This is a genomic window from Nitrosarchaeum koreense MY1 (assembly GCF_000220175.1).
GTDB lineage: Archaea > Thermoproteota > Nitrososphaeria > Nitrososphaerales > Nitrosopumilaceae > Nitrosarchaeum > Nitrosarchaeum koreense.
Genome location: NZ_AFPU01000001.1, coordinates 1436477 through 1549188, shown reverse-complemented (window position 1 = coordinate 1549188; position 112712 = coordinate 1436477). Strand labels below are relative to the sequence as shown.

Below are 112712 nucleotides of genomic sequence, written 5' to 3'. Positions count from 1 at the left end.
ATAATTGATTATTTTACAATTAACACTGGAATTTTTGATTTGTGTAAAACATAATTGGATGTACTTCCTAGAAAAGTCTCTTTAATAGAACTCATTCCTCTAGATCCGATAACAATAATATCATATGCTTTGTTCTCTGCATAGTTTATGATTTTTGGCCCTTCGTCACCATAAGCAATATCATCATCAAAAAGAATGCCATTTTGTCCACAACGTATTTTCGCTTTTGACATAAATTTTGAAGCGTTATTCAGTAAATATTTTTCCAGATAAGAAATTTGTGAATCTGTTAAGGGTTTTGCTATTGGAATTACATACAATCCTGTAATTGTTGCATGACATTGTCTTGCAAGATAAATTGCCTCATCCAATCCCCTCATAGAATTTTTAGAACCATCAATAGGAACAAGTATTTTTTTAATATCTTTCATAATTAACTAATAAAAGAACTGAAATTAAGAGTATCACAACATTATCGAGTTTGATTTTCAACTATGAAATTGTACATAGCCACTATATACAGAAAATTCAATAATAATTTGAAAATGACTGATGCAGATAAAATTACGGTTAGAGACATTATGACAAAATCTGTGATTGCAGTAGATTCTACAATTACTGTAAATGAAGCGGCAAAATTAATGGAAGATGTAAAAGTGGGAGCTATCATAGTTATGGAAAATAATACACCTGTAGGAATAATTACAGATAGAGATTTTGCAGTAAAGATTGTAGCTCATGCTTATCAAATTACGACTCCAGTAAAACAGATTATGTCAACTCCTCTAATTGCAATAGGTCCTGATGAATCAGTGTGGATGGTAGCTGATCTAATGTATACTAGAGGTATTCGTAAACTACCAATTATAGAAGATGATAAAGTTATAGGAATTATCACTGCTACAGATCTAGTAAATCGTCTTGCAATATCAACAGATGAAGATATTAGAAAAATGTATCATGAATCAGTGATCAAAGTTTACAAACAATATAGCCCATACAATTGATTAACCATTTACTATAGTAGACATTAATGATCTTCCACCAACTAATGCACCAATAGATAAACCAACATTTGCAACAAGATTAATAGCTAAAGTACCATAATGATGATTATCAAACAGATTACTAGAATCTAACGCAAAAGATGACATTGTAGTAAGTGAACCACAGAAACCTACTGCAGCTAGTAGTGAATATCTCCCATCAAGATTCCACTGTTCTGATATAACGATAAACATGCCTAAGACAAATGCTCCAATAATATTAACAATCAAAACATTAAGAGGTAATGAATTAAACAGCAGTGGTGATTCTGTTATTTTATATCTTAGAAAAGCTCCAAGCACGGATCCGACTGCTAAAAATACAAATTCTAAACCTTTCATGTACCTCTAATTTTTAGATTATTAGATATAATTAGTGTGAAAGTTGATTTTTCATCCAATTAAGACAGTAATTTGTTATTCTGAATGCTAAACTGAGGATTTTTATAGCTTTGATAATTTTTGCACAATGAATGACGCTGAAACTAAGATGTCAAGATTATGGATTTGAGTGTGAATTCGTTTTGGATGGAGAGAAAAACATCACACTCCTTGAAAAACTACGACAACATTTTGAAGAGGAACATGGTATCGAGTATACTACTGAAGCAATCACTCAAATGATTGTTAATCGTGGTCACTCTTTAGAATCTATACGAAAAGAATAGTCTCTAATTTTTAAAAAATTTATTTTTAACATTTATTAAAAAGTATTTTCTATAGCAAATAGAATTTATTCTAAACAAAATTAGAGGAATTTTTTGAAGTTAAAATTGTCTTTTTGTATTAAAATTACCTGTTTCAATTTATTTTTATTTTATGAATGTATATTATACATAACAGTGTTAGAAGATTATTCAAATAATTATGATGTCAAGTGTAAACTAGACACTTGCAAAACCTATCCCATAATTACTGATTCAGAAAGAGGTGAAATGTTTTGTGGGGGATGCGGTATTGTTCTAGTGCAAAACATATCTGATACTTCAAATGAAGGAAATGGGTATGGCCAGGAAGATTTTTTAAAATTATCAAGAACTGGTCCTGCAACATCATTAACTATGTATGACAGAGGATTATCAAGTGTAATTGGAGCAAACAAAGACTCTTCAGGTAATACCTTATCAAATAAAACAAAATATGACTTTAAGAGACTTCGTACATGGGATCAAAGAAGCAAATCTAGATCAACTGTCTCACTAAGCAAAGCTTTTACTATATTAAATGGAATGAAGACAAAATTAGGAATACCAGATAGTGTAGTTGAAAATGCAGCTTATATTTATAGAAAAATTTCAAGTGCCAAACTAACTAGGGGTAGAACTATGGCTTCATTAGTTTCTGCGTCTTTGTATGCAGCATGTAGAGAAAATAACATTCCTAGAACATTAGATGATATTGCAATTGCTGGAAATACAGAGAGAAGAATCTTATCAAGAGATTTGAGAACGATTATCAAAAAACTAGGATTAAATCTAAATCAATATGATACATCATCGTTTATTTCTAAAATTTCAAATAATATGAATTTGAAAGAAAAAACAAAACGCGATGCGTTTGATATCTTAAAACGTTGTGAAATAAAAGAAATTACTGCAGGTAAACATCCTGTAGCACAAGCAGCTGCTTCTCTGTATATTTCATGTATAATTAATAATGAGAAAATTAGTCAGAAGAAATTTGCAGAGGCATCTGGAGTAAGTGATGTTACCATAAGAAATAGAGTTGTCTTAATTAAAAAAACATTAAAAATAATGGAATAAAAATAGACTATTAATTAAAAAATTTATTTATTTAAAGAAATCAAACTCTTGATCTCTTTTTTGTTTAGGTAGATCTTCCATAACTGCTTGTACGACCTCATTATGATTATACGTGAGGTGTCGTAAAAATTTTGCAGACTCGTCAGCTCTTTTCTTTGCATCAGCAAATAGCATTTCAGGACTACTTAATTCGGCCATCATTGTATTACATTCTTGGCATGGATTAAAGTCAAGATATAGCTTCATTGATTTGTATGATCTCCCTTAGTATTTAGACTATTTTATGGATTGTGGAATAGGAACATCTCTTCCAGGCTTTACCTTATTGATTGAATCGAGTAGATCTTCTTGTGATATCTTGATTTCTTTTACATTCTTTGATTTTCCACTCACATATCTCTTTAAAGCAGTAATTGCTGCTCTATTTGCTACAGCTGCAATTTCTGCACCACTAAAACCATCTGTTAATTCTACTAGTTTTGCAATACTTACATCACTAGCAAGGGGTTTCTTTTTAGTGTGAATCTCAAAGATATGTTGTCTTCCTTTTGAGTCAGGGGTTGGAACTTCTATGATTCTATCAAATCTTCCAGGCCTTAGTAATGCTTCGTCTATGATATCTAATCGGTTTGTTGCACCAATGATCAATACATTGTGTAATTCTTCAAGCCCATCAATTTCAGTTAAAATTTGTGAGACTACATTTTCTGTAACATGTGAGCTCGAATCTCCACTTCCTCTTCGTGGTACAAGTGCATCAACTTCATCTAAGAAGATAATACATGGCGCTGCTTGTCGTGCTTTCCTGAAAATTTCTCTAACTCCTTTTTCAGATTCACCAACCCATTTTGAAAGGAGTTCAGGACCTTTAATGCTGATAAAGTTTGATTCTGTCATTTTAGCAAGTGCTTTTGCAATCAAAGTTTTACCTGTTCCAGGTGGACCATGAAGTAGAATTCCCTTTGGACTTTCTACATTAACATAATCAAACGCTTCTTTGTATTTCATAGGCCATTCAACAGCCTCTAAAAGTTCTTCTTTTAGTTTATCTAAACCGCCAACATCATCCCAACTAACATCTGGAATTTGGATTTGTACTTCTCTAAGTGCACTTGGCCTAACTTCTTTTAATGCATCTCTGAAATCTTCACTTGTGATTTTTATTTTTTGAAGAATTTCAGATGAAATTTTTTCTTCATCAAGATCAATATCAGGAAGAATTCTTCGAAGAGATCTCATTGCAGCTTCTTTGGATAATACTTCTAAATCAGCTCCTACAAATCCATGCGTAATTTTTGAAATTTGTTTAAGATCTACTTTTTCATCAATTGGCATTCCACGTGTATGAATTGAGAGAATGTCAAACCTACCTTCAGTATCTGGAATTCCAATTTCTATCTCTCTATCAAATCTGCCCGGTCTTCTAAGTGCTGGATCTATAGAATCTGGTCTGTTAGTAGCTGCAATAACTACTACTTTTCCTCTAGATTTCATTCCATCCATTAATGTCAATAGTTGTGAAACTATTCTTTTCTCTACTTCACCAGACACTTCATCTCTTTTTGGAGCAATAGAATCAATCTCATCTATGAAGATTATACTAGGTGCATTTTCCTCAGCCTGTGAGAAAATTTCTCTAATTTTTTCTTCACTTTCTCCATAATATTTTCCCATAATCTCTGGACCACTAAGTGAAATGAAATGAGCGTTTGTTTCTCCAGCTACGGCTTTTGCAAGTAAAGTCTTTCCTGTTCCAGGTGGACCGTATAACAATACACCTTTTGGTGCTTCTACGCCTATTTTTTCAAATAATTCAGGATGCCTCATTGGTAGTTCTACCATTTCACGAATTTTTCTAACTTCGTTTTTTAAACCACCTAATTCATCATAAGTTATTCTTGGCACATTAGTGTCAACTGCTTTTGTCATAGAACCGAGTTTGAATATTGTACTTTCTGTTACAATTACTGGTTTTGATGGTTTTGTACTAGTTACAATAAATTGAATTTTTCCTCCCATTTGAGTTGGAAGTTGAATTGAATCATGAACTGTAAATACATGATTTTGAAAATTTGTAATCATAACATCATGTAATTGTTCTTCATCAATAGCTAATTTTTCAGTTGGAGATAAAGTAATTTGTTCTGCGTCTGCAGCTTCTACTGATTTTATAGAAATTTTATCACCAATTCCAGCTCCAATATTTTGTCTAGTCATTCCATCAATTTTGATAACACCAGTACCATATTCTTCAGTTGAACCAGGCCAAAGTTTTACATGTGTTTTTTTATTATATGTTAATTCTAAGATTTGTCCTGGTTTCCATTTAGTTTCTTCAATAATTTTAGGATCAACTATAGCTCTTCCTCTACCAATATGTTGTTGTGGAATTTCAACAATTTTTAAAATAATTTCATCCATGTTTTTCTCCAAAATTTAGGGAGGTTTATTCAACCTCCACTTTTTTGCCTTTTGGTTTTGTATCTTCAATCAATTTGAAGACAAGTTCAAGAATTCCATTTTTGTATGAAGCTTTGGCAGAGTTTTCATCAACTTTATGGTTGATTGGAACTTTTGTATGGTATTTCTTTTCACCATGTTCTGCAGAAATATCTACTAATTGGTCTTGGACCAAAATTTTAACATCTGTCTTTTCAACTCCCGGCATTTCTGCTACAAGTTTCACTTGTTTTTCTTTTTCATCGACAATTACATCTACAATTGGTTCTCTATTATCAGATGTAGGAAGTAATCCTGGTTTTACGTTTCCATATTCTTTTAGAACCGGTTTTCCATTAGGACCAACGGTCATTGTATAACCATAATAAATTGGGCCAGCATTGGAATCACTTTTCTTGAATTCTTCAAATATGTCATCTATATCAAAAAATGAGCCTGACATTCTCTTGAAGATTCTATCAAATTCATCATCAAACATTGTCATATTTATCTACTATATGTAATATACATTACATTATATAAATATTATGTATTATTTTGTAATATATTACATAATATTATTATATCTGACATAGTATAATTATGCCTGATGAGAAATTCAAGTATGTCTATACCTGAATTAGTTAGGGAGATTATTACTAGAAATCGTTCAATTTATGATTGCATGAAAATGGATTTGATTAATTATACAGCATTAGCTGTGAAGATTCAACCCGAGATTGAAAGAATTTTGGGCAGTACTGTAAATCTCAATACTATTGTAGTTGCTATAAAACGATATGCAGATTCGTTTGAAATTAAAGAGAATATCAGGGATGAGAGTGTTTTGAAGAATGCAAGGCTTTCGTTAACAGATGGAATCATGGATATCAAATTTTCTATGAAAGATTTTGCTGAAATGGATACAATGTCAATTTTAGATAAATTCTCAAAAATTACTAATAATTATGAATTTTTTAGGATGTCTGATTCATTTAGATTCCTTACAGAGGATATAGAAAGTATAAGGCAAATTTTTGAAAACGTACCAAATAATGAAAGTATGTTTAGTACCGGTCTTGCAAAGATTAGAATTTCAATTCCAAGTAATCAAAATCAATCAGATGTGGTATCTTATGTTGCAGAGATCTTACATGATAATGGAATAGAACTTGTAAATGCATTTTTCAGTCAAGAGAGTATAATTATAATTCTAAATGAAAAAGATGCCTCAAGGGCGTATGAGATACTTCACTCAGACATAGTCAAAATTTCATAAATTCAAAAAATAGTAATAAATTATCAGAATATTTGATCTCATAGGATATATTCAGTAATTTTCTGGTATAGGGTAATTGGCTAAAAATAAGAAGAAAGTAGTAATTTTAGGAGGGGGGTTTGCCGGAGTAGAGTGTGCTAGACAGTTAGAGTCTTTTTTCAAAAACAATTCCGAAGTTGAATTAGTAATGGTGAGTGAGGATAATTTCTTATTATTTACTCCAATGTTGCCTCAGGTAGCATCAGGTATTATTGAAACAAGACATATCGTAATGCCTATTAGAGCAATTTGTAAAAAGACTAAATTTTATGAAGGTAGAATAAAAAATGTAGATCCATTTGGAAAACTGGTAACATTGTGGGGCACGGGTGAAAAACGTGGTGTTTCAATTTATTATGATTATCTAGTAGTTGCATTAGGTAGTGAAACCAATTTTTTTGGAATGGCAGATGTTGAAAAAAATGCCTATACAATGAAGACACTCAACGATGCAGTTGTTTTAAGAAATAGAGTCGTAGATATGCTTGAACAAGCTGATAATGAAACGGATACTATTCTTCGTGATAGTCTTTTAACATTTGTAATTGTGGGGGGAGGATTTGCTGGAATTGAAACTGCTGGAGAATTATTAGATTTATTATTAGATGCACGAAAACATTACCCTACAATTCACAAAGACGATATTCGTGTTATAGTTTTAGAAGCTCTTCCAATGATTCTTCCCGGCTTTAATGAAAAATTAGCAGATTTTGCAAAAGAAAAAATGATTCAAAGAGGAATTGAAATTAAACTTCGTATGGCAGTAACAAGTTTTGATGGAACTGAGGTCTCTGTAAAATCATTAGATGAAAACCCAAAAGACTCAATAGACAAATCAAAAATTAATGGAATTAGAACTAAAACATTGATTTGGACTGCAGGTGTAACACCTGTAAATACAATAAAAAGATCAATGTTCAAAACAGATAAGGGAAAAATTATTGTAAATGATTTTCTTGAAGTTCCAGAATTTCCAGGAGTTTTTGCAATTGGAGATTGTGCATTATTTATGGATCCACAAACAAATAGACCATTTGCTCCTACTGCACAAATTGCCGAAGCACAAGCTAAGATTGCTGCACATAATCTAAATGCCTTAATTAAAAATTCAGAGAAGGAAAAATTTGTTTATCATTCAAAGGGACAAATGGCAATAATTGGAAAAAGAACTGGAATTGCAACATTTCTAGGCATGAATATTTCGGGATTTTTAGCTTGGCTTATTTGGAGAAATGTCTATCTATCAAAAATTCCATCACCTGATAAAAAAGTCAGAATTTTTTTAGATTGGATAATAGACTTGTTTTATGATAGAGATATTTCAAGACTAAAACTTTTGAAACGTGAAACAGAAAAAGAATACAAGGTTCTTGATGAAGTAGACGATGTTTGGTAAAAAGAGAATTATAAATTTTTATACAAATTAAATTATAAAATCAGAATTTATTTTTAATTTTAATAATTGTAATTGTAGGTATTACAATATACATTCCCAAGTTCAAAGCAATAACAGAGATTCCTAATCCTAACACTTGCGCATCAGAACCATCTTCAGCTAGTGTCATAATGGAAAGAGTTGATAACATTGGAGTGATGGCTAACTTAACTGCCTCTTTGAATACAGGATTTTCTCTTTCCAGATCTGCTACAATAGGACTGAAAGAATAGTAAAATTGGTTAAATCCAGTCATAAATGTAGTTCCAGATTGAGTTGAAAGAATAGTATTGTCTCTTATTTCTCTTAGTTGTTGAATTTGAGGAGTTAATTCTGAGCCATATGCTGCTGTAGCAATTAGACATCCACCGCCCTTTTCTTCTGTCTCTACAGAAGCTGATGCAGATTTTATTTCTTTAATTGGTTCTGATATTATTTTAAAAGAATTAACAGAGTCATCGAATTTAGAAAGTTGATCATTAAATTCATCTATTCCATTACTATATGAAAAAATGTAGAATTTTTTAGGAGTTGAAATTATTATTTCTTTGAATTGTACATTATATGATTCTCCTCCACTTTGAAAAATGCCTTTAGCATTAGTGGTGAATACTTCCTTTTCATTTATTATGGATTTTTCTTGAGAAATAATTTCTAAATTACCTGCTTTTAATGCATCATCTAACAATTTAGCTTTTTCTTGAATTAAATCATCTAAAGTTTTTCCATCAACATTTGAAATTGTTAGAGAAATAACTGGATTAATTGGGCCAATTCTAGGTCCAACAACAACTACATCTGGGGAATTTTCATTTGTTTTTTCTGGTTGCTGTAATAACCAACCTTCTGGTGCATCAAATTCAATATCCAATGCTTTATCTTCATATCGTTGAAAACCTGATTCGGAAGTTGTAATTGGGGTAGTAACTCTTTCAGGTTCTGATAATTCAAGTAAATTAGTTACAGTAGAACGATTTACAACTTCAGCTTTGGTGATTTTTACCTGTTCGGTGTTTACTGGAATATCTTTCTCTCCGGTTTTTACTGATGCAATCTTGTCAAGTGTTGCAAAGCTTTCTTCAGTTACAATTCTTCCAAAGACAGTATATTGTTGATCAAGAAAATTTGAATCTTTATGAACAATAAAAAATTGTGAACCTGCACTGTTTGGATCTTGTGCTCTAGCCATAGAAACAATTCCACGATTATGTTCAATTGTATTAAATTCAGCATTTACAGAATATCCTGGGCCTCCAGTTCCCCAAGTACTTTGATCTCCACCTTTTGTGTTTGGATCACCGCCTTGAATCATAAATCCTGGAATTATTCTATGAAAAATAGTACCATCATAAAATCCATCTTCTGCTAATTTAATAAAATTCTGAACATGATTAGGAGCATCGTTTGGGAATAATTCAATTACAATATTACCAAGATTAGTATGCAAAATTACTAATTTATCATCTGATTGTGCAAATGATTGATTTCCAAAATTAATAAAAAGTAATGATAATGAAATTATAATAAGAATTTTTTTCAACAAGCCATTTCAAAATATCTTACATAAAAGCTAATTGTATTAGTTTTTAACAAAGTCTAATAAATTAAGCATATTGCAATCAGATGAAAAGATTCAAGCACATTTAGTTTCGGTATGGAGAGAGTCAAAAAATTTCTTTTCAATTGGTGGAAAAGAAGGAATGTTAGTATTAACTGATAAACATCTGATGTTTGTTCACAAAACAGAGGCAAAGATGAGATGGTGGCAAGCAATTAGACAAAGACAAGTAATTAGTTTTTTAAAATCGAAAAATACAATGATTCGTCATGATGGATATAATGAAAGTAATTTAATGGAAGATATAAAAAATAAAAAAAATATTCAAATGTCTTTTGATGATATTTTGAATATATCACATGAAGAAAAGGAGTGGGGAAGTATCTTACTTTTAGAATATAAAAAAGATGGAAAACAGCAAAAATATCAATATTCAATTGCACAGGATTGGGTAAAATATCCAGTTAAAGAGCCTACAAAGTATATGAAAGTAGATTGGGAACCTTTTGTGCAATATATTAAAGACAGGCAGAAATTTACAAAGTAAATTGGGAAAAATTTATGCTGTAGGTGTAGGTCCAGGCTCGCCAAAATATGTTACGGAAGTTGTAAAAGAAATCATACAGAATTGTGACATAGTTATTGGATACAAATACACATTGAAAACAATTGAAGATTTGATTGCTGATAAAGAGATTTATGAAATAACTATGAACAATCAGGAAGAATCATATCAAAAAATTTATTCAGTGTTAGGTAATCGTTCGTTGGTTATTCCATTTACAGGTGATGTCAATTTTTCAGAGTCTGAGGTTGTAGATAGACTAATTGAGATTTTTGGTGATGTAGAAATTATTCCGGGTATTAGTTCAATTCAAGTTGCAGCATCAAAAGCTAAAGTCCCATTAGACAAATCCAAAGTAATTACAATGCATGTAACAACTTCAATTGAAGAAAAGAAACTTGAATTGCAAAAAGCATTAATTGATGGATATAATGTGGTTTTAGTTCCTAGACCATGGCCTAAACAACCCGACAAACACTTTATGCCATCAGAGATTGCAAAATATCTAAAAAATAACGGGTTTGATACAGAAAATATGAAAGTTCATGTTTTTGAAGCGCTTACTACTGAAAATGAGACTAGTTTTGTTGGAACTGTAAAGGATTTAGAAGGAAAAGAATTTTCAGATTTATCTGTAATGGTTTTCAATCAATTTGTTTTGGATTCCTATATGAATTACAAATGGCAATGGAAAAATTAATTTATTATTTTCCTTGCCCAAGAACAACATTACCTTCTATGGTTGGAAATACATATGCATTAAGTTCCATCCATTGATATTTTGGATCATATAATCTATAAAATCCAGCTTTATCTAGTGTAATGTTAGTTGATTCACCTGGTAATATTTCACCTGTTGAAATTCTGTTGTCAGCAGTAAATTGAACATAACGATCACTATTTTTTGTTCCACTTAGAATACTATGTGATACTATATCGTCATTTACAATAGTAATTGTTGTTCCTGGTTCAACTGAAATTCTATCTTGAGAAAAATATCTTAATCTTAATGAATCGGTTGAGCTTTGAGTTTGTGATGCTTGTTGTTTAGTTCCTCCAAGATCAATGTATGTACCTATACCTTGAGTCGATGAACCTTTAGTTATATAAATTGTAATTTGTTTATCTATTTTTGATTCTGTTGTTTTAGGATCTGTTGCAGGTTTAATTTTTGTGAGTTTTGATAGTTTTGCCGTATAGATTATTTTATAATTATCATCATCAATTGTTATTCTTCCAGTAAAACCATAGATTGAAGCATTTTTACTTTCTTCAATTAATTTTCCAAAAAAACTAATCGATGCTTGATTACCAATATCACTATCAATAACTCCGTTAATTCTAATGTATTTACCTTCACGTAGCATTGTTGCTTTTAATTCAGTAATTAGAAAATCTTCATCATCTAAAGTAATGAATCCATCTTCAACTGACGATGCAATACTACTTCCAGTTTGTTTTTGGGTTGAAATTGCTAAATCAATTTCAGAAGTTTTAATCGTATTTTCTGTTACAGCGTATCCTGATCCTTCCAAAGTAAAAGCACTGTTTGGTGAAATTGCAAATGAATCACTAAAAGTAAATCCAAAAAAAACCAATAACGCTAAAAATCCAAGAACGGTAGTATTCATACTATATTTCTCTTCTAATTCGGTTTATAATTTGCTACTAAATTATTTTAAGCTGATTAGATAAATCAGTGGGTTTTTTCAAATTAAAATCCAGGAAGCGTGATGGATTCATCTTGAACTAATTTAATCATATAATACTCCAAATATCCACCTGCTAATAGAAGTCCTATCACTATTCCTATTTCTATTATAGTTGGTTTCAGAAATGGAATTAGGTTAGATTTTCTATATACTTCTTTAATCAATATGAAACTTCTAGAGGTAGCTAAAGAATAGGCAGTAAGTTCCATTATGCCAAATGGGGATAAAAAGAGAATTGCCAATGGTGGGACTTTTGCTAATTCTGGAGAGATTGAAACTATTGCTGAAAAAGCAAATCCAGTTGACCAAGCTGAAAACAATCCCCATATCACTCCAAATCCAGGAATGAACATTGGTAATGAAATTGTAGAGTTATGAAGGAAGATTCCCATTGCATCGATATCTTTAACTAATTTTTCAAATTCAGTCATAAATGTAGTAGCTTCTTCTTCACTAACTGTAGACATTGAACCGATTTGATATGCAATTGTAAATAATCCCATAAATATGAAAAATGTGATTATTCTAATCTTAGACATGTAATTTTTTATTGTAAACGATATTTGAGGGTTAGGTATGGGCGCAGATTTAATTAAACCAGAAAACATTCTTTGATATTGAAAAAAGAGCTATCAATTGCTTTGAATTATGCTTTGAATAAGGGGTTTCAAATTCATCCAAATGCATTTAAGTTTCTTGAAAATGTAGATGTAAAAAAATTAGAGAAAATAATTAAAGAGATTGTTCGTGAAAAAACAAAACAAAAATCGTATCAGATTAATCAAGATGATTTAGAAGTTTATTTAGGAATTAAAGACGATCAAACTTTACAAAATGATCATAAGATACTCTTTGATCCAACATTAAGAATTACTACCGGAGAGGGAGTAAAAGGGTATAATGCGTTGTTTTCTAGCCGTTTTAACAAGTTAAAACGAATAATCTCAGATAGGCCTGAATCAAGGATGTTAAAATCAATTGCTTCAGTAAAGACTGCAAAAACTGATGATGACATGTATGTTTGTGGTCTTGTCACTAGTAGAAGTGTAGAGAGAAACATAACAAAATTGGTTTTAGAAGATCCTTCAGGTTTGTTTGAAGGAATAGTTTTTGATAATGAATTACAAAAAACAGCAGGCTCGTTACTTAATGACCAATTTATTATGGCTCGAATAGGTTTTGGTAAAAATGCTGGTTTTATCATAAAAGATTTGATTTCGCCTGATGTTCCTGACCAAACCTCAAACAGATCTGAAACTGAAACATATGCTGTTTTTCTTTCAGATCTACATATTGGTAGTAAGTACTTCATGGAAGAAGAATTTACAGAGTTTGTATCTTGGTTATCCAGTCCAGATTCAGTAGCAAGAAAAATTCGTTTTGTGTTAATTGGTGGAGATTTAGTAGATGGTGTTGGGATTTATCCAAATCAAGATAAAGAATTGGTTTGTCAGACTATTGAAGAGCAGTTAAAAAAAGTTGAAGAACTCATAAGTAAAATTCCTAGTTATATCAAAATATTCATTATGCCAGGAAATCATGATCCTGGTCGTAGGGCATTACCACAACCAGCAATTCCTAAAAAATACAATTCAGGGTTATGGGAAAGAGAGAATGTCTTCATGGTTGGAAATCCTGCTGTAGTTTCTCTAAATGGAGTAAAGGTGATGATGTTTCACGGTCAAAGTATAGATGATATTGTAAAAACTACGCCTGGTCTAAGTTATGACAAACCTACTAAAGTAATGAAGCATCTTCTAAGAGCAAGACATCTAAGTCCAATTTATGGTAGTCAAACCCCGATAGCCCCAGAAATGGAAGACTTGATGGTAATTGACGATATTCCAGATATCTTTCATGTAGGACATGTGCATAGAGCCGAGTTAGATATGTACAAAGGAATTCTTTTATTAAATTCTGGTTCTTGGCAAAAACAAACACCATTTCAAGCAAGTGTTGGAATGACCCCAAATCCAGGAATTGCACTTATGGTAAATTTGAAGACTTTCAAAGTCTATCATGAAAATTATAATTCAAATATTCTAAATAATATCTTGCAAAGTTAAATCATCTTTGAAGGTTTTTTTAATCATTTCCGACGAGATTGTAAGTTTGTATTTTTTTGTTCTTCCATGTATTCCTTGATGAATTAGTCTGCCTGAGATAATTCCGGATAATTCAATTTCACTAAGCATTTGAGTAATTCGCCTTTGTGTTAGTTCGTCTCTTCCTACTATCTTACAAAGTCCTTTGTAAGATGAATAAATCTCGCCAGTTGATGAACCTCCGGCCTTCATAATTGCTAGGATTACAAGTTTTTCATGGAGGGGGTATGATTTTAGAGATGTTTCCTCTTTATTTTCTTCAATTTTTAGTGATGCCTCTCTAACATGATCTTGGGAAACTTTTTCTGATTGTTGCCTTTCAGCGATTTCACCTGCAACACGAATAAGATCAATTGCCCTTCTAGCATCTCCATGTTCACCACCTGCCAAGGCTGCACAAAGATTTAGTGCTGGATCTTCTACTGAATTAGGGATAAACGCCTCGTCAATACGTTCTTCTAATATTTTTTTAATTTGTTCTACATTGTAGTTTGTAAAAACTACCTCTTCTTCACCTAAACTGCTGATTACTCTAGGATCAAGTTTTTCCTTAAATGTAAGGTCATTTGAAATTCCTACCAAAGTTAAAGAGCCTTGTTTTAGACGTTCGTTTGCTCTAGTAAGTTGATATAAGATATCTTTGCCTGTTTTTGAGACAAGTTGGGCCAGATAGTCAATTTCATCTATAACAAAAATAGCATTTATTTTAGATTCATCAATATTATTTAGAATTCTTTTGAAAACTTCACTAATTGCTAGGCCAGTTCCAGGTAGTTCTTTATCATTCATGCCTAACTGCCTTCCGAAACTTACTAACAAACCATAAAGTGTGGTTTCTTCTTTGGAGTTAGCATAAATGAGTTTTATTGGAAATTTTGATTTTTCTACTCTCTCCTGAATTTTATTTAATACTTTTTTAACTACAAGTGTCTTTCCAGTACCTGGTTTACCATAAACTAATAGATTAGATGGTCTTGAATGTTTAAGAATTGGTAGTAGTGATTGAGTAACTTGTTCTTGTTCAGAATTTCTATGTTGAATTGTATTTGGGATATATGTAAAATGAAGAATATCTCTATTTTTTATAATTGATTTTCCAGATTCAGCTGCATCAAGTAATCTATCAATTGGATCGGACATACTCACACACCTATGTTTCTACTCTTTAGTAACATAATGATATCTAGTATTAGAGAGTAAAGATAGGAATAGTTATTCTAATTTAGTTTGTAATTAATTATTTTTAGTTAGTTTTTAGATTTTCAATAAAAAAAAAATAAAGAAAAGAATAGAGTGGAAAAACAGGTGTGTGAGTTAATCTTAATTGTTAACAAATTGTTAATTTAGTGTTAGGATAAACGAAAAAAAGGTCTATTTTACCCCTTAATTTCCATTCCAGGCGTTAAGTTCGATGTTAACATTGTGAATATCCTAAAACTTACCCCTTTATTTCCACTCCAGGCATGATAAAGGTGATTTAGAATAAGGAAATTTAATTATTAATGTTAATAACAAAAATTAATCTAGGCGTGGGCTAGGCAGTCAATGTTAACAAACCTCTTAGTTAACAAATATTCTGGGATCAATTGAACTGTTAATGTTAGATCCTCATAGATCTAAAAGATGGCCAAAAAACGGATTCGAATTGATATGGAAGATGCTGATGGAGCACGGTATGATATAAAATTAGAAGGAAATGTTACTAGAGAAAAAGTTCTAAAAATCTTTGAAATGATGGATTTGATGAATATTGAAGAGGATGAACAAAAAACCACGAATATGGACTCTACAGGCTCAAAAATATGGCATATTGTTGATAAATTCTTCCCTATGGGAAAATTTACATCTACAAACATACTTGAGAAATATGAAGATGAGTACAACGAGCCAGTGAAATTAAGTATAATTTCCACATATTTATCTAGATTTTCTACAAAAGGCAAAATTGATAGAACAAGAACCGGCCGTGAATGGACATATCAAACCATTAAACTAACCCAAAAACAACAATAAACTAAGATATAGTAATTTTTCTAACTATAAGTCTGTCTTTTCCCAATATCACTTTAACATATTCCCCTTTTTGAATATCCATATATTTTCTAAATTGTTTAGGAATAGAAATAGTTCCGGCTGATGTAATTTTAACTAAAACCTCATTTTCTTGAACAGACACATTCTCATTATAATTTAATAATATATATAATTTAATGTATTATAATAATTATAAAAAATAATAAAAATACTGAATTTGATTTGATTTTTAACTAAATTAATGAAATTTAATACAAATAATAAACCAAAATTGGTTATGCAATTAATGAATTAGATTCAAAAACATTAATCTTTTCTTTTCCTTTTTCAGTAATTGAATAAGTATATGGTTTTGTACTTGTATTTCTTTGAACAAATCCATCATCATAAAGCTTCTTCATTAACCTTGAAGTGTGCTCCCTACTTCGTTTTAATGTGATTTGTATATCACGTGATGTCATAGCTTTGTTTGTGATTAGATGCAACACATAATCTGTAGCATTATTATGATCCAAATTAGGCATGCGCTGAATCGTTTTAGGCTCTTTACTAATATCCTCTGTTTTTTTAGGTGAAATTCCTGGATTTTCTATTACTTGTTGATTTTTAGTTAATTTTTCTAAATATTGTTTAATCTCTAGAGTCGGATCCTCCTTTTTCTGTTCAACACCTTGTATTTCCATTGAATCTAGGCGTATTTTCATATCGATTAATTGTCTTTCATAATATTCTAATCGCTCTAACTGTGATGAGTCTATCATTTCACTCTTAGTTTTGATGAATGGACGTATTTTGTAATAACTATACAAACCAACCAAACCTACAACAAATGCAATAATCACGGCTAAAATCACATCTGGTTCAGGAATTTCAATTAACATCACAAAAATTAATCATATGTTGTGATTTATCGTGATTGAGCAACATTATTTCACACTTTAGATTAACATTAACACATATCACATCATAAAAAAACCACTTCAATTATCACTACTTAACTATAATATCACACATTACATGCCTGACGTACTAATCTATCAATCACATTGATGACCTCTTCTTCTCTTTCTGGGAATATATCACTCTCATTTATCACACGAATCTGCTCAGAAAGTTTTGATATCACATCAATATCATCTGGTAAAAGTATGCCTAAACCTCGTAAAAGCATGATTGAATAGAATAATGCTACTAATTTATCTCTAGATTGACCAACTTGCCTATAATACGCACCTTTACTTATACTGAATTTAGAGTTTAGAAGATCTTTCTGATTTAAAATAATTTCAATTTGTCGTTCAGTAAACAATGATTTTTTTATAATTTGTTTAATAATATTATTAAAATTAGATTTTTCAAACTCTGCCATAGCTATACAATTCTGTATACCACACTACAATTAAACTTTAAAGAGTCATCTACAAATCCCCTTTATGACTGGAAATAAAGTTGAATCCTTCCTAAAATCTGAACTTGAAAAGAAAAATGCATTGTTGTTTGTATTAATTGATTCTGAAGAATCTAAGTTAGAATCTTCACAAAAACTTGCTCAAGATGTTGAAAAAATAGGCGCGTCTGCAATTCTTGTAGGTGGCTCATCTGCAACAGATCAAATTGAAATGGCTAAAGTTGTAAAAGGCATTAAAAAAGGCATTAAAATTCCAATCATACTCTTCCCTGGAAACATCACAGGAGTTGTACCTGATGCGGATGCTATCCTTTTTAGTTCACTTATGAATTCTGAAAATCCATATTTTATTACTCAAGCACAGGCATTAGGAGCACCAAGTGTTCTTAAATTTGGATTGGAACCACTTCCTACTGCATATTTGGTTATTGGAGATGGAACTTCAGCATGGTTTGTAGGTTCAGCAAGAGGCATACCTTTTGAAAAACCAAAAATTGCAGCAGCATACGCCCTCGCTGCACAATTTCTTGGAATGAGATTTGTCTATTTGGAAGCAGGTTCTGGAGCAAAATCTAGTGTTACTCCAGAGATGGTTAAGACAGTAAGAAAAGCATTTAATGGATTTTTGATAGTAGGCGGTGGAATTAGGGACACTAAAACTGCTTCAGATTTAGTAAAAGCTGGTGCCGATGCCCTTGTTATTGGAACCTTTCTAGAGAAAGGTGGAAGTATTAAGAAACTAGCTGAAATAACAAAAGCAATTCAAAGAAGTAAGTAATTAGACCATAATATGTCTGAAAACGATGCCATTTCTCGTATAAGTGGTATTAAGATGCCAAATTACTATCTTGATTATTATTCCAACCTCTCAAAAGACACCTATGCTATTTTTGAACATGCAGCTATGGCCAAATCAACCTTGGTTGATTCATCAGGAATAATTGAGCCTAAAATTGCATTTGATTTAGCAGATCGAGTTTCAAAAATGCACGATATTGATATTGCAGAACCTTTACGAGTACTTTTACAAATCCATGGAAAAGAACTATCAGCATTAATTTTATCAAAAGAAATTGCATTAGGAAAATATTCATTAAATGATGCTACTCTAGAAGAAAAATTAGATCTAGCGGTTAGAGTGGGGTTAGCTATTGTTACAGAAGGAGTTACAATTGCTCCACTTCAAGGAATTAGTGAAGTAAAGATAAAGAAAAATAAAGATGGAAGCGAATATCTCTCCGTATCTATTGCTGGACCAATGCGTTCAGCAGGTGGAACCGAGTCTGCAGTAACAATCTTAATTGCTGATCATGTGAGAAAAGCAGTTGGCTTATCAAAATATCAAGCAAATTGTTTTGATGATGAGACTGGTAGATTTATTGAAGAACTTCGAATTTATGAAAGAGAAGCTAGTAGTTTTCAATTTCATATACTAGATGAAGACATAGAACATGTAATTTCACATCTACCTGTAGAATTAAACGGTGTAGATACAGATCCTTTCGAAGTTGTAAATCACAAAGGAATGACTCGTATCACAACAAATAGAGTTAGGGGAGGAGCATTACGAGTTTTAAATGATGGGTTAATCGGAAGATCTAAAAAACTACTCAAAAGAATCGAAATGTATCAACTGGATGGTTGGGAGTGGTTAGGAGATCTAAAAGGGGCTGTTCAAACAGGAGATAACCAAGAAGATGCTGCAGCAAAGAGAATGCGGGAAGTTATTACAGGAAGATCTGTACTATCTATGCCTAACAAACTTGGGGGTTTTCGATTAAGATATGGTAGAGCATGTAATACAGGGTTTGCAGCAGTGGGAATTAATCCTGTAATTGCAGAAATTTTAGATCATACAATTGCTGTTGGCACTCAAGTCAAAACTGATATTCCAGGCAAAGGAGCAACAGTAGCTTTTGTTGATTCTATTGACACTCCAATAGTCCGACTCAAAAATGGTAATGTTATAAAAATTAAAGATGTTAAGCATGGAATTGAAATTAAAGGAGAGATCGAAAAAATTCTCCATTTAGGTGATATTTTAATTTCATTTGGTGATTTTCTAGAAAACAATGCACAACTCATACCTTCAGGATATGTTGAAGAATTTTGGATTGAGGAGTTAAAAGAAAAATTAGCAAAATATGCCCCCGATGATGAATTTTTAATTCAGTTTCTAACTAAAATTCCTACTTTGGATGAAGCATTAAAACTATCAATAGATTTTCAAATACCATTACACCCACAATACTTGTATTATTGGGATCAAATATCGTCAGAAGAATTTTTACAAATATTACATCCAGTAAAGATTAATGAAAACTCTATAGAATATTCTATAGAAACAAAAAATATTCTTGAAAAACTCGGAGTTCCTCATAAAATGAATAATACCCAAATAATTCTTGAAAAAGAAGAAGCTAGAATTTTTTATAATCTTCTTTTTAGACATGAGCCAGAGATAAACGATTTATCAATCCCACAAATTATTTCAAAATCATCCGGAATTATAATTAAAAATAAATTTTCAACTTCAATTGGAGTTAGAATAGGAAGGCCTGAAAAAGCAGCACCACGACAAATGAAACCACCAACTCATGTTTTATTTCCCATCAATGATAAAGGAGGTCCAACTAGAGATCTCTTAAAAGCATCAAGACAAGACAATTTTTTCACAAATATTTTCAATAGATCTTGTCAAGGATGTAATGAGCCGTCAATTGGCATTAAATGCTCTAAATGTGGCATCAAAACAACAATAGTTTATCGATGTGGGAATTGTCGAGACATACTTGATAATCCATTTTGTGAAAAATGTAAACGAAAGGCATCATCTCATTCTCATCAGGCATTTCCATTAAAATCAAAATTATTGCTAGCACAAGAAAAAATGGGCTTACGTGCACAAGAGCCATTTAAAGGAGTTAAAGAACTAATCAATCAAGATAGAATAGCTGAACCATTAGAAAAAGGACTAGTTCGTCAAAATTTTGGTCTTACAGTATTCAAAGATGGAACTGTTCGTTTTGATGCAACAAATTCTCCTCTTACTCAATTTCAACCATCATGGATAGGCACATCTATTGAAAAACTAAACGAATTAGGATATACTCATGATATTGATGGAAAACCACTAACTGATCCAAATCAAACAGTTGAACTTCGGATGCAAGATGTAATTATTCCAAACGAAAGCGGAAAATATCTAGTATCTATATGTAAATACATTGATACTATTTTAGAAAAATTTTATGAAAAATCAATCTTCTATAATGTTAAAAATACAGACGATTTAATTGGTCATCTAATAATTGGATTAGCACCACACACATCTGTAGGTATTGTTGGAAGAATAATTGGTTATACTGAAACACATGTTTGTTTTGCAACTCCTAATTGGCATTCTGCAAAAAGAAGAGATGCTGATGGTGATGCTGATTCTATTATGTTATTGATGGATAGTCTTCTAAATTTTTCAAGACAATTTCTTTCTGATAGAATTGGGGGTTTAATGGATGCACCATTATTGATTCAACCACTTGTATTGCCACATGAATCTCAACCACAAGCACACAATCTTGAAGTTGTTAAATTTTTACCACTTGAATTCTTTAAATCTACAATTCAACAAAATAAAGCTCCAGATGTTGCTTGTGTAGAAATAATCAAATCACGTCTTGAAACAGAGAGACAGTTTTTTGGATATTATTTTACACATTCTACAACTTCACTTACAACATCAAAATCACGTAGCGCTTATTCTACACTTGGTTCAATGCTTGATAAATTTGATATGCAAATTAAAAATGCTGAACTTATAGATGCTGTAAATACATCTGAAATTGTTTCAAATGTAATTTCCACTCACCTAGTTCCAGATATTATGGGAAACCTACGTGCTTATGCTAGACAAAATTTTAGATGTACAGGATGTGGAAAATCATATCGCAGAATCCCTTTAATTCAAACTTGCATTTGTGGTCATAATTTAATTCCCACAATTACAAGAGGCTCTGTAGAAAAATATCTCAAACTTGCAAAGAGGTTAGTCGATAAATATGATGTTGGAGCTTATCAAAGAGGACGAATTCATGCATTATCTGATGAAATTGATCTAGTTTTTGGAAAGAACAAAGGAGATCAATCACTCTTAAGTGATTATACTTAGAATTTTATCTTAATTTTACGTATTCATAAGCCCCAAGTTTTTTATCAAAACAATAATGAACTTTTTGATAATTCTTTCTAAAAGATTTTACTTTTGTAAGAATTTTCTTGGGATCTTTTTTATCAATTATTACCTCTTTGATATATGATGCAATCTCTTTCATCTCGTTTTGTTTCATGCCTAGTCTAGTAATTTCAGAAACTCCTAGTCTAATTCCTCCAGGATGAAAATAATTACGACCAGCTTTGATGTCACCTGGAATAAGTTGTCTATTTACAATGATGTTAGCTTTTTCTAAATCTGCTTCAACTTTTCCTCCATCAGAATAATCTAAAACATTAACAGCAATTTGATGTGATTCAGTAAACCCTCTCTTTTCACCTAGAACTTTAAAACCTGCGTCATTAAGTGATTCTGCAAACACTTTGGCATTTTTAATAACTTGGTTAGCGTAATCTTTTCCAAATTCTAATGCTTCTGCAAATGCTACTGCTTTACCTGCCATATGATGAATGTGATGACTACTAGTTAATCCTGGGAATGTTGCTTTCTTGATCGGTTCTTCATGTTTCTCAGAACCTAAAACAAGTCCTCCTTGTGGCCCAAACAAAGTTTTATGAGTACTCATTGTCATAGTGTCTGCACCTTCTCGTAATGGATCCTGAAATCTTCCACCAGCAATTAATCCAGCAACATGTGCAGCATCATAATTGATATGCATATCAAAACTCTTTAGAAAATCTGCTAATTCTTTAACAGGATGTGGAAACAAAAACAACGATCCGCCAAACATTGCCATTTTTGGCAGATTACCCGCTTTCTTTAATTCCTCAACTTTCTGTTTTGTCTTTTCAACATCAATTGTCATCTCTTCTGCATCAAATGGATAAAATTCAATTTCCAAACCATGAACTAATCCGGCAGTTCCTGAATGTTCTTTCTTACCATGAGAAATATGACCTCCCGCAGGAATTGAAGGTGCTAGCATTACATCGCCTGGGTTTGTAAAAGCAGAATATACTGCAAGATTAGCAACCACACCAGAGATAGGTCTTACATCTGCAAATTTTGCCTTATACAACTTCTTTGCAAGCTTCATACATTCAAACTCAACCTCATCAATGTACACACATCCTGCATAGACTCTCTCACCTGGCCAACCTTCGGCATATCTATTTCCAAAATCTGATGTTATTGCCTCTCTAACAGCAGGACTAGGTATGTTCTCACTTGCAATTAATGGAATAGAATTTTCAAACCATTTATGATGTTCTTTTAAATTTGAGAAAATTTTATTGTAAGATTCTTTATTTGACGATTTTGCCATGTTTTGCAAATTAAATTTCCCAATTTAAAAACACCGATTTTTGACTATTTTATTTACGATTTTTTGATCTGCAACGTATAAAAGGGGAATTGGGCGTTTTTCTTTCTATGGGTATGCAAGCAACTTCTAAAGGCACTATGCCGGTTGTCTTACTAAAAGAAGGAGGCTCTGAAACCAAAGGACGAGACGCACAAAAAAACAATATAGCAGCAGCCAAGATTATTGCTGAAATTGTACATTCCAGTCTTGGTCCAAGAGGTATGGATAAGATGCTTGTTGACTCACTTGGAGACGTTACAATTACAAATGATGGTGCAACAATTCTCAAAGAAATTGATGTACAACATCCAGCAGCAAAAATGCTCGTTGAAATTTCAAAAACAACAGATAATGAAGTTGGTGATGGTACAACATCTGCTGTTATTTTAGCAGGTGCACTTTTGGAAAACGCTGAATCACTTTTAGATCAGAATGTTCACCCAACAATTATTGTAGATGGATATAGAAAAGCTGCAAAAAAGGCAAAACAATTCCTTCAAGAAATATCTGAGACAGTATCTGCAAATGACAAAACAATTCTAAATAAAATTGCAAAAACATCCATGCAAACAAAATTGGTAAGAAAAGATTCTGATCAATTAGCCGATATTATTGTAAAAGCAGTTCTAGCAGTTGTTGAAAAAGAAGGTGAAAAGTTTAATGTTGATATTGATGATATTAAAGTAGAAAAGAAAGCCGGTGGCTCGATTAAAGATTCTGTTATTATCCAAGGTATTGTACTTGATAAAGAAATTGTTCATGGGGGAATGCCAAGAAAAATTTCTGATGCAAAAATAGCCTTAATTAACAAAGCATTAGAAATCAGTAAAACCGAAACCGATGCTAAAATTAACATTTCAAATCCACAACAATTGAAATCATTTCTTGATGAGGAAAATAGAATGTTAAAGAATATGGTCGATAAAGTAATTGGCTCTGGAGCAAATGTAGTATTATGTCAAAAAGGAATTGATGACATGGCTCAACACTATCTAGCAAAAGCAGGAATCATTGCAGTTCGAAGAATCAAAGAAAGTGATCTTACAAAACTTGCAAAAGCAACTGGTGCTAGAATAGTAAACAATCTTGATGATATATTTGAAAAAGATCTAGGAGATGCTCAACTTGTAGAGGAAAGAAAAATTGAAGAAGACAAATGGGTATTCATTGAAGGCTGCAAGCATCCAAAATCTGTTACTTTACTTCTTCGTGGCGGCTCTCAAAGAGTTGTTGATGAGGTTGAACGTTCGGTTCATGATTCACTAATGGTAGTAAAAGATGTAATTGAAAAACCAGAAATTGTTGCAGGAGGCGGTGCCCCTGAAACTTATGCTGCAACTAAGATAAGAAGTTGGGCAAAATCATTAGAAGGTAGAGAACAACTCGCTGCTGAAAAATTTGCTGATTCTTTAGAATCAATTCCATTAACACTTTCAGAAAATGCTGGAATGGATCCAATTGATACACTAACAGTTCTTCGTTCTAGACAAATGAAAGGAGAAAAATGGACTGGAATTGATGTTATGAAAGGCAAAATCGGAAATATGAAATCAAGTGATATAATTGAACCTTTAGCAGTTAAACTTCAGATTGTTTCAGCAGCAGCAGAAGCAGCCTGTATGATTCTTAGAATTGATGATGTCATTGCCACACAAAAATCTGCAGGACCACCACCAGGAGCAGAAGGTGGAATGCCTGGAATGGGCGGTATGGGTGGAATGCCTGGAATGGGCGGTATGGGTGGAATGCCTGATATGGGCGGAATGATGTAAATTTTTTAATAAAAATTATTTTTCAAAAGTTTATTTGATTATCATATTTACAAACCATATTGAATAAGACTAGATCAAAAATGCTAACAGGATTCAAGTATGTTTATTTGATAGCATTTTTTGCATTACTGTCAGGATTTTTCCATCCATTAGTTACTCATACAAGTTTTGATAGTGTAGTAATAGGAGTTATTGTGTTATTTGTTGGCTTAGCAGGTAGTATTTTGCTTTACAAAGCAGCCGTTTCAGAGAAAAAGAGAATAATATTTCTTGGTATAGGTTTTACTTTGATATTTATTTCATTATTTTATATTTTTCAAATTACTGGAAGAGTTTAGATATCAAAATACAGATAAAATTCATGAGGATGTGGTCTTATTGCAATTTCCCGTTGATCTCTTTTTCCTAACTCAATTATTTTATCAATGACATCATTTGTATAAATTGGAAGAAGGAACTTTCTGTCACTTTCTAATTCATCTATTGCTTCGCCTAAACTTTTTGGTAAAACTCCTATTCCTCTTTTAGCTCTATCTGATTTTGTCATTTTAAAAATATCATCACGAACTTGATCACCTGGATCCATTTTCTTTTTTACTCCATCCATTCCAGCTGCAGTTACTGCAGCAAATACCAGATATGGGTTTGATGAAGGATCAGGAGCTCTAAATTCAAGTCTCTTAAGGCTAGCATAATTTTTACCTTTAAGATGTTGTGGTACTCTAACTATAGCAGATCTATTACCTGCACTCCATGCGATATAAGCTGGTGCTTCATAACCTGGGACAAGTCTGTGATATGAATTAGTAGTAGGATTACAAATTGCAGATAATGCTTTTGCATGATTAATAATTCCACCACAAAAATATTTTGCAGTTTGACTTAATTCATCAGCATCATCAGGATCATAAAACACATTCTCTTTTCCTTTCCATAAACTAACATTAACATGCATTCCAGAACCTGCATCCATTGCAATAGGTTTTGGCATCATAGTTGCAACTTTACCATATTTCTGTGCTACATTTTTTATTACATATTTGTAAGACTGGGCTGCATCAGCAGCATTTGTCATGTAATCATATTTGATATCAATTTCACATTGCCCAGCAGTAGCTACCTCGTGATGATGATTATCACATAGTATGCCGAAATCATTATTCAAAATATTTACACATTCATTTCTATATGGAGTCAAAGTATCTGAAGGAGTACTTGGATAGTATCCTTCTTGAAGACCCATAGGATATCCACTTCCTTCATTATTCCATGGCGCCTCTTTTGATTCAATTGAATAGGATTGACCCTTGTATGGAGTCAGAACATCCCAATGTACCCTATCAAACACAAAAAATTCTACTTCTGGACCCCAAGCACTATAATCAAAACCCTGAGTTTTTACATATTCTTCTGCTTTTTGTGATATCCCTCGAGGATCCCTAGACAATCTTCCCCTATTACCGCCCCAATAGATATCACATAGCAGCCTTGCCGTTTTATTTTCAGTCATCCATGGAATTATGGCAAAAGTATTAGGATCTGGTTTTAAAATAAGATCTGAATCATCAACATTAGTAAAACCAATAATCGATGATCCATCTAATTTTGGTAATCCATCCCTCATTTGTTCAGGGGTAAATGTTATGGCTGAAATAGTAGTATGATGAAAACGTCCAGTAAGACCAGTAAACTGAAGATCTATAAACTGAATTCCTTCGTGCTGAATTCTGGCAAAAACTTCATCTGGTGAATATGTTACTTGAAGTGCTTTTCCATGACTAACTTTATAGGGCAATTTTATGCTTCAATCAAACACAAATACATCCGAGATTTAAGGATTAGGTAAGAAATGTCAGAAACAAACGAAATAGATCTAAACAAATTACACCATATAGTCTTACGAGAAACTGAAAATGATTCTATACAAGAAATCAACCCTGATTTCTATAGGAAGCTTTCAGATTTTATTGGTGACTTGAAAAAACAAGAATTTGATGGAGTAGAAAATAACATTAAAAAAGTAATAATTGATACTGCTACAGAACTAACATCACTTTTCATCAATATTAGACTAGAAAAAATTTCTAAATCAGGTAATATTTCTTTTCAAAATCTTTTAGATGAAGAAAAATTTATCCTCGATGCAGAAGAAGAACGAAGAGAAAGAGCTGAAATGATTCTTTCAGCAACAATAAATGGAAAATCAAAATTTCTTGAATCTATCTCTCAAAATCATAAAACTAAAACTGTTGTTGTAAGATTTCTTCAGGAGGTAGATGAACTCATAGGTGCTGATCTAGAGAAATATGGACCTTTCAAAATTGAAGATATTGCAACAATACCATATGAAAACGCTCAGGCATTAATTACTAAAAATATTGCCACCAAAGTTCGTTGGGAAGATTAGATAAAAATTATACCTTAATCACTTTCATTTATGACACACACAGGAGTCGATGTAATTGATTTTCTTCTTTATACTATTTATCCAGTAATTGGTATCTTTACTGTTGAAGCCATTTGTAGAGTAACTAAAACTCCAAAATGGATTAAACTATGGACACAAGCCACCGTATCCATTGGATTTGGAATATACTATCTGTTTGTGTTACCAGCACCACAAAATTTTCCTTTAACAGCACTGGTAATGTTTGCTCTTGCTTTAGCATTGATTTATCAAGGAAGACGAGCAAAAATATCTCCTGACAAAAGTCCATATTAGTTCTCTCTAATCTTTGAATTTTCTAAATATTCTTTTGAAAACATTTTGTTTGTTTGGACCTCCATCTCTGATCACTTTTTTCTCACCAAATCTACGAGCTCTGATCTGAGTTAATTTTACACATCTATGTTCTTCTGGAAGTCTATGTTCAGCGCAAAATGGATCTTTACAATAATTACACTGAAATGGCATATCTACCATGTCACCACAATAAGCGCATTTTTCAGGCTTCATAAGCATCTTGTAGTTTTTCTTCTAATAAACTTGTTATGATTTATTAGAAAATTAATTATTTTTAAAAAATTCAGGTAAACGTTTTTACGATGTTGGAATTAAAAATAATTACGTGAATATTGATGATTGAAAATAAAGTAGCGATAATTACCGGTGCAAGTAGTGGAATTGGATTTGCTACTGCATTAGCACTTTCAAAAGCAGGAGCAAAAGTTGCAATAGGTGCACGACGAACAAATATGCTTTTAGAATTAGAAAAAAAGATTAAAGAAAATGGCGGAGAAGTTTATTCTCAAAAACTAGATGTTACTAATAGAAATGAATGCAGTTCTTTTGTCGAAAACGTTTTGAAAAAGTGGGGGACTGTTGACATACTAGTAAATAACGCAGGACTTATGCCTCTGAGTTTTTTCAAAAATTTGAAGATTGATGAATGGGAACAAATGATTGATGTCAATATCAAAGGCGTATTATATTGTACAGGAGCTGTTGTTACACACATGCTTGAAAAGAAATCAGGTCATATTATTAACATCTCTTCAGTTGCTGGAAGAATAGTTTTTCCTGCTGGTAGCGTTTATTGTGCCACAAAACATGCGATCACTGCTTTTAGTGAAGGGCTAAGACAAGAACTAAGCGTAAGAAAGAATATCCGCGTTACATGTATTGAACCAGGAGTTGTTGCAACTGAACTAACAAACACAATTACTGATGAATCTTTACAAGCATTTGTTGAAAGTGCTAAAAAAATGGAAGCATTACAAGCTGAAGATATTGCAAATGCAATTGTTTATGCTGTAGAATCACCAAATCATGTAAATGTCAATGAAATTTTAATCAGACCTACTACACAAGATCGTTAAATTGACTTCTATCCCCCATATCTTAATTCTTGGTGGAGGATTTGGAGGATTAGCTGCAGCAAATGAAATTAGAAACAACCTTACATCATCTCAAGTTAAGATAACAGTTATTGACAAAAAAGATTGGTTCATGGTAGGCTTTGCCAAACTTTGGATTATCAAAGGTATACGAACATTTGAAAATTCAATAGGATCACTAAATCAACTAATTAAAAAAGAAATAAATTTTTTAAAAGAAGAAATTATACAAATTGATCTTCAAAATAAACAAATTAAAACAACTACCAAAACTTTATCGTATGATTTTTTAATTATTGCAATGGGTGCAGTTTTAGCACCTGAAAAAATTCCAGGCCTTTCAGAAAACGGAATGAACCTTTATGATCATAATCAATTAACTGAAATTCATAAAAAAATAAAAAATATGAGATCTGGTAACATTGCAATTTCCATTATGGGAATGCCATACAAATGTCCTCCAGCACCATTTGAGGCTAGTTTACTGATTGATTCAATGCTAAGGGATGCAGGAGTTAGAGAATCAATACAAATTCATTTCTATAGTCCGGCCCCAATAACATTACCTGCAGCTGGTCCAGAAATCAGCAAAAAAATTCTCAGTTTAATAAATTCGGAGAACATTATTTTTCATGATTCATGCAAAATAAAATCTGTTGAAAAAAACAAACTGATTTTTCAAAATGGAGAAGAAGCTAATTTTGATTTACTTCTTGCTGTACCTCCACATGTTGCACCTAAAGTAATTTATGAATCCGGATTAGCCAAAGAAGGTGGGTTTATACCAATTAACAGAGACTGTAAAACTCCATTTGAAAATGTGTATGCAGTAGGTGATGTAACAACTTTAACAGTAATTGATACCATGACTGTTCCTAAAGCAGGTGTATTTGCAGAAGGAGAAGCAATTACAGTTGCACAAAACATCATATCTAATATACAAAGTAAAAACGGGCTATTGTTATTTGATGGAAAGGGAGGATGCTTCCTTGAATCTGGAAGAGATACGGCATCTATAATTGAAGTTGATATGTTTACAGAATCTAAACCAACAACAAAGTTAACAGAATCTACAGCTAAACATCTTGATGAAAAGTTACAATTTGAGAAAGAACGACTTTCAAAATGGTTATGATTAATCAGTTTTTTTATTTTCTTTTGTAAGATGCTCTAAAATAGCTTTTACTTCAACACCTAAACCTAGAGTATCTTTTGCTAAATCTAATTTTTCAGGAATACTCTGTTTAAAATTTTCATCTTCATTTTCTATTCTTATTTTTTGAATACAATCAAGATGATCCTGATCATTTCCAGAAATTCTATTACAAATACTGCAAATTTTCATTAATAATCAGTAATAACCCGACGATTTAATAATTTCATTTTGCGCCTCACTCATGAGGGGTCGTAGTCTAGCTTGGTATGATACTAGTCTGGGGGACTAGTGGTCGCAGGTTCAATTCCTGCCGGCCCCATCATAATTTTAATATCTTTAAAATATCCTCAAAACTTTTTCGTGTTGGTTCTTGCTTATATTTTCTTAAAACATCAATAATTTTTCCCTTTTCGGGAATTTTATAGATTCTTTGAACTTTTTTAGCAATTCCTGATCCAATAAAAATAGCTTGAGTAATCGAAGTTACATTTGATGCTCGTCTATTGACACTCGAGCTTTCAAAATCAATTAAAGTTGTTCGTAATTTTCCAACAATAACATGCTTTGAAATACTACTTAATTCACCATGATCAAAACCAATTTTATCTAATCTATAACAATCCTCTAAGATTATTCTGATTATTGACTTTAATTTCTTAGAACTTCCATTACCTTTTAGAGATTGTATCCAATCACCAATTTTATCGCCATCAAGATACTCCATTACCAAAAAATTCTTACTTACATCGTATAACTTGGGTCCAACATTTACCATATTTACCAATTTCATTAATTTTGCTTCACTTTTCATTTCACTTCTTTGAGAATCTAATCTTCTAATCTTTAATGCAACAACGGTGTTTCCTTTTTTTGCTAATACTACCACTCCAACATATCCCTTGCCCAAAATTTGTAAACTACCGATAGTCGTTTGTCCAGTAAATGATATTGATCTTATTTTTAATTTTTCTAATTCGATAATTCTTGATTGAAGTTGACGCGAGCTAGCTTTTGGATAGCCAAGAATTTTTGAATACGGTTCTTTTACTAATTTTTTAATTGGTATGAAAAATAGAGTCATCCGTTGAAATAAGATCTAAAACTGCCTCTTTAATTGATTTGCTTAAATTTTTATTTCCAATAGTAATTTCAACTCCTTTCCTAAAATCACTCTGTAATCCTTTTGGTATACCTGTTTGGAGATTGTTTTTTAATAATTCTGTCATAAATTTTACAACTTCATTATGTCTTCTTTTCTCAAGTGCAATAATTTTTCCATCATCATTAATCCACATTAATTCAGTTTTTGTAATGTTTTTTGAAATAAAACTAGTACAATCACTTACTCTAAAGAAATCAGGACCGCTTTTAGAATAATTTATTGGAATTTTAGTTGATTCTAAAAGGAAAAAAAGACAAGCTTCACCCGTATTATCTGAATGTGCTTTACTTCGTAAAACATTGAAACCTCCTAATTCTAATTGAGTTGTAAGCGATGAAGTCGCTCTCTTAATTTGCCCCCAAATTATATCTGGGCTTCGATTTTTAAAACTAAATTTTATCACAAGTACGTTTTCCAAACCATTTTTTGATATTTTCAATTTTTTTTGAGTAAAAAATTCTAATTTAGGTTTGTTTTCAAACGCTCTACATAAAAGAATGAATTTTCCTATATTTTCATTTGAAATTGCTGCAGCCAAATTTCTATTACTGTCAATAGGATCTATAATTGAAATCGATGTCTCAAATACTTTTGATGTCTTTCCAATAATCTGACCTTGTTGAATTTTTCCAATTGATCTAATTGTATTTTCAAAATTACCAAAATTTAAAATTAAAACCTCTGATACATATCCACTAAAGCCTTGTTTTGCAATTTCAGAACCATAAATTTTGTTTGCCTTTAGAAATATTTTGAGCATTCTTACTTCGTTTCTCATTTCATGAGTAAGTGACTTTTCCATGTATTTTGTATGAAAAGGCGATCTATCTGCAGAACTTTTCCATTCTCCAGAATTTACATCATAACATGGAACAACATTTATCTTTGTTTTTTTAATTTTAGCCTCAACATACGGATGTTCAGAATATCTTACATACGGATTATATTTTTTCATTGATTGAAATCCAACCTTTTTTGAAATTTCTATAAATTTTTCTTCAGAAATAGTTTTTTTAAATTTAATAAAAATATCAATATCTGCTTCTTCTGAGAGCCAGGTATCCTTTGCATAAGATCCTCCAAATTCCAATCCTATAATTTCAGGATGATTTTTTATTTGATTTTCAACTAATAGATAAGCTTCATCTGCAATTTGTTTTTTTAATTTTTTTACATCTTCTGATATTATTACAGATTTTCTAATTTTAGATAGTACTTGTTTCATTATACTGCTTTTACCTCTATTAAATCAGAATAAACAGGACCATTTGAACTAAGAACACTTTGTTTAAGCTTAAATCCTGTAATTTCTTGAGTTCCAAAATCAATTAATTTGAATTTATTCAACTCTTTTTCAATATCTCCAATCTTATTTTTAATTCTAAATACTGTGATATGAGGTTTAAACGGTTTATCTACAGTAAAACCTAATGGAAGAAGTACATTTTCAACATTTTTTGCTAGTTCTGTCAATAATTTACCTCCCTTTTCATCAGTTCCAATCCATACAATTCTTGGAAATTTTAATTTAGGAAACACACCGATACCTTTGAAATCTACCATAAATTTAGAAAATTTAACTGATTTTAAAGCAACTATTATTTTCTCTACAACATCTTGTGATATCTCCCCTAAAAATTGTAATGTAAAATGAAGATTATGTAATTCTACAGGTTTAGCATTAATGTTAATTTCAGATTGAAATTTAGAGATTGAGTTAATTATTTTATCAGAAGTAATTTCAATTGCTACAAAAACCCGCATGATAATTTTCTTTAATGATGTTTTATAATAATTTCCGGTAACTTCATAGACCAGACTGTTTTTTCATTCTGATATTGGAAAAACTAATTGTTTGTTTAACAGGTATGCCTGGAGCAGGTAAATCAACCATAGCTGATGGTCTCAAATCAAAAGGTTATGATGTTATAAACATGGGTAATGTAGTAAGAACTGAAGCTAAAAACAGAAATCTTGAACCAACAGGACCAAATCTCGGCAAATTAATGATTGAACTTCGAGAAAAAAATGGTCAAGGAGCAATTGCAGAATTAGTTGTACCTCAAATTGAAAATACAAAATCCAAAGTTGTAATAATTGATGGTATAAGATCTAATGCTGAAATAGAAGTTTTACGTAAACATGGAACCGTTAAACTCCTTGCTATACATGCATCAACTAATACAAGATTTGGATTTTTAAAAAATCGAGGAAGATCTGATGATCCACAAACAAAAGAAAATTTTGAAGAAAGAGATAATCGAGAAATTGGGGTTGGTATTAGTAATTCAATTGCATTATCTGATGAAACAATTTCTAATAATAATTTAACAAAAGATGAATTGATTGACTATTCCTTCAAAATTATTGAAAGTTGGATAAAATGAGAGTTCCTAGTATTAGTTGTAAAATTGAAATTACTTCTTCAATAAATCCATCTGAAGATCCAAAAAAAATTGAAACTGCAATTTTAAATGTTTTTCCTAATGCAAAATTAAAAATTGAAAAATTTTCTATTATATCAAACTCAAAGGATCTTAATTTACTTGAAAAGATCTATGATGTTATTCATTCAAATCAATCACAAAAAATCTATCAACGACAACTTGAAAAAAATTTAGAAGGTGATATAACATGGTTTTATCTCAATAAACAGGCTGCATTAGTGGGAACGGTTGCTCTTTGTGAAGAACCAGATGAATCACCATTAGGCCCAATCAAAGTAACATTGACTTCATCTAATATTGATAGTATTTTGGATTGGTTAATTCTTTAAAACTAATTTAATTATTACTAAAAATTTTATTTATTTAAAAATTGATAGTAATTGGGGTAGTGCAATAACACTAGTACTTCTTACTGATAAATCCATATCAGATGACATCATTGTTTCTTCAGGATTTAATTCTATGAGAAATGCATTATTTTGTTTGGCATAAAGTGGTAATGTATTTGCAGGTGATACCACTAATGATGTACCTACAATTATCATAATATCACAATTACTTGAATGAATCATAGCTTCTTGCCATGTATCTTGTGGAAGCGGTTCCCCAAACCATACTACATTTGGTCTTAAAATATTTCCACATTTACATAAAGGTGGAATATTTGTAAACTCGGTTAAAATTTTATTTTTAAATTTACAAACAGTACATTTTATTTCGATAATACTTCCATGTAATTCTAACACTTTAGTACTTCCTGCTCTTTGATGCAACCCATCAATATTTTGAGTTAATATGACAACTTTTACAAAATTCTCTAATTCTGCTATTGCTTTATGTCCTAAATTTGGTTTTGCAGAAAAAATATTCTTCCTTCTTTCATTATACCATTCCCAAACTAATTTTGGATTTTCATAAAATGCATCAATTGTAGCTAATTTCATTGCATCATAATTTCTCCATAATCCATCTTTTCCTCTAAATGTAGGAATTCCACTCTCTTGAGAAATTCCTGCTCCTGTAACAAATACGATTTTTTGAGCCTCTTTTAGCTTCTTTATGGCTAGTTCAAACATTTTTTAATTATTTTATCTCAATTTCTAAGAAATCTTTTGCTGCAATAACTGACTGATGAATTTGTTTTGCTTCTTCTAGATGTCTAGTTTCATCTTTATATCTTGCAGAAAAATGTGTTAAGATCAGATTTTCTACTTTAGCATTTTTTCCTAACATTGCTGCTTGTTTTGCAGTTGAATGACATGTTTCTTGAGCCTTATCTGAAGTTTCATCTAAAAATGTAGAATCAAATACAAGATAATCGCAATTCTCAAAGAATTTTTCTAATTCTTTTGTTGGCATTGTATCCCCTGAAATTCCAATTTTTTTACCTGGTCTTTTTTCTCCTAATACCTGTTCTGGAAGAATAATTCTTCCTTCAATTTTAATTTCCATTCCGTTTTGTAATTGATTCCACAACTTTCCTTCTGGAATTGCTAACGCCTTAGCTTTTTCTATATCAAATCTACCGGGCTTATCTTTTTCTACAAAAAGATAGGAGTAAGTAGTAACTGAATGATTAGCTTTACAAGCATATATTGCATAAATTTTTGAATCAAATACTATTCCATCTTCTACTATTGTAATAATAACAGAAAATGATAATCCGAAATTTAGAACTTTGATATTTGCAGATATAAATTCCTCAATTCCACTAGGTCCGTAAATTTCTAAGGCCTCTGTTCTATGTTGCATAGTCATTGTCTGAAGTAATCCTAACAATCCTATACAATGATCTCCGTGAAGATGTGTAACAAAAATTTTCATTTTTTTATTCCAACCTAAACCTGATTTTAAATAAGAAATTTGTGCAGCTTCTCCTGCATCAAACATTATAATTTCACCTTCTCTTTCTAAACAAATACATGACAACCCTCTATTTTCAGTAGGTTGAGCGGCTGAAGTTCCTAAAAATACTAGTTTCATTTTATTAAAATTATTCTTGTCAAGCTTTTATGCCTATAGATCTCATATTTTTTAATTGGGTTTATCTTCAATTTTTTTTCAAATCCCTTCTTGCACATAATACCAATTTTCTTACGCTTGGGCAAAATTGATACAAATTTCTTCAATAATTCCTCAGGATTTTCTGATGATTTTGAAGCGGTTCCATAAGGCAAATCTGTAACAATTCCATCAAATTCATTTATCATTTTAGTTAATTGACTGAAATCAGACTTGATTATTTTTGAATTGTATTGATTTGCATCTAAATTTTCTTTGGAAATTTTACACATTTTTTCATCAAAATCTAATCCAATTGCATGAATTCCCATCGATTCAGCTTCTAACAATGTAGTTCCAGTACCACAAAATGGATCACAAACAGTCTCTCCCTCTTTTAATCCAGCTAAATTTATCATAGCTCTCGTAAGCTTCCAGTCTAATTCATGTGGGTGTTTTTTAATTTTCTTTGGTCTGCTTTTAATTTCATATCTTTTTGAAAACCCAAAAAAATTTTCCTGATCGGTAAAAATTAGATATATGCTGATATCTGGATTTTCAAGAGAAACTTGAGCTTTTGAAAATTTAGTTATCATATCTCCCATCGCCTTTTCTAATTCTGGAATGTTGAAATTATTTGATGATAAATTAATAATTCTACATACAAAAGTTTTGGCATTTTTTAACACTTCAAAATTTTCTTCATCTAAAAATAAACCAGACATTTTACGAAGTATTTGACCCGAAATTTTTACAAAAGTTGCACGATTTGCAATTTCCTTCCAATTTGTCTTTGATTGAATTATTACTAAATTTGATATAATTTGTGCTTTGGCAAATCTATCATATGTTTTTGCTATTGAAATTATTTCGTCAATTGCAATTTCTAGATAATCTTTAGATAAAATAAAAAAACTCTCAGGCATTATATTATTGCCTTTGCAATTGTATCTGAAACATCAACCAATGATGTTTTTCCAGGAATTGTATTTGTACTAATTATTTTAGTTACTCCTGCATTTTTAATTTTCTTTTCAGCACCATTTCTAAGTAATGCATGCGTACATGCTACAAATACTCGTGCGCATTTTTGTTTTTTAAGAAACTCGGTAGCTTTGATAATGCTTCCTCCAGTACTAATCATATCATCAACTAAAATCAAATCTCTACCTATAATCTCATCAAAATCTGTAGATTTAATTTCTACTTTTCCAGTTTTCCGATCTCTTTGTTTCTCAAGAGTTATGTATTCTGTCTTTAACAATTTTGCAAATTCTTTTGCTCTTTCTTTTCCACCATGATCTGGGGACACTACCAATGGATTTTTTAATTTTAGTTTTGCAAAATATTTTACTAGATCTGGAATTGCGGTTACATTTTTTGATTTTATATTAAAATATTTCAAACCTATCATACTGTGAATATCTACAACAATTATTCTAGATGTGCCTACACTTTTGAATAACTTTGCAATTACTTTCATTGTTATCACTTCTCCAGGTAAAAATTCTCTATCTTGTCGGGCATAACCCATGTAAGGTATAACTGCAATTACTTCTGTTGCATATTCATTTGCTTTTGAAATTATTGAAAGTGTCTGAATTAAATTCTCATCAACAGGTGGATATGTTGATTGTATGACAATAATTTTATTTTTTTGAGGTTTTTTTTGAAAAGTAATTTTACTTTCACCATCTGGAAAAATCCTTAATTGTGATTTTATGAAATTTGCATCTAATTTTTTTGCTAATTTTTTTGCTAATTCTTCGGATGAACTTCCAGATATAACAGTAAATTTTGTCAATAGTTCAACGAGAAAGAAGGGGTTCTTAAATTTTGAGGGTTTTGGAAATATTTCTTTATCAGTAATTTATAGAACCTTTTTAAAACAGAAATGAATTTTTTTGTCATTGAATTTTAAAAATTTACTATTTTTGTTATTACTAATTTCTGGTACTTTTAGTACTGCTTTTGCTCATACAGTTGATTCTGTAGGTGAATATAGATTGGAAATTGGATGGATGAATGAACCTGTAGTCTCAGGAGAAACAAATGGTATTGAATTGCTAGTTAGTCATCTTGAGCCTGGTCTAGAATTAAAGCAACAAAAATTTGATGATGGTGTATCTGGGCTGGAAAAATCTTTAAAACTAGAATTATTATTCAAGGAAGAAAAAATAATACTTTCTCTATCACCTGATCATAACATTCCTGGAAAATATTATGCATTTGTTAATCCGACAGTATCTGGGTTTTATCAAGTAAATGTTTTAGGCAATATTGAGAAAACTCCAATAAGCTTATCGATGCATCCTCCAAAAGTTGATGAACGTTCTTACATTGAATTTCCAAAACCATCTGATCTTACATTAACTCAACTAATTGATGGACATACAGCACTTCTTGGAGAAGTAAATAATTTAAAAAAATCATTCACTGAATTAGAACAATCTAATCAACAAATGAATGTCAGTTATGTAGCAATTAGCATAGGTATCTTAGCATTTATTATTGCATCAATTACTCTTTTTAAAATTCGAAAATAATTATTTCACTAAATTAACTTTAGATTACAACATTTTTATATAAATATGATTTTTGAGATTCAAACAAATATTACAGAAATTATATAGATCATTAATTCTTATTTTTTTGCCTTGTTATTTTTTTATTAAAAATTATGTAATATATTGAACCAGCTGCTATAATTCCAAATCCTACTAGTATAACTTCTATTTCAAACTGAAGTGACATATACACAGAAATCCCTAATCCAAAAATTGGTAAAACTGGAAACTTGCCAATATTGATAGGAATTCTAAACTTTCGTTCGATGTCTGGTTCTGTATATCGAAGTACAATCACAGACAAATTTATTGCACCAAAAGTTATCACAACTGCAAAAACTGTAATATTTGCTATAATTACAATGTCACCAATAAAAGAAAAACTAATAGCAACTACCATAATTGTAATAACTGCTATCCACGGTGTTTTAGTTTTCGAATGTATTTTTGTCAGAAAATTTGGAAATGATTTATCTCTTGCCATACCATAAATCATTCTTGCACCTGCTACCAGTGTAATCAATACTGTATTTGTTATAGCAAAAAGTGCAATACCAGAAAATATTATGTGACCCTGTATGCCTAATCCTCTTTCTGCAACATCTGCTAAAGGTGCAGCTGATAATGAAAGATCTTGCCAATTAATTACTCTAACCACAGCTAATGAAACTAAGACATAGATGAGTCCGCTTATAATAACTGATAAAATTATTGCTTTTGGAATTACTTTTTTGGGATTTCGTACTTCTTCTGCAACATTTGCCATATCCTCAAATCCAATAAATGCAAAAAAAATCAATACAAATGCAATAATAATACCTGTGAAACCTGTTGGACTTTCAAAATAATTAACTGGTTCTGGATCACTAATAGTAAAACCAATCATGATAATCAGAATTAATCCAGTAGCTTCAATTATTGTAAAAACTGTATTTGTCCATGATGATTCTCTAATTCCTACAAAATTCACTATTGAAAGTATTCCTATTAGTATAATTGCAGATATTACTATGGGAATATTCAAAAATTCTGAAAAATATCCACCAAATCCTAAGGCAACTGTTGCTGCCGTAATCATGGAGGTAATCACTGTTAACCATCCTATAATAAATGCAAAAAAATTATTTTTAAATGCATTTTTTACAAATATATATTCTGCAGCTGCTTTTGGAAAAATTGATGATAACTCTGCATAGCTGAGTCCAGCAAATAATGCAACAATAGATCCTAAAACAAATGCAATCCATACTGCATCACCCGCAAAACCTGATGCCTCCCCTATTAGCACATAAATTCCAGCTCCCAGAATTAATCCTACTCCATACATTGTTAGATGAAATAATCCCATTCGACGATTTAATTCAGACATTTTATTACTCCATTATTGTTTAAAGTAAAACTAATCAATTCAATATTTGAATAATTTTTAAGTCAATACAATTCCTTGTACTGTGATCTTAATTTCTCATGCGGTTTTACAATAGAAAGAGCCCTTACAACATCAGTTTTGCTAATAATTCCAACTAGATTATTATTCGAATCTACAACAGGAATTCCACTAATTTTATTTTTTATCATTTTGTTAGCTGCTACTACTAAATCTTCTTCTTCATTAATTGTTAAAAGTTCATCAGTTAATAAATCACTAACAGTTAGTTTTTCTGCATTTATTGGAATTAAATAATCTCGAGAACGTGTACTACCTTTAGTAAAATAATCACTATGTGTTAATAATGTATTAGTGCTAATAAGACCGATAGGACAACCATCATCATTAGTTACAACCAATCTTGAAACTTGATTTTTATTCATTATCCTTATTGCAAATTTAATCGAGTCAGTTTTTCTACATGTAACAACATTTCTACTCATAAAATTTTTCACTAAATATTTTCCACCAAATATAACGGCAAAAGATTTCACTAAATCAGTTCTTGAAATAATTCCAGCTAATTCTCCATTGTCATTAACAATAACTATGGAGCCAATTTTGAAAGTTTCCATTCTTGCTGCACATTGTTCAAAATAATCTTCTATTCCTTCAGATATGGTAATTACATTTTTTTTCATCACATGTTTAATTGGAATTTCATTTATTGCATGCGCAGTTTTATCTTCTTCTAAAAATTTATTGATATCCCTTTCGGTTACAATTCCTACAGGTATATTGTTAATGGTAACTACTATATGTTTAACAAAATTTGTTTGCATCTGTAATAATACATCAAAAATTGATGACTCTGGATTAACAGTAATTACAGGAAACAAATTTTTCTTCACATTAATTATGTTTATAATTTTCATTTAAAACTAAACTTAGATTATCAAATTTGATTTCAATAAAATAAAAAATAACTAGTACCTAACAAGTATTAGGTACAATTTCAACTTCGATGTTATTTCCAATATATGATGTAGATATGGCCTTAACTTTACTTTTGTACAGAAAGTATTTCTTGCCATCATCACTAATCGAACCAGAAATTGCCAGCAATTTGTTATCGTGTAAGGTTTGAAGTCTTCTATAAACAGTGCTAATTGGGATTTTGGTTTCACCACTTATCTCCATTGCTGATTTTGGTTTTTCTCTGGTGTTTTCTAAAATAGATCGACAATATTTGTCTGATATGACCTCAAGAATTGCATCTTTCCTTGAATCATCATCTATTTTTTTGCCTGAAATTAATTGTTGCATGGCTACTTATTTTATTAATTAGATATAACAAGTAGGACCGCATTGCAATGCAATGCAATCAATTTGCTTTGGAATTATGATATGGGATTTAAATTATACATTTTAATCAATTTAAACAATTTGTTATATCTTAATTATAAAACAGAAGAGATGAATTATCTGTGATCTCTATAATAGGTAGCGGTAAGGTTGGCACTGCAATTGCTTTTCTATGTATATCTACTTCATTAGATGATGTATTATTAGTAAATCGTACAAAGGATAAAGCCATAGGCGAGGCACTAGATATATCAAATGCTGTACCTGAAAACTCTAATGTTTCAATTCATGGAACTGATGATTTTTCTAAAATAATTGATTCTGATATTATTGTAATTACAGCTAGTACAGGAACTTATCTAAAATCTAGAACTGAAATGATGGATGCTCAAGTTAAAATGATTAAAAATATTGCAAAGGAAATCAAAAAATATTGTCCTTCAGCAATAATTCTAGTTGTTTCTAATCCATTAGATGTTCTAACATATGTTTTTCAAAAAGAAACTAAAATATCAAGAAATAAAGTAATTGGAATTGCATCAAGTTTAGATTCAAGTAGATTTAGGTATTTACTTTCAGAGAAATTTAATCTAAATCAATCTCAAATTAATAATGTAATAGTTTTGGGCGAACATGGAGATTCTATGGTACCAATATTTTCTAGAGTAAAAATCAATAAAATGAATCTACTTGAGATGATTGATGAAACAGAACAAAATCTGATTACAACTGAAATCAGAAATTATTGGAAATCTTTGAGAAAATTCAAAAGTCGTTCTCAATTTGGTATTGCTAAGAATACTTTTGATGTAATTAGTTCTATTATTAAAAATAATGAATTAATCGTGCCTGCATCAATTGTATTAAATGGTGAATATGGTGAAAAAGATGTTTCAATGGGAATCCCTGTAAAAATAAATAAAGATGGAATTAAAGAAATTATAGAAGTAAAACTAAACCAAGCTGAACATAGTTTATTAAAAATATCAGCACAAACTATACGTGACTGTATAAATTCACTTTAATTAACACGCAATTAATCATTGAATTAAAATCTTTAAGCCATATCCTACATAATATGCAACTAATGATGCAATTCCACCAATTATCAATGTGTAAAAACCTGATCGTATTTTTGGTTTTTTAACAATTTTTCCTTTAATCATACCTACAAGAAAAAATGATGCCATTACTGAGATTGTAGAATAAACAAATGCTTCTGAATTTGCATCAATTTTCATTAATATAAAAATCATAAATGGAATTAATGGAATTAACCCTATCAAGTTAAATCCGATAAAAGTGCTCACTGAGCTCTCAAGTGGGTTTTTTTCATCCTCAATTAATCCTAGCTCTTCTTTCATCATTGTATCCACCCAAACTTTTCGTCTTGATGTAATTATTCTAACAACCTCTTCTAACAATTCATCTTTGAATCCTTTTTTCTTGTAAATCTCTCTGATCTCCTCTTTTTCTTGTTCTTCCAAGTTGTCAATTTCCCATTCTTCTTGTTTTCTTTTCATCTCGATGAATTGATTTCTAGCTTTTGCTGCTTGATAATTTGCTGCAGCCATTGAGAATCCATCTGCAAATAAATTGGCAAATCCAAGAATTAAAATAATTCCAGGAGATAATGAAGCACCAACAACTCCTGCAATTATTGCAAAAGTTGTAACTGCGCCATCAATGGAACCATAAATAAAATCATCAAAATGTAGTTTCATAATTTTTAATAAACACATTCATTATTTAACAAATATTCCTACTTTGGTTATAAAATAGCTATTTTTACTTTAATTTACAATTATGAAATTCTACATCTAGTAAAAATACTATGAACTGTTATGTTATTATAAAAATGAAAGACAAATTCTTTGTTCTTATTATATTGATGATAGGAATTATGGGATTTGCAGCAATTATTGGTGTAATAGGTCAAGGAAATGTAAGACACGTTCAAATTTTTTGACCAGAAAAAATTGAACAAACTGTTGCCTTTATTGATATTGATGATGAAATAAAACTAATTGGCATTTCTGGTACATCTGAAGATAACAATTCAACATTAATTATGAGAATTAGTTTTGCTTATGTTCTTACTGTCGAAAATAGAGGGAATCAGCATCATAGATTATACATTGATGGTTTCAACATACAAACTGATCTATTAGAACCTGGACAAAAAGACACTATTGTAATATATCCTGATAAAGAAGGAACTTTCAACTATTATGATAAAAGACAATATCTTTCGAAGCTTGGTCAACTAAAAGCTGTTCAAGTAACTCCCTCTGATAGTTTTACTGGATTTTTAAAATACATGATATAGATTTCATTTAATGAAAATTCTCAACATTTTATATCGTAATAAACTAAAAGTATAGGAAATATGAAAAGAATAACCAAAAACTGAAAGAAAATGGTGGAGAGTAACTATGACATATTGGGAATTCTTGAAGGCTCAACTGAGCACGAAATTCGTAATGCATTCCGAAGATTAGCATTGCTTTATCATTCTGATAAAGGAGGAGAAAATGATCAATTCATAAAAATCAAACAAGCATATGAAGATCTCAAAATTGGTAAAAAATATCCTGAAACTGATCTTGAAAAAATTAGAAATTCTAGAGTTTATTCTGGTGATTCAGAAGAGGACATACGAAGAAAAAACCAAATTTTAGGCCAAGAGTTATTCAAAGAAATGAAATTAGCAGAAGAGTGGACAGCAGAACTTAATAGAACAAATTCAACCGGCATTAAATTATTTGGTTCAAAATCTCTTGGAGAAATTGAACTTGAAAGAAAAGCTAATGGTATACTTTCAATCAAAGGAAATTTTATGGCAGGCAATCTAACTTATGATGGTCCTATTATTATGCAGGGAAATATAACAAGTCCATCTTGGACTGAAGAATTTAGAACAAATATTCATTTGACAAAAGGAGATTTTAAATTTATTAATCCACTTGAAAATAAATACAAAATTGAAAATGGTGCTAGAGTAATTGCAGATAATGGTGATATTGTAGTTGGAAATATTTTTGGTCGGAAATATAAAATTCAAGATTCAGATGGGAGAGTTGGAATTTTTAAAACTCAAGAACAACGTACTTTTGTATCTGCACCAAATGGAAAAATAATTGCAGAAAATATAATTAATACAGTTTCTCTTGAGGCTGATATTATTATGGTTCTTAATTTGGAAGATGATGTTGAAATTAGTGCACGAGAAATTTTATTTTATGGAAGTAAAATCACTTATGATTCTAAAATTAAATTAAAAAAAGGTGGAATGATAAGATTTTTTGAAAATTTCTCAATTCAAAGTCTTAGTAATGATGCACTTATCAAACTTGAAAATGGTAAGGAAATTAGGTTATTTGATATTAAAACTAAAAAAATCAAGGATTTACCGGATGAATTTGTGCCTAACAAAAGTGAGTTTGATAAGGACACCACAATGGTAGGCAATGGATTTACAATTACATATGAAATGTTAGATAATTTATCAAAAAAGCCAACAAAAAATCAAAAGAGTAAATGGGGTTCTAAATTTAAAATTTCTAAAAATTAAATAAATTTCTAAATTATCTATATTAAAAAACCAACTTAAATCATGAATATTCCTTTATGAAAACTAATTATGTCCTAGTAAAGCTATTCTTATCATAGAAAATACACGAAGAATTGATATTGTATAAAAATAACAAAAATTGATTGCAAATTTCCTTTAGTATAGATAAAAAATTGATATTTTTAGTAATTATAGTATCTATAATTACACTTTTGATTACAGCTTATTTGAGCTTTAACTATGCTGAACAAATTCTAATAGAAAGAGCTAGCGATCTATTATTAGGCGAATCAGCTACACGTGGTAATGCTATTAGACTTCTTTTTGAATCACGAATTGATCAAAATCAAATTTTAGCAAATGATCCAATGATAAAAATTCTTGTTAATGATTTAAACCAAGTTTCAGAAGATGATTTGCATAAAGAAAGAGAAATCAAACGTAGAGACTTCCTTACTCAAATCCAAGCATTTCAAACATTAGTTGGGTTTTCGATAGGTTTTGAGGATGTAAAAATTATTGGTGCAAATGGTAATGTTTACTTTTCACTAGGTAAACTAACTGATAATAATTTTCTTCAAGATCCACTATTTCAAAAAGGATTAAAAAAACCAATAGTGGATTTTGAGCCAACTGCAACTGGTAAAAAGATGATTATAGTTTCTCCAATTTTTGCTCCAGATGATAAAAAAAATGATGAACCAATTGGAGTAGTTATCTCTAGAATGAGAACTGAATCATTAGATAATATTTTGACTGATTCAAGTGGTTTAGGAAAAACAGGCGAAGTTTATATCGTAAGTGACGGGTTCTTGATGTTATCTGAATCTAGATTCATAGAAAACGCTATCTTTAAACAAAAAGTTGATACCGTTCCTGTCCAAAAATGTTTTAGGGAATCAGAAGATTTTTCAGGAATTTATTTGGATTATAGAAAAATCAATATTTATGGATCATCATACTGTGCTAATGATTTAGGATTTGTTTTACTTGCGGAAATTGACGAATCAGAAACAATTCAGCCTGTTATAATACTCCAAAATAGAATTTTTCAAACTGGTTTAGTGATCACTATAATAATGACAATTGTGGCATTTCTAATTTCAAAATCTATGTCACGACCTCTAATTAAATTAAAAAATGCTGCAAACAAAGTTGCAAGTGGTGACTTTAATGTTCGAACAAATATCACAACTAAAGATGAAATCGGTGAGCTATCTCAAGCATTTGATTTAATGACTGAAAAGCTTCAGAAATCATTAATTGAAATTAAAGAAAAAGAAGATGTTATAAAACAACAAGAAGATATTTTATTGCAATTTTCTGATCATAGTGAGCAATATTGTGTATGTATGGTTGATATTATGAATTCAACAAAAATTACTCTTAATTTATCCGAATCACAAACTAGTGAATTTTATAAAATTTTTCTTAATTCTATTGCTTCTACTGTGAGAAATTTTGGTGGAATTGTAATAAAAAATATTGGGGATGCATTATTGTTTTATTTTCCGGTTATACATTCAGAAGAAGAATCTACATTAAAAAAATGCCTAGATTGTTGTCTTGCATTAGGAGAGTTACATGATGATATTGTAAAAAAACTTGAAAATCACAAATTACCTATTTTTGATTACAGAACTAGTTCAACCTATGGAATAGTTAGAATTGCAAAAACATCTACATCCTCTATCAATGATATATTTGGAAATACTGTAAATCGATGTGCAAAAATAAATAGACTTGCTCCTGCAAATGGCTTAGTAATCGGCGAAGAATTCTATAAAAGTGCTAAAAATTTTGACGACTATATATTTAAAAAAATAGAAAACACGTTTTCCTCATCTGAATCTGATTATCCAGTATATCGTGTTTCTAGAAAAAATAGATAATACTTTTTACAATTAAATTAATTTAGTTGATTTTTCTTTCGTACTAATATCGTATGATTCTTCTACATTTGTAACAAAAATTTTTCCATCACCTTTTTGTCCTGTGTGAGCAACATTCATGATAGCTGAAACTACTGATTTTACCTCTGAATCATGAACAACTGTAAGTATTACATCTACTGAGTTAAACTCTATTTGACGTCCTCCTATTTCTGGTCGTTCTCCCATTCCCTGTCCTAACGATTGAATTAGTGTAACACCGCCGACACCAGATTTTCTTATCTCATTGATTACTTGTTTAGAAACATCACTTTGTACAATCGCTTCTATTCGTTTCATTATCAAATAATTTCTATAATACTTTAAAAACATACTTTAGATTATCACTGATCTTTGATAATATCAAAACTGAATATCATTATTGAAAATTAAGGTAATCTTTTATGCAATTTAAATTTTAAATTCTTATTATGTATTTTTTATTACTTGTTACTATTATTTCGATCTTGGGCTCTTCATCTCTAATTTTTGCAGAAGAATATGAAATCAGTATCCCTTTTGGTGCGTATAATCCAGAATTAAACACTCCTGCAGAAGTATGGTATGATCCTCCTCAAATATTTGTAAAAATTGATGACACTATTACATGGTATAATGATGATCGAGAAGGTCATACAGTTACTAGTGGTAAAGGATCAGGAAGATTCGGTTGGATGAGTGATGATTTTGGAACGCCAAATGGATATTTTAATAGTGATAGATTCATGCCAGGCGAATCATGGTCATATGATTTTAAAGAATCTGGTACTTTTTCATATTATTGTACCATTCATCCTTGGATGGAAGGAGTTGTAATTGTTGAAAAATTAATTCCAGATTATCCGCATGATGCAACTGGAAAAGAATTAAAATTTCCACTTTTACAATACACTCCAGATCAAAACATAGAAGTAAATCTTACATGGGATCCACCAATTATCAAAACTCATGAAAAAATCCAATTTGTATATCAGTTCTATGATCCTCAAACAAATTCTAATCTTGCAAAAATGAAATATACGATCATAATATTCCAAAATGGAAAAGAAATTCTTCGTGATGATGGTATAGGCCAAATTGGTGGTGATTATAGAAATTTTGTTTTCAGTGATTCAGGTTCAATAATAATTCGTATTGAAGGAATTCAATCTTCTTCAATCTTAGCTGAAGAAAGTGTAACTGTATCTGGAAATGTTGAAAATAAAGCAATAAGGGCAGTAGACTTTACAACTGTAGTTTATGACAATCCAGAAAAAACCACTCATGAAATTTATCATTTAAAACCAGCTCAAAGACTAAACACTTACTATGAATTAATGATAATTATTATTTTAATTCCGGCTATTCTATTCATAGGTATTTTATTCTGGTTGAAGAAAAAACCAGAATCTACAACAAAAAAAGCTGGTGCTGTTAACCTCTAAAATAATAAAAAGAAATTAAAAATGATGACCTAATCTAATCGATTAATTCGGTCCAACCTTTAACGAAGACTGAGTTCTTGTAGAGTGGAACTGGTTGTCCAACGGTAAAGTCCATTGGTCTCATCCAAAAGATTGCCTTTGTTGGGCAAACACCGATACATGCTCCATCGGAGATGCATCTTTCTGGGTAAAAGACAAATGCTTTTCCTCTCTTCCAGCCTTCGACTGGTTTTACTCTAAGTACATCTGGTCCTAATGTTGTACAGATTTCTACACATAGTGCGCATCCGATACACATTTGTTCGCTGATGTCTGGAATAATTCCTACTGGCATAACAAAATTTCTTTCGATTTTGCTCTTAATATAATTTGCCCAAAAAATCTGTTCTATAACGGCGTTTCAAATTTTATAACACCGTTTAAAATTCTGATCGCTCTCAATGTGTATTAAACATTGGATAATTCAATTTTGAATGTTTTTTCAGTATTTCCAATTTGATTTAACGACCTAATTATCATACTCTTATCAATTCTTTTGAGATCAAACATTCCAGATTTTTTTGAATCAATAATGTGTCTACCTCCTGGGGAAAGAATCCATTCCCCTCCATCATTTTTTCGTGTTATTGCTGTAATTATTACTGAGGAGCCATTTTCCATTGAAATTGATGAAAGTAGCATTAATGACGCATTAATGAATCTCCCAGATTCTTTTTCATCAAATATGTTGTAGAATCCATTAAGTGAATCAATTATGACCAAGAATTTTTCACTTGATATTTTATTTGCTATTTCAGATATGATTTTTTTCAAATCAATCTTACTTGGACGATAAATTTCCACTCTCTCATTTTTTTTAATTAATTCTGAAACTACATAACCACTATAGAGCAAATCAAAATCTAAGAAAATTATAGGATAAGTACTAGAATCTATTAATTCATTTAAAATTTCTGCTTTCAGAAATGGCTCAGAGCATAAAATCATATTTGGATTTTTGATTGAAAATTCTTTTTTTACATATGTTAAATCATTATCTAAAATCTCTTGAGGATTTTTATCCAACACCAATTTAGTATATTACAGATATAATAATGAATTTGGCTTCAAAAGATGTATCAGAAGATTTTCATAATTCTGACAAAATTTATCTAAATAATGCTTCTGTTTCTTTAATGCCTTTACAAAGCATAGAAGCCATGAAAGATTTTCAAATTTCATACAATTCTATGGGGCCTGATTCAATTGACTCCCAATCATTTATCGCTGAAAAATTACAAAATGTTAGAAAAATTATTGCAAAAATTATCAATAGTCAACCAGAAGAAGTTATCTTGACTCAAAGTACTACAGATGGAATAAACATAGTTGCAAATGGACTCTCATTTGAAAAAAATTCTAATATTATAATTCGTGGATTTTCACATGAACATCATGCAAATTTCTATCCCTGGCTTAGATTACAGAAAAAAACAAAAATTAAAAATCTATCCATAGATAAAAATGGTTTTTTTAATTTTGATGAATTTCAAACTCTTCTTGATAGAGATACGACATTGGTAGCTATTAGTCATGCATTATACAATACAGGATCAATATTACCAGTAGAAAAAATTGGAAATATGCTTGAAAATAATACTTCGTTTTTCATTGATAGTGCGCAAACTATTGGCTGCATAGGTAATTTTGATGTAAAAAAGACTAAATGTGATTTTATGTCATTTAATGGTTCAAAGTGGTTATGTGGGCCTATGGGCACTGGATTATTTTATTGTAACAAAAAATCACATGAATTACTAGATCCAATTACTATTGGAGGAGAATCAGCAATGATTTATGATAAAACAAATCTTGCATTCAAAGACATACCGGATAAATTTCAAACAGGATTTCGTAATTATGTTGGAATTGTAGGTTTAGAATCGTCAGCAAACTATCTTCTTAAATTTGGAATGGAAAATATTCGTAAAAAAAATCTTTACCTTTCAAATCTTTTAAGAGAAGAATTATCTAAAGTAAAAAATATTATTCTATATGGGCCAGAAAATCCTGAAGAAAGAACAAGTATTGTTTCTTTTAATATTGATGGACAAAATCCACAAACAATTGTAGAAAAACTAGAAAAGCAAAATATTGTATTGGCTGTTAGAGAAATTTTAGAACAAAAAATCGTACGAGCATCACCTCATTTTTTTAATACTGAATCTGAAATACTTGAGGTTATTGATGCAATAAAAAATCTATGATTTTTCTTGCTCTTCTATTACCATCATTGTTAGTGTTGATTGTATTTTTCCAATTTTTCTAACTTTATTTGTAATAATTCCCCGTAATTTTTCGGCATCTTTAGATGATAATTTTAAGACTATATCATATACTCCATAAACTCCTTGAACTTCATACTCGATGTCTTCAGTAGCAAGAATACGCTTGATATCTTCTATAATTGATTCATCAGATCCTAGGTCAGAATTCAATAAAACATACGCAGTAGGCACATTGCAGTTTTTCATAAAACACTATTTAACCTTTCATAGATCTCAAAAACTGATTAATCCCCATCGTAATTTACTGATGTGAAACCACTAGATCTTACATTGACAATATCTACATCTATTCCTACTTTTCCAGATTCACCAAAACCACAATTCATTCTTTGGTCTACACTAAAAGATGACAAATATAATCTTGAATTATTATTTCTCAGTTCTCATACTGGAACTCATCTTGATGCACCATACCATTTTGTAAAAAATGGAATAAAAATACATCAAATTCCACTTGATAGATTAGTAGGAAATGGTATCTTGATTAAAATACGAAAAGGAAAAAATCAATCCATTACTAAAAATGATTTAATTTTATTTGAAAGAAAACATGGTAATATTCCAAAAAATTCATCCATATTTTTTTATACTGAATGGCAAAAAAACCTGAATAATAGTTGTTATTTTATTAATAATCCTGGTTTATCTGAATCAGCTGCTACATATCTTGTTTCAAAAAAGATCAATTTGGTTGGAATCGATTCACCTAGTATAGATTTGGGTCAAGATAAAATTTTTAAAGTTCATAAAATACTTGCAAAAAATAATATTTTAATTGTTGAGAATCTATCAAATTTGAATAAAATTTTTTCAAAACAATTTGATTTTGTAATTTTACCATTAAAACTAAAAGATGCAACTGGTTCCCCAGTTAGAGCAATAGCTATTCACTGAACAAAATGAAATCTATTTTTCTTATAATTTTTAGATAAATTACCAATAATTGGAATCTGATTTCCACAAAACCGGCATTTGTTTTTCTCATCTAGATTCCAACCTTCAATATCAAAACCATATCTCTTAACCACAATGTTGTTGCATTTTGAACAATAAGTATGCTCAAAAGGATGGCCTGGTACATTTCCGATATAAGCATACTCCAATCCAACTTTTTTTGCAATTTCATAATGTTTTTCTAAAGTTTTGACAGGAGTAGAATCAAATTCCATCATTTTATAATCTGGATGAAAACGTAAAAAATGAATTGGCATCTCTGAACCAAATTGATCATAAATAAATTTACATAATCTTTCTGCGTATTCTAAACTATCTCCTACTTTTGGAATGATAAGATCTGTAATCTCTACATGAATCTTAGTCTTATCACGTATTTCTAATAATGTGTCAAAAATAGGTTGAGGATCAGGAACCCCGATAAATTTTTTTGTAAAATTAGGTTCTGCATTACCTTTGAAATCAATTGTTATAGAATCTAAAAATTCTCCCATCATATTTACTGATTCTGGAGTATCATATCCATTTGAGACAAATACATTGTAAAGATTTTTTTGATGTGCTATTACCCCACAATCTCTAGCAAATTCAATGAATATGGATGGTTCATTGTATGTATACGCAATTCCATCTGCACCATTATCTAATGCTGTTTGTACTACTTGTTCAGGAGTCATATCTACACCCTCCACTTTTCTTCTCTGACTAATGTCAAAATTCTGACAATATCTGCAAAGCCAATTACATCCAGTGGTGGCAATTGAAAACACTTTAGATCCAGGTTTGTAATGTATAACTGGTTTTTTTTCTATTGGATCAACATGTCCTGCTATCACTTTACCGTATACAAATAAGTCTAATTTTCCATTTTCATTACCACGTATCCCGCATAATCCTATCTGACCTTCACTCATCTCACAGTATCTTGCACAAGCAGTACAACGTACTTTCTTGTTAGGTAATTTTTCATAAAGAATTGCCTCTTTGTTCATTTTAGTTAATTATAGATGATTTTCCCATATAAGGTGCATCACTTTTCGCAATCCTAAAAATATAGAAAATAACACATTACTTATGAGTAAACCAGGAAATATTTGGAGAAAAGTTCACGGTAAAATTACTAAAAAACCAACTAATTTCTCATGGTTAATTGAAAATAAACTTGCAGGTTCTGGAATACCAACAAGTTTTGATGAGTTTGATTGGATTCTAAAACAAGGTGTTACATCAATTGTAACTATGACTGAAAATGCTTTACCTGAAGAATGGGTAAGTAATATTGGTTATTTACATGTCCCAACACCAGACCTTACAGCTCCTGACATGGATAGAATTGATACGGCAGTTGATTTTATCCATAAAAAAATTTCAAAGGATCAGGCTGTGATGGTTCATTGTGCAGCTGGAATGGGAAGAGCTGGAACAATTCTTGCTTGTTATCTGGTAAAGTATCAAAATTATCCTGCAAAAGACGCAATTAAAAAAATTAGAACTGAAAGACCAGGATCTATCCAATCCGAAGTACAGGAATTAGCTATTACATTCTATGAAAAACATGTAGGAAGTAAATAGATCACATAAACTGTGATACTAGTTTTCCATCTACGATCTTTATCTTTAATATTTTATTTTCTTGAAATACAAGAGTAATTCCACCATCTGAATCAGGATCTTCAACCTTTACTAATTCAATCATTTTAATTTGTTCGAATTTATCCATTCATTTTCACCTATTCTGGAATTGATACAGCATCTATTTTTCCGTCCACGACTTTAATGAACAAAAATCTGTTATCTTTAAAGATAAACGTGATGCCTCCTTCTTTGTCCGGTTCTTCAACTTCAAGTATTGGCTGTCCTAACAGACCATCGTATTTTGCCATAATAATTAACTCAAAAAGTTCCTTATATCCCTAATTGATTGTGATCTCAATTTCCTTGGAATTACTTTTGACATTTCCTGGTTCTGTATAGTCATGTTTTTGCCATGAGGCAAATACCTCAGCACCGATCTTATGCTTACCTTTTCCTAGCTCAGAAGCTTTAATGACAATTTTTTCATTAAAATCAAACAACTCTTGTCTGACTTCCTCTTCCGATAATCGAATAAACGGCTCAAAATTTTTGGCTACTTGAACCCATATTCTTCTATCTTTATGGGGATTAACCAATTTTGGATTTCGTGTCCAAAATATTGCTGCTTTTCTATAAGTATCAATAGTTTTACCAACTTCCTTTTTCCTAAATCCACCAGAAGTCAGTTTTATACCATATTTCATCTTAAAAGATACGTCATTGTTGTTATACGCTTTAGTCCAATTTGCCTCATTGAAGGCATCTCTTATACCCCCATCTACTTTAAAACTGACATTTACTTCAATACTGTCGTTTAATGCGTATTCATCCTTGGTTTTCACTATGCCAATATCTGAAATCTTACTTTCTGTCATTCTGTCCGCTCATAATGATTTATATCCACAATAAGTGCTTTTTCCGAATACATGAATGCTCAAGTAATCAGTTCAGAACCTAAGGAAATTAGCCTTTCTATTACGGAAACTGATATAGGAATTTTGTACATAATTCAACATGAGCTTTTAAAGGAATCAAATATTGATTTTGCAGGTGTTATTGTGAAACATCCTCTTACTAATGAGTGCTGGATGAGAATAAACTCAAACACAAAACCTTTGCAAGAAATCAAAAAAGCAACAGATTCAGCAATAAAAATGGCTAATGAATTTAAACAATTATTTAATTCTAAAATTAAGGTAAATTAGATGAAATTTTGCCCCAAATGTGAGGTCAAATTAAAAAAAGGTGATTCTGGTCTCCAATGTCCAAAATGTAATTATGTTGAAGGAAATGAAACTATGCAAACAAAAACTGTAGTTGAAGAAGAGGAATCACAATTCAACGTATTAGCAGAAAATGAAGGAACTGAAACATTACCTACGATAAAAATTGAATGTGAAAAATGTGGTAACGATGAAGCAGTTTGGTGGATGTTACAAACTAGAAGTGCTGATGAACCTACAACTCAATTCTATAGATGTTCTAAATGTAGATACACTTGGCGTAATTACGCATAACGTTTAACTGGAACATAAAACCCAAAAGATTTAGTTTGACTTTCGAAGCAAAAACAAGTGGTTCAGATGATCTCAAAGCAATCATCTCAGCAATATCTACACTTGTAGAAGAAGCTACATTTGTTGCAACAGCTGAAGGAATTACTTTTAGGGGAATGGATCCATCTCATGTAGCTTTAATAGATATTTCTTGGCCTAATTCCGCATTTGAAAAATATGAATGTGATAGTGATATAAAATTTGGAGTTAGAATAGATGAATTTTCTAAATTAATTAAAAGAGCAGATAAAAAAGATAGTATTGAAATTAGTATTTCTGAACAAAACATGTTACTTGTAACAGTTGGTAAAAATAAAAAATACAAAATGCGTTTAATTGAAAGCTCTGCAACTGACACTCCTTTACCAAAAATTCCATATGATTCTAAAATTACATTATCATCTTCTAGATTTGATAAGATTTTAGGAGATGTTCAAGTTGTATCTGATTATTTGACTATTCATACATCTGATTCAAAAGCAGATTTTTCTGGAAAAGGTGATTCAGGCGAAGTTGTAATTGATCTAGAGAAAGATATAGATGAAATTGGTGAAATCTCTTCAAAAGAAGATAGTATTGGTACCTACAGCCTAGAATATCTTAATCCTGTAGTTAAAGCAGTAGGTACTACCGCAGGTCAAATTACATGTGAATTTTCTAGTGCAAAACCTCTAAGAATTGAATTCAAAGTAGCAAACATAGGTAGAATCCACTTTTATTTGGCTCCACGAGTAGAAAGTTAAAGCATTTAAAGATTAACTGATTCAGGTACTTTGAATTGAGACTTGTAATAAAATACGGTGGAACATCAATTTCATCGGCAAAAGATATTCAAACTGTAGCAAATTATGTTAATACATTATCCAAACATAATGAAATAGTAATAGTCTGCTCGGCAACTAGTGGTACCACTGATGATTTAATTGAAATATCTCAATCTATAAAAAATGAGAATAAAAACAAAGCCGTACAACTAGCATCAAAAATTATCAATAGACATAAACAACTTGCAAAGCAGACAATAAAAAAATCTACAATCAGAAAAAAACTATTAGAAAAATTAGATGTAGATTTTAAAGAACTTGTTGCATTAATTGAAGGAATGGTATTGTTAGGAGAAGTTACTGCCAGATCTATGGATTATTTGATATCATTTGGAGAACGCCTTTCAATAAAATTAATCTCATTTGCAATTAACGATTTGAATAAAAAATCAATATCTCTAACAGGTAAAGAAGTTGGAATTGTCACAGATTCTAATTTTGGTGAATCTATCCCGTTAATGGATACTACAAGATTAAGAGTTTCAAAAACAATCGATCAACAATTCGCCAAGAAAATAATCCCAGTAATAGGAGGTTTTACAGGAGCCGATCAACATGGACACATAACTACATTTGGTAGAGGTGGTTCAGATTATACAGCTACAATAATCGGTACATGCATCAAAGCTGATGAAATATGGTTAATGAGTGATATAGATGGATTAATGACTGCAGATCCAAAAATAGTAAAAAATGCAAAATTACTCAAAGAGGTTTCTTATATCGAAGCAATTGAAATGGCATTATTTGGAGCTAAACAAATTCATCCACGCACATTTGAGCCATTATTGACCAAAAAAATTCCAATGAAGATTCGAAATTCCTTTAATGTAAAAAACGAAGGAACACTTGTAACTGATTCACCTTCAATTTCTACAAAAAATACTGTAAAATGTGTGAGTAGCATTCGTCATAATGGATTAATCGATATACGTGGAGGTAGTATGGTTGGTAATCCTGGAACTGCTGCAAAAATCTTTACAACACTCGCTAAAGCTGGTATTAATGTAATGATGATATCTCAAAATCCCTCAGAATCTAGTATCACTATAGTAGTCAAGAATACTGATTTAGATAAAGCAGTTAATGCATTAGAAATGGAACTTTTAGGAAAAATAATTAAAAAACTAGAAGTAACTACCGATGTTGCAATTATTGCCCTGATTGGTTTAGGTATGCGAGGAACTGTAGGTGTTGCATCTAAAGTCTTTGGAGCAATCCAAAAAAATAATGTAAACGTAGCAATGATTACTCAAGGTTCATCAGAACTAAATCTTGCATTTGTTGTCAAAAATTCTGATACTAATGTGGCAGTTCAGGCTTTACATGATGCATTTGAACTGGATAAAATTAACTAGAGATAAAATCATTTAAGGGGAACAACTTCAAATGATTTCGTTGAATAGATTTGTAATTATCTTAATTGTAGGAATTTTTGTTTCAGGAATTCTTACAATTTCCTTTATCTCTAACAGCTATGTTGATGCAAATTCTACTAAAAAAATTAATTTTACTAAAACTATCATTTCATCACAAGATCCAGGTCAAGGACATGAAAATCATCAACTATCATTAATCTTATCGCCAAATGAAGGAACTCTTTATGATGGTTCTATGACATTTACATCAAATGAACCTGTAGATGTTGTTGTTTTACACGAAATTACTGGTAATGATGTCAAAGGCCAACCAACTTGGACTATTGATGGAAAAACAATCTACGCAATGTCATTAATAGATCTTAAATCAAAATCAGACTCATTTGAATTTACTGGAGCTGCTTTGGCATTACACTCTTCTAATTCTAAAGAATTCACTGCAACTGTAAGTGTTGATGGTTGGATTAGAGGTCAACCAACCGAAGTAATCATGCAAAAAATACAAGTTGAAAAAGATCCATCATTAATGTTATCTAGAGCAAATGTAGAGGCAACTATGCCAATGCATGAAGGACTTTACAAAGGTAATTCTATTTTTTATATTATAACAGATACTAGTAGAGAAGAATATTCTAAAAAAATTACTGAAAAACAAGATTGGAAAGTACAGACTTCCACTTTAATTGAAAAAATGCCTGAAGAAATTCTACAAAAAATATTCATTTTTAATAATGGTGTTAGAGGTCAAGGAATTTATGGACATCAAAAAGAAATTTTTTCAAGTACTCCAGTGCAAGAATCAAAATATAGTGCACTAAATTCAGTTATTGAAGTTTCATGGAAAAAAGGTCAAAATGCTAAAGTTCTTGAATCTTTTGAAGATGTAATTGATGCTGAAAAAAATGGAAGAATTGAATTTACTAAAACTGGAGTAGTCATTAATTCTCCTCAAATAATTTGGCCTAATGGACAAATGTTAGTAAGAAATGATACCAAAATTACTGATGATTTAACATTTAGTGGAGGTCAAATTACTAAAATTAACAAAGATGAGATGACTGTAACATTTGTTGCTCATCGTATGTGGGGTCCAGATGGTAAAACAATCTATGCTATTGTAACTGATGCAACACCCTCTAATCCATCAGAAATAATGGGAATTCCGTTTTCTCCTGTATATGACAATCTAATTACAAATTCTTCTGCAGCTGATCTGTTTCAATTTCAAAACGGCATTAAAGGCTCAGGTTCTTTAGGGTATCAACCAGGAATAACAAGTGTAAATTCTGATCAGGAAAATTATAGTCCTATATGGCGTATCTATAATGTTGAATGGCACAATCCTAAAGATGCGAAAATACTTCAAACCATGTCTGATATTGATTCTTTCAAAGCAAAAGACCTCATTTCAGTAAGTTTAGCTCGTCCCATGAATAGCCATCATATCATAAATGGCCCACTCATAGATCCATTCCAATAAAAATAAAATCACTAAACGGATAAATTACTTGAAAGGAAATTTAATGTTAAATTGACTGGTAAACTCTACATCGTCGGCGTTGGTCCTGGACATCATGATCATATGACATTTCGTGCTAAAGAAGTGATTGAAGAAAGTGATACAATTGTTGGATATGAAACATATGTTAACCTAGTACAAGATCTTATTGAAGGAAAAACAGTTCATCGTTATGCCATGACTCAAGAAGTTGAACGTGCTCATCAATGTATTGATCTGGCAAAATCTGGAAAAATAGTTTCACTTGTTTCAAGTGGTGATCCTGGAATTTATGGAATGGCCGGATTAATTTATGAAACACTTGCAGCAACAAATTGGAATCCTAAAGATGGTCTGCAGGTAGAAATAGTCCCTGGTGTTTCTGCGTTAAACTCATGTGCATCAATTATTGGCTCACCACTTATGACTGATTTTGCAGTTGTAAGTATGAGTGATTTACTGGTACCATGGGAAATAATAACTAAAAGAGTTGAAGCCGCCGCACAAGGTGATTTTGTAATTGTAATTTATAATCCAGCAAGTAAAAAAAGAATACATCAACTGGTCGATACGAGAAAAATTCTATTGAAATATAGAAAACCAACAACACCTGTTGCAATAATTAAAGGTGCATTTAGAGAGTCACAAACTATTGTAATGACTGATTTAGAAAACCTTCCAAACCATTCTGATCAACTGGGAATGATAAGTACGGTGATTATCGGAAATTCATCTACTTATACTTACAAAGATTTGATGATTAATCCAAGAGGATACAAATCAAAATATAACCTAGAAGAACAAACTAATCCCAATCTTAAAATTCAATAATTTTTCTTAATTGCGTTAAACAACTCTTCACTAAGATTTAGTTTTTCACGTATTGGTGAAATCACTTTAACTAGATATTCTCCTACCGTTTGTTTTAGATCCGTTGGATGTAATTTTTTTTCTGCAAAATCAGATTCTAATTGATTATAATTTGTATATGTGATGTTTCCACCAAATTTTTCTGGTCTTTCTATGTTAATTTCACTAAATTCATGGAAAATTACATTTTTTGAAATTTCTAATAATGGGTTATTCTGAATATTTGCTTCTTCACACCATGCTTTTTTGATCTTTGTTCGAATTTCATCATCAGAATTATGAATAAAAACTCCTGAATTTGGATCTGACTTACTCATTTTTGTTGATTCCCCATTTGCATTTGCTGGTTTTGTTAAACCTGGTAATAGTTTATGATGAACAGCTACTGGAACTTTCCATCCCATTTTAGGAAAAATCTCTCTTACAAGCATGTGTATCTTTCTTTGATCCATTCCAGCATGAGCGATATCTACACCTAAAGAATGAATATCAACAGCTTGCATTGCCGGATAAAGTAACTTAGCTACATCTATCTTTGTATCATCTTCTGAGCGCCCCATGATTGTAAGGGTTCTCATAGTTCTAGCTATCGACATATGTTTTGTAAATTTAACGAGATTAGCCCAATACTCTGTTTTTTCTTCATACAATTTTGATCCTAAAACAATTTCTACATTTGGACAAACTAACCTGAAAGCATCTTGGTAATATTTTGAAACTTCTTCAATGGTTTCCCAATTTCCACCCAACTTATCATTAATTATAGTGTGCCAATCTGCAAGAAAAACTGTACATTTAACACCCGCTTTAATAAAATCATTAATTTTGAAACCAGTACTAATTAAGCTACCAAGATGTAAAAATCCAGAAATCTCTAAACCAATGTAATGCTTTGGGGATGAATTTGTTTTGAACAATTCTAATAATTCTTCATGCGTAACAATCTCTTCAGTTGGGGGTCTTTCAATTAATTCAATTTTTTCAATGATATCCAAATCAAAACAACTTCTGAGATGTAGGTCTATAAAGTTATTTGAAATATGATTTAGTTCATATTTGCAATATTTGAATTATTAAATGAATTATCAATAATATGACACTTGAAGAAGGATTAGAACTAATTGAAAACTACAAAAAAGGATTACAAAAATTTTTAGATGTACTACCTGAGCAAGCAGTTCAGTTAGGCTCTGAAATGATCAAAACACTAACAATAAATTCAAAAAATGAAATTGCAAATTTGGAAGCAATAGAAAAAGCATTAAAACGTACATCTAAATCAGGATGACTAAATGATTGAGTTTTTTTATTATTTAGAAGTATGAAAAATATAGGAATTGAATTATAATTATGACTGAAGATAAATGGAGTAGAAGCGAACAAAGAATTATTTCAATTATAGAAAAATTTACAACTTATAAAAATTGGATTTCTTTTATGCATTTATCAATAGAAGCAAAAATTGATCATCAAACGTTAACTAATCATATTGATTTGTTAATTAAAAGAGGTACAATAGTAGAATATAGAGGAAAAAATAAATCAAGATTATTTTGTATTTCTGGACATAGTGATGATATAGAATATAATGAACAATTTCGAGATTTCACCCAAAGAGATCTACTAACTAAAGAAGAAGCAAATGAAAAACTTTCTAAACTATACAAATTAGGAACAGATAATCTTTACCACAAATTTTAATCATTAATTAAATTTTTAAAAATAACATTTCACTTACAATTTTTTTTATGTTTTCTTAGATCTTCTGAAGAATCAAATTCTGAACCACATGCTCTGCATTTTTCCTTTTTTTTGTTGTGTGCAACTTCTTGATGTTTTTTTAGCCTTTCAGGATCTGTTAGTACTGTTCCACATTTTTTACATTTTGTTTCATTAGAACTACTAAACAATCCCATGTTTAGTGTAGTATCATCTAGTAGAAAAACTAATTTCCTCTTCCCAAGCCATTTAATTCTTAAAAATTCTTACAAAGGTAACAATTGTTAATTTACAAGATTATCTTTTGGGAATGCTTTCATAGGCGAAACTGTGAATAGAATTGTGGTATCTAAACACTTTGAAGAACAATTTTATCAATTTTGTACTGAGAACAATATCAAATGGGATGAAAAAAAGAGACGATGGAATAAACCATTTCATCCTAAAATTAAAAATATTTGGATTAAATCTGAGAAGGGTGATTTTCTAAATTCTATACGTCCAAAAGAAAAAGGATACTATGATTCCAAATTTTTAGGATGGGAATTGGGAGTCATTAAGAAAGAATATTGTTTTTGGTGTGGTAGAATTATTGAGGAAACAAGAAAAAATGATCCACGTTCAGAAACTGTAAAATTTTGTAATCAAACCCACAGAAAAGCATTTGGTAAAGTTAAAGCTGATCAAGAAAAACTAGGAAAACTATTTGCATCTAAATAAAAATTATAATTCATTATTCTAAGACTTTTCTTGGTTTAGTACTAAGATAAAATGCATGAGCACTAATTATGAATGCAGCAAGGAAAACCTTTGTTGCAAAAACTAAATTCCATGGTCTATTTTGATCTGGATATGCAATTGATAACATATCAATATTGGGAGCATTACCTTTAATCATACCTGCTGTGATCTCTGCGTTTAAAACTGTAAAATTGTATAATACTTCATACAATGTAATAATTGCAAATCCTAACAACATAAGCTGAAGTAATGCCATTCTCCATCCAATAATTTTATTTCCAGCAGTTCTTCTCCATCCTATTCTTGAAACGCAATACCATCCAATAATTGTAGAAAAGAATATCCAAGTAGAAACCCTGGCAAAATTTTCAAATGGTATGAAAGTATTCTGAATTGCTTCTCCCATAACATATTTTCCGTTTTCCATCCATTCTATCATAGTGATGTATACTCCAAAAACAAGACTTGAGACCATGATAAAACCGCAAACATAGAAAATGTATAGAAAAACTTTGTACCCTGCATCTGATTTTTCAAGATGATGTTGACTCATTATGCGAATTTCCTAATTTTGAAATATAAAAATTCATGCCTATTTCATGAGATTTATAGACTAGTTTTAATGAGATTCTTTGTTGAAAATTGCAATTAATGTTCCATTTGTAGGTAAAGATGAAATTTCAGCAGTCACATCAATTCTTAAAAATGGTTCACTTACATCAGCAGCAAGTCATGGAGGAAAGCATGTACAAGCATTTGAAAAATCAGCATCTTTATTCATAAAATCAAAATATGTAGTTGCTGTAAATTCTGGTACTGCTGCTTTACAGGCTGCACTTTATGCTTTAGATATCAAAAAAGGTGATGAAGTACTTGTTCCTTCATTTACATTTGTTGCAACTGCCAATTCTGTTGTCTCTACTGGAGCAAAACCAGTCTTTGTTGATATATTGAAAGAAAATTATACTATGGATCCTGATGATCTACAAAAAAAGATTACAAAAAAGACTAGAGCAATTATGCCTGTACATCTTTATGGCAATGTAGCATATATTGATAGGATCTTAGAAATTGCAAAAAAACATAATTTGCCTGTAATAGAGGACTCTGCTCAATCTTTAGGTTCTACTTACAAAGGAAAACATGCTGGAACTTTTTCTGATTTAGGTTGTTGGAGTATGTATCCTGCTAAAGTAATGACATCTGGTGAAGGAGGATTTATTGGAACTAACAATAAAAAATTATATGATAAATTATTGATGATCAGAAACCATGGAATGGTTCATGGATATGATACCAGAATATTTGGATTAAATCTTAGATTACCAGAAATAAGTGCTGCCATTGCAACAATACAAATGAAAAAACTTCCTGGATTTCTAAAAACCAGACAAAAAAACGCAAATCTATTATCAAAACTTATTTCTAATTTGAATATTATTTTACCACATCAAAGAAAAAATGAAAATGTGAACTGGTATCTTTACACAATAGCAACTTCAAAACGAGATAAAATTTTGAAAAAACTTAATGAAAAAGGAATAGGCGCAGCTTCTTACTATCCTATTCCAGTTCACAAAACACCATTTTACCAACAAAAAATCAAACTTCCTATAACTGAATGGGCCTCATCTCATACTTTATCTCTTCCAATACATCCTAAAGTTACTAGTAAAAATATTGAATTTATCGCACAATCTCTTCGTGATATAGTCAATGAATAGTATCGAAAATGCAATTGGAGAATTATGCAAGATTATACTGCCAATCCCAGAAGAATCATACCTAGGAAATCCTCATTCTTCTATAGCAATTTGTACACTTTCAAGCATGAATTTACTTAAAAAAATCTCAAATTCTGAACTTTTGAATCATATTTCTATTGCTGGAAGATTACTTTCTGAAAACAAAGGAATTGATTCTATAATTAAATATCTTAACCAAAATAAAAAAGTAAAGACGCTTATAGTTTGTGGCAAAGAAGTTTGGGGTCATAAAGCTGGTCATTCATTGATCAAATTACATGAAAATGGAATCAATGAACATGGAAGAATAATACACTCAATAAGTCCTGATCCTTTTCTTACTTCAACAAAATCTGAGATAAATTATTTTCAGAATGAAATCAATCTAGTAAATATAATTAATGAAACTAATCTTGAAACAATTAAAAAATATGTAAACTAGTATCCGTTTCTTTGTCTTTCTCGATTAATTTCATTTTTCTTTTTATATTCTTCAAGAATATCGTCTGGAGTCAAATTTAGTTCTAAGGATGCTTGTACCACAAAATGCCAAATATCAATTAATTCTTCTCTTGCTTCTAATACATTAAATGGAACTGGAGTTTTCCACCATTTCCAATTTGTAGTTCTTTGTAGTTCTACGGCTTCATGTATTATTGCTGTAGATAATGCAGAAATTCTTCCTTCAGAATCTTTTGGATATCGATCTAACTTCATCATTTCTGATAACCCCTTTTGTAATTTGAATATAGTATCTAAACGATCTTCATTTTTTTCAGACATATCTTAGAATATACAACCCAATTGCGGAAATAATCAAACTTAAATCTTTTTAGAAACGAATCATTTTTTCATATAATTTGACTCGTTTCATGATATCTGTTTTGCTAATTTGAAGTAATCCATCTAATCCATATCTTTCAACAGCAAATGAACCCAAAACATTTCCATAAACAACAGCTTTTTTGATCTCTGATAACCTGACTGAATTTTTACTAGCTAAATACCCTATCATGGCTCCAGCAAACGAATCTCCTGCACCTGTTGGATCCACTACATCTTCTAATGAAAATCCTGCTGATGGAAATACCACATCATCAAAAAACATCATTGAGCCATGCTCTCCTTTTTTAATAATTACATATTTTGCACCCCATTCCATCATTTTTTTTGCACATTTTATTAGGTTGAATTCTTTTGTTAGCAATTTAGCTTCTTCGTCATTTATGACCACTGCATCTACAGCTTTAATCATCTTAATTACCGATTCTCGTTTTGTAGAAATCCAAAATTCTATGGTATCACACATTGAAAATTTTACTTTATCAAATTCTTTAATCAACATTAAATTTTGATCAGGATCATTATTGGCTAGATACACAAATTGAGATTTTTTATATTCTTGTGGAACAGTTGGTTTAAAATCTGCTAATACATTTAACTCAGTCTTTAAAGTTTCTCTTGTACTAAGTGTTTTATCATAACTTCCATCATAACGAAATGTCTTGCCATCTTTTATGGTTAAGCCTTGTAAATCAAGATGTTTTGCTAAAATTTGATGATATCTTTCAGGAAAATCTTTTCCAACTACAGCTATTAGTCCGGTGTCTACAAAATTACTTGCTGATATTGCTGCAAATGTAGCGGCACCACCTAAAACATCTTTTAAAATTTTTTTTGGAGTTCTAATTGTATCTAACGCAGTAGAACCAAAAACAGTTAACATTCTTTAAAAAACTAATTTTCACGTATAAATTCTCTTGCTTGGTCAGGTGTAGGATAATATACAAAAGGTACATCAATCGAAGTAAAAATCACATCATATTTTATGACACCACTTATTTTTACTGTTGAATCTTCTTGTGTATTTACATTAGAATCTCTCATATACGTACCGCTTACAGAACTACTTCCTAATGCTGGCAGTACAAATGACTCCAAATCTCCCCTTCCTATCATTTCCTCATTTGCTACTACAAAAAACTCTGTTTTACCAGCAGTCAAATACAATAATGATGGATTACTAAACTCTAGTACAACGTCATGAATTACTCCACTTTCATTTTCTTCAAGAAGATCACTTTGAGTAATTTTCACGCCTATTTGTGAGGCTAATACATATTGTGAATATGCAAATAGACTTAACGCAATAACAATAATTATTATTACTTTCTTGGCTTTGGAAACCATACATCACGTTATCTCAAGATCGCTTTTTAACTCAATAGGAAAAAAATCCCATTTCTATGTGTAAAAGTTTTGATCTAATCTTGAAGCTGATTAGAGCTAGCAGAATAAATCAAAACCTTACGATTTATGGGTGATGGCTAGAATAAAACTTAAACTTGGTGAGAGTGAAATTGAGGTTGAATCTAGAGATTTCTATGTTGATAATCAAACTTTAGGTGAAATTATTGAAAACATATCAAGTCACATACATGCAAATCAGGCAAAAATTATCTATGAAAATTCAAATGAAGTTTCTACAAAGCCAAATGAATCAATACAGTCTAACCGATTTGGTCTTGAATATTTAGATGATGCAGAAGCATTTGAGCCAGAGTTTAATGAACCAAAACCAATTACACCTCATGAAATCAAAGCAAAATTAAGAATATTAGAAACTAGTAAATTCTTTGATTCTCCTAGAACCGTAACAGAAACCGTCCAACAACTTCGAGAATATGGTTGGAGTGCTAGTCCCTTAGACGTATCAAAAGCTTTAGCAAAAATGGCATCTAATAGAGAAATTCTAAAAAATTCAAAAGAGAATAGAGCCCATTATTTTGTTGAAAACGCATTAGTATCTAACTAATTTTATACTCACACTTTTCACAACTCTCAAAAATCTCTCCATCTAAATGATCAAAATGTGTGTTACACTGATTACATGTGTGATGCATATCGAAATATCCATCTTTCTCAATTTGTCCGATTCTCTTTGATTCTAGATTAGTACTTTTACATTTGATACAGTGACATCCACATTCAATTTTCATTTATTTATTCTCCAATAATCTATGTATAGTTGTTTTACATATACAAATCATTGGGAAAGAAACGGGAAATCCCACTTGAGATTGATGATCATTTTAAGTTATATGGAAAAGAACCCTGGGAAGTAGATTATGGCGAAAAATGCGTAATCTGTAATGTTCGGATTGATGAATATGGTTTTTGTTCTTGTGGTTCAGGTGGAGAGTAGTCTTACATTATTTAAAAAATATGTTCATAGTCTATTGAGATATTAAATTTCATCTGCATTTTGAGTATGCTCATCTTCAATATCTTTTGAAGTTACTGATGATTTTTTCTTCATGATAAATATGGTAATAATAACTCCAACTATGATTATTACGCCAAGTAAAACTATGATGTTCTGATTAATGTCTGATACTAGTGGTAAATCTCGCATATTGGGATTTACTTGATCAGTATTTTTTGAATCTACGATTGATACCATGCCTGTAGTATCGGATCTTACGTTAATCCATACATGTGTTCCATTATTGATGTATCCATGAAAGTATATTCTTTCATTATCTACTAATACATCATATGATTCTGGTAATAGTTGAAGAGGAACTACCAATGTTAGAAATTGATTTTCTCCATTAACATGAAAATTAATTCTTTTGGTTAATTGTTCAAAATTAAATTCATCTATTTCTGCAAACGATCTAATTTCAATTAAAAAATCTTTATTATCGTATTTTATATTTTTTAATATTTTTGGCTCATTGATAGAATACTCTAGAATCATTTGACAACCATGACATGCAATTCCCTTTTTCTCACCCAAATACACTGGTTTATCATTTACAAAAACTAGATCTACTTCATTTGGAAATATAAAATTAGTTGTTTGAAGATATCTGAAATCTAAAGTCCATACATTATTTTTTAGAACTAAAACATCCTCAAGATCATATTGTACAACTATGTTTTTTTGTGATGGAAAAATAATAATACCATCATTATCTCCAATAGAGCCAAATTGCTTCTCATCTCCTTCAACATCAGTAACACTAAGATTACTTACCAATCCATCGATCAATTGTAATTGTTTAGGCGAATTTGCTGCAATGACTTCATGTACAACGTGAATTTGATTCAATTCATTAATTATTACATTAACTGTTTTTTGTTTTGCTTCCTCACCAATAGATACTTGAGCATAAACTGTAGGAATTGCTATAATGAATAACAGTATTATGAAAAAACCAATCTGCTTTATTTTCATTTATTCCACTTTAACGTGAATCATTTTTGCTTCTTGAAGAGGACAATCATTTCCATCTCTTTGTAACTTTACAATTTTATCTGCAACATCCATCCCTTCTGTCACTTCTCCAAAAACCGTATATTGTCTATCGAGGAAAGTACTGTCCGTAGTAACAATGAAGAATTGTGAGCCTGCACTGTTTGGATCTTGGGCTCTAGCCATAGAAACAATCCCACGATGATGTGATCTGGAACTAAACTCAGCTTTAATTGTATAGCCTGGACCACCTGTTCCCCAAGTACTCTTATTTCCACTTTTTGTGTTAGGGTCTCCTCCCTGAATCATAAATCCGGGAATAACTCTATGAAAAAGTGTACCATCATAGAATCCGTCTTTTGCTAATTTCTCAAAATTTCTTACAGTTTCTGGAGCCAAATCAGGAAGTAATTTAAATACAATTGTTCCCAAGTTTGTTTCAATAATTGCTGTACTCAATGAGAACTATCAACAGCATTATCATAAGAGTCTTTTTGTGTAAAGTAAATTAATATTTTTATAGTCTGTTATTTTTTTTTGAAAAATTCATAATAATCTGTACGTTTTTCGTTAATACAATAATTATTTAATAATTAGCGAATACTCAATGAAAAATTTTTCCAACTATTAATACTTGAATTAAAAATTAAATCATGTCAAAAAGTTATAGTCTTATATAGAACAACTAAAATTTAGAATTCGTTGAATCGTACAAACCAAAGCACGATCATTAAAGAAGCAATTAATTCTTATCTTGACAAAGGTGTAACAGACAAGCAAGATATCTATACCAAAGTTGTAGATGAACTTGGTGTCCCAAGACCTACTGTAAGAAGGGTCGCAAGAGATTTGAGAACTGAATTACTACAAAAAATCCAGATCTTACAATCAGATATGCCTAAAGCATCTAACGAAGACGAATAAACTAGACTCTTTTTTTCTTTTTACTTAATATCAAATTTTGACATTAGCATTACTGTTATAAACAATGAATTTTTCAAATAAATTATGGGATACCTTGGAAACCATTTAGCAACAGTGGTTACTGGAGTCTTTGCAGCTATACTTACTGGATTATGGCCTTATTTTGTAGATTTTGCTCCAATCCTAAATTTTGTATTTATTATGGCTGTACCAATAACTTGGTTCCTTACATTTACTTGCTGGATTTCTCAAAAGAGTACTGATTATATGCATAAATATGAAATTCATGAAAATCATAGCGAAAAAAAAAGCTTGAGTAGCTCACAAACAACTCAAATTTACACATCAGATGGAAAACAAGTTAGTCCTACTGAAATTAAAGTAGCACAAAATGAATTATCTGGTGAATTAAATAAACTCAAAGAAAGTGTAAAACTCAAAGACAGTGAAATTGAAAGACTAAACCAAGAAATTTCAAATTTGCAAACTTTAGTTCAGATTGAATCATTAAAAACAGAACTTGCAAATCTTAAGATGTTGGCATCTAAAAGTAAATCAAAAAGCAAATAGATCTACTTGTTACAATGACTACATACTATGCCATGATTGCTCTTACAACTTGGGCAACTAACAGCACCACCATAATGACATTTACATGAGCACAACTCTGTTGGATCTTTTTCCATATCTAGTATCATTTCTACGTCATGTTAATATTTGACTCTTTAATTTTTACCTTTGATGAATTGGAATAAATCTTTTAAACTAAATAATGTAATTACAGATATGTCCAAAAATATTATCTTTGCAAGCGTTATTGCATCAATAATATTTACTACTGTTTTATCAACTAATATTTCGTTTGCTGAATCAATAAATTCACAAACAGAAATTACTCCAATCAATAATTCCATTGGACTTGAAAAAACAACTTTACAAATGCAAATTTCTGAAAATAATAAACTACCTTGGGGATTCGTTGAAGGAAAAATTGCAAACCATGTTGCTGGTCATCCTGTAATTATTCAGATATTTGATAACGATGAAATTATTCCTGGAAACAGTGTTGGTGCAGTACACTTTGCACAAACTATAGTAAATGAAGATGGCTCATATGAATACAAATTTAGGGTATTAGATTCCAATAACGGAAAAATAACTAAAATCTTTGATGGAAATTATACTGTTAAAATTTTCAAAGTTGTATACTTACAACCTAATCTTGATGTAATTTAGAGGCTATTTTCAAAGTCTCATCTACCATATCTCTTAATCTTTTCTTATCCTCTTCTTTTGATATAGCGTTTTCTGATATTGCTTCTGTTGTGAGAAACACTGCTTTAGGATTGGCAATTACTCTAAAATATGATAATAATTGAGTGATGAGTGTTTGTACATCAATAAATCCAATATTACTTGCGGCTAAAATTACTATGCCTGCAACTTTACCTTCAGTTTTTTTATAATTGATATATTCAAACAAATTTTTCAATGCAGAACTAAAAAATGAATTGTAAATTGGAGATCCAATTAACCAAACATCTGCATCCATGATATCTTTAGCTGCATTTTTTGTTTGCTCATTATATTCTTCTTCTGGTCCTCTATAACATTCAATTTGTCCATCTGAAAGATTGATAAATTCTGTATCTACATTTTTTGATTTAGTATATTCGTAAACATATTTCATTATCACTTGAGTATTTGCATTTTTTCTAGGACTACCTGAAATTACTACAACTTTCATAATTCTGACCATTTACAACTGTATTTAAGTTGCAATAATAATTTTTTAAAAAACGGGCTTGGAGGGCTTCGATCCCTCGACCTGTAACTTAGGAGGCTACTGCGCTATCCAAGTTTCGCGTCTTAAATGACTCTGCGCCACAAGCCCAGCAAAAAAAACATTTGTAATTATTTAAGCGTAATCAAGATTAGTTTTGATCATCTCTTGAATTTGATTCCATTCTGTATTCTCAGTATCTTGCCATTTTTCAAAATATACTACATCCTTCAGATCAAGTCTTGGAAGCCATCCTGCAGTTTCAAGATCTGGTTTTTGTGCAAATTCATCTACATATCCCAAACATAGATATGCTATCGGAACAACATGTTCTGGTAATTCTAAAACTTCCTTAAGTGCATCATTTGAAAGAATGCTTACCCATCCAAGTCCAATTCCTTCAGTTCTTGCAGCAAGCCATAAGTTTTGAACTGCACAGCATACACTGTATAACCCTGCTTCAGGAATACTTGTTCTACCAATCACAAATGGACCAAATTTAGTTGGATCATATGTTACACATAGATTAATAGGAGATTCTAAAATTCCTTCAAGTTTAAACGAAAGATATTTTGATCTTTTGGGCTCTTCAATTAATTTTGATGAACGACTTTTTTCTTGTTCAAATGAATTTTTTATCTTCTTTTTTGTAATCATTTCTTTTATCAAAATAAAATTCCATGGCTGAGAAAAACCAACAGACGGTGCATGATGTGCTGCATTTAGAATTCTAGCTAAAATATCATCATCAATAGATCTTGATGTAAAATGTGATCTAACATCTCTTCTAGAATAAATTGCCTTATAGAGGCCTTTTTTTTCCTCTTCTGTAAAATCTTCTGTCAACTCTTAACCGTCTTCCTTCTTTTTATTCAATCCTTTCTTTTGTTAAACGTTAATAATGCCTGCACCTAATCTTTTACTTCAATGGGCCGGTAGTCTAGCCGGTTAGGATACTGCCCCGACATGGCAGTGATCGTGAGTTCGAATCTCACTCGGCCCACTCTTTAACTTAAGTTGAAGACTTGAATTCTTTTTCTATCAAGCTCCAAGACGTTTCTGTAGTTATGATTCCTTCAGCACTAAAACTATTGATCCTGCCATCCAAAACCGCTTGATATATTTCTGAATTTAATTCAGATTTTATTAAAACGAAAGTGTTTTTCAATGGAATTTCTGAATCCGGATAAAACACTGCCCTACCAGGCATGGCAATATCTTCAGTGGAATATTGACCAGAACCCAACAATTGATCATCTGCATAAAGCTGGTATCCAATCACAGGAACTGTAAAAGTTTTTTCACTTGGATTTTTTACAAGAAAAACAATTTCTAATTTTGCAGAATTTTCAATTGAATTAACGTCTTTTACTTCTACACTAGATAATTGAATTTCAACTTGTTCTAACTGTGAATTATCAAGACTGGCATACCAGATGATTATGCCCATTAATCCAAATAATCCTGCTATAGAAGCATACACTATCATTTTACTTTGTAATCCCAATTCAATGATATCAGATTATGAACAACTAAAAAACGTTGTCAAGATCCAAATACATAATATTTGATTTGAAATATGAAACAGTATGACTCCATTAGAACAAGCAATAATTATGTGGATTCATCTTCTTGCAGCTGCAATCTGGGTGGGCGGTTCTCTTTTTATTGGAATTGTTTTTTCACCACTTCTAAAAACAATGTATGGTTCAATTGAAGAAAGATTACAAATTATGATTAAAGTTGGTAAGAGATTTAACAAAATTGCTGTACCGTCATTAATTATTTTAATGGGAACTGGATTATACAATTCACATGTATTGTTGAGTAAACCTGATCTGTTAATGGCAACAAGCTATGGTAATTTTCTTATTATAAAAATAATTTTAGTCATAGCATTGATCATTACATATATCATTCATGTTAGAGTAATTAGAAAAGATGTAGAAGAAAAAATAATGTCAAAACAAATGTCAACTCAACAAATTCAAAAACTAAGAAAAAAAATCATCATACTTGGAGAAATTACTGTAATCCTATCTGTAGCAATTCTATTTTTTGCATCATTACTAGATGCTGGCGTATGAAATACCTTCAATTCTAATCTCAAAACCATCATTTAGTTTACCTACTCCATATTTACAACCAGTTATTTTTGAAGCCACAAACAAATTTGTCTCTAAATGTTTTGAAATATTTTTAACTCTAAAAATTGTCATTTCGTTAGTAAGACATGCTGGTAAAACAAGCATGTCTGCTAGTCGTTCATCAACACCAAGATTATTTTTAATAAAACTTTCTAGATCCAAATTAAATTGTTCAGTTTTTTTATCAAAAATTGAATCAATTCCATTTATTGATTCGTCATCAATACTATAAATCAACAAAGATGCTCCTGAATCAATAGCAATTTCTTCATTAATTTGAGATTGAACATTAAATTTTTTTTCAATTAATTTTTTTTCAAAACTTTCCACATTTCTTTTTATTAATTCATTTGGTAAATTAGAAAATGAACAAAATAATTTTACATTTCTTGTTTTTCTTTGATTTAGTGTAATTGATTTTACTTTGGATGGTAAAACTTCCAAATTTATTTCTCCACCACCTTTAGGATAATAACCACGTTTGATTACTTTCATTGAAAATTTAATTCCCATTCTAGAATATGCTTCTTTCAAAACATATTGAGTATAATCAATTGTAGGACTCCAAAGAGTATCTGTACCTCCTTTGATTGTTAAATTTATTTTTTTTTGACATATTGCAGCTACTGGAATCAATACTTGTAGTATGAGAGATATACTTCCTGCAGTTCCAACATCTTCAATTAGATTACAACTTTTGACATTTCCTGGAATGAATTTTAAACTTGTTGATCCTATTTGTGCTCCTTCTACATCTGCATCACAAATTTTTTGTAGAATTTTAATTGCTGTAAGATGTTGCGGTCTTAATCCTGGAACATTCCTATTTTTTCTTATATTTTCTATTATTACAGATCGTTTTGTAATACATGATAATGTAATTGCAGTGCGAATTATTTGTCCTCCGCCCTCACCAAATTCACCATTAATTTTTAGAAATTCCATGTATTTTCTTGATATACAGCACTTTATGATAGTTTTTTAAAAAGAAATTATCTAATTATTTTGTATGAATGGATTACTAATAGGGAGATTTCAACCATTTCACTTAGGTCATTTAGATGCTTTACATTTTGCATTATCCAAAGTTGATAAATTATGGGTAGGATTAGGCAGTTCCAATAAATCTTTAGATAAAAACAATCCATTTTCTGCTGAAGAACGAAAAGAAATGATTTTATCTTCAATTGATGATTCTATGAAACAAAGAATCCAAATCTATTTCATTCCAGATCTGGATAATCACATTAAATGGATTGAACTTATCAATACAATAGTTCCAAAATTTGATATTATTTTTACTAATGATGAATTAACTAGACATCTTTATTCAAAACGTAATGTTACAGTACTGTCAATTCCATTTGTTAAAAGAAATGTTCTCTCCGGAACAAATATTCGAAATATGATAATATCCGATCAAAAATGGGAGGATCTTGTTCCTGAAGGAACTAAACATTTTTTGAATAAAATTAGTGGTAAACAACGATTGAAAAATCTCTAATTATAAATAAACCTCATTAGAAAGCTACGATGGAGATATAAAATTGGAATATTTGTCAATGCTTCCTGGTCCTACCAATGTACCTGATAGAGTTATGAGAGCAATGCTTGCTCCAATAATTAATCATAGAAGTGATGACTTTGTTGAATTATACACAGATGTAGTTGAAAAAACACAACAAGTTTTTCAAACTAAAAATGATATAGTTGCATTATCTGCCTCAGGAACTGGAGCAGTAGAAGCAAGCGTAATTAATATTGTCAAAAAAGGCGATAAAATCATAATTCCTGTAAATGGAGAATTTAGCGGTAGACTTGCAGAACTAATTGAAGCTCAAGGAGCTCATGTAATTAAACTTCAAACCCCTCCTGGAGAAAATGCAACTTTTGATAAAATAAAAGAAGCTTTTGATAATAACAAAGATGTCAAAGCATTCTATGTTGTTCATAATGAAACATCTACAGGAACAATGGTAAATTATCTTGATCGAATATCTGATTTAACATCACGTAACGATGCAATGTATGTTGTAGATTCTGTTTCTATACTTGGCGGTGTTAATCTTCCAGTTGATAAATGGAATATTGACGTATGTATGACTGGTGCACAAAAAGCAATCGCTGCACCTCCTGGGATTTCTCCAATATCTATTAGTGCTAAAGCCAAAAAATACATGATTGCTAACCCTCCACCTACAATGTATTTCAATTTAGCAAGGTATTTCAAATATTATGAAGAATCAAAACATACTCCATTTACTCCAGCATTGCCTTTACTTTATGCATATAGAGAAGCATTATCCATTATGTTAGAAGAAGGACTTGAACATGTATTCAAACGACATAAGATTTGTTCTGATGCACTATATTCTGGTTTAAGTGCAATAGGCCTAACACCATTTGCCAAAAAAGAAGACCGATCAATATCCATTATTGCATTAAATTATCTAGATGGTCTAGAAGACAAAATTTTCAGAGATACACTAGCTGAAAAATTCAGAGTGTTGGTAGCTGGAGGATTTGGAAATCTCAAAGGTAAAGTTTTCAGAGTAGGATGTATGGGAGAAGTTAACAAATATCATGTTATGAGAACAATATCTGCAATTTCATCAACATTGGCAATGATGGGTTATGATGCAGATGCCCAAGCAGGTCTCAAAACAGCTGAAGAAAAACTAAAAGCTCTCTAATCCATGTTAACTTAATATAAGGAAATTCGAGACCGATCACATTGACTTTCAATAAAGGTTCATTGATACTAATTGATTATACTGCTAAGGTTAAAGATAATGCAGAGGTTTTTGATACTACTATTGAAGAAGATGCAAAAAAACATTCTATTCATGAATCAAATGTAAAATATCAACCAAAGCTTGTTTCAATTGGCGAAGTATCATATCCTGTTCTCAAAGGATTAGATGAAGCATTAGCTAAAACTTCAGTAGGTGATAAACTCACAATTGAAGTTACACCTGACAAGGGATTTGGCGAACGTGATTCTGGTAAAGTTAGAATGATTCCAATTAGAAAGCTTGGTGAAGACGCTGAAAAAGTTTCTGTAGGTGATACAATTGAAGTTGACAATAAGAGAGGAATTATAAGATATATTGGCTCAGGAAGAGTCCAAATCGATTATAATCATAGATATGCAGGGAAAACAATTCTTTATGATGTTAATGTAGTAAAATCACTTGAAACTCCAAATGATAAAGTCGATGGAATTCTAAAAAATAGACTGCCACTAGAAGATTCAAAGATTGCATTTGAATTAAAAGATAAAGAAGTAAACATTACAATTCCTGAAGAAATACTACGAGCTGATGGACTTCAAATAATGAAACACTTCATACAATTAGATATTTTCAAATTTGTTCCATCATTAGAGAAAATTAACTTTATTGAAACACATCTCAACAAACAAACTCAAACAAAGAAAGCTGAAACCAAAGAAGAAAAAACACCAGAACCAAAAACAGCTTAAATCAAATTACATTAGTTACTTTTGCAAGATTCAACGCCTTTTTCTCTGTCATTTCAATTTCTTTTAAAATAGTATATCTTTCAGGCCTTAATTCTTGTGCAATCATTAGAGCAGTTACAATTTCTTCAGATTTTAAACCAATTTGTTTTGCTGATGTTGGTGCACCAACATCTTTTAACGTTTTTACAATTTTTTTCCAATCTTGTCCTTGTAACTTTGCCATCATAATAGAACCAATACCGCATTTCTCTCCATGAAGACCTCTTCCAGGTGCAATCTTATCTAAAGCATGTGAAAAAAGATGTTCTGCTCCTGAACACGGTCTACTACTACCTGCAATACAAGACGCAACTCCTGCACTAATCAATGCTTCAACAATTATTCTTACATCTAGTCCGTTTTTAGCATAATAACTTGAATTTTCCATAACTATCTTTGCACTCATCAATGCTAAATCTGCAGAATATCTACCGTAATACTCACCTGTTTTTTCATGTCCTAACCGCCAATCTTTAACAGCTATGATATTTGCAATAAGATCACCGCAACCACTAGCTAAAAGTTTTGGAGGCGCTTTACGAATTATATCAATATCTACAAATACTCCTAACGGTGCTGATGCAACAATTGAGTGCGGTTTATCGCCAACAATAGAAACAAATGGACTTGCCATTCCGTCGTGCGAAGCAGCTGTTGGTACGCTTACAAACGGTTTATCTAGGTTAAATGCAATCATTTTAGCAGTATCTACAGAACGACCTCCTCCAATACCTACAATCAAGTCACTTTGATCTTTTTTTACGTCTTTTTGGATCGTATTTATGGCTGGAATTGTATTGTTTCCAGACATATGCCAAACAAATTTTATTTTATTGGATTTTAACGAACTTTCAATTTTTTTCTGAATAATTTTTGTTACATTTGTTCCGCTGATTAACGAAATTCTTTTTGATTTATTGAGAGAATTAACAAACTTTCCAAAATCACCTATGTTTCTCTCCCCAATCTCAATGAGCCTGGGCAGTTCCATCGTATGCGACTGCATACGATCATGACTTTTTGTCATTATTTATCATTTCAATGGAACAAAAAGTTATTTAAAAGGGTGTCATGCATTTCCTAATATCTCTAATAGGTGTATTTTGTCAAATAATGTTGAAGAAAAAATTCTGCACGGGACTACCACTGTAGGTATCAAGGCTAAAGACGGTGTTGTCTTATGCGCTGATATGAGAGCCAGTGCTGGATATTTCATTGCAAATAACAATACTATGAAAATTCAAAAAATTGATGCACACGCAGGCTTGACTTTAGCTGGAGGTGTAGCAGATGCTCAAAACATTGTGGATATACTTCGTTATCATTCAAATCTTCATAGAGTAGAAAAACAGGGACCGATTTCAATTCATTCTCTTGCTAGACTCTGTTCTCTCATATTTCATCAGAATCGTGGTTATCCATTCATGGCAGATATTCTCGTTGGTGGTTATGATGCAAATGGCCCTGCATTATTTAATATCGACATGTTTGGTTCAGTTGAACAAAAATCTTATGTAACAACAGGTAGTGGCTCTCCTGTAGCATATGGTTTGTTAGAAGAAGAATATAGATCAGATCTAACAGTAGAAGAAGCAAAAAAAATTGCTCTAAGAGCAGTAAAAGCCGCAATAGTTAGAAACATTGGTACTGGCGATGGAATTAACATCGCAGTTATGGATAAAGACGGATTCCGTCTTTTGACTGAAGAACAAAAGAAAGCAGTCATCGAACTTTAGTGATTTAATGCAAAGAAAACAGCAACAAAAAGAATTACCTCCTAGCCAAAATATGATGGCGATCATACTGCAAAGTATACCCAAAGAAGCTAAAGTAACAAAAATTGAATATGAAGGACCAAGAATTGCGTTGTATACAAATTCACCACGTTATTTGATGGAAAACAACGAAACAATTTCTAATCTTGTTAATATAATTAAAAAAAGAATTGTTGTACGAACTGACGAATCTATTAGAAAATCAGAAGAAGACGCAAGAAAAATTTTAGCTGAATGTATTCCAAAAGAAGCAAATTTTCAAGGGGCATTTTTTGATACTGCTACAGGTGAAGTTTCAATTGAAGCTAAAAGACCTTGGTTACTACAAAGAGATGCAAAAGAATTCAATCATGCTGAAATAACTGAAAAAATAGGTTGGAAACTCCGTATAAGAAAAGCAACTACAATACCATCTCGTACTATTCAAACAATAAATGCAAATCTAAAACTCACAGCTGTTGAACGAAGCAAGCAATTCAAACAAATTGGAGATGAGATATTTAGACCTAGATTAGCACAAAAATCTGAGGTATCTCTCATAACACTTGGCGGTTTTAGTCAAGTGGGGAGATCTTGTATGCTCTTATCTACTCCTGAAAGTAAAATCCTAGTTGATTGTGGTATAAATCCTGGTGCTAAACACCCAATGGATTCTTTTCCTAGATTAGATTTCCTAGATATTACTTTAGACGAACTTGATGCAATAGTGATTGGACATGCACACTTAGATCACACTGGGTTCTTACCTGCATTGTGTAAATTTGGTTATAAAGGACCAATTTATTGTACAGAACCAACACTACCCATGATGAATCTTATTCAATTAGATGCAATCAAAGTTGCTGCTGCACAAGGTAGAACACCAATTTACTCCGAAAGAGATGTTAAACAAATCATGAAACAAGCAATTACTTTACCATATGGTACTGTTACAGATATTTCTCCTGACATTAAATTAGTACTTGCAAATGCAGGTCATATTTTAGGTTCAGCTTTATGTCACTTTCATATTGGCAATGGTGATCATAATTTTGTTTATTCCGGTGATATTAAATTTGGAAAAAGTATTTTATTTGAAGCAGCCAGTTGGAATTTCCCTAGAGTTGAAACTCTGTTAATTGAAAGTACATACGGTGCAAAAGAAGACATTCAACCAACCAGACAAGAAGTAGAATCTGCTTTCATTAATGCAGTAAATAACACTCTTGCTGATGGAGGAAAAGTTCTCATTCCTATTCCTGCGGTCGGTCGTGCACAAGAAATCATGATGGTAATTGATCACTATATGAAATCCGGTGAAATGGTTGAAGCTCCTGTTTTTACAGAAGGAATGATTTCAGAAGCTTCTGCAATTCACGAGGCATATCCTGAATACCTTGCTAGAGAATTAAAACAGAAAATCTTAGAAACTGATGATAATCCATTTGACTCAGAATACTTTACAAACATTGAGCACGCTGATACACGAGAAGAACCTATGCGAGACAATTCACCTTGTATTATTTTGGCAACATCTGGAATGTTAGAAGGTGGACCTGTTTTAGAATATTTCAAAAATATTGCTCCTGATAAAAAGAACAAGGTCTTGTTTGTTTCATATCAAGTCAATGGAACTATGGGTAGAAGAGTATTAGATGGTTCAAAACAAGTTACTATGTTAGGTAAAGAAGGAAAAGTAGAAGTTGTTACAATTAATTGCAGTGTTGAAAAACTAGATGGGTTTAGTGGACACAGCGATTATAATCAGCTAATGTCATTTGTTCAAAGACTAAGACCAAAACTTCGTAGAGTACTAGTAAATCACGGAGAACGACGAAAATCAGAAAATTTGGCAATGAATATTAGAAGAATGTTTAGAGTTCCTGCACACTATCCTCAAGTTCAAGAAGCGATCAAATTATTTTAGATCGTATTCTGGTTTCCAGATTTTAATATTTGATGGTGCCACAATAATTCTTTCTTCACCCAATCTTGCAATATCTGCACCCTCAGTTTTTGCAATAGAATACAACTCCTCAACTACTTTTCTAAGCTGTTCAACATTTTTTTGAGCCAATGGTGTAACTCTAAGAATTAAAATCATTTCTTTTTTGATATCTTCTTTAATAGAATGTACATCACTAATGTCTCGTATAGTAATGGCTTTCAAATATGTGGGATTTTCCTGTTTTTGCATCCTTGAAGAAAATGCGATCTACTCCTTCAAAAACTCTTCCTTAGTTTTAACTAATTCCAAAAAAAAATCATGCCTAAATTCTAAATTTAATGTATGATTCTTCTTCAGCATGCTCTGCTGTGATTTCGTTTGTTATGTTGTTTTTAGAAATAGTAATTGTTGATTGTATTCCCTTTGGTGCATCTGAATATCTTAAGGTAATAGAAGATGCAAATTTTACATACATATCTGCATTCTTTCCACGTAAAATTGAAACTGGCCCCATATGATCACGAACCTGTAATAAAATATCATCAGGTAATGCAATTGCTTTTATCATTTCATTTTCATCTTTATTCCTGCCAACAACAAATTTAGTTTGTTCATCTAATCTGAAATGTCTTCCTACTTTTAGTAGATCAATATCATTTATTGTAGGAGTTTCAATGTGTGAAAACAAATCTTTTGCACGTAAACCAAATGTTGGATCAGTTAAAAGACATCCACCACCAGCATTAGGTGGATTTTCAATTCCATATTTCTTTGCCATCTCTAATTGTGCTCTTCTAGTTCTTCCTTTAATCATCCCAAGATTTTCTCTTTTGATCAATCCATTTTTTTCAGGATCTGTTTCTGGAAGTAATCCTGCAGATAATGGTCTAACAATTTTTCCTATCAGACCTGAATCTTTTTCAATTGTTCTTAATGAAGGAGCATGTTGACTCATTGGTCTTTGTCCTAACACTTCTCCCGAAATTATAAATTCAGCACCGATCTCTTCCATATGTTTTTTTGCAGCATCAAACATCATAGTCCTACAATCAACACATGGATTAAATCCAGCACCAATACCATGTTTCGGATGTTTTAACATCTCAATGTATTCATCACCAAGATACACAGTTTTTAAATTGACATTAAGATCATCAGCTCTTTCTCTAATCTCAAAACCACAACCTCTTCCACAATCAAAATCACAAAAAGGTGTTTTTATTGCAACAGCTGAAACTTCAAATCCCTGTTCCTGCATCATTCTAACTGCAAGCTGGCTATCTAAACCACCAGATAACAGAGCAACTACTTTCTTTTTTTCGTCTGCCATATTAAAAAAATCAAAATTGCTGTATACAAACTTTACATCATACATAAATTGAGAATTGCTGTGATATTTTTGTGAAGGAACGAAGAAAAAATCTTCTCAAATTCGCTCAAAAGATCGACTGTGATACACTAATTGCATTTGAGCCTGAAAATTTATTCTACATGACTGGATTTTGGGGGGAGGCAATTGGTATGTTGGAAAAAGGAGGAAAAACTACCATTATTGCTCCTGAACTTGAAGTAGGCCGTGTTAAAGAAGAATCTGAAGACTGTGATGTAATTACTGCAGAACGTGGTATGGGATTAATCTCTTCATTAATCAATAAAATCAAAAAAAAATCTGTCTGTACTGATTGCCAAAATTATTCAGTAATGACATCTCTCAAAAAATCTGTCCCTAAGATAATATCATCTACTGAACCATTTTATGATTCTCGTATTATAAAAGATGAATTAGAGATCAATATTTTGAAAAAAGCTTCAAAGATAATTGATGAAATGTATGAACTTTGTAATAAAAAAATGAAAGTAGGTCAAAAAGAGTCTGAATTACAAACAATCTTGATGTCATACGCAATGGAACAAAAAATGTTTGATACTGGATACAAATCAACACTTAACCCTTTGATTATAGCTGGAGGATCCAATGGAGCATTACCACATGCACAAGTAACTGACAGAAAATTCAAAAAAGGAGATCTCGTAGTAGTTGATCTTACATTGAGATACAAAGGATATGTTTCAGATGCAACTAGAACATTTGCAATTGGAAAAATATCTCCTAAAGAAAAACAGGTCTATGAAATTGTAAAAGAATCACAAAAACTTGGATTAAAATCAGTTAAACCAAATATTAATTGTAAAGATGTAGACTCTGCTTGTAGAAAATATATCGAAGAACAAAACTATGGAAAATATTTTATTCATTCAACAGGTCATGGTATTGGACTTGAAGTTCATGAGTTACCAACTATCTCATATCGAAGTGATACCAAATTAAAAGAGAATATGGCTATTACTGTAGAACCTGGAATCTATATACCAAATAAATTTGGAGTAAGAATTGAAGACTCCTTAATTGTAAAAGATAAACCAATAATTTTGCATAAATTTACAAAAGATCTAATTACTATCTAATTTTAGTCGTAATAGTTTACAATATCAATTACGTGTTTTGCATTTGAGCTTTCAGCCTTGATTTCTTTTGTAATTTGATTTACATTCCAGATATAGTCTATCTTTCCTTTATAGGATTCAAATATTAAAACTACTTTGTAATTTTCAGTAGAATCAACTTTAGTAATATTTAGTTCCACTTTTGTCTTTTTGTTATCGTATATTTTTTCATCAGGATACTCTTTAGCAATTTGTTCTTTAATTGCATTCAATACGGTTAATCCTTTTTCATTTGGACCATTATATGCCATTAAAATTTCTAAAATTTGTTTTTCTTCATTTGTTAAATTGTCTGGAAAACTATTTTCTAAGTTGCCTTTTGTTAATTCAGGAATTACAAATACCACAAAAATTGCTACTATGCCTAGATAAATTGGAGCTCTTTTTTTTAGAAATGACTTAAAATCTGACTTTTTTGGTTCATCTTCTTTCTTTTTGTTATTTTTACCCATTCTACTCCCTACTACTAATCTAGTATTTTGCAGTTAAAATTAAAACTTGCCAAGGAAATACTATTACCTCATTTCTTTTTGTATATGGAATAGTATTTTGTTTAACTGCCTGTTTCAACTCACTTCTCTGAGATTTATCTAGTGCATCTACTTTTTCCTTAATTGGTTTGGCAATGTATTTCAGATAATTTTTCCAGTACTCTTCAAAGTTTCCAGGACTATAGCTAAATGTAAAATCTTTTATTGAAATTTTTGAAAATCCTGCATTTTTTATTTCATCGTATAATGATTTTTTTGTTCCAAATCTATCTAAATTAGGTGTACCAGGTGGTACATAATCTGGAATAAATTTTGTAATAGCATCTAAAATACTGCTAAAAAATGGAACTTTGTCTTTATGACCATGAACTGATATTCCTAATGTTCCTGTTTTTTTGAGGCTATTTCTGATATTTTTTAATGCTTTTTGTGCATTTGGGAAAAAAAATAATGCATACTGACATGTTATAATGTCAAATTTATGATTAAAATTAAATTTTTCAGCATCAATATTTATAAAATCTAAATTGGATTTTTTACCATTCCATTTTTTTGCAATATTAATTGCAGTAACTGAAGCATCTGCTCCAATAACACGTCCTGAATTTCCAATTCTATTCAGAATTTTTTTTGTAACTGCACCTGTACCACATGCAAGATCTAAAATACTATCATCTTTCTTTACATTTACCAGATCAACTAATTTTGAAGTACTTTGAAATGGTCCTTGATTAACACCAGCCCATCTTTTATGATATCTTGGTGCTATTTCATTCCATATCTTGATGTTTCTTTGTTTATACTCTGTATGATCTAGTTTCATTATATTTTTGATATTTGATGATATATTTTATGTAATCTCTTTAAAATCTGATTTAATTGTTCTTCCTGTCTCGTGAAAATATCTATGTTCAATCTCTTTTAGCTTATCTAATGTTTTTTCGTTTTGTATTTTCTTTAATTTAATTTGATTATATTCTGCTAAAAGTTTTTTTATTTCTGATTTTTTCATTTTATGTTTTTATTTTATTTTCAATCTCTTTTATAATTAATTTGGCAATCTTTTCTTTTTTCATCCAACCAGATGAAATTACACGGTTTGAATCTATGATCAATATCTCATTACTTTCAGGATTTTTTTTATATCTTTTTGAACCAATGTCATTTGCGATGATCATATCTGCATTTGACTCTATCATTTTTTTCTTTGCAAGTGAAATTAATTCATTTTTTGGAATATTTGCCTCAGCTTTGAAACCTACCAAGAATACATTTTTCTGATATTTTTTAATAAAATTAATTATTTTTGGAGTCTTTTTGAGGCTGATTTTTATTTTATTTTTAGAACTTTTTATTTTATTTTTGCTAGGATTTTCTGGAATGTAGTCTGATATAGCAGCTGTCATTATTACAATATCGAATTTATTTTGCATCTCTTTTTTTACAACATTAAATATTTCATTGCTTGTAGAAATTTTAATTAATTTTACTCCCTTTGGTGGTTTTTCACTTCCTGGACCATAAACTAATGTGACTTTAGCTCCTGACGAAATTAATTCTGAGGCTAATAACATACCAGTTTTTCCTGAGCTTTGATTTGTAATTATTCTAACAGGATCAATATATTCAATTGTTGGTCCAGCTGTAATCAAAACTTTTTTATTTTTTAAAATAGATGAAAATCCAAATTTTTTTAATACATAATCTAAAACATCTTCTGGTTCGGTAGCTTTTGCTTTACCTTCAGTTTGTTGAGGAGATAAAAATTCAATTTTATTCTTTAAAAATTCCACATTCTTTTTTACTGCTGCATTTTCATACATTGATGCATGCATGGCAAGACACATCAAAATTGGAATCTTTGAACCAAATCCTACTGTAAGCACCGTAGATACTGGTGTATCGTCAATACCATTAGCTAATTTTCCCAGTGTGTTTGCCGTTGCTGGATAAACTATGATGAGATCTGATTGGTTATAGTCTGCTAATTTAATATGTTCTAATTCACCTGTTAGCTTTGTTATTACTGCATTTCCTGTTGCCCACTTGAAATAATCTGGTTGTACTAATTTTGTAACTGCATCACTTGTAACACATCTGACATCTGCACCATGTCTCATTAGCAATCTTGCTAATTCGATTGCTTTGTATGCTGCTACACTTCCTGCTACACAAAGAACGATTTTTTTCCCAGAAAGTTCAACTCCATATGAGCTCACAATATCTAATGATGGGTGATTCTTTTCCTTAATGATCTTCTTTTTAGCTGCCAATTTGCTCTCGTAGTTTTTTAAATTCATCTTCATCCATTGAAAACCAGTTTTCTTGGGCAGGAAATATGCCTGATTCTACTTCTGTTTTATAATTTTCAAGAGATTTTACAATTTCCTCTGATAAATTCAAATATCTTTTTGCAAATTTCGGTTTGATTTTTTCATACATTCCCAACAAGTCTTGCACAACTAGAACCTGTCCGTTGCAACCAACTCCTGAACCAATTCCAATCGTTGGTATACTTACTGTCTCTGAAATTATTTGTGCAACCTCATGACTTACCATTTCTAAAACAATACTGAACGCACCAGCTTCTTCAAGCTCCTTTGCATCTTCAATTAATTTTATTGCAGTGTCTTTTGTTTTCCCCTGTACCTTATATCCTTCAGATAACATTGTTGTTTGTGGTTGTAATCCAATATGGCCCATTACTGGAATACCGATATCTGTAATTGCACTAATTGTTTCTGACATTGCAATTCCACCTTCTAGTTTTACTGCATCAGCTCCTGCTTGTATTAATTTGCCAGAATTTTTTATTGCATCCTCAATACTTACTTGATATGACATAAATGGTAAATCTGCAACCAACAAAGCATTTTTCCTTGCTCTACTAACTGCTTCTGTAAACATACACATTTGATCCATTGTTACTGGTATGGTATTTTCATAGCCAAGCATTACCATGCCCGCACTATCTCCAACAAGTAGAACGTCTATTCCTGCTTTATCACAAAGTGAAGCAAGTGTATAATCATAACTTGTAACGACTGAAATTTTTTTACCATCTTTTTTCATTCGAATAATATCGTAGACTGATTTATGCAAAACGAGATCTCCTTGTTAAATTATTTCTAATTTCAATTATGTTATCTGAAAGATTTTTTTTATTATTAAAATTCTTGACGATCTTTTCAAGTGTATTTTTGTTATTTTTTGATAATTTTTTACAAGTTATAGATAACAATTCTACGGCACGAATCACATTATCGATTATTGTAATATTTGCCGTTTGTGAAGTTCTTGAAAGTGGATTAAGATCAAATGTTATGACTATTTTTCCAGCTTTTCTCAACGCCATGGTTCTATCTCCATCTTCTAATGGAACAATTACAACATCGGCTGCAAATATTCCATTTTTATCAACTATTCTTCTAGCAGAATCTAATCCTGATAGCGTGGTTGAAAAATTAGGATTTATACCTAAAATTTCGTTTGCGCCATTCTTTTTTAGAATCTTTATGATGTTCTTTTTTCGCTTTTCATTAGCATAAAACAAATTTACTTCAACTTTTGCACCTGAAATTTTGGCAAGATTGATTATTTCTTTTGGGCACAATGCTGCAATATTTCCATTGATTGAAATGATTGGTAATTTTGCCAAAAGGATTTGTGCTGCAGCAGCCTTGATTGCTTGTTTCGCAGCCTTGTTTGTTTTTTCACCAAGTAAATAATCAAAAGCTTCTCCTCTACCATGTGCTAAGAGACCTTCTCTAGCTACTAATCCCTGTTCAAATCCTAAAACAAGTTTTTCTCTAATTAAAAGAGATTTAGCTCTAGGATGAGATTTTGGAATTAAAGACATCTATATTCAATTAATTATTGAGCACTCTTGCTCCTTGATTATCCAATTCTGATTTTATAATTATTGCTTCGGAATATTTTTTTAAAATTTGTAAAACCTTCTCTTCTTTTTCTTTTGGAATCATAGTAAATACAGTCTCACCAAATAATGCAACACCACATTTTATTCCATTTAAAGATAATTCTTGAATTAAATTTTCCATTCTTAATGTCATTACTTGAATATATTTTGCAAATTCTAATGACATATCTTCAAAATGCTCATAATTTTTTGATTCTAATAATTTCGTTACCATTTTTCCACCAAGACCATTAATTTGAGACAAACGTTCTTTGATGAACTTATTTGTGGAAATTGGGGAAAAACAAATCATGATTATTGTGATTTCTCCAGGATTGATTTTTTCTACTTGGCCTATTCCTGGTGCTCCTGGTTTAATTCTAATTTCAAAACCTCCATGGTATGATGCTAAAACATCACCTAACCCTGTATTGCAATTTATTTCAGCATTATGAGCAATCTGACCAATCATAGTGTGATCTAATTTTGTTTTAAGCACATGATCTAATGCATATGATAATGACAACGCAACAGCACTGCTAGAACCTAAACCATATCCAACAGGTATGGTAATCTCATGTCGTATATCAAAAAACATATCTTCAAAATTTCCAAGCTTTAAAAATTCATTTAAAACATATTCTGAAACGTCTGTCTTGTCTGATTCATAGCCTATAGTTGTAATTTTAAAATTAGAATTTTGATTTATTTTTGGTAAAATATTGATATGTGTGGTAACTCCCTCTCTTATTGAAAATCCAGCACCCATAGAACCTATTTTTTCTGGAGTTTTTTGATCATCTTTTTCTAAGTACGCTTTGAAAAAACCTGTTACATGAGCAGGACAAAATGCAGTGGATTCCATTGATCATAGTTTAAATTTTACACAAAATATAAGAATATGGCTTAAATTAATTATACTAGTATAAATTGACTAAATTCATTCGACGCCTACAACGGATAGGTAGCAGCATACTAGTTTCATTACCAAAAGAATGGATAGTTGCTAATAATCTAGATAAAGGCAGTCAAATTGAACTGGAAACTGGACAAGATACAATTTCTATTTCTGCAAATAAAGAAATGCGTCCTACCAAAGAACTTGTAATTTCATATCCATTACCTAAAGATGAAAATATCGTTGCTGATATCACTGGAGCATATCTACTAGGATATGATGTTATACTAATCAATTCCAAATCAACTATACCTGGTGTTGATAGAGAACAAATTAGAAATTCCATGCGACGATTAGTTGGAATGGAAATTATTGAAGAAGATGCCTCACATATTAACATGCAATTTCTTTTAGATGCTACAACACTTAATCCAGAAAAAATTCTAAAAAGAATGAGTTCTATAGCACTTGGAATGTATGAAGATGTATCAAATGGATTAATTTTAAATGATAAATCTAATTTACGGACATTATCAAATAGAGATGTAGAAGTAAACAGGCAATATTTTCTTCTTGTACGTTTAATCAGAAGTACACTTGTTGATAAACGATTAGCTAATGTATTTAATTTAGAAAATATAGATATTTTAGATTATAGAGTAGCTGCAAATCTTTTAGAAAATGCTGGTGATACAATAGTTGAACTTGCTGATTTTATATATAATTCATCTTTACCTGATCAACATTTGAAGAAAATTTTTGATGTAGTTCAAAATTTTAATGATCTTGCAGAAAAGTCTATCGATGCTTTTACAAAACCTGATCGACGTTTAGCTATTGAAGCTATTGCATTACACAAAAAATATCAGGAAAATCTTTCTAAACTAAGAAACACAATTGGAAATAAAAAAGAAATTCCAATTGATCTTCTTGATCTTGTGTATATGTTTGAACGAATTACTAAATCATGGGCAGATGTAGTAGATCTTGTAAAACCAATATACAATAAATAATTAATTTAATTTATTTTTTAATGCATATGTTAAAACTGCACAAATTGTCTTTGAATCTTGAATTTTTCCATTTTTTATCATCGTAATTACTTTTTTAAAATCCATCTTTACTACAGATAATATTTCATCTTCATCTAGCTTCAAATCTGTAATTTTCTTTATTCCAGAGGCCACAAAACAATGAATAGCCTCAGTATTGTACCCTATAGAGGGATAATACGTGATTAATGGAGTCATTTTTTTAGCACTGTACCCTGTTTCTTCTTCTAATTCTCTAAAAGCACATTTCTTTGGGTTTTCTTTTTTTTCTAATGTTCCTGCTGGAATTTCAATTACATAACCATGAGGATATCTATGTTGTTTTACAAGTATCAGTTTATTGTTTTCGTCAAATGCTAAAATTGCTGCTGCACCTCTATGTTCTATCATCTCACGTTTTACTTTTCTACCTTCAATTACTAAATCATAAATACTAAGACCTAATATTTTACCTTCATAGATTTTCTTCTTCATGTTTGATTCATAATTTGATTAATATTTAATTTGTTTGATATGAAATATGTAGTGTTGGAGATTTTTTAGCAATATTGATAGCTTGTTCTAACCATTTCATTGGAAATGATATCTCTTTTGGTATGAATAAATCTGCAGATTTTACTCCATTCATGTTTCTAACTATTTTAGCTAATTCATCCATTTCAAAAATGTCATGACTATACATGAATAACACTATTTGGTTTTTCGCAATAAATGGTATCTGTATAAATGATTCAGAAAGTTCACTATTCATTTTATCCAATGTTTCTTTAAGATTTCCATCAATCCATGCAAGTATGGCATGTGAAATAAAACCTTCAATTTTTCTTGGATTGTAAATTAATGTAAATTGAATACCATTATTTTTTTGTAATTTGTCAATACATCTTGTAACTGTTTTTGTAGACATTGACATTTCTTTCGCTATTTTTTCAATTTTTTGTCTTGGTTCTTTTATCAAATATTCTAAAATTTCTAGATCTGTTTTAGTTAGATTAGAACTATATCCTGGACTTTCTGCTTCAAAAATTGATAGTACTCTTACATCCTTCATTAGTTTATTTGCAAGTTCTATTTTTTGTTGTAAATTTTCTTTTATTACTATACTACACACTGTGATTCCACCAACACATGGCACAACAAAAAATGGTTCTCCGACTAACCTGATTTGTTCTAAAATATCTTTGATGTTTTGTCCTGATACCACAATATACAAAACACCTAGTCCTAAAATTGGAGGTTCAACTTTAATCGTAAACTTCTCAATTATTTTGGATTCCTGCATTTTTTTAATACGTGCCCTAATTGCTCCACCTGATATTCCTAACTCCTTTCCAATCTGTCTATCGGATTCTCGGCAATTATTTAGTAATCTACTTAGAATTTTGATATCTAAATTGTCCAATATGTCACCTGAATCAATTTCATGTTGTATACAATTAACTAATAAGATATAAAAATGTCTATACTGTTAGCACTATAGATAATATACATTAAATATCAGACTATTTTTAGTCTTCTTATGGAATATCGATTACGATTAGCAAAAAGAATGCTATTTAATAAAAAAGGAAGTTTAATCGGAGCTGTTTTAGCTGTTACTATTGGAATTTTGGTAATTCATGTAAATTTTGTAATTTTTCAGGGATTGTTTGATGCAATTGTTAGAGATATCTCAAATTATAGAAATGGGAATGTTCTAATCACAGATGAAGAAGACTATATCGACAAGTCTGATCAAGCATTAGTTAGTTGGTTTGAAAGAATCCCGTATGTAGAAGCAGCTACTCCCCGGTTATCATCAAGTGCATCAATCAATATGACAAAATTTGGTACATTACATGAAGAAACAAGAATTCCTATTGTGGGTGTTGATCCATTTAGAGATATTCAAGCCTCCACAGTTCATGAAACTATAACAGATGGACAATATGTTTTTGCTAAAAATTCAATTGTATTAGGTTCTAATGTTGCACGAGATATTGGTGGCGCTGAAGTAGGTGATAGTCTAAAATTAAAAATTGTTGATAGATATGGTCAAGATCAAATTAGAAGGTTTGTAGTTACTGGTATAGCACAATCACCAGGTGGACAAGGCTTTGATTATAGTGTCGTTGTACACATTGATACTTTACGTGACATGATGAATAGAAACGGTGAATCAGGTTCAATAATGGTAAAACTAAATGATCCAACTAAAGCAGATGATGTTAAAAATTTCTTTTTAGCTGCTTTTCCCAATGACGATTTTATTGCAGAAACAATAGAAGAATCAGCTGAAGAGCAATTAGCTGGTTTTAGATCTGGTATTGCTATGATAAACATGATTGGCTATTTTGGAATGATGTCATCGGCATTTGCTATTGTTACAATTCAAATGATGTTAGTTAATGGAAAAACTAGAGAAATAGGAGTAATGAGATCAATTGGTGCTACGCGAAAAGACATCTTGGTTATTTTTATTTTTCAAGGAATGATAATTGGTGCAATAGGTGCTGGGGTTGGTACTGCAGCAGGCTTAGGTTATACATTTTATGCAAAGGAGACTAAAATGTCATTCAATAATAGCCTCCCGTTGGAAGTAAGTTACAACTGGGAAAAAATTATTCAAACTGCAGTAATGTCTTTTATATTAGCAATAATTGCTTCATTATATCCATCGTATAGGGCGACTAAATTATTACCTGTGGAGGCAATGAGAACTGTCTAAAGTACTTGAAATTAATAATTTAAGTAAAATTTATGGCGCTGGCGAAAATATGGTAAAAGCCCTAGATAATGTATCATTTTCAATTGAAAAAGGAGAATTTGTATTAATTGTAGGTAGTTCTGGCTCTGGAAAATCTACTTTACTTAACATGATAGGTCTTTTAGATCGTCCTACAAATGGTAAGGTCTTCATAGATGGAACAGACACATCAAATTTATCTGACAATCAAATCTCAACATTTAGAAATAAAAAATTAGGATTCATTTTCCAATTTTCAAATCTTTTAACTGATCTGACTGTTCTTGAAAATGTATTACTGCCAAGAGAAATTGCTGGAACTACTGAATCTGCTGAAAAAAATGCTAGAGAATTATTGAAAGCAGTTGGATTAGAGAATCAAATTAACAAAAGAGCAAATAAAATTTCAGGTGGACAAGCACAAAGAGCAGCAATTGCTAGAGGTTTGATAAATCATCCTTCAATTGTTTTAGCTGATGAACCAACTGGTAATTTGGATTCTGTAACTTCTAAAATAATTGTTGATTTGATGAAATCGATGGCAAAAGAACTGAATCAAACATTCATCATTGTTACTCATGATCAACAACATTTTGGAGATGCTGATCGAGTAATTACAATCAAAGATGGAAAAGCATCTGAGGGAAATCAACCATCTGAATTGGAGGTTTTAGTATGATAAATTACAAAATTTTATTTTCATTAAGTATGTTGTTGCTCATTCCATTAATTATTGATGATTCATACGCTCAAATCAAATCTGGTGGTTTTGGTCAATCGCCATTTGAAAGAGAGTTTGGAGATGTAAAATTCCTAGAAGGATATTTTGGAACATTTAACAATAAAATTGAAATTGATCCTGGCGATGATAATGTCCCATTTACTGTAGTATTTGCAAATGTAGGAACACAAGATATTACTGGAATCAAAGGCCAACTATCTCTTCCAGTTGGATTTTCTTCAGCAGATGGTCCTGGTTCACTAATAACTGCTAATAGTGATTCCAATTCATTGGCTGGCGATACTTTCTATATGACATTTAATGTTAATATTGATAAAAATATTCAAATTAAACAGTATCCCGGTACTGTTAAAGTTGATTATTCTAGAATAAGAGAATCAGGAGTTAGAACTTCATTTTCTGAATTTACCTTTAAAGTTACAGGCGATAGCATAATCAATGTTAAGGCATTGGATCCATTTCTCACATCTTTAAAATCAAACAATGTTGTGATTGAAATTACAAATGATGGAACTGCACCATTATCTAGTGTGGATATCGTAGCTACTAACACTCAAACAGAACTTGCATCAACTTCATCATCAACTACCAATGTTGAAAACGTAGTAATCTTAGAATCTAATTGGGATGTTGGCAACATAAATCCAAAATCATCAAGATATCTTACTGCTACAGTATACGTACCTGGAAATCTTCAACAAGATACATTACGAATTCCATTATCTATTCAATTCTATAATGCACATGGTGATTTACAAACTATTTCTAAAATTGTTGATTTTTACATTAAAGGATTGATTGAACTTAACATGTATGATGTAGGAGTAATTGAACTATCTAATACACAAATGGTTGTTGGAGAAATAATAAACGAAGGAAACGAAAATGCAGTGTTTAGTTTTGTTACAATTGAACCTAAGGGAGATTCAAATATTAAAACAAAAACTCAATTTATTGATGAAATTGAAATTGATTCACCTGTGCCATTTAACATTCCATTAGAATTTGATGGTGAGCCAAGATATGGAGAACATAATATCAAACTAACTGTAAGATACAAAGATAGTGTCAGAGATGAAATATTGTATACACATGATGCAACAATATTTGTAAAAGAACCAGAAAAAGTTCAATCTGATAATAGTTTTATGTTTATTATTCCATTAATAGTAGCAGCTATAATAGGACTCTATGTGATTCGTAGGCGTAAAAAATCAAAAATTCAGACCAGTTAAAATTAAATTTTAAATTAGAAATAATAGAAAAAGAACTGTTTAAAATGAGATTATCTATTATTGTCATGATTGTAGTTTTAGCTATAGGAAGCATAGTGATCTTTTTTGGTTATATTGCAAATCAAAATTCTCCAGAAACTCTTGAGCAATCAGATCCATACGAAAAATTACAAATCTACAAAGAAGAACTAGAAAAAATTAACCAGTATAATCAACAACTGCTTTTAGAATTAGAAGACAAACTGATTAATTCTGATAATTCTAGTTTAAACCAACTAAACCAAGAGATCTCAGTTCTAAAACGAGTAATTAATGATAATAAAGTGGAACTTGAACAAGTTATAAAAAAACTTTCTACGGTGAATTCCCCGCCTTAAGCTCGATCAATTCTAATTCCCTATTCTGGGACATTTGCATTATTGTTATATGATTAAGTTGAGATGATATGAATCAGGCATGGCAAATAGCATATTTCTATTTCTAGTTGGTAGTATAGTTGGATTCATAACAACACCATTTCTCTGAATCCTTTTTTATTTCTAAATTCATATACATAGAAAAAAATTAAAAATAATGCGAAATCATCAAAAATTGACAATCGTTGGTATGCTCTTATTGGCTGCTACCTATTTAATTTCTAATTATGAAACAAATCTTCTTGGAATTGGATTTAATTTTGCTTATATTACTGGAATTTCTATGTTGATTGTATTCATTGCAAGTTTTGTATTATTTGGAAAAGAGAGAATAAAAGAATCAAAATCTAAAAAATAAATTTTTTAGGCATAAAAAATATGAAAATTTTTTAATTTTATTATGGCTAAGATTATAAACGAATAATGGATCTTGCGTTTATGCCAATAGATGAGTTTGAAGTACCAAAGGAGTTAAGAGAATTCATGATAGATGGGGCACATGAAACTATGCTTGGACAAAAAAATGGCGCAAATAAACAATATCGATATGGTAATTTGCACATAAGAGAATATGATGATAAATTTCTAGTTCATACTGATAAAATTGATCCTAGAAAAGATCCATTTGGTCATTTAGTATATGATGCCCCAGAAATTCTAATTGGAGTTGCATGTTCAATTTTAGGTGGTTCAAAAATCGCAAAATTATTTCTTAAGAATAATAAATCCAAAAACTTAACTGTAGCAGCTACTATAACATCTTCTATTATTGCTGGATACATTGGGTATGTTGCAACAAAAAAAGCTAAAAATTATTTAGAATAGTAATGTCTAACGTAAGAACAATTACAGTACTTTACAAACTACTACCTTCAATTTTGGCATTACGAAAAGATAGAAGAAAGTGGGTTAAAACAGAAGGCAAGGACACCGATTTAGAAAAATATCGTAAGAACGCACGTAAAGTTTTAAACACTTTCATTTCATTAGGACCTGTTTACATAAAATTAGGACAGTGGCTTTCATCAAGAGCGGATATTTTACCACAACCATACTTGGAAGAACTTGCCAAGCTACAAGATAGTGTTCCAGCAGCTCCATTTGATCTGGTAAAACCGATAATTGAAAATGACATTGGACCACTTGATGAAAAATTTGAAAGCATAGATCAAAATCCTCTTTCTGGTGCATCATTAGGTCAAGTTTATCGAGGAAGAATATCTGGTCAAGAGATTGTAATTAAAGTAAAAAGACCTGGTATTGAAAAAGTTGTAGAAGAAGATCTTAAAGTCTTAAAAAAAATACTTCCAATGGCATTGAGATTTGTAGATCCAAACTTACGTTTTTCTGCAAGAGCAATGCTTTCACAATTTATTGAAACTATTCATGAAGAGATGGATTATACGATAGAATCGACAAATCTCAAAAAAATCAAGCAAGACATGAAGAAAAGCAACATAGCGATTCCTTCAGTGTATGATGATTATTCCTCAAAAAATGTACTTACTATGGAATACCTTCCTGGTATCAAAATTACCAATATAGAAGCACTTGATGAAAAGGGAATTGATAGGCACAAACTAGTCATTGATGTTCATAAGGTCTTTTTCACCATGCTTTTACATCATTCTTTATTTCATGCAGATCCTCACCCGGGAAACATTTCAGTAACAGACGATGGAAAATTGATTCTTTATGATTATGGAATGGTTGGGAGATTAGACAATGATACTAGATTAAGATTGATTCGACTTTATCTTGCCCTAGTTGAGAAAGATCCACCTCGAACAGTTAACGCAATGGCGGACCTCGGAATGCTAACTCCTGACTTTAACCGTTCAGTAATAGAAAAAGGAATCGAATTGGCAGTTCGCGCAATGCATGGAAAAAAACCTGATGAGATGGAAGTACAAAGTTTGATGGAACTTGCAAACAAAACAATGAGTAAATTCCCATTTGTTCTTCCAAAAAATTTGGCGCTATACATGAGAATGGCGTCTATCATTGAAGGAATTTACAAAACACATAAAGTTGATTTTAAATTTGTCAAAGTATTGAGAGAAATTTTACAAGAAGAACATCTAATCAAAGATGCATACATTGAAGAACTCAAATATTCGTTTCAAAGATTTGCAAAATCAATTGATGCCACTATCTCAATTGCTCCAGAACTTAAGAAACTCATTGATGAAAATAGATCAATCCAACTACATACAAAACCTAAATCCAATGTTTTGCTTTCTGGAAGTATACTTTCATCTGCAATATTTGTTGGTTCTACGGTTTTGTATACTACAAATAAATCTCTAGGAATTACTGGAATAATAGGTTCTTTGATAATAATGAGTATTTTTACAATATTTAGAAAACGATAATTATTCTATGGGAATATCTTTACCGTGTTTTTTAACTAAAATTATTATTGTTAATACACCATTATCATATTTTGCAGAACTCATCCCATTTTCTCCTTCTCTAAGTTCAATAGGCAATCTGATTTTTTTATCTATGACATTTGGTCTCTGATTGCAGATAATGTTGCGATTTTTTTCTTCAGAAATTTCTTTTGATGCGTTTATGGAGAGAATGTTTCCATCTAATGATAATTTTATGTCTTTTTTTGTAAATCCTGGCATGTCAACTATTAATATCAATTTGTCATTATCCAGATACATATCTACAGGAGGTAGAACAAATTCATAAAATTCTCTAGATTTATTCCCTATTTCTTTGATCATTTCTTTTGCCATTGATTTAACTAGTCCCATTTTGAGATATGTGCTTAATTTTTAGTTATAAACCTTGATAGATTTTTAATCAATTAATTTCTCTGATTTTGTAACTTATGATAATTGTTATTGAGGGCGGAGATCAGGCAGGAAAGAAAACTCAAACTGCATTGTTGGCAAAAGCATTAAAGCAAAGAAAAATCAAAACAACTACCTTTAGTTTTCCTGATTATAAGACTCCAGTAGGAAAAGAAATTGCAAAATATCTTAACTGTAAAAGAAAATTCCCACCACAAGTGATTCATTGTCTTTTAGCTGCAAACAGATGGGAAAAATTAAATGAAATTTTAGCAGCACAATCAAAAAATTCTATTGTGATAATGAATCGATATTATCACTCAAATCTGATCTATGGTTTAGCAAATGGAATGAAAAGTAAATGGCTAAAAAATCTAGATGATGGTCTCCCAAAGGCTGATCTTGTAATTTTACTTGATGTGACTCAAAGAGAATCATTTCGTAGAAAAAAAACTAACAGAGATAAATTTGAAAAAAATGAAGAATTTCTAAGAAAAATATCAAAAATTTATAGAACTATTGCAAAGAAGGAATATTGGAAAATTATTGATGCATCTAAATCAAAACAAGAAGTCCATGAAAATATTTTAAAAGCAATTTCTCAGAAAATAGGCTTATGAAAAAAAATTATTCAGACATAGTTGATCCAATACATGATTTTATTCGTGTATATGATCATGAATTAAAAATAATTGATAATCCAATCTTTCAAAGATTAAGACGAATACGTCAACTTTCTGGTGCTCACTTAACATATCCAGCGGCACAACATACTAGATTTGAACATTCTTTGGGTGTAATGCACATTGCAAGTCAAGCTGGTAAGGCATTAAACGAAAAAGGATTTTTAAAATCTGACGATATTGATCTATTGAGACTTGCAGGACTTTTACATGACATTGGTCATGGACCTTTCTCGCATCTTTTTGAGGAAGTCATTCAACAAAAAAAATTTTCCCATGAAGATTTTGGTAAAGAAATTATTTTAAAATCTGAAATTGGTGATATACTATCAAAAAATGGATATGACAAAAAACTTGTTACAAAAATTGCATTTGGAGATTTAAAATTACAATACATGAATGAAATAATTTCTGGAGCATTAAGTGCTGATATGATGGATTACTTACTAAGAGATGGATATTTTACAGGAGCAGAGCATGCACAAATTGATCATAAAAGAATAACACAATCTCTTGATGTCCACAAGAAAAAACTTGCTCTAGAAAGATCAGCACTTTACTCTTTTGAATCTATGATGCACTCTCGTTATCAAATGTTCAAAGCTGTATATTTTCATAAAACAGTAAGATCTGCTGAAGTAATGCTTTTGGAGGCATTACGATTATCTGACGATGAATTTGGTTTTACGTCATTTAACATTAAAGAATTTGTCAAACTTACAGACGAATATGTTTTATCTACACTAATCTTATCAAAATCATCTAAGCTAAAACGTGCTAGACAATTTGCTGAAGATTATCAAAATCGTAAATTGTTAAAATGTGTATTTGAACGAATTCTAACTAGCAGAACTAATTTAGGAAAATCTAGAACCGATGAATTAAGAACATCAATTTCCAAAAAATCCAAAGTTGATGAGAGTGAAATTTTTGTTGATAGCTCCGTTACTCCATCAATTCCATTAGCTCCATCCAAAAATGAATCAAAACACATCATTTTGATTTCAAATGAGAATGGAAAATCTACTGCTCAAGAGATGCCTATATCTCAAATTCCTGTAGTTTCGGCAATATCTGGTTTCATGAATATTCTTAGAATATACACCCATCAAAAGAATAGAAAAAAAGTTGAAATTGCCGCAAAATCAATCCTTGGTGGTTTAAAGTAATGAAAAAAAGAATTGTCATTAAACTTTCAGGACGAATATTTGGTATGGATAATGCAAAAGTACTCAAGGATTACGCTTCATTTCTAGTCAAAATTAGTAAGATTTGTCAACCGATAATTGTGGCAGGTGGAGGAAATATTGCAAGACATTACATTACTCATGCAAGATCTTCTGGAGCTGATGAATCTACTTTAGATGAACTTGGAATTGAAATTTCTAGATTAAATGCAAAACTATTGATTTATGCCCTAAAAAATAAAGCATACTCACATCCGCCAACAACATTACAAGAAGTTAGACATGCAGTTGATGATGGATTAATTGTAGTTACAGGTGGTTTACATCCTGGACAAAGTACCAATGGCACTGCAGCTCTTATTGCAGAAAAAATTAACGCAGAACAATTTCTTAATGCGACTGATGTTGATGGTGTTTATGATATGGATCCTAATAAATTCAAAAATGCAAAAAAATTCAAACGAATCGAACTAAAGAATTTAAAAAATATGTTGGTTCATGAAGATTCGGTTGCAGGAGGCTATGATTTGATGGATATAGTAGCTCTAAAAATAATCGAACGCTCTAAAATTAAAACACGAATTATTAAAGCTGACCTCAAAACACTTGAAAAAGCAATCAAAGGTGGAGAGGTAGGAACAGAAATAGTTCTACAATCAAAATAATTATTCTAAAATCTCGTTTTGTACGGTAGGACGACTTTCTGACCAAATCTGAATCTTATTTTCAGGATATTCTGGAATTCCAGACTCTCTTAATTTATTGTAAATTGTTAGTGCTTCATTTTTCTCTACAGCCTTTGATTGAGCCTTAGTAAAACCATCCTTATCTGCAATTATTGCAACATATCCCTCAGGTGAATTAATTACTGCTACAAAATCTTCTTCTCCTACTGGAAAAAACTCACCATTAATTTTTTTTGTGGTTAGCGTTAACATTCCAAATCCTGCGACATCAAACATTTTCATTTGAGATTTACTTGCTCTTTGTTTTCCCTGTTGAACTGCTTGGAAATATTGCATGATTCATTTTACTCTTTAATATTATAATAACTATCTCAACATTTAAGATATGTAAAAATTAAGTAAATTTAGTGAATTCTAAAATCTTTGTTTTTGTAGCAGTTATTGCTTTAGCAGCAGCTTTGGGTATGATTCTTCTGTCAGGTTCATCATCTGTTATAAATTCACCAGAAAACACTAATCAAGAAATAAAATCCGATACATCACAAGAACCAATATCATCTCAAATACAATCACTAACTGTTGAATTAGATGATATCTCAATAAAAGAAGTTACTCCTAGGGGGGCTACGATTGAAATATCATTTAAGATTAACAACCCAAATTCAAATTCCGTAATTGTACAAGTGATGGATTATCAGTTATTTGAAACTGGATATTCTAACGTAGAACAAATTTCTGGTGGTCAAATTGGAAGTAGACCAGAAGGAATGGTAGAATTTGGATCTGATTACTATGTACTCCTAGCTGAAAACTCGATAATTTTAAAAGATAAAATACAATTGAAAAATACAGGTAACACTCCCAAGTTATGGTCTGATCTAGAAAGTGACACCGCAAAATGGCGAGTTACCGGCACTGTATTTTATAATCTCAGTTCAATGACTAGCGGACAAGAAAACACACTTCATTTTGAATTTGAAAAATAAATAAAACTAAAAATCACTAATAGTATCATAAAAACTAAAAATTATGATAATTTGTTTTTAGATAAAAAATATTGGCAAAATTATAAAAGCCCCTGAAGTAGTTTTTCATTAAATGGCAGAAGCAGGAATGGCCGCATTTGGCTCAGCAGTAGGAGTAGCAATTGCACTCGCAGTAGTGTGTTTTGCACTTCGTGGTAAAGGACATCCTGAACCACTGGACTAATCAAAGGAAATTATTCCTTTACAATATTTTTCATTTATCTAACTAATCTTTCCCCAAACCTAGCATTTCTGCTAATGATACCTGCTTGGTATTTTTCTTTGTGATAAAACATCTTTGATAGTATTGGCATTCCATACAGTCTGAAGATGGTTCTAAAATTGGAGTCTTTTGTTCTTTAAGAAGATCATTTAGGACTCTTACTCTTCTAATAATTTCTTCAAACATTTTTTTATCACGAGTTAACGAAAACATGATCTCTTCTCTATCTCCAGTAATGTAAATAATCACTCCATCTGTTTTATCATAAATCCACATGCAAGCATTGAGATAAAGTAAATCATTTGCAAGAGGCGATTCTAAACTAGCATTTGTCGGTCTAAATAAAATAATTGAATTATCTGCAATCATATCTGCATGACCTCTTAACTTGATATCCTCAATAGAGAATTCTTTTGGATCGCTACCATATTGTAATTTTCGAAGTAGGCCAGAGAGTAGATCATTAAAACCCCGTCTTTCAACTTCTTTGGGTTCAATTCTATCATAATATGAGCGTCTTAGACATTGGACCACTTCTTTTAGGTGAATGGTTTTGATGTCTTTAGCGTCTATTTCAATCTCTAATTCTCTTCCAATAGAATCGACAGCATTTTTTATAATGCTTCTATAGTCTCTATCTCCCATCATGATAAATCACTTAACAAATTCATCTTTATAGATTAGCTCATTACTTTGGTCAATAATTTTGAAATTTTAGTAGAGAATACTAATATGATAAAATGGGTTCCAAAGCCTAGAATTGCACCCATTATGATATTACCTGTTAGAAAATAAATGCCAAGAAATAATCCTAATGGAGGCAATGATAAAATCATAGCTAAAAACGTGCTGACCCAAATAGTATTAGTCACAACCTCTGTAGTAATTTCTGTTTTTTTCTTTGGAAATCTGATCATTTTAAAAATTCTATTCTACTTCCAAAATTAACTTTGACATGGTAATTTCAGTTGGTATTTTTTGTTCAACTGCAAATGCAATAGCTGCTAAATTTCTAACTTCAAATGCCGTTAGTTTAGTAATCCCCACAATTGTTGCAAAACTAAACATTTTTGTGAAAGATCTTATGGCTGTTTGGTAAATTGCCATTTCAAATGCTCTTTCAAATTCAGCAATAGCATCTAATTCTTTTTCAGTTTGAGGGATAAGAGTTTTGTATTTTGTATTGGATAATTCATTAAATGCATCTTTAATTGTTGCAGCTGCAATCATTCTTCCAAGTAGTTCTTTTGTAGTAGGAGTTTGAGCAACAATTAGATCTTGAATTTGATCTTCTTTTAATCCCCAGAATTTTCCTCTAATTACACTTAGAATATTATAAAAATCCACATCCATTCCAACCAATTTTGTAGCATCTTTGTCTGCATAATTTTTCATAGCACCAGCTAAATGTTGAATTAAAATTTTATCAAAATACGTATCAAAAATTTGGACATTTTTTCTTTCACTGTATAAAGCTGCAGCCTTTGCAATTTCCTCGCCAAATTGTACTGAATTCAAGCTTGCAACTGCCTCTTCCAAATCTTTTGAAACTAATGCTTTAATGACCACATCTCTTTGCTTGATTAATTCTTCAGCATGAAGATTTACGTGAGTTTCAATTTCTTCTTGAGGTTTCCCTAAAGCTTTTCCTTTTAAAATTGATTTTAAATTTGAAACAATGAATTTCATATAATATGCATCTAAAACACCTGAATTTCCTGATGTTTTTGCAATCGAATAATGTGTATCTGCTAAATGACTTCTTAATGCAGATTCTATACCTTGTGATGTATATGGTTTTTGTACCTCTGAAATAGAATCTCCATAAATTGTATTTTTGATTCTAGTCATTAATTCATCAAGATCCCTTGATTCTGCTAACGTTTGAAAATCAGATTTTTTTAATAATTTACCTCGTTTACTATATGATTTTACAGATGCATAGACATTTTTTGCTCCACCCATTTAGGTAAATTTCAATAGATGCGGATTTTAATGTTTGGCGATCCGTTCCTAAAAGCCTGATATTTTAAGTAATTTTATTAAGAAAACTGATGGTTTCTTCTTTATCCTGCTTTGGTAGATTCAAAAATGTCTCTAAAATCTCCTTTTGAATCAATAAAGACTCATCAGAAATCTCCTTTAATTTCGAGAGTTCAAAGGGCAGCAAGTCTTTAATTTTATTATCACAAAATGCCTTTACATATTTTTGAAAAATTGAATAAATAAAGTTTGGACTTGCTTTTGATAGATTTGTAATAATTTCTTCATAATTTTTCTCCTTTGAATCTGTCTGTGAAAAAAATTTTTCTAACAATTTATCTTTATTTCCGACATTGCTTAATGATAATGCTACAAGTATTCCTTTTTTTGTTAAATGATAATATGGAATACCTTTTTCTTGAAGAGCCTTTGGGCCCCGCTTCATAGGTAATCTTCCATCTTCTTCAGCAATTCCCATTGGGATCAAAATTTCATCAAGATCTCGAAAAATTCCAGAATAGATATTTTTCCATGCAATTCCATGAATCTTTGCAATTCTCTGAGAAATCCCCGTTCTTGTTCTTTCTGCTGGATTGGCATTACTTGCTAATATTGCGATAATTGATCTTTGCCTATTCGCTTCCCCTGTTAATTCCTCACCTTTTGTCTTAAAAGTATCAAAAATTGATAGTTTTGTACCTGTTTTCTTCATTTAATCACCAAATGACATAATATTCATTTTCTATGATAATATCAGAATATACTAAAATATAATAATTTACATTTTTACATGTTTTTACATCTTCAATGCTTAAATAATTTTCAATTTCGATTAATTTAATGAATTCTAGGAACCACAAGTATGCTCTATTACTTGTGGCCGCAGTAGCCATTACAGCAGCAGGTGCAATGTCACAAGCATTCGCACAAAATGTTAATGATGGTATGGACGGATACGTTGCAGGAACTAGTGGAATCTACACTGGTAATCCTAACGAATGTTGGTATGATGATGGCGAAGGTAACATGTTGCCCTGTAAAATTGATACGGGTGATACAGCATGGATACTAACAGCTACTTCATTGGTACTCTTCATGTCACCCGGAGTCGGCTTCTTTTATGGCGGATTAGCCAGATCAAAGAACGTCGTCAATGTACTTGGTATGACCATAATTGTTATGGGACTTATCTCAGTACAATGGGTTCTATGGGGATATTCTCTAGCATTTGGTCCAATTGATAGTGATGCAAACATGTTCATGGGCTCACTTCAATATGCTGGCTTTAATGAAGTCTCTCACTATGCACCATTAGGTGAAGCAGGTCCGTGTGCAGATACATGGTCCGCAGCTTATCAGATGAATGCAATGGTGGAAGGCGATGTTTGTAGTCAGGGTTGGCCAGGTACAGTACCTCATCAATTATTCGCAATGTTCCAAGCAACATTCGCAATTATTACACCAATTCTAATTATTGGTGGATTAATTGATAGAATTAAGTTCAGCGCATTGATAATCTTCATACTCCTATGGGCTACCTTCGTTTACGATCCAGTTGCACACTGGGTTTGGGGCGGTGGTTATATCGGAGGAGGCGCATTAGATCTTAATCCTGACTTATCTCCATCGTTTGCATTAGACTTTGCTGGTGGTACTGTAGTACACATTACTTCTGGATTCTCTGCATTGGCAGGTGCCTTAATCCTTGGCAGAAGACTTGGATATGGTAAAGTGCCAATGGAACCACACAATATTCCAATGGTAGTCCTCGGAGCAGGAATACTCTGGTTTGGATGGTTTGGTTTTAACGCAGGAAGTGAAGTAATGGTAGACGGCATTACCGTAAGTGCATGGACAGTTACAAATACTGCAACAGGTATGGCTGCTCTTACTTGGGTCTTGATGTCATGGGCACATACAGGAAAACCAAGTATTGTAGGAGCTGCATCAGGTGCAGTAGCAGGTTTAGTAGCTATCACTCCAGCTTCAGGTTGGGTAGGTCCAATGGCTTCAATTATAATCGGTATTGCTGCTGGAACAGTTTGTTATGCAGCTGTAACATTCAAAAACGCACGTAAATGGGATGACGCATTAGATGTATGGGGAGTACACGGAATGGGTGGTCTTACCGGTGCAATTTTGACTGGTACATTAGCTAGTCCACACATTTGGGATACCGGTGACGGTATTGGTGCTTGGACTGGTACTGCAGAAGGAATGGAACAGCAAGCAATTAGCATCATTGGTGCAGCAATCTCAGTAGGTTATGCATTTGGTGTTACGATTGTAATTCTCAAAATAATGGATGCCGTTTGGCCAGGTGGAATCAGGGTCACTCCAAAAGAAGAGGAGATCGGTCTTGATTTGGCACAGCACGGAGAAAGAGCATACGTTAACGAATAAGGAAACTTCCTTTTTCTTTTATTTTTATTATTTAATACAAATCAATTTAGATTTGATCATTTTACCAAAATCATGTTAATTTCCACATCTGACCTTAACTCAATTCTAAATAATCCTAATATCATAATAGTGGATACTCGTTCATTTAAGGAATATTCTGAAGGCCATATTCCTAATGCTGTAAATTTAGATCTGTTTGCATTTCATTGGATTGATACTACAAAAGAAGGAATTACAAATTTTAACAGTCAAACTTCAACTCTTCTTTCCTTTCTTGGAGTGACACCTGAAAAAAAAGTAATCTTTTATGATACGATTTCTGGAATGCTTGCAGCTAGAGGTGTTTGGATGCTACTTTATTTTTCACATCAAAACGTCTTCATGTTAGATGGTGGAATAACAAAATGGAAAAAAGAAAATCTCTCACTTGAAACAAAACTAAATGAATTCAAACCATCCAAGTTTACAGGAAAGATCAATCCAGATATTATTTCTGGATTTGAATATATTCGAGATAATCTAAATAATGTAAAAATTATTGATGCTCGTTCTATGGGAGAATATGCTGGAAGTGTAATCAGAGCTGCTCGATCTGGACACATTCCAAACTCTATCAATATTGATTGGAATAAAAATATCGAAAAAGATGGAACTTTTAAGACTAATTCCGAACTGTCAAAACTTTATGATTTTCCAAAAGATTCAGAAATCATTACTTATTGTCAAGGTGCCTATAGGGCAGCAAATTCTTTTCTTGCTTTAAAAAAACTAGGATTTGATAAAGTACGTGTATATCTTGGTTCCTGGGGAGAATGGGGAAATAAACCAGAATTACCTGTTGAAAAATAATATTCAATTTTCATATATTTTTCCAAAAATTGCAGCCGAATCTCTATGATGTGGAATCATCTTTTTCTAACTAGATTTTTTACTAGTTTGATAAGATTATCATGAAGTTCGTACTTGGCAAATAATCTTCTTAGTAGAAAACTTCTAGTAAAATTAATTGAAGCATAAACACTTGTGATTGTTATGTTTGCAACTAGAGGATCTTCCTTAATCCAATTTGCCGATAATGGCAAGATGACTATTCCTGCTACAAACATCATTGGGTAACCACCCATCAAGTTAGCCGTGGCTTCAATGAGACTCCTTTTGTATGAATCAATTTGTTTTGTCATTAATTTTCACTCATCTCATGATTTTTCTGTAATTGCGTAATGGTTTTCATGAGTTAGTTAGACTACCTAAATTATTAAATAGCATGTCAATAGTATGCATACTAAGAATACTATTATGGATAGAATTTCAAAATTACGTATACACATTGCTCCTGTGGGATATGAGGTTGACAGAGTTGTACTTCCTGCAAAACAAGAAAAGGCCGATAGGGTTTGGTTGCTACTTCATGAAAACAAAAACGAAGACAAATCAGATCCATTTACTACAAAAATTACAAACCAGTTAGAAAAATTAGGAATTGAAGTAAAACAAGAAGAACATAACAGGCGAGATTTGTTTAACATCATTCGGTCGATAAAAAATATCGTTGAAAAAGAAAAAGGAAACGAAGTATTTGTTAATTTAGCATCAGGAAGTAAGATTCAGGCAATAGGTACTATGATGGCATGCATGATGTTCAACGATAATAAAAACATCCATCCATTTTATGTCGAGGCAAAAACCTATCGAGGAGTAGATGCAAAACAACCAATATCAACTGGAATTAAAGACATTCAAGATGTTCCACCATATTCAATAAAAATTCCTGAAGAAAAATTAATTTATGCATTGGAGATCATTAAAAAAAATAATGGTAAGATAACAAAAAAAGAGATGGCAGTAATTTCAGAAGAAAAAAACATCATTACAGTTAACGCACAAGAGGAAAATCACTCCATGGCAAGATTTGCTAGTCTTGATAAAAATATTATTCAACCACTAGAAGAACAATGGAAATTCATCAATATTGAAAAGATAGGACGTAATAGATGGATAACTCTTACTCAAGAAGGTAAAAACGCAATAGAATTTTTGTTATAATGAACAATGTGTGAAAATAAAGAATGAGCACTAGATTATCTCATGTTTTTTTATTCCCCGAAATTACGGTAAAGTCCCTATGGAGTTGAAGATGAACTATTTTTTCTTCCAAATGAATTGATTGTAAATTAGTTCTGGTCTGATTTGTCTGAATGGTTGAGAACCGCCTACATACCATTTTGTAAAGAATTCGTACAGGTGCAATCTGAGTGACTGAATATACACAATTAATCCTTCAATCATCATAATTCCTAAGTTTCCACCAATGATCATTGCCATAGCTCCGCCAGATTCTGCGCCGCCCAAAGATGCAAATGCGTTATTTACCGTCATTAACAATGCAGCATGTACGAGTAACATAATTCCAAGTCGAGCATAACTAATTGTATGAGCTAAACTTTCTACAGTTTTACCAAGTAATACTTCCATGAGGACACTTGCAGGATCTCCTCCGCTTTCTGGATGTTTCTTTGCATGTAAAATTCCTCCAACCATCATCAATACCATTGATGCGATAACAATGATAACTGCAATTCTTGTAACGATCCAAACTTGTGCCCAATCTCCAAGAAATATTGTAACCCATGGAACTGCTTCAGTATGTACTTTTGAATACATGTTCATCACATCATACTGTGATCCAATAGCACACATCATAACAACAACAATTCCTCCATAGAGTGTAATGTTTGGAATTGCTTCAGTAAACATTACAAGTTTGTGTCCTTCTGCAGCTAATCTTCTGATTCGCAAAACCATAGCCCACACTAGGTGAACAATTCCAATGAATAATGACACTTTGAGAATGTTGATGACTTGATCAAATGTAAGTTCAGCAACACTGAGAATTCCGACAATCCAACTAACTGGATATAAAGCTCCTCCTTCTGCTAAAAGCCCTTCAAATGGACCCATATGAGAAATATGGTATCCAAACATCTCTCCAGTACCTACACCTGCTATTGCAGCTGATGCACCAGAAATTGCAATGAGCATTCCCCATCTTGCTAAGTCGCCCTGTCCTTTTACTTTGAATAATAATCCTAATCCCATTAATAATAATCCGTGACCCATATCTGCAAACATCAATCCATAAAAAATTGGCCACATTAATGCAATCATAGGAGTTGGATCCGGCTCTCCCTTCTTTGGAATGCCTTGGCTTTTTGTAATCACTTCAAAAGTTCTAACAAATTTCTTATTTTCAAATAATGTCGGTAATTCTTCTAAATGCTTTGGATCAGTAACATCTTCAATTACCGACATCCATTGTTTTGTAGAATCTTTAAACTTGGTTTCCATTCTTTTTGGAATATATCCTTGTATTACTGCAAAATTTTTCGTACCTCCAGGTTTTCTTAGCATTTCAAGAACATCTTTTGCAACTAATGCTTTTTCATGAATAGCAAGAATATCTTGACGAATTTTCTTTTTGTATTTTAAAAGTTCTTTAGATATGGAGGTTTGTTTTGTGGTTAATTCTTTAATTTTGGATTCAGCCAACGCATAAGCTTCACTAGGAACTTGTGGAAATCCCTCTGGAATCTTAAATGAATTGGAATTAAAACTTCTTAGAATCTTGAAAACTTTTTCAGAATCTTCAATATCGGAAATTACTAAAAGCGCGGTTTTATCCTTACTTTCTAAATCGTATTTGTATATTGTAATGCCTTCAAGTGAGCGACTAATCTCTTCATAGTCTGAAGAATTAATTACAAAAAGATTTGTAAAAAAGTATCTCATTAATCCAAATCCCGTAAGATCTAAATTCATTTTTCTAATTACTTCTAAAGTATCCTTGAGTGATTTGTATTCCTCAATAGTCAGTCTGGTGTTTTGTGCATCTTCTAATAATTTAGCAGGCTCATCGATAATTGATGGAGTTGTTTTTCTCAAATCATTTATCATATGTTCAATTTCATCAATTTCGTAATTTTTTTTCTTGATTACAGTGCCTTTGAAGAGTATTTCCATAATTCCTACTGTTAATGGAATTCCCATGCCCTTGACCACATCATCAATTGATTGGAATATTTTCTGGGCCTCTAATAATAAATCGTCAATTTCATGCGTTACTTGATCACTTGATGAATCAATTTTATGAAACCATTCAAACTCTGTTAATCTAGATATTGCCTGTGGAGATTCACTTCTTGGCAAAACTATAGTTCCCAGTTTTAGATCGGCGGTTCCCAAGACATTCCTGTGTAATTTTATTTAGTTTAATATCTTTCCAAAATTGCCCATTTTCCCAAACATTAAAATCTATTATGGATTAACGCGTCACATTGGGATCTAATTCTGCATTAGAACAAACAATCGACAAGATACTTACAAAAACTGAGAAAGATGTTTTGTCAAATATCCGATCTGCCCTTACCGAATCTAATCAAACCCTTGATGATTCTATTCCTAAACTGGAGCGAGAATATGATAAAATCGTCTCAGATGGCAGAAAAGAGGCAGATAAAATAGAAAAACAGCTTATTGGAAGCTCCGATCTTGAGGCCAGAAATAATAGACTTTTGGCATTGGAAAAAGCAGTAGATAACGTATTTTCAAAAGCAATAGAACAAATTTCAAATACAAATCGCAATGACGATTATTCTAAATTAATGACAACCTTATTGGATGAAGCAACTACAATTTTAGGTACAACCAAAGTTGTAATTTCAACAAATTCTAAAGACAAAAACATAATCCAATCTTTATTATCCAAATATTCTGGTGCAGAACTATCTCCAGAACCAATTACTTGTATGGGAGGTATTACGGTAAAATCAAAAGATGGCGGAATGAAATTTGATAATACTATTGATGCAAGAATACAGCGTATGAAGCCTTTAATAAGGAAAGAAATTGCCACAAAATTCGGAGTAGGTAATTAGTATGGCAGCTCAAGGTAGAATTGTTTGGGTCAGTGGTCCTGCAGTAAAGGCCGATGGAATGTCTGATGCCAAAATGTATGAAACTGTAGTTGTTGGTAACTCAAAATTAGTTGGTGAAGTTATTCGTCTAACTGGCGATGTTGCATTTATTCAAGTTTACGAGTCTACAAGTGGACTAAAACCAGGCGAACCTGTAGTTGGTACAGGAAACCCACTGAGCGTTTTATTGGGTCCAGGTATTATTGGACAAATTTATGATGGAATTCAAAGACCATTAAAAGAATTATCAAAAGCTTCTGGTTCATTCATTGGTAGAGGTATTACCACAACTCCTGTTGACATGGTAAAGAAATTCCACTTTGTACCATCTGTTAGTAATGGTGATGAAGTTGCTGCCGGAAATGTTCTTGGAACTGTTCAGGAAACTGATCTTATTCTTCATTCAATTATGGTTCCACCAGATCATCCTGGCGGAAAGATCACAAATATGGTAAGTGAAGGAGATTATAATTTAGAAACTGTATTAGCTACAACTGAAAAAGATGGACAAAAAATCCCACTTAAAATGTATCATAGGTGGCCTGTTAGAAAACCACGTCCATATCACACCAGATATGATCCAACAGTTCCACTTCTTACCGGACAACGTGTAATTGACACATTCTTCCCAATTGCTAAAGGAGGAACTGGTTCTATCCCAGGTGCATTTGGAACAGGAAAAACTGTTACATTACATCAAATTGCAAAATGGGCTGATTCACAAGTTGTAGTTTACATCGGATGCGGTGAAAGAGGAAACGAAATGACTGAAGTGCTAGTTGAATTTCCACATCTTAAAGATCCACGTAGTGGCAAACCACTTATGGATAGAACAGTTTTGGTTGCAAACACAAGTAACATGCCAGTAGCTGCAAGAGAGGCAAGTATCTACACTGGTGTAACAATTGCAGAATATTACAGAGATATGGGTTATGACGTTGTTCTTGTAGCAGATTCTACTAGTAGATGGGCAGAATCACTAAGAGAGATGAGTGGAAGATTAGAAGAGATGCCTGCAGAAGAAGGTTATCCATCATATCTTGCATCAAGATTAGCAGAATTTTATGAAAGAGCAGGACGTGTTAAAGCAGTCGGCAGTCCTGATCGTGACGGTTCAGTTACATTAGTTGGAGCAGTTTCACCATCCGGTGGAGATTTCACTGAACCTGTAACAACACATACCATGAGATTTATCAAAACATTTTGGGCTTTGGATGCAAAACTTGCTTACTCTAGACACTATCCATCAATTAACTGGATGAACAGCTATTCTGGTTATCTTGGAGATATTGCAAAATGGTGGGGTGAAAATATCAATAGCGATTGGTTATCATTAAGAAGTGAAGCTTATGGTGTATTACAAAGAGAAGATACACTAAAAGAAATTGTTAGACTCTTAGGTCCAGAAGCATTACCTGATGAAGAAAAATTAATTCTTGAAGTTGCAAGAATGTTAAAGATTGGTCTATTACAACAAAACTCATTTGACGATGTTGATACTTATTGCAGTCCTCAAAAGCAGTACAAATTATTAAAATTATCAGTTGAATTTTACAGAAGAGGTCAACAAGCACTAAAAGAAGGCGCATCATTAGCTGACATTCGTGCAATGGCTATAGTTCCTACATTGCTTAAAGCAAGAATGGATATCAAAGACGATGAAATTCCTAAACTTGATCAATTAGATATTGATATGAAAGAACAATTCAAATCTATTACAGGAGTGAAAGTTTCGAATTGACAGCTAAAGGTGGAGTTCAATACAGTAAGATTGCTGAAATCAAAGGTCCACTGGTAGTCGTTGATGATGTTGAAAATGCAGCATTTGATGAACTTGTAGAAATTGAAACTAAAGAAGGGGAAAGAAGATTAGGAAAAGTTCTAGAAGTTGGAAATGGTAAGGCAATAGTTCAGGTATTTGAAGGAACTACTGGATTATCTATTTCTGGTACCAGCGCAAAATTTGTTGGTAAACTAATGGAAATGCCAGTATCAAAAGAGGTACTTGGCAGAGTATTTGATGGATTAGGTAGACCAAAAGATGGACTCCCAGATCCAATTGCTGATAAATTCATTGATATCAACGGAGAACCAATGAATCCAGAACAACGTGAATATCCAAAAGACTTCATTCAAACTGGTGTTTCTGTAATTGATGGAATGATTACTCTAGTAAGAGGACAAAAACTACCAATATTTTCTGGCTCTGGCATGTCTCATAACATTCTTGCAGCACAAATTGCAAGACAAGCAAGTGTTGTTGGTACTAAAGATGACTTTGCAGTAGTATTTGCAGCAATTGGTGTGCAATACAGCGAGGCAGAATATTTTAGAAGAAGTCTTGAAGAGTCTGGCGCACTAAAAAGAAGTGTCCTATTTTTAAACACAGCAGATGATCCGGCTATTGAAAGAATTATCACTCCAAGAGTTGCATTAACTGTAGCAGAATATCTTGCATTTGATCTTGGAATGCATGTTCTTGTAATTCTAACTGATATGACAAATTATGCAGAAGCATTAAGAGAAATTAGTGCAGCAAGAGAAGAAGTTCCAGGCAGAAAAGGTTATCCAGGTTATCTCTATACCGATCTTTCAACAATTTATGAAAGAGCAGGAAAATTAAATGGCAGAAAAGGCAGTGTAACCCAAGTTCCAATTTTATCAATGCCTTCAGATGACATTACACATCCAATCCCTGATCTTACTGGATATATCACAGAGGGCCAAGTTGTACTTGGAAGAGATTTGTTCCGACAAGGTGTTTATCCCCCAATCAACATTTTGATGAGTCTCAGTAGATTGATGAAAGATGGAATCGGTGAAGGAAGTACAAGAGCAGATCATGGTGAAGTTTCAAATCAAGTTTATGATGCATATTCTAGAGCACAAGAAGTAAGAGCACTAGCTGGAATTGTAGGCAAAGCAGGATTAACAGAAATTGATTTGAAATACATGGATGTAGGTGATGTCTTTGAAAAAGAATTTCTTTCACAAGCAACTGATGAAAATAGAACAATAGAAGAAACTCTAACTTTACTATGGAAAATTGTTTCAAAACTTCCAAAGAACGAAATTACTAAAATCAAAGACAAATACATAGATCAATACTATCAGGAAAACTAACAGCATGTCATTTGGACAAAATGTAGCTGCAACAAAAATCGAACTTCTAAAATATAAAAAATCTAGTCAAGTTGCCACAATGGTTCAGAAGATCTTAGATGATAAACGTAAAGTTCTTTTAAAAAATATTGAAGAAATGATTGAAGAAGCCTCAAAAGCAAGAGGTGGAATTTGGGACCCATTACAAGATATTTACAAATCAGTTAATGAAGCGTATCTTGCATTAGGAACCAATACGGTAGACTCTGTTGCTGAATCTACACCACCTGTAATGCAAGTTGATGTTCATGTACGTAGAGTTGTAGATGTAAAAATTCCTGCCCTTACAGTAACTGAAAAGGATACAAAATCCATGCCTTATGGATTTGCTGATACTAACTCATCTATAGATCGAGCAGCAAAACAAATCAAAGAATTACTTCCAAAAATCTGCAAAGCAGCAGAATATGAAAATTCTATTTTTAGTCTTGCAAAGGCCCTTGAAAAAACTCAAAAACTACTAAATGCCTTAGAAAATGTCATCATCCCTCAATATCAACAAAAAATACGATTTATTCTTGCTACCCTTGAAGAGAGAGAAAGAGAAGAA

Annotated in this window: 138 protein-coding genes and 3 tRNA genes (1 of these 141 cut by a window edge); 73 read left to right on the top strand and 68 right to left on the bottom strand. The window is 31.3% G+C overall.

Features of this window, described 5'->3' with window-relative positions; translation table 11 throughout:
- Nucleotides 1-8: 8 nt before the first annotated feature.
- Nucleotides 9-431, bottom strand: coding sequence for a universal stress protein (locus MY1_RS09010; RefSeq protein ID WP_007551703.1), 423 nt, complete (start codon nucleotides 429-431; stop codon nucleotides 9-11).
- 114 nt (nucleotides 432-545) lie between these two features.
- Between MY1_RS09010 and MY1_RS09005 the strand changes: the two genes are divergently transcribed.
- The gene (locus tag MY1_RS09005) at nucleotides 546-1007 is read left to right on the top strand and encodes a CBS domain-containing protein (protein WP_048110587.1); all 462 of its coding nucleotides are present in this window, start codon (nucleotides 546-548) and stop codon (nucleotides 1005-1007) included.
- On the opposite strand, the gene crcB is transcribed toward MY1_RS09005, so the two are convergent.
- Nucleotides 1008-1388 carry a fluoride efflux transporter CrcB gene (crcB, locus tag MY1_RS09000; protein WP_048110187.1) on the bottom strand — a complete coding sequence of 127 codons (381 nt, stop codon included), beginning with the start codon at nucleotides 1386-1388 and terminating at the stop codon, nucleotides 1008-1010.
- Between the two features lie 131 nt (nucleotides 1389-1519).
- Between crcB and MY1_RS08995 the strand changes: the two genes are divergently transcribed.
- Nucleotides 1520-1714 (top strand): DUF1059 domain-containing protein, encoded by a 195-nt coding sequence (locus MY1_RS08995; RefSeq protein ID WP_048110180.1) that lies wholly within the window; start codon nucleotides 1520-1522, stop codon nucleotides 1712-1714.
- Nucleotides 1715-1888: 174 nt separating this feature from the next.
- Nucleotides 1889-2809: a transcription initiation factor IIB gene (locus MY1_RS08990; protein ID WP_007551697.1), complete on the top strand. Its 921-nt coding sequence runs from the start codon at nucleotides 1889-1891 to the stop codon at nucleotides 2807-2809.
- 27 nt (nucleotides 2810-2836) lie between these two features.
- On the opposite strand, the gene MY1_RS08985 is transcribed toward MY1_RS08990, so the two are convergent.
- Genes MY1_RS08985 through hsp20 form a run of 3 tightly spaced genes read right to left on the bottom strand, consistent with a single transcriptional unit; the run spans nucleotide 2837 to nucleotide 5753 of the window.
- Nucleotides 2837-3055, bottom strand: coding sequence for a hypothetical protein (locus tag MY1_RS08985; protein WP_048110178.1), 219 nt, complete (start codon nucleotides 3053-3055; stop codon nucleotides 2837-2839).
- Between the two features lie 30 nt (nucleotides 3056-3085).
- Nucleotides 3086-5230 (bottom strand): CDC48 family AAA ATPase, encoded by a 2145-nt coding sequence (locus MY1_RS08980; RefSeq protein ID WP_007551695.1) that lies wholly within the window; start codon nucleotides 5228-5230, stop codon nucleotides 3086-3088.
- Between the two features lie 25 nt (nucleotides 5231-5255).
- Nucleotides 5256-5753 (bottom strand): archaeal heat shock protein Hsp20, encoded by a 498-nt coding sequence (gene hsp20, locus MY1_RS08975; RefSeq protein ID WP_007551694.1) that lies wholly within the window; start codon nucleotides 5751-5753, stop codon nucleotides 5256-5258.
- A 120-nt stretch (nucleotides 5754-5873) separates the two neighbouring features.
- Here hsp20 and MY1_RS08970 point away from each other — a divergent pair, with 120 nt between their 5' ends.
- Together MY1_RS08970 and MY1_RS08965 are read left to right on the top strand one after the other, a co-directional pair.
- On the top strand, nucleotides 5874-6527 hold the full coding sequence (locus tag MY1_RS08970) for an ACT domain-containing protein (protein WP_007551693.1): 654 nt from the start codon (nucleotides 5874-5876) through the stop codon (nucleotides 6525-6527).
- Between the two features lie 76 nt (nucleotides 6528-6603).
- Nucleotides 6604-7962, top strand: coding sequence for an NAD(P)/FAD-dependent oxidoreductase (locus tag MY1_RS08965; RefSeq protein WP_007551692.1), 1359 nt, complete (start codon nucleotides 6604-6606; stop codon nucleotides 7960-7962).
- 40 nt (nucleotides 7963-8002) lie between these two features.
- Here the strand turns inward: MY1_RS08965 and MY1_RS08960 are convergent, their stop codons facing one another.
- The gene (locus tag MY1_RS08960) at nucleotides 8003-9541 is read right to left on the bottom strand and encodes a peptidylprolyl isomerase (RefSeq protein ID WP_007551691.1); all 1539 of its coding nucleotides are present in this window, start codon (nucleotides 9539-9541) and stop codon (nucleotides 8003-8005) included.
- Between the two features lie 73 nt (nucleotides 9542-9614).
- On the opposite strand from MY1_RS08960, the gene MY1_RS08955 reads away from it, so the two are divergent.
- Both MY1_RS08955 and cbiE read left to right on the top strand, forming a co-directional pair.
- Complete coding sequence (locus MY1_RS08955) at nucleotides 9615-10106, top strand: hypothetical protein (RefSeq protein ID WP_007551690.1); 492 nt, start codon at nucleotides 9615-9617, stop codon at nucleotides 10104-10106.
- 1 nt (nucleotide 10107) lies between these two features.
- Complete coding sequence (gene cbiE / locus MY1_RS08950; protein ID WP_007551688.1) at nucleotides 10108-10824, top strand: precorrin-6y C5,15-methyltransferase (decarboxylating) subunit CbiE; 717 nt, start codon at nucleotides 10108-10110, stop codon at nucleotides 10822-10824.
- 4 nt (nucleotides 10825-10828) lie between these two features.
- Here cbiE and MY1_RS08945 read toward each other — a convergent pair whose 3' ends face one another.
- Together MY1_RS08945 and MY1_RS08940 are read right to left on the bottom strand one after the other, a co-directional pair.
- Nucleotides 10829-11755, bottom strand: coding sequence for a cupredoxin domain-containing protein (locus MY1_RS08945; RefSeq protein WP_048110173.1), 927 nt, complete (start codon nucleotides 11753-11755; stop codon nucleotides 10829-10831).
- Between the two features lie 83 nt (nucleotides 11756-11838).
- On the bottom strand, nucleotides 11839-12339 hold the full coding sequence (locus MY1_RS08940; RefSeq protein ID WP_007551684.1) for a stage II sporulation protein M: 501 nt from the start codon (nucleotides 12337-12339) through the stop codon (nucleotides 11839-11841).
- A 114-nt stretch (nucleotides 12340-12453) separates the two neighbouring features.
- On the opposite strand from MY1_RS08940, the gene MY1_RS08935 reads away from it, so the two are divergent.
- Nucleotides 12454-13902: a DNA-directed DNA polymerase II small subunit gene (locus MY1_RS08935; protein ID WP_048110171.1), complete on the top strand. Its 1449-nt coding sequence runs from the start codon at nucleotides 12454-12456 to the stop codon at nucleotides 13900-13902.
- On the opposite strand, the gene MY1_RS08930 is transcribed toward MY1_RS08935, so the two are convergent.
- Nucleotides 13879-15081 carry a Cdc6/Cdc18 family protein gene (locus tag MY1_RS08930; RefSeq protein ID WP_007551682.1) on the bottom strand — a complete coding sequence of 401 codons (1203 nt, stop codon included), beginning with the start codon at nucleotides 15079-15081 and terminating at the stop codon, nucleotides 13879-13881. The two genes, MY1_RS08935 and MY1_RS08930, sit on opposite strands and share 24 nt — an antisense overlap.
- A 483-nt stretch (nucleotides 15082-15564) precedes the next feature.
- On the opposite strand from MY1_RS08930, the gene MY1_RS08925 reads away from it, so the two are divergent.
- On the top strand, nucleotides 15565-15954 hold the full coding sequence (locus MY1_RS08925) for a hypothetical protein (RefSeq protein ID WP_048110169.1): 390 nt from the start codon (nucleotides 15565-15567) through the stop codon (nucleotides 15952-15954).
- A 1-nt stretch (nucleotide 15955) separates the two neighbouring features.
- On the opposite strand, the gene MY1_RS08920 is transcribed toward MY1_RS08925, so the two are convergent.
- The 3 genes from MY1_RS08920 to MY1_RS08910 all read right to left on the bottom strand — a co-directional run bounded on the left by MY1_RS08920 (nucleotide 15956) and on the right by MY1_RS08910 (nucleotide 17344).
- The gene (locus MY1_RS08920) at nucleotides 15956-16117 is read right to left on the bottom strand and encodes an AbrB/MazE/SpoVT family DNA-binding domain-containing protein (protein ID WP_007551680.1); all 162 of its coding nucleotides are present in this window, start codon (nucleotides 16115-16117) and stop codon (nucleotides 15956-15958) included.
- A 133-nt stretch (nucleotides 16118-16250) separates the two neighbouring features.
- Nucleotides 16251-16856: a winged helix DNA-binding protein gene (locus tag MY1_RS08915; protein WP_007551679.1), complete on the bottom strand. Its 606-nt coding sequence runs from the start codon at nucleotides 16854-16856 to the stop codon at nucleotides 16251-16253.
- 125 nt (nucleotides 16857-16981) lie between these two features.
- On the bottom strand, nucleotides 16982-17344 hold the full coding sequence (locus MY1_RS08910) for a hypothetical protein (protein WP_007551678.1): 363 nt from the start codon (nucleotides 17342-17344) through the stop codon (nucleotides 16982-16984).
- A gap of 64 nt (nucleotides 17345-17408) precedes the next feature.
- Here MY1_RS08910 and MY1_RS08905 point away from each other — a divergent pair, with 64 nt between their 5' ends.
- Nucleotides 17409-18161 (top strand): phosphoglycerol geranylgeranyltransferase, encoded by a 753-nt coding sequence (locus MY1_RS08905; protein ID WP_007551677.1) that lies wholly within the window; start codon nucleotides 17409-17411, stop codon nucleotides 18159-18161.
- A gap of 12 nt (nucleotides 18162-18173) precedes the next feature.
- Nucleotides 18174-21551, top strand: coding sequence for a DNA polymerase II large subunit (locus MY1_RS08900; RefSeq protein ID WP_048110166.1), 3378 nt, complete (start codon nucleotides 18174-18176; stop codon nucleotides 21549-21551).
- 4 nt (nucleotides 21552-21555) lie between these two features.
- Here the strand turns inward: MY1_RS08900 and MY1_RS08895 are convergent, their stop codons facing one another.
- Nucleotides 21556-22878, bottom strand: a complete 1323-nt coding sequence (locus MY1_RS08895; protein WP_048110164.1) for a serine hydroxymethyltransferase — start codon at nucleotides 22876-22878, stop codon at nucleotides 21556-21558.
- Nucleotides 22879-22985: 107 nt separating this feature from the next.
- On the opposite strand from MY1_RS08895, the gene thsB reads away from it, so the two are divergent.
- Entirely contained in the window at nucleotides 22986-24689 is a 1704-nt protein-coding gene (thsB, locus tag MY1_RS08890; protein WP_007551673.1) for a thermosome subunit beta, read from the top strand.
- Between the two features lie 59 nt (nucleotides 24690-24748).
- Complete coding sequence (locus MY1_RS08885; protein ID WP_048110162.1) at nucleotides 24749-25027, top strand: hypothetical protein; 279 nt, start codon at nucleotides 24749-24751, stop codon at nucleotides 25025-25027.
- Here MY1_RS08885 and glnA read toward each other — a convergent pair.
- A complete protein-coding gene (gene glnA, locus MY1_RS08880; RefSeq protein ID WP_007551671.1) occupies nucleotides 25024-26484 on the bottom strand; it encodes a type I glutamate--ammonia ligase in 1461 nt (486 codons plus the stop codon). The genes MY1_RS08885 and glnA overlap by 4 nt on opposite strands.
- 54 nt (nucleotides 26485-26538) lie before the next feature.
- On the opposite strand from glnA, the gene MY1_RS08875 reads away from it, so the two are divergent.
- Together MY1_RS08875 and MY1_RS08870 are read left to right on the top strand one after the other, a co-directional pair.
- Nucleotides 26539-27096, top strand: a complete 558-nt coding sequence (locus tag MY1_RS08875; protein WP_007551670.1) for a DNA replication complex subunit Gins51 — start codon at nucleotides 26539-26541, stop codon at nucleotides 27094-27096.
- A 30-nt stretch (nucleotides 27097-27126) separates the two neighbouring features.
- Nucleotides 27127-27411 (top strand): hypothetical protein, encoded by a 285-nt coding sequence (locus tag MY1_RS08870; protein ID WP_007551669.1) that lies wholly within the window; start codon nucleotides 27127-27129, stop codon nucleotides 27409-27411.
- A gap of 6 nt (nucleotides 27412-27417) precedes the next feature.
- On the opposite strand, the gene MY1_RS08865 is transcribed toward MY1_RS08870, so the two are convergent.
- Complete coding sequence (locus MY1_RS08865) at nucleotides 27418-27645, bottom strand: AN1-type zinc finger domain-containing protein (protein WP_048110583.1); 228 nt, start codon at nucleotides 27643-27645, stop codon at nucleotides 27418-27420.
- A gap of 122 nt (nucleotides 27646-27767) precedes the next feature.
- Between MY1_RS08865 and MY1_RS08860 the strand changes: the two genes are divergently transcribed.
- Together MY1_RS08860 and MY1_RS08855 are read left to right on the top strand one after the other, a co-directional pair.
- Nucleotides 27768-28508, top strand: a complete 741-nt coding sequence (locus tag MY1_RS08860; RefSeq protein WP_007551667.1) for an SDR family oxidoreductase — start codon at nucleotides 27768-27770, stop codon at nucleotides 28506-28508.
- Between the two features lies 1 nt (nucleotide 28509).
- Nucleotides 28510-29661 (top strand): NAD(P)/FAD-dependent oxidoreductase, encoded by a 1152-nt coding sequence (locus MY1_RS08855; RefSeq protein ID WP_007551665.1) that lies wholly within the window; start codon nucleotides 28510-28512, stop codon nucleotides 29659-29661.
- Here the strand turns inward: MY1_RS08855 and MY1_RS08850 are convergent, their stop codons facing one another.
- Entirely contained in the window at nucleotides 29662-29871 is a 210-nt protein-coding gene (locus MY1_RS08850) for a hypothetical protein (RefSeq protein WP_007551663.1), read from the bottom strand.
- A gap of 56 nt (nucleotides 29872-29927) precedes the next feature.
- On the opposite strand from MY1_RS08850, the gene MY1_RS08845 reads away from it, so the two are divergent.
- Nucleotides 29928-30001, top strand: a tRNA-Pro gene (locus MY1_RS08845).
- Here MY1_RS08845 and MY1_RS08840 read toward each other — a convergent pair.
- From MY1_RS08840 to thpR, 3 genes are read right to left on the bottom strand one after another with little or no spacing between them, the layout of a single operon-like run.
- The gene (locus tag MY1_RS08840; protein ID WP_007551662.1) at nucleotides 30002-30763 is read right to left on the bottom strand and encodes a serine/threonine protein kinase; all 762 of its coding nucleotides are present in this window, start codon (nucleotides 30761-30763) and stop codon (nucleotides 30002-30004) included.
- On the bottom strand, nucleotides 30738-32069 hold the full coding sequence (gene cca, locus MY1_RS08835) for a CCA tRNA nucleotidyltransferase (RefSeq protein WP_007551661.1): 1332 nt from the start codon (nucleotides 32067-32069) through the stop codon (nucleotides 30738-30740). Before cca ends, MY1_RS08840 begins: the two co-directional genes overlap by 26 nt.
- Nucleotides 32069-32608 (bottom strand): RNA 2',3'-cyclic phosphodiesterase, encoded by a 540-nt coding sequence (gene thpR, locus MY1_RS08830; RefSeq protein WP_007551660.1) that lies wholly within the window; start codon nucleotides 32606-32608, stop codon nucleotides 32069-32071. The genes cca and thpR overlap by 1 nt, the downstream gene beginning before the upstream one ends.
- Nucleotides 32609-32682: 74 nt before the next feature.
- Here thpR and MY1_RS08825 point away from each other — a divergent pair, with 74 nt between their 5' ends.
- Both MY1_RS08825 and MY1_RS08820 read left to right on the top strand, forming a co-directional pair.
- Entirely contained in the window at nucleotides 32683-33231 is a 549-nt protein-coding gene (locus tag MY1_RS08825; protein WP_007551659.1) for an AAA family ATPase, read from the top strand.
- The gene (locus tag MY1_RS08820) at nucleotides 33228-33620 is read left to right on the top strand and encodes an RNA-binding domain-containing protein (RefSeq protein WP_007551658.1); all 393 of its coding nucleotides are present in this window, start codon (nucleotides 33228-33230) and stop codon (nucleotides 33618-33620) included. The genes MY1_RS08825 and MY1_RS08820 overlap by 4 nt, the downstream gene beginning before the upstream one ends.
- 30 nt (nucleotides 33621-33650) lie before the next feature.
- Here the strand turns inward: MY1_RS08820 and MY1_RS08815 are convergent, their stop codons facing one another.
- From MY1_RS08815 to MY1_RS08800, 4 genes are read right to left on the bottom strand one after another with little or no spacing between them, the layout of a single operon-like run.
- Nucleotides 33651-34367, bottom strand: a complete 717-nt coding sequence (locus MY1_RS08815) for an SIR2 family NAD-dependent protein deacylase (RefSeq protein ID WP_007551657.1) — start codon at nucleotides 34365-34367, stop codon at nucleotides 33651-33653.
- 7 nt (nucleotides 34368-34374) lie between these two features.
- Nucleotides 34375-35274 carry a ribonuclease Z gene (gene rnz / locus MY1_RS08810; protein WP_007551655.1) on the bottom strand — a complete coding sequence of 300 codons (900 nt, stop codon included), beginning with the start codon at nucleotides 35272-35274 and terminating at the stop codon, nucleotides 34375-34377.
- Nucleotides 35271-36218, bottom strand: a complete 948-nt coding sequence (locus tag MY1_RS08805) for a TRM11 family SAM-dependent methyltransferase (protein ID WP_007551653.1) — start codon at nucleotides 36216-36218, stop codon at nucleotides 35271-35273. Before MY1_RS08805 ends, rnz begins: the two co-directional genes overlap by 4 nt.
- Nucleotides 36218-37096: a ribose-phosphate diphosphokinase gene (locus tag MY1_RS08800; RefSeq protein ID WP_007551652.1), complete on the bottom strand. Its 879-nt coding sequence runs from the start codon at nucleotides 37094-37096 to the stop codon at nucleotides 36218-36220. The genes MY1_RS08805 and MY1_RS08800 overlap by 1 nt, the downstream gene beginning before the upstream one ends.
- A gap of 106 nt (nucleotides 37097-37202) precedes the next feature.
- On the opposite strand from MY1_RS08800, the gene MY1_RS08795 reads away from it, so the two are divergent.
- Nucleotides 37203-37838 (top strand): hypothetical protein, encoded by a 636-nt coding sequence (locus tag MY1_RS08795; RefSeq protein WP_048110581.1) that lies wholly within the window; start codon nucleotides 37203-37205, stop codon nucleotides 37836-37838.
- A 91-nt stretch (nucleotides 37839-37929) separates the two neighbouring features.
- Here MY1_RS08795 and MY1_RS08790 read toward each other — a convergent pair whose 3' ends face one another.
- The 3 genes from MY1_RS08790 to MY1_RS08780 form a co-directional block, all read right to left on the bottom strand.
- Nucleotides 37930-39228: an APC family permease gene (locus tag MY1_RS08790; protein WP_007551650.1), complete on the bottom strand. Its 1299-nt coding sequence runs from the start codon at nucleotides 39226-39228 to the stop codon at nucleotides 37930-37932.
- Nucleotides 39229-39290: 62 nt separating this feature from the next.
- Nucleotides 39291-40139 (bottom strand): CBS domain-containing protein, encoded by an 849-nt coding sequence (locus MY1_RS08785; protein ID WP_237698830.1) that lies wholly within the window; start codon nucleotides 40137-40139, stop codon nucleotides 39291-39293.
- Nucleotides 40140-40221: 82 nt separating this feature from the next.
- The gene (locus MY1_RS08780) at nucleotides 40222-40554 is read right to left on the bottom strand and encodes an ArsR/SmtB family transcription factor (protein ID WP_007551648.1); all 333 of its coding nucleotides are present in this window, start codon (nucleotides 40552-40554) and stop codon (nucleotides 40222-40224) included.
- A 161-nt stretch (nucleotides 40555-40715) separates the two neighbouring features.
- Between MY1_RS08780 and MY1_RS08775 the strand changes: the two genes are divergently transcribed.
- On the top strand, nucleotides 40716-41618 hold the full coding sequence (locus MY1_RS08775; protein WP_007551647.1) for a malate dehydrogenase: 903 nt from the start codon (nucleotides 40716-40718) through the stop codon (nucleotides 41616-41618).
- 15 nt (nucleotides 41619-41633) lie between these two features.
- Here MY1_RS08775 and MY1_RS08770 read toward each other — a convergent pair whose 3' ends face one another.
- A complete protein-coding gene (locus tag MY1_RS08770; protein WP_007551646.1) occupies nucleotides 41634-42317 on the bottom strand; it encodes a VIT1/CCC1 transporter family protein in 684 nt (227 codons plus the stop codon).
- A 110-nt stretch (nucleotides 42318-42427) separates the two neighbouring features.
- On the opposite strand from MY1_RS08770, the gene MY1_RS10130 reads away from it, so the two are divergent.
- The 4 genes from MY1_RS10130 (at nucleotide 42428) to MY1_RS08755 (ending at nucleotide 46059) form a co-directional block, all read left to right on the top strand.
- On the top strand, nucleotides 42428-42562 hold the full coding sequence (locus tag MY1_RS10130; RefSeq protein ID WP_007551645.1) for a hypothetical protein: 135 nt from the start codon (nucleotides 42428-42430) through the stop codon (nucleotides 42560-42562).
- A gap of 102 nt (nucleotides 42563-42664) precedes the next feature.
- Complete coding sequence (locus tag MY1_RS10055) at nucleotides 42665-42922, top strand: cupredoxin domain-containing protein (RefSeq protein ID WP_007551643.1); 258 nt, start codon at nucleotides 42665-42667, stop codon at nucleotides 42920-42922.
- Nucleotides 42923-43012: 90 nt separating this feature from the next.
- Nucleotides 43013-44167, top strand: coding sequence for a J domain-containing protein (locus MY1_RS08760; protein ID WP_007551641.1), 1155 nt, complete (start codon nucleotides 43013-43015; stop codon nucleotides 44165-44167).
- A gap of 143 nt (nucleotides 44168-44310) precedes the next feature.
- Nucleotides 44311-46059 (top strand): HAMP domain-containing protein, encoded by a 1749-nt coding sequence (locus MY1_RS08755; protein ID WP_007551640.1) that lies wholly within the window; start codon nucleotides 44311-44313, stop codon nucleotides 46057-46059.
- Nucleotides 46060-46071: 12 nt separating this feature from the next.
- On the opposite strand, the gene MY1_RS08750 is transcribed toward MY1_RS08755, so the two are convergent.
- Entirely contained in the window at nucleotides 46072-46398 is a 327-nt protein-coding gene (locus MY1_RS08750) for a P-II family nitrogen regulator (protein ID WP_048110153.1), read from the bottom strand.
- Between the two features lie 131 nt (nucleotides 46399-46529).
- Here MY1_RS08750 and MY1_RS08745 point away from each other — a divergent pair, with 131 nt between their 5' ends.
- The gene (locus MY1_RS08745; RefSeq protein ID WP_048110151.1) at nucleotides 46530-47522 is read left to right on the top strand and encodes a cupredoxin domain-containing protein; all 993 of its coding nucleotides are present in this window, start codon (nucleotides 46530-46532) and stop codon (nucleotides 47520-47522) included.
- A gap of 34 nt (nucleotides 47523-47556) precedes the next feature.
- On the opposite strand, the gene MY1_RS08740 is transcribed toward MY1_RS08745, so the two are convergent.
- Together MY1_RS08740 and MY1_RS08735 are read right to left on the bottom strand one after the other, a co-directional pair.
- Complete coding sequence (locus MY1_RS08740) at nucleotides 47557-47856, bottom strand: ATP-binding protein (protein WP_007402606.1); 300 nt, start codon at nucleotides 47854-47856, stop codon at nucleotides 47557-47559.
- A gap of 113 nt (nucleotides 47857-47969) precedes the next feature.
- A complete protein-coding gene (locus MY1_RS08735; RefSeq protein WP_048110570.1) occupies nucleotides 47970-48590 on the bottom strand; it encodes a hypothetical protein in 621 nt (206 codons plus the stop codon).
- Nucleotides 48591-48616: 26 nt separating this feature from the next.
- Here MY1_RS08735 and MY1_RS08730 point away from each other — a divergent pair, with 26 nt between their 5' ends.
- Nucleotides 48617-49768, top strand: a complete 1152-nt coding sequence (locus MY1_RS08730) for an aminotransferase class V-fold PLP-dependent enzyme (RefSeq protein WP_007551636.1) — start codon at nucleotides 48617-48619, stop codon at nucleotides 49766-49768.
- On the opposite strand, the gene MY1_RS08725 is transcribed toward MY1_RS08730, so the two are convergent.
- Nucleotides 49763-50020 carry an Lrp/AsnC ligand binding domain-containing protein gene (locus MY1_RS08725; RefSeq protein WP_007551635.1) on the bottom strand — a complete coding sequence of 86 codons (258 nt, stop codon included), beginning with the start codon at nucleotides 50018-50020 and terminating at the stop codon, nucleotides 49763-49765. The two genes, MY1_RS08730 and MY1_RS08725, sit on opposite strands and share 6 nt — an antisense overlap.
- A 78-nt stretch (nucleotides 50021-50098) precedes the next feature.
- Here MY1_RS08725 and MY1_RS08720 point away from each other — a divergent pair, with 78 nt between their 5' ends.
- Nucleotides 50099-50743, top strand: coding sequence for a cyclase family protein (locus MY1_RS08720; protein WP_007551633.1), 645 nt, complete (start codon nucleotides 50099-50101; stop codon nucleotides 50741-50743).
- Here MY1_RS08720 and amrS read toward each other — a convergent pair.
- Complete coding sequence (gene amrS, locus MY1_RS08715) at nucleotides 50737-51795, bottom strand: AmmeMemoRadiSam system radical SAM enzyme (protein ID WP_007551631.1); 1059 nt, start codon at nucleotides 51793-51795, stop codon at nucleotides 50737-50739. The genes MY1_RS08720 and amrS overlap by 7 nt on opposite strands.
- Nucleotides 51796-51877: 82 nt before the next feature.
- Here amrS and MY1_RS08710 point away from each other — a divergent pair, with 82 nt between their 5' ends.
- Nucleotides 51878-52375 (top strand): dual specificity protein phosphatase 23, encoded by a 498-nt coding sequence (locus tag MY1_RS08710; RefSeq protein ID WP_007551630.1) that lies wholly within the window; start codon nucleotides 51878-51880, stop codon nucleotides 52373-52375.
- A gap of 1 nt (nucleotide 52376) precedes the next feature.
- Here MY1_RS08710 and MY1_RS09980 read toward each other — a convergent pair whose 3' ends face one another.
- The 3 genes from MY1_RS09980 to MY1_RS08705 are packed head-to-tail and all read right to left on the bottom strand — an operon-like array spanning nucleotide 52377 to nucleotide 53253.
- Entirely contained in the window at nucleotides 52377-52523 is a 147-nt protein-coding gene (locus tag MY1_RS09980) for a hypothetical protein (protein WP_007551628.1), read from the bottom strand.
- 10 nt (nucleotides 52524-52533) lie between these two features.
- The gene (locus tag MY1_RS09975) at nucleotides 52534-52686 is read right to left on the bottom strand and encodes a hypothetical protein (protein ID WP_007551627.1); all 153 of its coding nucleotides are present in this window, start codon (nucleotides 52684-52686) and stop codon (nucleotides 52534-52536) included.
- A 30-nt stretch (nucleotides 52687-52716) separates the two neighbouring features.
- Complete coding sequence (locus tag MY1_RS08705) at nucleotides 52717-53253, bottom strand: hypothetical protein (protein ID WP_007551626.1); 537 nt, start codon at nucleotides 53251-53253, stop codon at nucleotides 52717-52719.
- 51 nt (nucleotides 53254-53304) lie between these two features.
- Between MY1_RS08705 and MY1_RS08700 the strand changes: the two genes are divergently transcribed.
- Genes MY1_RS08700 through cobJ form a run of 6 tightly spaced genes read left to right on the top strand, consistent with a single transcriptional unit; the run spans nucleotide 53305 to nucleotide 58466 of the window.
- On the top strand, nucleotides 53305-53583 hold the full coding sequence (locus MY1_RS08700; protein WP_048110146.1) for an RpoL/Rpb11 RNA polymerase subunit family protein: 279 nt from the start codon (nucleotides 53305-53307) through the stop codon (nucleotides 53581-53583).
- Complete coding sequence (locus MY1_RS08695) at nucleotides 53584-53895, top strand: transcription factor S (protein WP_007551624.1); 312 nt, start codon at nucleotides 53584-53586, stop codon at nucleotides 53893-53895.
- A 35-nt stretch (nucleotides 53896-53930) separates the two neighbouring features.
- Complete coding sequence (pcn, locus tag MY1_RS08690; protein ID WP_007551623.1) at nucleotides 53931-54677, top strand: proliferating cell nuclear antigen (pcna); 747 nt, start codon at nucleotides 53931-53933, stop codon at nucleotides 54675-54677.
- Nucleotides 54678-54712: 35 nt separating this feature from the next.
- Nucleotides 54713-56116, top strand: coding sequence for an aspartate kinase (locus tag MY1_RS08685; protein WP_007551622.1), 1404 nt, complete (start codon nucleotides 54713-54715; stop codon nucleotides 56114-56116).
- Nucleotides 56117-56156: 40 nt separating this feature from the next.
- A complete protein-coding gene (locus MY1_RS08680; protein WP_048110568.1) occupies nucleotides 56157-57617 on the top strand; it encodes a DUF7482 domain-containing protein in 1461 nt (486 codons plus the stop codon).
- Nucleotides 57618-57668: 51 nt separating this feature from the next.
- The gene (gene cobJ, locus MY1_RS08675; RefSeq protein WP_007551619.1) at nucleotides 57669-58466 is read left to right on the top strand and encodes a precorrin-3B C(17)-methyltransferase; all 798 of its coding nucleotides are present in this window, start codon (nucleotides 57669-57671) and stop codon (nucleotides 58464-58466) included.
- Here the strand turns inward: cobJ and MY1_RS08670 are convergent.
- Nucleotides 58460-59500 (bottom strand): tyrosine--tRNA ligase, encoded by a 1041-nt coding sequence (locus tag MY1_RS08670; protein ID WP_007551616.1) that lies wholly within the window; start codon nucleotides 59498-59500, stop codon nucleotides 58460-58462. The genes cobJ and MY1_RS08670 overlap by 7 nt on opposite strands.
- A 98-nt stretch (nucleotides 59501-59598) precedes the next feature.
- On the opposite strand from MY1_RS08670, the gene MY1_RS08665 reads away from it, so the two are divergent.
- Together MY1_RS08665 and MY1_RS08660 are read left to right on the top strand one after the other, a co-directional pair.
- Entirely contained in the window at nucleotides 59599-59793 is a 195-nt protein-coding gene (locus tag MY1_RS08665; protein WP_007551615.1) for a hypothetical protein, read from the top strand.
- 62 nt (nucleotides 59794-59855) lie between these two features.
- Nucleotides 59856-60206, top strand: coding sequence for a hypothetical protein (locus MY1_RS08660; RefSeq protein ID WP_007551614.1), 351 nt, complete (start codon nucleotides 59856-59858; stop codon nucleotides 60204-60206).
- A gap of 29 nt (nucleotides 60207-60235) precedes the next feature.
- Here the strand turns inward: MY1_RS08660 and MY1_RS08655 are convergent, their stop codons facing one another.
- Complete coding sequence (locus MY1_RS08655; protein WP_007551613.1) at nucleotides 60236-60421, bottom strand: C2H2-type zinc finger protein; 186 nt, start codon at nucleotides 60419-60421, stop codon at nucleotides 60236-60238.
- Nucleotides 60422-60554: 133 nt separating this feature from the next.
- On the opposite strand from MY1_RS08655, the gene MY1_RS08650 reads away from it, so the two are divergent.
- Nucleotides 60555-60944 (top strand): hypothetical protein, encoded by a 390-nt coding sequence (locus MY1_RS08650; RefSeq protein WP_237698829.1) that lies wholly within the window; start codon nucleotides 60555-60557, stop codon nucleotides 60942-60944.
- A gap of 13 nt (nucleotides 60945-60957) precedes the next feature.
- Here MY1_RS08650 and MY1_RS08645 read toward each other — a convergent pair whose 3' ends face one another.
- On the bottom strand, nucleotides 60958-61518 hold the full coding sequence (locus tag MY1_RS08645) for a hypothetical protein (protein WP_007551611.1): 561 nt from the start codon (nucleotides 61516-61518) through the stop codon (nucleotides 60958-60960).
- A gap of 82 nt (nucleotides 61519-61600) precedes the next feature.
- Here MY1_RS08645 and MY1_RS08640 point away from each other — a divergent pair, with 82 nt between their 5' ends.
- Complete coding sequence (locus tag MY1_RS08640) at nucleotides 61601-62689, top strand: DegT/DnrJ/EryC1/StrS family aminotransferase (protein ID WP_007551610.1); 1089 nt, start codon at nucleotides 61601-61603, stop codon at nucleotides 62687-62689.
- On the top strand, nucleotides 62682-63152 hold the full coding sequence (locus tag MY1_RS08635) for a tetrahydromethanopterin S-methyltransferase subunit A (RefSeq protein ID WP_007551609.1): 471 nt from the start codon (nucleotides 62682-62684) through the stop codon (nucleotides 63150-63152). Before MY1_RS08640 ends, MY1_RS08635 begins: the two co-directional genes overlap by 8 nt.
- Here the strand turns inward: MY1_RS08635 and MY1_RS08630 are convergent.
- The 3 genes from MY1_RS08630 to MY1_RS08620 are packed head-to-tail and all read right to left on the bottom strand — an operon-like array spanning nucleotide 63149 to nucleotide 64900.
- Entirely contained in the window at nucleotides 63149-63493 is a 345-nt protein-coding gene (locus MY1_RS08630) for a dUTPase (protein WP_007551608.1), read from the bottom strand. The two genes, MY1_RS08635 and MY1_RS08630, sit on opposite strands and share 4 nt — an antisense overlap.
- A 49-nt stretch (nucleotides 63494-63542) precedes the next feature.
- Complete coding sequence (locus MY1_RS08625; RefSeq protein WP_007551606.1) at nucleotides 63543-64436, bottom strand: PfkB family carbohydrate kinase; 894 nt, start codon at nucleotides 64434-64436, stop codon at nucleotides 63543-63545.
- An 11-nt stretch (nucleotides 64437-64447) separates the two neighbouring features.
- Nucleotides 64448-64900 carry a hypothetical protein gene (locus tag MY1_RS08620; protein WP_007551605.1) on the bottom strand — a complete coding sequence of 151 codons (453 nt, stop codon included), beginning with the start codon at nucleotides 64898-64900 and terminating at the stop codon, nucleotides 64448-64450.
- Between the two features lie 133 nt (nucleotides 64901-65033).
- Between MY1_RS08620 and MY1_RS08615 the strand changes: the two genes are divergently transcribed.
- Nucleotides 65034-65525 (top strand): hypothetical protein, encoded by a 492-nt coding sequence (locus MY1_RS08615; RefSeq protein WP_007551604.1) that lies wholly within the window; start codon nucleotides 65034-65036, stop codon nucleotides 65523-65525.
- Nucleotides 65526-65759: 234 nt separating this feature from the next.
- Nucleotides 65760-65915, top strand: coding sequence for a hypothetical protein (locus MY1_RS09970; protein WP_007551603.1), 156 nt, complete (start codon nucleotides 65760-65762; stop codon nucleotides 65913-65915).
- A 42-nt stretch (nucleotides 65916-65957) separates the two neighbouring features.
- On the opposite strand, the gene MY1_RS08605 is transcribed toward MY1_RS09970, so the two are convergent.
- On the bottom strand, nucleotides 65958-66953 hold the full coding sequence (locus MY1_RS08605) for a hypothetical protein (RefSeq protein WP_007551602.1): 996 nt from the start codon (nucleotides 66951-66953) through the stop codon (nucleotides 65958-65960).
- Complete coding sequence (locus MY1_RS08600; protein WP_007551601.1) at nucleotides 66954-67430, bottom strand: peptidylprolyl isomerase; 477 nt, start codon at nucleotides 67428-67430, stop codon at nucleotides 66954-66956.
- A 243-nt stretch (nucleotides 67431-67673) separates the two neighbouring features.
- On the opposite strand from MY1_RS08600, the gene MY1_RS08595 reads away from it, so the two are divergent.
- The 3 genes from MY1_RS08595 to MY1_RS08585 all read left to right on the top strand — a co-directional run bounded on the left by MY1_RS08595 (nucleotide 67674) and on the right by MY1_RS08585 (nucleotide 69131).
- Nucleotides 67674-67895 carry a hypothetical protein gene (locus MY1_RS08595; protein ID WP_007551600.1) on the top strand — a complete coding sequence of 74 codons (222 nt, stop codon included), beginning with the start codon at nucleotides 67674-67676 and terminating at the stop codon, nucleotides 67893-67895.
- A gap of 84 nt (nucleotides 67896-67979) precedes the next feature.
- A complete protein-coding gene (locus tag MY1_RS08590) occupies nucleotides 67980-68465 on the top strand; it encodes a hypothetical protein (protein ID WP_007551599.1) in 486 nt (161 codons plus the stop codon).
- A 216-nt stretch (nucleotides 68466-68681) separates the two neighbouring features.
- Nucleotides 68682-69131: a hypothetical protein gene (locus MY1_RS08585; RefSeq protein ID WP_048110139.1), complete on the top strand. Its 450-nt coding sequence runs from the start codon at nucleotides 68682-68684 to the stop codon at nucleotides 69129-69131.
- On the opposite strand, the gene MY1_RS08580 is transcribed toward MY1_RS08585, so the two are convergent.
- The 3 genes from MY1_RS08580 to bluB all read right to left on the bottom strand — a co-directional run bounded on the left by MY1_RS08580 (nucleotide 69112) and on the right by bluB (nucleotide 70524).
- Nucleotides 69112-69654 (bottom strand): NADPH-dependent FMN reductase, encoded by a 543-nt coding sequence (locus MY1_RS08580; protein ID WP_007551596.1) that lies wholly within the window; start codon nucleotides 69652-69654, stop codon nucleotides 69112-69114. The two genes, MY1_RS08585 and MY1_RS08580, sit on opposite strands and share 20 nt — an antisense overlap.
- A 41-nt stretch (nucleotides 69655-69695) precedes the next feature.
- Nucleotides 69696-69789, bottom strand: a tRNA-Arg gene (locus MY1_RS09730).
- Nucleotides 69790-69813: 24 nt separating this feature from the next.
- The gene (gene bluB / locus MY1_RS08575; RefSeq protein ID WP_007551594.1) at nucleotides 69814-70524 is read right to left on the bottom strand and encodes a 5,6-dimethylbenzimidazole synthase; all 711 of its coding nucleotides are present in this window, start codon (nucleotides 70522-70524) and stop codon (nucleotides 69814-69816) included.
- Between the two features lie 83 nt (nucleotides 70525-70607).
- On the opposite strand from bluB, the gene MY1_RS08570 reads away from it, so the two are divergent.
- Nucleotides 70608-70681 (top strand) — tRNA-Val (locus MY1_RS08570).
- Nucleotides 70682-70690: 9 nt separating this feature from the next.
- Here MY1_RS08570 and MY1_RS08565 read toward each other — a convergent pair.
- Nucleotides 70691-71167: a hypothetical protein gene (locus MY1_RS08565; protein WP_007551593.1), complete on the bottom strand. Its 477-nt coding sequence runs from the start codon at nucleotides 71165-71167 to the stop codon at nucleotides 70691-70693.
- A gap of 100 nt (nucleotides 71168-71267) precedes the next feature.
- On the opposite strand from MY1_RS08565, the gene MY1_RS08560 reads away from it, so the two are divergent.
- Nucleotides 71268-71765, top strand: a complete 498-nt coding sequence (locus MY1_RS08560; protein ID WP_007551592.1) for a CopD family protein — start codon at nucleotides 71268-71270, stop codon at nucleotides 71763-71765.
- Here MY1_RS08560 and rtcA read toward each other — a convergent pair.
- Nucleotides 71748-72770: an RNA 3'-terminal phosphate cyclase gene (gene rtcA / locus MY1_RS08555; protein WP_007551591.1), complete on the bottom strand. Its 1023-nt coding sequence runs from the start codon at nucleotides 72768-72770 to the stop codon at nucleotides 71748-71750. The two genes, MY1_RS08560 and rtcA, sit on opposite strands and share 18 nt — an antisense overlap.
- A gap of 64 nt (nucleotides 72771-72834) precedes the next feature.
- Between rtcA and MY1_RS08550 the strand changes: the two genes are divergently transcribed.
- Genes MY1_RS08550 through MY1_RS08540 form a run of 3 tightly spaced genes read left to right on the top strand, consistent with a single transcriptional unit; the run spans nucleotide 72835 to nucleotide 75309 of the window.
- Entirely contained in the window at nucleotides 72835-73329 is a 495-nt protein-coding gene (locus MY1_RS08550) for a nicotinamide-nucleotide adenylyltransferase (protein ID WP_007551590.1), read from the top strand.
- Nucleotides 73330-73372: 43 nt separating this feature from the next.
- The gene (locus MY1_RS08545) at nucleotides 73373-74518 is read left to right on the top strand and encodes a pyridoxal-phosphate-dependent aminotransferase family protein (protein ID WP_007551589.1); all 1146 of its coding nucleotides are present in this window, start codon (nucleotides 73373-73375) and stop codon (nucleotides 74516-74518) included.
- Between the two features lie 41 nt (nucleotides 74519-74559).
- Nucleotides 74560-75309: a peptidylprolyl isomerase gene (locus tag MY1_RS08540; protein ID WP_048110134.1), complete on the top strand. Its 750-nt coding sequence runs from the start codon at nucleotides 74560-74562 to the stop codon at nucleotides 75307-75309.
- Nucleotide 75310: 1 nt separating this feature from the next.
- Here the strand turns inward: MY1_RS08540 and MY1_RS08535 are convergent, their stop codons facing one another.
- On the bottom strand, nucleotides 75311-76375 hold the full coding sequence (locus MY1_RS08535) for a sn-glycerol-1-phosphate dehydrogenase (protein WP_007551585.1): 1065 nt from the start codon (nucleotides 76373-76375) through the stop codon (nucleotides 75311-75313).
- Between the two features lie 76 nt (nucleotides 76376-76451).
- On the opposite strand from MY1_RS08535, the gene psmB reads away from it, so the two are divergent.
- Together psmB and MY1_RS08525 are read left to right on the top strand one after the other, a co-directional pair.
- Nucleotides 76452-77084: an archaeal proteasome endopeptidase complex subunit beta gene (gene psmB / locus MY1_RS08530; protein WP_007551584.1), complete on the top strand. Its 633-nt coding sequence runs from the start codon at nucleotides 76452-76454 to the stop codon at nucleotides 77082-77084.
- Nucleotides 77085-77091: 7 nt separating this feature from the next.
- The gene (locus MY1_RS08525; RefSeq protein ID WP_007551582.1) at nucleotides 77092-79029 is read left to right on the top strand and encodes a beta-CASP ribonuclease aCPSF1; all 1938 of its coding nucleotides are present in this window, start codon (nucleotides 77092-77094) and stop codon (nucleotides 79027-79029) included.
- On the opposite strand, the gene sepF is transcribed toward MY1_RS08525, so the two are convergent.
- Nucleotides 79021-79299 (bottom strand): cell division protein SepF, encoded by a 279-nt coding sequence (sepF, locus tag MY1_RS08520; RefSeq protein WP_007551580.1) that lies wholly within the window; start codon nucleotides 79297-79299, stop codon nucleotides 79021-79023. The two genes, MY1_RS08525 and sepF, sit on opposite strands and share 9 nt — an antisense overlap.
- 73 nt (nucleotides 79300-79372) lie before the next feature.
- Nucleotides 79373-80425: a DUF814 domain-containing protein gene (locus MY1_RS08515; RefSeq protein ID WP_007551579.1), complete on the bottom strand. Its 1053-nt coding sequence runs from the start codon at nucleotides 80423-80425 to the stop codon at nucleotides 79373-79375.
- A gap of 26 nt (nucleotides 80426-80451) precedes the next feature.
- Between MY1_RS08515 and MY1_RS08510 the strand changes: the two genes are divergently transcribed.
- Nucleotides 80452-81516, top strand: coding sequence for a M24 family metallopeptidase (locus MY1_RS08510; protein ID WP_048110132.1), 1065 nt, complete (start codon nucleotides 80452-80454; stop codon nucleotides 81514-81516).
- Between the two features lie 2 nt (nucleotides 81517-81518).
- Here MY1_RS08510 and MY1_RS08505 read toward each other — a convergent pair whose 3' ends face one another.
- Genes MY1_RS08505 through MY1_RS08480 form a run of 7 tightly spaced genes read right to left on the bottom strand, consistent with a single transcriptional unit; the run spans nucleotide 81519 to nucleotide 86830 of the window.
- Entirely contained in the window at nucleotides 81519-82007 is a 489-nt protein-coding gene (locus MY1_RS08505) for a DUF3888 domain-containing protein (protein WP_007551577.1), read from the bottom strand.
- 19 nt (nucleotides 82008-82026) lie between these two features.
- A complete protein-coding gene (locus MY1_RS08500; protein ID WP_007551576.1) occupies nucleotides 82027-82869 on the bottom strand; it encodes a methyltransferase domain-containing protein in 843 nt (280 codons plus the stop codon).
- A 27-nt stretch (nucleotides 82870-82896) separates the two neighbouring features.
- Entirely contained in the window at nucleotides 82897-83058 is a 162-nt protein-coding gene (locus tag MY1_RS09965) for a hypothetical protein (RefSeq protein ID WP_007551575.1), read from the bottom strand.
- 1 nt (nucleotide 83059) lies between these two features.
- Nucleotides 83060-84319, bottom strand: coding sequence for a bifunctional phosphopantothenoylcysteine decarboxylase/phosphopantothenate--cysteine ligase CoaBC (coaBC, locus tag MY1_RS08495; protein WP_007551574.1), 1260 nt, complete (start codon nucleotides 84317-84319; stop codon nucleotides 83060-83062).
- Nucleotides 84309-85148, bottom strand: a complete 840-nt coding sequence (panB, locus tag MY1_RS08490; protein ID WP_007551573.1) for a 3-methyl-2-oxobutanoate hydroxymethyltransferase — start codon at nucleotides 85146-85148, stop codon at nucleotides 84309-84311. The genes coaBC and panB overlap by 11 nt, the downstream gene beginning before the upstream one ends.
- Nucleotides 85141-85905, bottom strand: a complete 765-nt coding sequence (locus tag MY1_RS08485) for a 4-phosphopantoate--beta-alanine ligase (protein WP_007551572.1) — start codon at nucleotides 85903-85905, stop codon at nucleotides 85141-85143. The genes panB and MY1_RS08485 overlap by 8 nt, the downstream gene beginning before the upstream one ends.
- 10 nt (nucleotides 85906-85915) lie before the next feature.
- Nucleotides 85916-86830 carry a pantoate kinase gene (locus MY1_RS08480; RefSeq protein WP_007551570.1) on the bottom strand — a complete coding sequence of 305 codons (915 nt, stop codon included), beginning with the start codon at nucleotides 86828-86830 and terminating at the stop codon, nucleotides 85916-85918.
- A gap of 65 nt (nucleotides 86831-86895) precedes the next feature.
- Here MY1_RS08480 and MY1_RS08475 point away from each other — a divergent pair, with 65 nt between their 5' ends.
- Nucleotides 86896-87876 (top strand): AbrB/MazE/SpoVT family DNA-binding domain-containing protein, encoded by a 981-nt coding sequence (locus MY1_RS08475; protein WP_007551568.1) that lies wholly within the window; start codon nucleotides 86896-86898, stop codon nucleotides 87874-87876.
- Here MY1_RS08475 and MY1_RS08470 read toward each other — a convergent pair whose 3' ends face one another.
- On the bottom strand, nucleotides 87877-88389 hold the full coding sequence (locus MY1_RS08470; RefSeq protein ID WP_007551566.1) for an NUDIX hydrolase: 513 nt from the start codon (nucleotides 88387-88389) through the stop codon (nucleotides 87877-87879).
- 25 nt (nucleotides 88390-88414) lie between these two features.
- Nucleotides 88415-89317 carry an AsnC family transcriptional regulator gene (locus tag MY1_RS08465; protein WP_048110129.1) on the bottom strand — a complete coding sequence of 301 codons (903 nt, stop codon included), beginning with the start codon at nucleotides 89315-89317 and terminating at the stop codon, nucleotides 88415-88417.
- Between the two features lie 117 nt (nucleotides 89318-89434).
- Here MY1_RS08465 and MY1_RS08460 point away from each other — a divergent pair, with 117 nt between their 5' ends.
- From MY1_RS08460 to MY1_RS08430, 7 genes are all read left to right on the top strand, one after another.
- Entirely contained in the window at nucleotides 89435-90622 is a 1188-nt protein-coding gene (locus MY1_RS08460) for an ABC transporter permease (protein ID WP_007551564.1), read from the top strand.
- Nucleotides 90623-90671: 49 nt separating this feature from the next.
- The gene (locus MY1_RS08455; protein ID WP_007551563.1) at nucleotides 90672-91319 is read left to right on the top strand and encodes an ABC transporter ATP-binding protein; all 648 of its coding nucleotides are present in this window, start codon (nucleotides 90672-90674) and stop codon (nucleotides 91317-91319) included.
- Nucleotides 91316-92617, top strand: coding sequence for a COG1361 S-layer family protein (locus tag MY1_RS08450; RefSeq protein WP_420835206.1), 1302 nt, complete (start codon nucleotides 91316-91318; stop codon nucleotides 92615-92617). The genes MY1_RS08455 and MY1_RS08450 overlap by 4 nt, the downstream gene beginning before the upstream one ends.
- Before the next feature lie 44 nt (nucleotides 92618-92661).
- Nucleotides 92662-92994 (top strand): hypothetical protein, encoded by a 333-nt coding sequence (locus tag MY1_RS08445; protein ID WP_007551561.1) that lies wholly within the window; start codon nucleotides 92662-92664, stop codon nucleotides 92992-92994.
- Between the two features lie 238 nt (nucleotides 92995-93232).
- Nucleotides 93233-93391 carry a hypothetical protein gene (locus MY1_RS08440; RefSeq protein WP_007551559.1) on the top strand — a complete coding sequence of 53 codons (159 nt, stop codon included), beginning with the start codon at nucleotides 93233-93235 and terminating at the stop codon, nucleotides 93389-93391.
- 80 nt (nucleotides 93392-93471) lie between these two features.
- On the top strand, nucleotides 93472-93858 hold the full coding sequence (locus MY1_RS08435; RefSeq protein WP_007551558.1) for a hypothetical protein: 387 nt from the start codon (nucleotides 93472-93474) through the stop codon (nucleotides 93856-93858).
- Between the two features lie 2 nt (nucleotides 93859-93860).
- The gene (locus tag MY1_RS08430; RefSeq protein ID WP_007551557.1) at nucleotides 93861-95408 is read left to right on the top strand and encodes an ABC1 kinase family protein; all 1548 of its coding nucleotides are present in this window, start codon (nucleotides 93861-93863) and stop codon (nucleotides 95406-95408) included.
- On the opposite strand, the gene hsp14 is transcribed toward MY1_RS08430, so the two are convergent.
- Complete coding sequence (hsp14, locus tag MY1_RS08425) at nucleotides 95409-95801, bottom strand: archaeal heat shock protein Hsp14 (RefSeq protein WP_007551556.1); 393 nt, start codon at nucleotides 95799-95801, stop codon at nucleotides 95409-95411.
- A 77-nt stretch (nucleotides 95802-95878) separates the two neighbouring features.
- Between hsp14 and tmk the strand changes: the two genes are divergently transcribed.
- The 3 genes from tmk to pyrH are packed head-to-tail and all read left to right on the top strand — an operon-like array spanning nucleotide 95879 to nucleotide 98375.
- Nucleotides 95879-96460: a dTMP kinase gene (gene tmk / locus MY1_RS08420; protein ID WP_007551555.1), complete on the top strand. Its 582-nt coding sequence runs from the start codon at nucleotides 95879-95881 to the stop codon at nucleotides 96458-96460.
- Nucleotides 96457-97692 carry an HD domain-containing protein gene (locus MY1_RS08415; RefSeq protein ID WP_007551554.1) on the top strand — a complete coding sequence of 412 codons (1236 nt, stop codon included), beginning with the start codon at nucleotides 96457-96459 and terminating at the stop codon, nucleotides 97690-97692. Before tmk ends, MY1_RS08415 begins: the two co-directional genes overlap by 4 nt.
- A complete protein-coding gene (gene pyrH, locus MY1_RS08410) occupies nucleotides 97692-98375 on the top strand; it encodes a UMP kinase (protein WP_007551553.1) in 684 nt (227 codons plus the stop codon). Before MY1_RS08415 ends, pyrH begins: the two co-directional genes overlap by 1 nt.
- Here the strand turns inward: pyrH and MY1_RS08405 are convergent, their stop codons facing one another.
- On the bottom strand, nucleotides 98376-98732 hold the full coding sequence (locus tag MY1_RS08405; RefSeq protein ID WP_007551552.1) for a hypothetical protein: 357 nt from the start codon (nucleotides 98730-98732) through the stop codon (nucleotides 98376-98378).
- 128 nt (nucleotides 98733-98860) lie between these two features.
- Here MY1_RS08405 and MY1_RS08400 point away from each other — a divergent pair, with 128 nt between their 5' ends.
- On the top strand, nucleotides 98861-99382 hold the full coding sequence (locus MY1_RS08400) for a hypothetical protein (protein ID WP_007551550.1): 522 nt from the start codon (nucleotides 98861-98863) through the stop codon (nucleotides 99380-99382).
- Between the two features lie 265 nt (nucleotides 99383-99647).
- Here MY1_RS08400 and MY1_RS08395 read toward each other — a convergent pair whose 3' ends face one another.
- The 4 genes from MY1_RS08395 to MY1_RS08380 form a co-directional block, all read right to left on the bottom strand.
- Nucleotides 99648-100292 (bottom strand): PD-(D/E)XK nuclease family protein, encoded by a 645-nt coding sequence (locus MY1_RS08395; protein ID WP_007551549.1) that lies wholly within the window; start codon nucleotides 100290-100292, stop codon nucleotides 99648-99650.
- 32 nt (nucleotides 100293-100324) lie between these two features.
- Complete coding sequence (locus tag MY1_RS08390; RefSeq protein ID WP_048110118.1) at nucleotides 100325-100561, bottom strand: hypothetical protein; 237 nt, start codon at nucleotides 100559-100561, stop codon at nucleotides 100325-100327.
- Nucleotides 100562-100571: 10 nt separating this feature from the next.
- The gene (locus MY1_RS08385) at nucleotides 100572-101609 is read right to left on the bottom strand and encodes a V0D/AC39 family V-type ATPase subunit (RefSeq protein WP_007551547.1); all 1038 of its coding nucleotides are present in this window, start codon (nucleotides 101607-101609) and stop codon (nucleotides 100572-100574) included.
- A 64-nt stretch (nucleotides 101610-101673) separates the two neighbouring features.
- Nucleotides 101674-102339: a hypothetical protein gene (locus MY1_RS08380; RefSeq protein WP_007551546.1), complete on the bottom strand. Its 666-nt coding sequence runs from the start codon at nucleotides 102337-102339 to the stop codon at nucleotides 101674-101676.
- A gap of 128 nt (nucleotides 102340-102467) precedes the next feature.
- On the opposite strand from MY1_RS08380, the gene MY1_RS08375 reads away from it, so the two are divergent.
- Both MY1_RS08375 and MY1_RS08370 read left to right on the top strand, forming a co-directional pair.
- A complete protein-coding gene (locus MY1_RS08375; RefSeq protein ID WP_048110115.1) occupies nucleotides 102468-104030 on the top strand; it encodes an ammonium transporter in 1563 nt (520 codons plus the stop codon).
- Between the two features lie 72 nt (nucleotides 104031-104102).
- A complete protein-coding gene (locus MY1_RS08370) occupies nucleotides 104103-104879 on the top strand; it encodes a sulfurtransferase (protein ID WP_048110114.1) in 777 nt (258 codons plus the stop codon).
- A gap of 56 nt (nucleotides 104880-104935) precedes the next feature.
- On the opposite strand, the gene MY1_RS08365 is transcribed toward MY1_RS08370, so the two are convergent.
- Nucleotides 104936-105211 carry a DUF7220 family protein gene (locus MY1_RS08365; RefSeq protein WP_007551543.1) on the bottom strand — a complete coding sequence of 92 codons (276 nt, stop codon included), beginning with the start codon at nucleotides 105209-105211 and terminating at the stop codon, nucleotides 104936-104938.
- A gap of 94 nt (nucleotides 105212-105305) precedes the next feature.
- Between MY1_RS08365 and MY1_RS08360 the strand changes: the two genes are divergently transcribed.
- Nucleotides 105306-106073 (top strand): HFX_2341 family transcriptional regulator domain-containing protein, encoded by a 768-nt coding sequence (locus MY1_RS08360; RefSeq protein ID WP_052296749.1) that lies wholly within the window; start codon nucleotides 105306-105308, stop codon nucleotides 106071-106073.
- Nucleotides 106074-106169: 96 nt separating this feature from the next.
- On the opposite strand, the gene MY1_RS08355 is transcribed toward MY1_RS08360, so the two are convergent.
- A complete protein-coding gene (locus MY1_RS08355) occupies nucleotides 106170-108269 on the bottom strand; it encodes a V-type ATP synthase subunit I (protein ID WP_007551539.1) in 2100 nt (699 codons plus the stop codon).
- Nucleotides 108270-108361: 92 nt separating this feature from the next.
- Here MY1_RS08355 and MY1_RS08350 point away from each other — a divergent pair, with 92 nt between their 5' ends.
- The 4 genes in view from MY1_RS08350 to MY1_RS08335 are tightly spaced (at most 4 nt apart) and all read left to right on the top strand, a layout consistent with a single transcriptional unit that may run on beyond the window.
- Nucleotides 108362-108961, top strand: coding sequence for a V-type ATP synthase subunit E (locus MY1_RS08350; protein ID WP_007551537.1), 600 nt, complete (start codon nucleotides 108362-108364; stop codon nucleotides 108959-108961).
- A gap of 1 nt (nucleotide 108962) precedes the next feature.
- Complete coding sequence (locus tag MY1_RS08345) at nucleotides 108963-110741, top strand: V-type ATP synthase subunit A (RefSeq protein WP_007551536.1); 1779 nt, start codon at nucleotides 108963-108965, stop codon at nucleotides 110739-110741.
- A complete protein-coding gene (locus tag MY1_RS08340; protein ID WP_007551535.1) occupies nucleotides 110738-112123 on the top strand; it encodes a V-type ATP synthase subunit B in 1386 nt (461 codons plus the stop codon). Before MY1_RS08345 ends, MY1_RS08340 begins: the two co-directional genes overlap by 4 nt.
- Before the next feature lie 4 nt (nucleotides 112124-112127).
- Nucleotides 112128-112712 carry the 5' portion of a V-type ATP synthase subunit D gene (locus MY1_RS08335; protein ID WP_007551534.1) on the top strand. Its footprint extends 48 nt past the window's final position, so the window shows 585 of its 633 coding nt (coding positions 1-585); it begins with the start codon at nucleotides 112128-112130; its stop codon lies off the right edge, out of view.

What these genes read in the sequence shown, in the direction of transcription:
- MY1_RS09010 (WP_007551703.1), bottom strand. Translation starts at nt 431, where the DNA reads ATGAAAGATATTAAAAAAATACTTGTTCCTATTGATGGTTCTAAAAAT.
- MY1_RS09005 (WP_048110587.1), top strand. Translation starts at nt 546, where the DNA reads ATGACTGATGCAGATAAAATTACGGTTAGAGACATTATGACAAAATCT.
- crcB (WP_048110187.1), bottom strand. Translation starts at nt 1,388, where the DNA reads ATGAAAGGTTTAGAATTTGTATTTTTAGCAGTCGGATCCGTGCTTGGA.
- MY1_RS08995 (WP_048110180.1), top strand. Translation starts at nt 1,520, where the DNA reads ATGACGCTGAAACTAAGATGTCAAGATTATGGATTTGAGTGTGAATTC.
- MY1_RS08985 (WP_048110178.1), bottom strand. Translation starts at nt 3,055, where the DNA reads ATGAAGCTATATCTTGACTTTAATCCATGCCAAGAATGTAATACAATG.
- MY1_RS08980 (WP_007551695.1), bottom strand. Translation starts at nt 5,230, where the DNA reads ATGGATGAAATTATTTTAAAAATTGTTGAAATTCCACAACAACATATT.
- hsp20 (WP_007551694.1), bottom strand. Translation starts at nt 5,753, where the DNA reads ATGACAATGTTTGATGATGAATTTGATAGAATCTTCAAGAGAATGTCA.
- MY1_RS08970 (WP_007551693.1), top strand. Translation starts at nt 5,874, where the DNA reads ATGTCTATACCTGAATTAGTTAGGGAGATTATTACTAGAAATCGTTCA.
- MY1_RS08945 (WP_048110173.1), bottom strand. Translation starts at nt 11,755, where the DNA reads ATGAATACTACCGTTCTTGGATTTTTAGCGTTATTGGTTTTTTTTGGA.
- MY1_RS08940 (WP_007551684.1), bottom strand. Translation starts at nt 12,339, where the DNA reads ATGGGATTATTTACAATTGCATATCAAATCGGTTCAATGTCTACAGTT.
- MY1_RS08930 (WP_007551682.1), bottom strand. Translation starts at nt 15,081, where the DNA reads ATGTCCGATCCAATTGATAGATTACTTGATGCAGCTGAATCTGGAAAA.
- MY1_RS08925 (WP_048110169.1), top strand. Translation starts at nt 15,565, where the DNA reads ATGGCCAAAAAACGGATTCGAATTGATATGGAAGATGCTGATGGAGCA.
- MY1_RS08915 (WP_007551679.1), bottom strand. Translation starts at nt 16,856, where the DNA reads ATGTTAATTGAAATTCCTGAACCAGATGTGATTTTAGCCGTGATTATT.
- MY1_RS08910 (WP_007551678.1), bottom strand. Translation starts at nt 17,344, where the DNA reads ATGGCAGAGTTTGAAAAATCTAATTTTAATAATATTATTAAACAAATT.
- MY1_RS08905 (WP_007551677.1), top strand. Translation starts at nt 17,409, where the DNA reads ATGACTGGAAATAAAGTTGAATCCTTCCTAAAATCTGAACTTGAAAAG.
- MY1_RS08900 (WP_048110166.1), top strand. Translation starts at nt 18,174, where the DNA reads ATGTCTGAAAACGATGCCATTTCTCGTATAAGTGGTATTAAGATGCCA.
- MY1_RS08895 (WP_048110164.1), bottom strand. Translation starts at nt 22,878, where the DNA reads ATGGCAAAATCGTCAAATAAAGAATCTTACAATAAAATTTTCTCAAAT.
- thsB (WP_007551673.1), top strand. Translation starts at nt 22,986, where the DNA reads ATGGGTATGCAAGCAACTTCTAAAGGCACTATGCCGGTTGTCTTACTA.
- MY1_RS08875 (WP_007551670.1), top strand. Translation starts at nt 26,539, where the DNA reads ATGTCAGAAACAAACGAAATAGATCTAAACAAATTACACCATATAGTC.
- MY1_RS08870 (WP_007551669.1), top strand. Translation starts at nt 27,127, where the DNA reads ATGACACACACAGGAGTCGATGTAATTGATTTTCTTCTTTATACTATT.
- MY1_RS08865 (WP_048110583.1), bottom strand. Translation starts at nt 27,645, where the DNA reads ATGAAGCCTGAAAAATGCGCTTATTGTGGTGACATGGTAGATATGCCA.
- MY1_RS08860 (WP_007551667.1), top strand. Translation starts at nt 27,768, where the DNA reads ATGATTGAAAATAAAGTAGCGATAATTACCGGTGCAAGTAGTGGAATT.
- MY1_RS08850 (WP_007551663.1), bottom strand. Translation starts at nt 29,871, where the DNA reads ATGAAAATTTGCAGTATTTGTAATAGAATTTCTGGAAATGATCAGGAT.
- MY1_RS08840 (WP_007551662.1), bottom strand. Translation starts at nt 30,763, where the DNA reads ATGACTCTATTTTTCATACCAATTAAAAAATTAGTAAAAGAACCGTAT.
- cca (WP_007551661.1), bottom strand. Translation starts at nt 32,069, where the DNA reads ATGAAACAAGTACTATCTAAAATTAGAAAATCTGTAATAATATCAGAA.
- thpR (WP_007551660.1), bottom strand. Translation starts at nt 32,608, where the DNA reads ATGCGGGTTTTTGTAGCAATTGAAATTACTTCTGATAAAATAATTAAC.
- MY1_RS08820 (WP_007551658.1), top strand. Translation starts at nt 33,228, where the DNA reads ATGAGAGTTCCTAGTATTAGTTGTAAAATTGAAATTACTTCTTCAATA.
- MY1_RS08815 (WP_007551657.1), bottom strand. Translation starts at nt 34,367, where the DNA reads ATGTTTGAACTAGCCATAAAGAAGCTAAAAGAGGCTCAAAAAATCGTA.
- rnz (WP_007551655.1), bottom strand. Translation starts at nt 35,274, where the DNA reads ATGAAACTAGTATTTTTAGGAACTTCAGCCGCTCAACCTACTGAAAAT.
- MY1_RS08805 (WP_007551653.1), bottom strand. Translation starts at nt 36,218, where the DNA reads ATGCCTGAGAGTTTTTTTATTTTATCTAAAGATTATCTAGAAATTGCA.
- MY1_RS08790 (WP_007551650.1), bottom strand. Translation starts at nt 39,228, where the DNA reads ATGTCTGAATTAAATCGTCGAATGGGATTATTTCATCTAACAATGTAT.
- MY1_RS08780 (WP_007551648.1), bottom strand. Translation starts at nt 40,554, where the DNA reads ATGCAACAATTAATTTCAGGCAAAAAAATAGATGATGATTCAAGGAAA.
- MY1_RS08770 (WP_007551646.1), bottom strand. Translation starts at nt 42,317, where the DNA reads ATGAAACTACATTTTGATGATTTTATTTATGGTTCCATTGATGGCGCA.
- MY1_RS10130 (WP_007551645.1), top strand. Translation starts at nt 42,428, where the DNA reads ATGAACTGTTATGTTATTATAAAAATGAAAGACAAATTCTTTGTTCTT.
- MY1_RS10055 (WP_007551643.1), top strand. Translation starts at nt 42,665, where the DNA reads ATGAGAATTAGTTTTGCTTATGTTCTTACTGTCGAAAATAGAGGGAAT.
- MY1_RS08760 (WP_007551641.1), top strand. Translation starts at nt 43,013, where the DNA reads ATGGTGGAGAGTAACTATGACATATTGGGAATTCTTGAAGGCTCAACT.
- MY1_RS08750 (WP_048110153.1), bottom strand. Translation starts at nt 46,398, where the DNA reads ATGAAACGAATAGAAGCGATTGTACAAAGTGATGTTTCTAAACAAGTA.
- MY1_RS08745 (WP_048110151.1), top strand. Translation starts at nt 46,530, where the DNA reads ATGTATTTTTTATTACTTGTTACTATTATTTCGATCTTGGGCTCTTCA.
- MY1_RS08740 (WP_007402606.1), bottom strand. Translation starts at nt 47,856, where the DNA reads ATGCCAGTAGGAATTATTCCAGACATCAGCGAACAAATGTGTATCGGA.
- MY1_RS08730 (WP_007551636.1), top strand. Translation starts at nt 48,617, where the DNA reads ATGAATTTGGCTTCAAAAGATGTATCAGAAGATTTTCATAATTCTGAC.
- amrS (WP_007551631.1), bottom strand. Translation starts at nt 51,795, where the DNA reads ATGAACAAAGAGGCAATTCTTTATGAAAAATTACCTAACAAGAAAGTA.
- MY1_RS08710 (WP_007551630.1), top strand. Translation starts at nt 51,878, where the DNA reads ATGAGTAAACCAGGAAATATTTGGAGAAAAGTTCACGGTAAAATTACT.
- MY1_RS09980 (WP_007551628.1), bottom strand. Translation starts at nt 52,523, where the DNA reads ATGGATAAATTCGAACAAATTAAAATGATTGAATTAGTAAAGGTTGAA.
- MY1_RS09975 (WP_007551627.1), bottom strand. Translation starts at nt 52,686, where the DNA reads ATGGCAAAATACGATGGTCTGTTAGGACAGCCAATACTTGAAGTTGAA.
- MY1_RS08705 (WP_007551626.1), bottom strand. Translation starts at nt 53,253, where the DNA reads ATGACAGAAAGTAAGATTTCAGATATTGGCATAGTGAAAACCAAGGAT.
- MY1_RS08700 (WP_048110146.1), top strand. Translation starts at nt 53,305, where the DNA reads ATGAATGCTCAAGTAATCAGTTCAGAACCTAAGGAAATTAGCCTTTCT.
- MY1_RS08695 (WP_007551624.1), top strand. Translation starts at nt 53,584, where the DNA reads ATGAAATTTTGCCCCAAATGTGAGGTCAAATTAAAAAAAGGTGATTCT.
- MY1_RS08665 (WP_007551615.1), top strand. Translation starts at nt 59,599, where the DNA reads ATGACACTTGAAGAAGGATTAGAACTAATTGAAAACTACAAAAAAGGA.
- MY1_RS08660 (WP_007551614.1), top strand. Translation starts at nt 59,856, where the DNA reads ATGACTGAAGATAAATGGAGTAGAAGCGAACAAAGAATTATTTCAATT.
- MY1_RS08655 (WP_007551613.1), bottom strand. Translation starts at nt 60,421, where the DNA reads ATGGGATTGTTTAGTAGTTCTAATGAAACAAAATGTAAAAAATGTGGA.
- MY1_RS08645 (WP_007551611.1), bottom strand. Translation starts at nt 61,518, where the DNA reads ATGAGTCAACATCATCTTGAAAAATCAGATGCAGGGTACAAAGTTTTT.
- MY1_RS08635 (WP_007551609.1), top strand. Translation starts at nt 62,682, where the DNA reads ATGAATAGTATCGAAAATGCAATTGGAGAATTATGCAAGATTATACTG.
- MY1_RS08630 (WP_007551608.1), bottom strand. Translation starts at nt 63,493, where the DNA reads ATGTCTGAAAAAAATGAAGATCGTTTAGATACTATATTCAAATTACAA.
- MY1_RS08625 (WP_007551606.1), bottom strand. Translation starts at nt 64,436, where the DNA reads ATGTTAACTGTTTTTGGTTCTACTGCGTTAGATACAATTAGAACTCCA.
- MY1_RS08620 (WP_007551605.1), bottom strand. Translation starts at nt 64,900, where the DNA reads ATGGTTTCCAAAGCCAAGAAAGTAATAATAATTATTGTTATTGCGTTA.
- MY1_RS08615 (WP_007551604.1), top strand. Translation starts at nt 65,034, where the DNA reads ATGGCTAGAATAAAACTTAAACTTGGTGAGAGTGAAATTGAGGTTGAA.
- MY1_RS08605 (WP_007551602.1), bottom strand. Translation starts at nt 66,953, where the DNA reads ATGAAAATAAAGCAGATTGGTTTTTTCATAATACTGTTATTCATTATA.
- MY1_RS08590 (WP_007551599.1), top strand. Translation starts at nt 67,980, where the DNA reads ATGGGATACCTTGGAAACCATTTAGCAACAGTGGTTACTGGAGTCTTT.
- MY1_RS08585 (WP_048110139.1), top strand. Translation starts at nt 68,682, where the DNA reads ATGTCCAAAAATATTATCTTTGCAAGCGTTATTGCATCAATAATATTT.
- MY1_RS08580 (WP_007551596.1), bottom strand. Translation starts at nt 69,654, where the DNA reads ATGGTCAGAATTATGAAAGTTGTAGTAATTTCAGGTAGTCCTAGAAAA.
- MY1_RS08565 (WP_007551593.1), bottom strand. Translation starts at nt 71,167, where the DNA reads ATGATAGTGTATGCTTCTATAGCAGGATTATTTGGATTAATGGGCATA.
- MY1_RS08560 (WP_007551592.1), top strand. Translation starts at nt 71,268, where the DNA reads ATGACTCCATTAGAACAAGCAATAATTATGTGGATTCATCTTCTTGCA.
- rtcA (WP_007551591.1), bottom strand. Translation starts at nt 72,770, where the DNA reads ATGGAATTTCTAAAAATTAATGGTGAATTTGGTGAGGGCGGAGGACAA.
- MY1_RS08550 (WP_007551590.1), top strand. Translation starts at nt 72,835, where the DNA reads ATGAATGGATTACTAATAGGGAGATTTCAACCATTTCACTTAGGTCAT.
- MY1_RS08535 (WP_007551585.1), bottom strand. Translation starts at nt 76,375, where the DNA reads ATGACAAAAAGTCATGATCGTATGCAGTCGCATACGATGGAACTGCCC.
- MY1_RS08525 (WP_007551582.1), top strand. Translation starts at nt 77,092, where the DNA reads ATGCAAAGAAAACAGCAACAAAAAGAATTACCTCCTAGCCAAAATATG.
- sepF (WP_007551580.1), bottom strand. Translation starts at nt 79,299, where the DNA reads ATGCAAAAACAGGAAAATCCCACATATTTGAAAGCCATTACTATACGA.
- MY1_RS08515 (WP_007551579.1), bottom strand. Translation starts at nt 80,425, where the DNA reads ATGTATGATGTAAAGTTTGTATACAGCAATTTTGATTTTTTTAATATG.
- MY1_RS08505 (WP_007551577.1), bottom strand. Translation starts at nt 82,007, where the DNA reads ATGGGTAAAAATAACAAAAAGAAAGAAGATGAACCAAAAAAGTCAGAT.
- MY1_RS08500 (WP_007551576.1), bottom strand. Translation starts at nt 82,869, where the DNA reads ATGAAACTAGATCATACAGAGTATAAACAAAGAAACATCAAGATATGG.
- MY1_RS09965 (WP_007551575.1), bottom strand. Translation starts at nt 83,058, where the DNA reads ATGAAAAAATCAGAAATAAAAAAACTTTTAGCAGAATATAATCAAATT.
- MY1_RS08485 (WP_007551572.1), bottom strand. Translation starts at nt 85,905, where the DNA reads ATGTCTTTAATTCCAAAATCTCATCCTAGAGCTAAATCTCTTTTAATT.
- MY1_RS08480 (WP_007551570.1), bottom strand. Translation starts at nt 86,830, where the DNA reads ATGGAATCCACTGCATTTTGTCCTGCTCATGTAACAGGTTTTTTCAAA.
- MY1_RS08470 (WP_007551566.1), bottom strand. Translation starts at nt 88,389, where the DNA reads ATGAAGAAGAAAATCTATGAAGGTAAAATATTAGGTCTTAGTATTTAT.
- MY1_RS08460 (WP_007551564.1), top strand. Translation starts at nt 89,435, where the DNA reads ATGGAATATCGATTACGATTAGCAAAAAGAATGCTATTTAATAAAAAA.
- MY1_RS08455 (WP_007551563.1), top strand. Translation starts at nt 90,672, where the DNA reads ATGGTAAAAGCCCTAGATAATGTATCATTTTCAATTGAAAAAGGAGAA.
- MY1_RS08450 (WP_420835206.1), top strand. Translation starts at nt 91,316, where the DNA reads ATGATAAATTACAAAATTTTATTTTCATTAAGTATGTTGTTGCTCATT.
- MY1_RS08445 (WP_007551561.1), top strand. Translation starts at nt 92,662, where the DNA reads ATGAGATTATCTATTATTGTCATGATTGTAGTTTTAGCTATAGGAAGC.
- MY1_RS08435 (WP_007551558.1), top strand. Translation starts at nt 93,472, where the DNA reads ATGCCAATAGATGAGTTTGAAGTACCAAAGGAGTTAAGAGAATTCATG.
- MY1_RS08430 (WP_007551557.1), top strand. Translation starts at nt 93,861, where the DNA reads ATGTCTAACGTAAGAACAATTACAGTACTTTACAAACTACTACCTTCA.
- hsp14 (WP_007551556.1), bottom strand. Translation starts at nt 95,801, where the DNA reads ATGGGACTAGTTAAATCAATGGCAAAAGAAATGATCAAAGAAATAGGG.
- tmk (WP_007551555.1), top strand. Translation starts at nt 95,879, where the DNA reads ATGATAATTGTTATTGAGGGCGGAGATCAGGCAGGAAAGAAAACTCAA.
- MY1_RS08415 (WP_007551554.1), top strand. Translation starts at nt 96,457, where the DNA reads ATGAAAAAAAATTATTCAGACATAGTTGATCCAATACATGATTTTATT.
- pyrH (WP_007551553.1), top strand. Translation starts at nt 97,692, where the DNA reads ATGAAAAAAAGAATTGTCATTAAACTTTCAGGACGAATATTTGGTATG.
- MY1_RS08405 (WP_007551552.1), bottom strand. Translation starts at nt 98,732, where the DNA reads ATGCAATATTTCCAAGCAGTTCAACAGGGAAAACAAAGAGCAAGTAAA.
- MY1_RS08400 (WP_007551550.1), top strand. Translation starts at nt 98,861, where the DNA reads ATGATTCTTCTGTCAGGTTCATCATCTGTTATAAATTCACCAGAAAAC.
- MY1_RS08395 (WP_007551549.1), bottom strand. Translation starts at nt 100,292, where the DNA reads ATGATGGGAGATAGAGACTATAGAAGCATTATAAAAAATGCTGTCGAT.
- MY1_RS08390 (WP_048110118.1), bottom strand. Translation starts at nt 100,561, where the DNA reads ATGATCAGATTTCCAAAGAAAAAAACAGAAATTACTACAGAGGTTGTG.
- MY1_RS08385 (WP_007551547.1), bottom strand. Translation starts at nt 101,609, where the DNA reads ATGGGTGGAGCAAAAAATGTCTATGCATCTGTAAAATCATATAGTAAA.
- MY1_RS08380 (WP_007551546.1), bottom strand. Translation starts at nt 102,339, where the DNA reads ATGAAGAAAACAGGTACAAAACTATCAATTTTTGATACTTTTAAGACA.
- MY1_RS08375 (WP_048110115.1), top strand. Translation starts at nt 102,468, where the DNA reads ATGAATTCTAGGAACCACAAGTATGCTCTATTACTTGTGGCCGCAGTA.
- MY1_RS08370 (WP_048110114.1), top strand. Translation starts at nt 104,103, where the DNA reads ATGTTAATTTCCACATCTGACCTTAACTCAATTCTAAATAATCCTAAT.
- MY1_RS08365 (WP_007551543.1), bottom strand. Translation starts at nt 105,211, where the DNA reads ATGACAAAACAAATTGATTCATACAAAAGGAGTCTCATTGAAGCCACG.
- MY1_RS08360 (WP_052296749.1), top strand. Translation starts at nt 105,306, where the DNA reads ATGCATACTAAGAATACTATTATGGATAGAATTTCAAAATTACGTATA.
- MY1_RS08345 (WP_007551536.1), top strand. Translation starts at nt 108,963, where the DNA reads ATGGCAGCTCAAGGTAGAATTGTTTGGGTCAGTGGTCCTGCAGTAAAG.